The organism is Kocuria sp. PD6 (genome assembly GCF_031844145.1).
Lineage (GTDB): Bacteria > Actinomycetota > Actinomycetes > Actinomycetales > Micrococcaceae > Kocuria > Kocuria marina.
Genome location: NZ_JAUZUS010000006.1, coordinates 114,181 through 229,523 on the forward strand (window position 1 = coordinate 114,181; position 115,343 = coordinate 229,523).

A 115,343-nucleotide genomic window follows, 5' to 3' on the forward strand; every position below is an offset into this window, starting at 1 on the left:
AGGCCGGCCGTCAGGTCATGTTCATCGCGGTGTCCGTGTACGGCTGGGTGCAGTGGCGCCGGTCCCGCGGGGCGTCCGAGGAGGCCGTGTCCCCGCGTTGGGCCACCGCCCGCGAACGCGTGTTCCTCGTGGTCGCCCTCGTGTTCGGGACGGCACTTCTCACACCCATCTTCCGCGCCCTGGGCTCGTACGAACCCGTGTGGGCGGACGCCTGGATCTTCATGGGCTCGCTGCTCGCAACGCTCGGGATGGCCAAGGGCTGGGTCGAGTTCTGGCTGTTGTGGGTCGCCGTGGACATCGTGGGCGTGCCCCTCCTGTTCTCCGCCGGTTACTACGCCTCGGGCTTGATGTACGTGTTCTACGGCGCGTTCACGCTCGCAGGGTTCTTCGTGTGGTGGCGCGTGAATACGCGCCAGCGCCGTCGCGCGACGATCGAGACGGGCTTCCCGGACCTGCGCCTATCCGTGGGTGAGGACGAGAAGTGACGGCGTACGACGACGCCGCTGCGCCGGGGCCCGCGCCCCGCTCCCGTCCGGGGGCGGAGCCGTCCCACGACTTCTCGGCCGCGGAACACGAGGCGATGCGCGCGGCTCTGGAAGCGGCTCGGCGGGGGATCCGCGGGGCCAATCCCGTGGTGGGCGCCGTGATCCTCTCCGCCGCGGGGGAGATCCTGCACGTGGGTCATCACCGCGGGGCGGGCACCCCGCATGCGGAGGCGGACGCCCTGCGTCTGGCCCGTGAGGCGGGGACACCTCTCGAGGACACCACCATGGTCGTGTCCCTCGAACCCTGCAACCACACCGGACGCACCGGCCCGTGCTCGCGCGCGATCCTCGACGCGGGGATCCCCCGGGTCATTTACGCGGTGGCCGACGGCACGGACACCGCCCGCGGGGGCGGCGCGTTCCTCGCCGCACACGGGGTGGACGTGCGTCAGGGGCTGCTCGCGAGGGAAGCCCACGATCTCAATGACCGCTGGTTCATCGCCCAGCATGATGCGCGACCGTTCGTGACGCTGAAACTCGCGCAGACGATCGACGGCCGCGTGGCCGCCGCGGACGGGACGAGCCAGTGGATCACGGGTGCACCCGCTCGGGATCAGGGCCACGCCCTGCGCACCCGGGTGGACGCGATCCTGGTGGGCGGCGGGACCCTGCGCGCGGACGACCCGACCCTGACTGCGCGGGATGCCGCGGGTGAACCCCTCGCGCGGCAACCCCTGCGGGCAGTCATGAGCACCCGCCCCGTGCCCGTGGATGCCAAGGTCCGGCGCGGCGTCGTCGACCGCGCGCCCCGGGAAGACACCGAACGTGGAGCCCCGGGAGACACCGGAACGGATCACGGAGAGGTCGCATGCGCCGACCGCGGGCACGACGGGCGGTTCATCCACCTCACCACGCACGATCCCGCCGAGGCGTTACAGCACCTCCGTGAACGCGGGGTTTCCCACGTGCTCGTGGAAGGCGGGCCCACGGTGTCCGCCGCGTTCCTCGCCGCCGATCTCGTGGACGAGCTGTGGTTGTACCAGGCCCCACTGATCCTCGGGGACGGCGCGGCGTCGGTCGCGTCGCTCGGGATCGGGACGCTTGCCGCGGCGTCGTCATGGCGCGGTGACCCCGCGCGGCACCCGGCGGACCTCGCGCGCCCCGGCCACGAAGAGGCCACGGAGCAGATGGAGGCGATCAGCCGCGTGGGCGTCGATGGACGGTGGCACTTGCGGCCCGCGGGTCCCGTACCCGACGCCCCATGACACGCCCCTGAACTGACGCAGCACACCAAGACCTCGCGCCGGGATGTTCCCGAGAACCCCGCGCACCCCGGATCCCCAAGGAGAATCAGTGTTCACCGGAATTGTCGAAGCCCAGGCCACCGTGGAACGTGTGGAACGGTTGGCGCAGGACGCCGCCCGGCTGCACGTGTCCGCGGGGCCACTCGTCGCGGACCTGCCCCACGGCGGCTCACTCGCGGTCAACGGGGTGTGCCTGACCGCGGTCCCCTCGGGCGCGGTCGGGGACTTCACCGCGGACGTCATGGGCGAGACACTGCGCCTGACCACCCTGGGGGCGCTCGGACACGGTGACCTGGTGAACGTGGAACGCTGCACCGCAGCCGGGCAGCGCCTGGACGGGCACGTGGTCCAGGGGCACGTGGACGGCGTGGGCACCGTGGTGCAGCGCACGTCCCACACCGGATGGGAGACCGTGCGGATCAGAGTCCCCGTGGCTCTTGCACGCTACATCGCGGTCAAGGGTTCGATCGCCGTGGACGGCGTGTCCCTCACGGTCACTGCGGTGAACTCCACGGACGAGCCCGAGGCGTGGTTCGAGGTGGGGCTGATCCCGGAGACCCTGCGCGCGACCACGCTCGGCGCTCGCACGCCGGGTTCCACCGTCAACCTCGAGGTGGACGTGCTCGCCAAGTACGCCGAGCGCCTGGCCTCGTACGCGGCACCCGCGACACCGCGCGGCGTCGTTCTCGATCCGGTCGCGGACGCCGTGGCCGCGATGGCCTCGGGTGCCGCGGTCGTTGTCGTGGACGACGAGGACCGGGAGAACGAGGGCGACCTGGTGTTCGCGGCCCAGCACGCGACCCAGCCCCTCATGGGCTTCACGATCCGGCACAGCTCCGGGGTGGTGTGCGTGCCCATGACCGACGAGCGCGCGGACCGGCTTGCCCTGCCGCCCATGACCGAACACAACGAGGACGCCAAGGCCACGGCGTACACCGTGACGTGCGACGCCCGCACCGGGATCACCACCGGGATCAGCGCGCGGGACCGGGCGCTGACCACACGACTGCTCGCGCTGCCCGGCACCACCGCGGCCGAGCTCACGCGGCCCGGCCACATCCTGCCGCTGCGCGCGGTCAGTGGCGGGGTGCGCGAACGCGCGGGGCACACCGAGGCCGCCGTGGAGCTCGCGCGGCTCGCGGGGTGCGAGCCCGTGGGTGCGATCGCGGAGATCGTCGACGACGCCGGGCAGCCCCTGCGCGCCCCCGCCCTGCGGCGGTTCGCGGACGAGCACGGGCTCGTAATGATCAGCATCGCCGATCTGATCGCCCACCTGGACGCGACGGATGCCGCTGAGGACGCCGTCCCGCGGGCGGCCGCGAACGACGCCGGTGCCGCGGCTCAGGACGCGAAGGGCACAACTCGACCGAGCGCCGTCGACGTCGCCGGGGGCGCCACCGCGCCGTCGGTGGACACCACGGGGGAGGGAGACCGCATCGCATGAGCGTTTTCGACCACGGTGAGATCCCCGAACACGCGTCACCGGCCGACAATCACGCGGCGCCGGGAGCGGAGCCCCTGCACCACAGCGACCCCGTGACCGTGCCCTCCGAGTACGGCACGTTCTCGGTGACCGGTTGGCGCGTTCCGGAGCCGTCGGGGATCCCCGCCGCCGAGCACGTCTCGCTCACGGCACCCCCGCCCGCCGACGAAGCCGCTCTGCCACCGTTGCTGCGGCTGCATTCCGAGTGCCTCACCGGGGACGTCTTCGGCTCGTGGCGCTGTGATTGCGGACCGCAACTGCACCTTGCGCTGGAACGGATCTCCCGCCACGGGGGCACGGTGCTGTACCTGCGCAACCACGAGGGCCGCGGGATCGGGCTGATCAACAAGCTGCGCGCCTACAAGCTCCAGGACGGCGGAGCGGACACCGTGGACGCCAACACCATGCTCGGGCTGCCCGCGGAGGCCCGGGACTACACCGCCGCCGCCCGGATCCTCGCGGCCATGGGCCTGACCACGGTGCGGCTGCTGACCAACAACCCGGACAAGGTCGCCAAGCTCGAGGCGCTCGGGATCACCGTGGCGGACGTGATCCCCCACGAGGTCCACGCGCGCACCGAGAACCTGGACTACCTGCGAACCAAGCGCGACCGCATGCACCACCACCTGACCCACCTCAACCCAGGAGAAACATCATGAGCGGACACGGCGCCCCGGCCATCCTCGCCTCGGACCTCGACGCCTCGGACCTGACCGTGGCCGTGGTCGCCGCGAGCTGGCACACGACGATCATGGACGGGCTGCTCGACGGCGCCCTGCGCGCCCTCACGGAAGCGAACACCGGCACGGTCGTGCGGGTGCGCGTGCCCGGAAGCTTCGAGCTGCCCGTGGCCGCCCGCCGCCTGGCGGAGACGGCGGACGCGGTGGTCGCGCTCGGCGTCGTGATCCGCGGCGGCACCCCGCACTTCGACTACGTGTGCCACGCCGCGACCTCCGGACTCACGGACGTGTCCGTGGCCACCGGGACCCCGGTGGGCTTCGGCGTACTCACGTGTGACACGGAGGAACAGGGCCTGGACCGCGCCGGCCTCGAGGGCTCGCACGAGGACAAGGGCTACGAGGCGGCCCACGCCGCCCTGAGCACCGCCCTGACCCTGCGCGAGCACGGGGTCTGAACGGAGCAGGCGCTCGCGGCCGGTCCGCCACGCTCGATCCGCGGAGGCCGGCCGCGAGCGGCGTGCATGTGCCACGCGTTCGGGACGGGCACGCGCACCCATTACCCTGAAGGGGTGAAAACCTTCGAAGACCTCTTCACCGAACTGCGCACCAAGGCCGAGCAACGCCCCGAGGGATCCAGGACCGTCACGGAACTGGACTCCGGGATCCACGGCATCGGGAAGAAGGTCGTCGAGGAGGCCGCCGAGGTCTGGATGGCGTGCGAGTACGAGTCCGACGCCGAGGCCGCTGAGGAGATCTCCCAGTTGCTCTACCACGTGCAGGTCATGATGATCGCCAAGGGTATGAGCCTCGAGGACGTCTACAAGTACCTCTGAGCCCCGCGCGTCACCCGCTCCGGGCACCGCCCCGATCCCCGTCATCTGCGCCCCGCGGAAAGGAATCCCATGCTGCGAGTAGCCGTGCCCAACAAGGGCGCGCTGTCCGAAGCCGCCATCACCATGCTCACCGAGGCCGGTTACCGGCAGCGGCGCAGCACCCGGGAACTCGTGCTCGTGGACAACGACAACCACGTGGAGTTCTTCTACCTGCGCCCGCGGGACATCGCGATCTACGTGGGTGGCGGCACCCTGGACCTGGGGATCACCGGACGGGACCTGCTGCTCGATTCCGGCGCGGAGGCCGAGGAGGAGCTGGGCCTGGACTTCGCCCGTTCCACCTTCCGGTTGGCCGGCCCGCGCGGCCAGTTCGAGTCCGTGCAGGAACTCGAGGGCAAGCGGATCGCCACGAGCTACCAGTTGCTGCTGGAGCGTTACCTCGCGGACCGCGGCGTAGATGCCGAGGTCGTCCGCCTGGACGGCGCCGTAGAATCCTCCATCCGGTTGGGTGTCGCGGACGCGATCGCGGACGTCGTGGAGACCGGCAACACCCTGCGCGCGGCGGGCCTCGAGATCTTCGACGAACCGATCATGACCTCCGAGGCGCTGCTCATCCGCCGCGGCGACGAACCGGAACCCGAGGGACTGCGCGTGCTGCGACGTCGTCTGCAGGGTGTGCTGGTCGCGCGGCAGTACGTGATGATGGACTACGACATCACCGAGGACCTGCTGCCCGCCGCCACCGAGATCACCCCGGGTATGCAGGGCCCCACGATCTCCCCGCTCGGTCACGACGGCGCGGTGGCCGTTCGCGCGATGGTGCGCAAGAGCGACACCAACAAGGTCATGGACGCGCTCTACGAGGTGGGGGCCCGGGCCATCCTGGTCTCACCCATCCAGGCCGCGCGGATCTGACGCGGGCGCGGGCGAAGAGAAGTCGAGAGCAGTGAGGACGGTGGCGTAATGGGTGTGGCCGTACGAGTCATTCCGTGTCTGGACGTCGATGCCGGGCGCGTGGTCAAGGGCGTGAACTTCGAGAACCTGCGGGACGCGGGGGATCCTGTGGAACTCGCGGCGCGCTACAACCTGGCCGGCGCGGACGAGCTCACGTTCCTGGACGTGACCGCGTCCTCGAGCGAGCGGGACACCATGTTCGACGTCGTGGCCCGCACCGCCGAGAAGGTGTTCATCCCCCTGACCGTGGGCGGCGGCGTGCGCACGGCACAGGACGTGGACCGGTTGCTGCGCTGCGGCGCGGACAAGGCCTCGATCAACACCGCGGCGGTCACGCGCCCGGAGGTCATCGACGAGATCACGAACCGTTTCGGCAACCAGGTGCTCGTGCTGTCCCTGGACGCGAAACGCACGGGCAACACCCCGTCCGGTTTCGAGGTCACCACGCGCGGTGGGCGCACGCTCACGGGCCTGGACGCGCTCGAGTGGGCCCGGGAGGCCGAGGAACGCGGGGTCGGGGAGATCCTGCTCAACTCGATGGACGCGGACGGGACCCGCGAGGGCTTCGACCTGGAGATGATCTCCGCCGTGCGGGATCGGGTAAACGTTCCGCTCATCGCGTCGGGCGGGGCCGGGGCACCCGAGCACTTCCCGCCCGCGGTCGCCGCCGGCGCGGACGCGGTGCTGGCGGCCTCGGTGTTCCACTTCGGCCCGGACGACGCGATCGCGGACGTCAAGAACGCCCTGCGTGCCGCAGGTTACGAGGTGCGCTGATGTCCCAGAACCAGGAGACGCGGATGAGTACCGCCACGGACGCGTTCACGACCCACAACCTGGACCCCCGCATCGCCGAGCAGCTCTCGCACAACGAGGCGGGACTCGTGGCGGCGATCATCCAGCAGTACGACACCAAGGAGGTGCTCATGCTGGGCTGGATGAACGACGAGGCCCTGCACCGCACCCTGACCGAGGGTCGCGTGACCTTCTGGTCGCGGTCCCGCCAGGAGTACTGGCGCAAGGGGGACACCTCCGGGCACTACCAGAGCGTGCACTCCGTGAGCCTGGACTGTGACGGGGACGCCCTGCTCGTGCAGGTGGACCAGCACGGCGCGGCATGCCACACGGGCTCGCGCACGTGTTTCGACGATCGAGACCTCCACGCGGAACAGGCGGTTTAAATGCACGAACTCGGCAGCATCACCCCCACCCTTGAGGAGTTCCGGCAGTATGCCGCGACCCGCCGCGTGATCCCGGTGCGCACCACGGTGCTCGCGGACTCACTGACCCCCGTGGGTCTGTACCGCGCGCTCGTGACCCGCGAGGGCGAACCCCGCCCGGGCACGTTCCTGCTCGAGTCCGCCGCGGAGGGCGGGGTGTGGTCCCGCTACTCGTTCGTGGGTGCCGGTTCCGTGGCCACGCTGACCTCCCGGGACGGGCAGGCGCACTGGATCGGTGACGCACCGGCCGGGGCACCGGTGGACGGCGATCCCCTCGACGCCCTGCGCGCGACCATGCAGTTGCTGCACACCGCACCCTTCGAGGCCGTCCCACCGCTCACGAGCGGGATGGTGGGTTTCGTGGGCTGGGAGGCCGTGCGCCGCTGGGAGACCCTGCCCAACCCGCCCGAGGATGACCTGCACATGCCCGAGCTGGCCATGAACCTGGTCGCGGACATGGCCGTGCACGACAGCAAGGACGGCTCCGTGCTGCTCGTGGCCAATGCCGTGAACGTCAACGGCACGGACGAGAACGTGGATGCCGCCTACCACGACGCCGTGTCCCGGTTGCGCTCCATGGTGACTCGCCTGGCCACCCCGCTCGAGCGCACTACGGTGTCCATCGCGGAGCAGGGAGCACCGGAGCTCACGGACGTGGAGTCCGTCGCGCGCCAGTCGTGGGACCGGGAGCTGTTCATGTCCGCGATCGACCGCGGCAAGCAGGCGATCGTGGACGGCGACATCTTCCAGGTGGTGGTCTCGCGCCGCTTCGAGGCTGAGTGCCACGCGAGCTCGCTGGACGTCTACCGCACGCTGCGCCGGATCAACCCGAGCCCGTACATGTACCTGTACTCGTTTGAGGACGCCCAAGGTCGGCCGTACTCGATCGTGGGTTCCTCACCCGAGGCGCTCGTGACGGTCACGGGCCGCCAGGCCATGACCCACCCGATCGCGGGCTCCCGCCCGCGCGGTGCCACGGTGGACGAGGACGTAGCCCTGGGCCAGGACCTGCTCGCGGACGAGAAGGAACGCGCGGAACACCTCATGCTCGTGGACCTGGCCCGCAACGATCTCTCCAAGGTCGCCGAGCCCGGCAGCGTGGACGTGAGCGAGTTCATGGAGATCGAGCGTTTCAGCCACATCATGCACCTGTGCTCCACGGTGGTCGCGCGCATGCGCGAGGACGTCACCGCCTACGACGTCCTCGCCGCCACGTTCCCCGCGGGCACGCTCTCGGGCGCGCCCAAGCCTCGCGCGTTGCGCCTGCTCGACGAGTACGAGCCGCTGCGCCGGGCCGTCTACGGCGGCGTCGTGGGCTACATGGACTTCGCGGGGAACATGGACATGGCGATCGCGATCCGCACGGCGCTGCTGCTCGAGGGTACGGCGTACGTCCAGGCGGGCGGCGGTATCGTGGCTGATTCGGATCCCGAGTCCGAGGCCCAGGAATCCCTCAACAAGGCCACCGCGCCGTTGCGCGCCGCGCTGATCGCCCAGACCCTGCGCGAGCCGGGCACGGACACCCGGGCCTCCCGTCCCCCGAGGAGCTGACGTTGCTGCGCCGCACCGCACCCGCCGTCCTGGTCACGCTGTTGTGTGCCCTGGCGTTGTTCGCCACGACCACCGCCACCTGGATCCACGCGGACGTCCCCACGTCCCTGCAGTCGGTCACGGTGGACGTCCCCGGGGCCGACGCCGCTCCGGCCGTCACCGCCCTGGGTCTTGTCGCCGCCGTCGCGGCGGTGGCCTCCGCGCTGGGAGGCCGGGTACTGCGCACGATCGTGGGCGTCGTCGCCGCGCTAGCGGGCGTGGGCGCGATGCTCGCGGTGCTGGCCGTCACGGGGGACCCGCGCGCGGCCGCGCAACCCACGGTCGGCGCGCAGACGGGTGTGATCAACGACGGCGGGGACTACGCCCTTACCGGGTGGCCGCGGGCCGCCGTGACCGCCGCGGTGCTGCTCGCACTGTGCGGCGTGTGGCTCGCGGTGGTCGCCCGGCACGCGCGACGGCGCAATGCGCAACGCTACGATCGCGCTGCGGTCGCCGGCAGCGTGGGAACCGCCGCGACGACGGCCGCGATGCACCCGCGGGGTGGCGAGGCCTCGGCAGGGGAGACCCAGGCCGCGGAGCACGTGGACGACATCGACACGTGGGACGCGCTGACCCGCGGCGAGGACCCTACACAAACCGACTGAACCGCGTGGGCTGCGGCGCGCACGCGCCGGGAAGTGGCACAATGGGGTCAGAGAATCCTCGGTCCCACGGCTCACGCGGGACCGGCAATCCAAGAGCCGAGCGGCTCAACCGGCACGGGAGAGTGGACACGCATGTCGAACACCGATCAGATCATCCTGGACCACACCGCCGCGGTGGGCCACGGCAACACCGTGGCCGCGTGGGCCTGTGTGGGCGTGATGACCGTGGGTGTCATCGTGGGCTGCGTGGGTTTCGTGATGGCTTCGGTCCCTGTGACGGTCGTGGGCATCGGTCTGATCATCGTGGGCGTGATCGTGGGCGGCGTGCTCAAGTCCATGGGGTACGGCAAGGGCGGGTCCAAGACCAAGTCCCACTGATAGCCGCAGGGGATCGGTACCGCATTCATCCGTCGATGACCAGTTCCGCGCTGTCGGGGAACTGGTCATCGTCGTCCGCGCGCTGGGTGCACCGTACGCCGGCGTGCACCGAGAACTAAGTGAGGAATCGCATGACGCAGCAGCACACCGGTACGGTGCTGGACCGGATCATCGAGGGGGTGCGCGAGGACCTCGAGACCCGGAAGGCATCGGTGTCCCTGCAGGACGTGCGCCATGCCGCCGCGGAACAGACTCCCGCGCTGGACGCCGAGTCCGCGCTGCGCGGTTCGGATCCCGCGTCCGTGCAGGTGATCGCCGAGGTCAAGCGCTCGAGCCCGTCCAAGGGTGCGCTCGCAGCGATCGAGGACCCGGCGCAGCTGGCCGCCGCGTACGAGCGCGGTGGGGCCTCCGTGATCTCGGTGCTCACCGAGCAGCGCCGCTTCGGGGGCTCGCTCGCGGACCTCGACGCCGTGCGCCGCGCCGTGGGCATCCCCGTGCTGCGCAAGGACTTCGTGGTCGAGGAGTACCAGGTGTGGGAGGCCCGCGCGCACGGTGCGGACATCGTGCTGCTCATCGTGGCGGCCCTCGACGACGCCACCCTGCGGGAGCTGCTCGAGCTGACCCACCACCTCGGCATGCATGCGCTCGTGGAGACGCACACCGAGGAGGAGATCGATCGCGCCGTCGCCGTGGGTGCGCGGATCATCGGGGTGAACACCCGCAACCTCAAGACCCTGGACGTGGACGTGGACACGTTCGGTCGGCTCGCCGAGCGGTTGCCACGCGAGGCCGTGATCGTGGCGGAGTCCGGTGTCCTGGGGGAGGAGCAGATCCGGTTGTACGCGGGCCACGGCGCCAACGCGGTGCTGACCGGTGAGGTGCTCGTGCGCGCCGAGGACCCCGCGCAGACCATCGGTCGCTTCCGGGAGGTCGGCGCAATGTCCCGGGCCGAGTACTTGGCTGGGGCCACCCCGACCGCCGCGCAGGAGGAACTCGCCGCGGCCCAGGTCTCGGGGGAGGCTTCCGCACGGGACGCCGAGTCCCTCCGGCACGCCCCGGGCCCTTACTTCGGGGACTTCGGTGGCCGGTGGATGCCCGAGTCCCTCGTGGCGGCCCTGGACGAGCTGACCGAGACGTTCGACAAGGCTCGTACGGATGAGACCTTCCAGGACGAGTTCCAGCGGCTCTCCCGCGAGTACTCCGGCCGGCCCTCCCTGCTCACCGAGGCCGAGCGCTTCGGCGCGGAACTCGGGGTGCGCGTGTTCCTCAAGCGTGAGGACCTCAACCACACCGGTTCCCACAAAATCAACAACGTGCTGGGGCAGGCCCTGTTGGCCCGGCGCATGGGCAAGACACGGCTGATCGCCGAGACAGGCGCGGGCCAGCACGGTGTGGCCACGGCCACCGCAGCGGCTCTGTTCGGTATGGAGTGCTGCGTGTACATGGGCGAGGAGGACACGCGCCGCCAAGCGCTCAACGTCGCGCGCATGCGGCTGCTGGGCGCGGAGGTCGTGGCCGTGAAGAACGGTTCCCGCACCCTCAAGGACGCGATCAACGAGGCCCTGCGGGACTGGGTCGCGTCCGTGGAGACCACTCACTACCTGCTCGGCACCGCCGCCGGACCGCACCCGTTCCCGGCTATGGTCCGCTACTTCCACGAACAGATCGGTGAGGAGGCCCGCGCGCAGATCCTCGAGCAGGCAGGCCGCCTCCCGGACGCCGTGACCGCGTGCGTGGGCGGCGGGTCCAACGCCATCGGGATCTTCCACGGCTTCTTGGACGATGAGTCCGTGCAGCTCTACGGCAACGAGGCCGGGGGTGACGGCGTGCAGACCGGCCGCCACGCCGCGACCATCACACTGGGCCGACCGGGCGTGCTGCACGGCGCCAAGACGTTCCTCATGCAGGACCCGGACGGGCAGACCGTGGAGTCCCACTCGATCTCCGCCGGCCTGGACTACCCCGCCGTGGGGCCGGAACACTCCTACCTGCACTCGATCGGGCGCGTGAACTACGAAGCGGTCACGGACGTCCAGGCCATGGACGCCTTCCGGCTGCTGTGCCGCACCGAGGGCATCCTCCCGGCCATCGAGTCCTCCCACGCGCTCGCCGGCGCCCGCGAGGTCGCTGCCCGCTGGGTCGCGGAACTCGGGCCCGAGGAAGCGGCGCAGAAGATCATCGTGGTCTCGCTCTCCGGGCGCGGCGACAAGGACGTGGCCACCGCGGGGGAGTGGTTCGACCTCCTCCCGCAGGACAGCCACGAGGAACGCGTGGCGCAGAAAGGCGAACAACTGTGAGCACCACCGAGCACACCCCTGCGGGCTTGACCGAACGCATCGTCCCACGTGACCTCACGCGCAGCGCGGACTCCGCGCTGTCGCGGCGGATCGAACAGTGCAAGGCCGAGGGCCGCCCGGCCCTCGTGGGCTATCTGCCCGCCGGGTACCCCACCGTCGAGGAGTCCGCCGCCGCCGCCGTGGCCCTGGGTCGCAACGGCGCGGACATCATCGAGATCGGCATCCCCTACTCGGACCCCGTGATGGACGGACCGGTCATCCAGGCGGCGACCACCCAGGCGCTCGCCAACGGTTTCCGGGTCGAGGACGCGTTCACCGTGGTGCGCGCCGTCGCCGAGCAGACGGACGCGGTCCCCGTGGTGATGACGTACTGGAACCCCGTGCTGCAGGCGGGCGTGGACGAGTTCGCGCGCCGGCTCAAGGACGCCGGGGGAGCCGGGATCATCACCCCGGACCTGATCCCGGACGAGGCCACGGAATGGTTCGCGGCCTCCGAGGAGCACGGTCTGGACCGGATCTTCCTGGTGGCCCCGTCCACGACCCGTGAGCGCATGGGCATGACTGTGAGCGCGGCCTCCGGCTTCGTGTACGCGGTGTCCGTGATGGGCGTGACCGGGGCCCGGGACCAGGTGTCCTCGGCCGCCGAGGACGTCGTCGCCCGCGCACGCGGGGCCGGTGCGGAGCGGGTGTGCGTGGGCCTGGGGGTGTCCAGCCGCGAGCACGTGCTGGAGATCGGGGCGTACGCGGACGGCGTGATCGTGGGCACGGCTCTCGTGCGCGCGCTCGGTGAGGGCGGGCCGCAGGCCGTGGGTGAGCTCGCCGCGCACCTCGCGGGACGCGACTGATGCCGCCGGTGCTGCCCGCCTCCGTCCCGTCCCCGAGCATCAGCAGCATCCACCTGGGGCCGCTCACGGTGCACTTCTACGCGCTGTGCATCCTGCTCGGCATGGCCCTGGCCATCTGGCTCACCATGCGGCGCTGGAAGCAGTGCGGTCAGGACCCGGACGTACTGTGGGACATCGTGTTCTGGGCGGTGCTCGCCGGGATCGTGGGGGCGCGCGCCTACCACGTGCTGATCACGGACCCCGCCGGGTACTTCGGGCCCGGCGCGGACCCCCTGGCCGTCTTCCGGATCTGGGAGGGCGGACTCGGCATCATGGGTGCCGTGCTGTTCGGCGCCGTGGCCGCGTGGTTCGTCTCGCGCAAGAACGGGTTGTCGCTCGCCGTGTTCGCGGACTGCGTGGCCCCCGGACTCCTGCTTGCCCAGGCCGTGGGACGGTGGGGCAACTGGTTCAACCAGGAACTGTTCGGCAGACCCACCACACTGCCGTGGGGGCTCGAGATCTCCCCGGCGTCCCCGAACTTCCCCGCGGGGCTGCCCGCGGACACGCTGTTCCACCCCACGTTCCTGTATGAGAGCCTGTGGAACCTGCTGGGTGTGGTGCTGCTGCTCGCAATCGACCGCCGCATGCGGGACCCGCACGGGCGGATCTTCGCGCTGTACATGATCTACTACGGGATCGGGCGACTGCTCATCGAGCTGTTCCTGCGCGTGGACCCGGCCCTGATGATCGCCGGTGTGCGCGTGCACGTGTGGACCTCGCTGCTGATCGTCATCGCGGGCATCCTCCTCTTCGCGGTCCTGGGTAGGCGTGCCCGCTCTCGTGCCGGGGCAGCGGCCGAGCCTGCCCGGGCCGTGCGTTCCTGACGCGTCCTCCGGGTCTCCGACCACGACGCCGCACGCGGACCCCGCAGAGCTCTTCACGACTCCGCGGGGCCCGCGTCGTCGTCCGTGCGATCCGTCACGCATGTTCGTGTGACATGGCCTACGTGGTAAATTACCCGAGCACCGTGCCTGTCCCGCTCATCCGTGGGACCCGCCGGTTCGATCCACGGCCCACGGGCCGCTTCCTTCCGCAACGGGGCGGACACGCGCGTCACCTGGATCCCGCGTCGCCCGCTGCGCACCCACCGAGTGCTCCCCGGGCCTCGTTCGACGCATTCGACCTGCCAGCCCTTGGTGAGGAGTACCGCCATGAGCAGTGACCAGATAGCAGCCCCGAACTCCCGCGAGCAGCATCGCGTGAGCACCACGGATCCCGTCCGCCGGGACGCACCCGAACCACGCGACGCCGCCGAACCGGTGTCCCCGTTCGAGCGTTTCTCGGCGGTGCCCGAGGATCAGGGCCTGTACCGCTCGGAGGACGAGAAGGACGCGTGCGGTCTGGCCGTCGTGGCCACCCTGGACGGCGTGGCCTCCCACGACATCGTGGACGCCGCGCTCACGGCCCTGCGCAACCTCGAGCACCGCGGTGCGGTGGGTGGGGACGAGGGCACCGGGGACGGCGCCGGTCTGCTGACCCAGATCCCGGACGAGTTCCTGCGCGAGGTGGTGGACTTCCCGCTGCCGCCCCAGGGGGCCTACGTGGTGGGCACGGCGTTCATGCCCACCGGCGGTAAGCACCTCGAGGAGCTCAAGCGCTCGCTTGAGGAACTCGCCCGCATGGAACGCCTCACGGTCCTGGGCTGGCGCGACGTCCCCGTGGTCGACGACGCCGTGGGCGCGTCCGCGCGCGCCGTGATGCCAACGTTCGTGCAGTTCTTCGTCTCCGACAGCAGTCACAACGAGCGGGCGGCGTCCCTGTTCGCGCAGGACGCAACGTCCTACGATCCCGTGGCCGCCCAGCTCGAACTGGACCAGAAGGCGTTCCGCGTGCGCAAGCGCGCGCAGAACAAGTTCGGGGTGTACTTCCCGTCCTTCTCGTCCCGCACGCTCGTGTACAAGGGCATGCTCACCACGGCTCAGCTCGAACCGTTCTACCCGGACCTGTCCGATCCGCGGTTCACGACCAAGCTCGCGGTGGTGCACTCGCGCTTCTCCACCAATACGTTCCCGTCCTGGCCGCTCGCCCAGCCCATGCGAACGCTCGCACACAACGGTGAAATCAACACCGTGGTGGGCAACCGCAACTGGATGCGCGCACGCCAGTCCTCGCTGTCCGGGGCCGTGCTGGGCCGCCAGCCCGAGGACCTTTTCCCCATTTGCTCGGAGGGCGCGTCCGACTCGCAGTCGCTCGACGAGGTCGCCGAGCTGCTCCAGCTCGCGGGCCGGCCCGTGACCGAGACCATGCTCATGCTGATCCCGGAGGCGTGGCAGAACCATGAGACCATGGATCCGCAGCTCAAGGCTTTCTACCAGTACCACGCCACGCTCATGGAGCCGTGGGACGGTCCCGCGTGCGTGTCCTTCACGGACGGCGTGCGCGTGGGCTCGGTCCTGGACCGTAACGGGTTGCGCCCGGGGCGGTTCTGGCAGACCGACGACGGTCTGGTGATCTTCGCGTCCGAGGTGGGCGTCGTGGACGTGGGGGAGCGCGTCGTCGTCCGCAAGGGCCGGGTGTCCCCGGGGACCATGTTCCTCGTGGACACGGACGAGGGCCGGATCGTGGAGGACAGCGAGATCAAGGCCGAACTCGCCGCCACCAAGCCGTGGCAGGACTGGGTGCGGGACTCGGTGCTGCCCATCACGGAGCTGCCCGAACGCGAGCACATGACCCACCCGCCGCACTCCATCCGGTTGCGGCAGAAGACCTTCGGCTACACCGAGGAAGAGCTCAAGCTGATCATCGGTCCCATGGCCGTGGCCGGCGCCGAGCCCATCTACGCGATGGGCACGGACACGCCCGTGGCGGTGCTGTCCAACCGCTCGCGGCTGTTGTTCGACTACTTCGTGCAGTCCTTCGCGCAAGTAACCAACCCGCCGCTCGACGCGATCCGCGAGGAACTCGTCACGTCCATGGCCGGTGCCGTGGGGCCCATGGCCAACATGCTCTCCACGCAGCAGACCCGGACGCGCCAGATCCAGCTGAACTTCCCGGTGATCGACAACGACCAGCTGGACCAGTTCGTTCACCTGGACGACGACGGCGTGCCCCTGAGCCTGCGCGTGCGCGGGCTGTACCGTCCGGTGGACGGTGCGGACTCGCTGCGGGCCCGGATCGCGGAGATCTGCGAGAAGGTCTCCGCGGCCGTGAACCGCGGGGTGCAGTTCGTCATCATCTCCGACCGGGATTCCAACGGCGTGTGGGCTCCCATCCCGTCCCTGCTGCTGACCTCCGCCGTGCACCACCACCTGTTGCGTTCGGCGACCCGCACCAAGGTGGCCCTGATCGTGGAATCGGGGGACGTGCGGGAGGTCCACCACGTGGCCCTGCTGCTGGGCTACGGGGCGTCGGCCGTGAACCCCTACCTGGCCATGGAATCCGCCGAGGAACTCGTGCGCCGCGGGGAGATCCGGGGGGTCACGGAAGAACAGGCCGTGGCGAACCTCATCAAGGCGCTGGGCAAGGGCGTGCAGAAGATCATGTCCAAGATGGGCATCTCCACCGTGCAGTCGTACTGCGGTGCGCAGACGTTCGAGGCCCTGGGCCTGTCGAGCGAGCTCGTGGACGACTACTTCGCGGGCACACGGACCCAGATCGAGGGTGTGGGTCTGGACGTGATCGCCGCGGAGATCCAGTCCCGACACCGCCTGGCCTATCCGGAGGACGGCGTCACCGAACCGCACCGGGACCTCGCCACGGGCGGCGAGTACGACTGGCGCCGCGAGGGACCGCGGCACCTGTTCGACCCGCACACGGTCTTCCGGTTGCAGCACGCGACCCGCACGGGCCGCTACGACATCTTCAAGTCCTACACGTCCCGCGTGGACGACCAGGCCAAGGAGCTCGCGACCCTGCGCGGACTCATGAGTTTCGCGTTCACGCGCGAGCCCGTGAACATCGACGAGGTGGAGCCCGTGAGTGAGATCGTCAAGCGGTTCTCCACGGGTGCCATGAGCTACGGCTCGATCTCCGCGGAGGCCCACGAGACGCTCGCGATCGCCATGAACCGTCTGGGCGCCAAGTCCAACACGGGCGAGGGCGGTGAGGACGTCGAGCGGCTGATCGACCCCGAGCGGCGTTCCGCGATCAAGCAGGTGGCCTCTGGCCGGTTCGGGGTCACGAGCCTGTACCTCGCGACCGCGGACGACCTGCAGATCAAGATGGCCCAGGGCGCCAAGCCCGGCGAGGGCGGGCAGCTCATGGCGCAGAAGGTCTACCCATGGATCGCGCGCACGCGCCACGCGACCCCGGGGGTTTCGCTGATCTCCCCGCCGCCGCACCACGACATCTACTCGATCGAGGACCTCGCGCAGCTGATCTACGACCTCAAGCACGCCAACCCTCGCGCTCGCGTGCACGTCAAGCTCGTGTCAGAACGCGGGATTGGCACGGTCGCGGCGGGCGTGACCAAGGCCAAGGCCGACGTCGTACTGGTCTCCGGCCACGACGGCGGCACGGGCGCGGCGCCCCTGAACTCGCTCAAGCACGCGGGCATGCCGTGGGAGCTGGGACTCGCGGAGACCCAGCAGACCCTGCGGCTGAACGGGCTGCGCGAGCGCGTGGTCGTGCAGGCGGACGGCCAGCTCAAAACGGGGCGCGACGTCGTCGTCGCCGCGTTGCTGGGCGCCGAGGAATTCGGCTTCGCCACGGCGCCGCTCGTGGTGGAGGGCTGCATCATGATGCGCAAGTGCCATCTGGACACGTGCCCCGTGGGAGTTGCCACGCAGAACCCCGAACTGCGCAAGCGCTTCACGGGCAAGGCCGAGCACGTGGTGAACTTCTTCGAGTTCATTGCTCAAGAGGTGCGCGAGATCCTCGCCGAACTCGGGTTCCGCAGCATCGCGGAGGCCGTGGGGCACGCCGAGGTACTGCGCACGCGGGAGGCCGTGGCGCACTGGAAGGCCAAGGGGCTGGACCTGAGCCCCGTGCTCGATTCGTTCCGCGCGGAAGGGGTCACGGACGGACTGCGCAATACCGGCGTCCAGGACCACGAGCTCGAGAAGCACTTCGACACGAAGCTCATCCCGCTCGCGCAGCCGGCGATCGAACGCGGTGAACCCGTGCGCGTACAGGAACGCGTGATCAACACGGACCGCGCCGTGGGCACGATGCTCGGATACACCGTGACCAGCGCGCTCGGGACCCGGGAACTGCCGGATGACACGATCGACGTGACCCTGACCGGTCAGGCCGGCCAGTCGCTGGGCGCCTTCGTGCCCCGCGGTATCACGCTGCGGCTCGAGGGGGACGCGAACGACTACACGGGCAAGGGCCTTTCCGGCGGACGGATCGTCGTGCGGCCCCCGCGCGACGCCGGATTCGTGGCCCACGAGAACGTGATTGCGGGCAACGTGATCGGTTACGGCGCCACGAGCGGCGAGATGTTCTTCAACGGCACCGTGGGGGAGCGCTTCCTGGTGCGCAATTCCGGGGCCACCGCGGTGGTCGAGGGCATCGGTGACCACGGCTGCGAGTACATGACCGGGGGTGTGGCCGTGGTGCTGGGTGAGACGGGCCGCAACTTCGGGGCCGGGATGTCCGGCGGTGTGGCATACGTGCTGGACCTGGACGAGCGGGACGTGAACAAGCAGGCCCGCGAGAGCGGTGAACTGCACCTCGAGCACCCGGACGCCAACGACCGTGAGTTGCTCGCCGACCTCATCAAGCGCCACGGTGAGGAGACAGGGTCCGAGTTCGCGCGTCAACTGCTCGCGGACCCGGACCGCACGATGTCGCGCTTCACCAAACTGCTGCCGCGGGACTACTCCGCGGTGCTCGCACTGCGCAACGAGGCCGAAGCCGCCGGGGACGACCCGGACGGCGACGGCACCTGGCACAAGATTCTGGAGGTGACCGGCCGTGGCTGATCCCCGTGGTTTTCTCAAGGTCCGCACACGCGAGGACCGTCCCAAGCGCCCCGTCCCGGTGCGCCTCATGGACTGGGCGGAGGTGCAACAACGCCAGGAGGCGGGGACGCTGCACGAGCAGGCCGGGCGCTGCATGGACTGCGGTGTGCCGTTCTGTCACCAGGGGTGTCCCCTGGGCAACCTCATCCCCGAGTGGAACGACCTCGTGTGGCGTGACCGGTGGGACGAGGCCTCCGAGCGGATGCACGCGACCAACAACTTCCCGGAGTTCACCGGGCGCGTGTGCCCCGCGCCGTGCGAGTCCTCGTGCGTGCTCGGGATCAACCAGGAGCCCGTGACCATCAAGCAGGTCGAGTACGCGATCGGCGAGAAGGCGTTCGACGACGACCTCATCAAGCCCTACGTCCCGCAGCGGCTCGTGGGCAAGACGATCGCGGTGGTCGGTTCCGGTCCCGCCGGACTCGCGGCGGCCCAGCAGCTCACGCAGGCGGGGTTCACGGTGGCCGTGTACGAACGGGACGACCGGATCGGCGGTCTGCTGCGCTACGGCATCCCCGACTTCAAGCTCGAGAAGTCCGTGCTCGAACGCCGGCTCGAGATCATGCGCCAGGAGGGCACCAAGTTCCGCCCGGGCGTGGAGATCGGCACGGACATCACGTGGGACGCGCTGCGCAGGCGTTACGACGCCGTGATCGTGGCCACGGGTGCCACGCGGCCCCGTGAACTTGCGATCCCCGGCCGTGAGCTCGCGGGGATCCACTACGCCATGGACTTCCTCGTGCGGGCCAACCACCTGGTGGCCGAGGACCACGTCCCCGACCCCATCGACGCCCGCGGCAAGCACGTGATCGTGTTGGGCGGCGGTGACACCGGTTCCGACTGCATCGGCACCGCGCTGCGCCAAGGTGCGGCGTCCGTGACGTCGCTCGCGATCGGTCGCAAGCCTCCCGTGGACCGCGCGGACGAGGAACCGTGGCCCATGATGCCCCGGGTCTTCGAGGTCTCCACGTCCCACGAGGAGGGCGGCGAACGCACGTACCTGGCCTCCACGGTGGAGTTCGTGGGGCAGGACGGCCGGGTCACGGGACTGCGCGTCGCGGAGACCGAGTACCGCGAGGACGGCTCCCGCGGTCCCGTGGCCGGCACCGAGAAGGTGTTGCCTGCGGACCTGGTCCTGCTCGCCCTGGGCTTCACGGGCAACGAGTCCCGCGAGCTCACCGAGCAGCTACCCGTGGCGCTGGACTCCCGGGACAACGTGGCGCGGGACGAGACCTACATGACCGCCGTGGACGGGGTGTTCTCGTGCGGTGACGCAGGTCGTGGGCAGTCCCTCGTGGTGTGGGCCATCGCGGAGGGCCGGGCGTGCGCCGCTCACGTGGAACGCCACCTTACAGGCCAGACCCGGTTGCCAGAACCCGTGACCCCGTCCGAGCGGGCGATCGACCTGAGCCTGTGACCCGCCCGCATCCGTGATCCTCCCGGCACCCGCCATGAGTCCTGCCATATCAATTCCCAGGGCTCGTTGCTAAGGTAGGAACGGACATCGGCGAAGCGGCCGCGGTCGGGCAGCACCAGGCTGCTCGACCCGGCCGCTTCGTCATATGCACCAACCATCCGCCATTCGAAAGGGAGTCACCCATGCGTCGAGCGAAGATCGTGGCCACCATCGGCCCCGCCATCTCCTCGTACGAGAACGTCACCCAGGCGATCCAGGCCGGAATGAACGTGGCTCGCCTCAACATGAGTCACGGTGACCACACCGTGCACAATACGTCCTACGAGAACCTGCGCCGGGCCAGCGAAGAGCTGGGCACCACGGTCGCGATCCTCGCGGACCTGCAGGGGCCCAAGATCCGGCTGGGCAATTTCGCGGACGGCCCCCATGCGCTGGACGTGGGTGACACCTTCACGATCACGATCGAGGACGTCCCCGGCTCCAAGGAGCTGTGCTCCACGACCCACAAGGGCCTGCCCGGCGACGTCAACGTGGGGGACCCGCTGCTGATCGACGACGGCAAGGTCGCCCTGCGCGCCACGGCCGTGTCGGACACCGCCGTCACCACCGAGGTCGTGGTCGCCGGAACCGTGTCCGACCACAAGGGCATCAACCTCCCCGGCGTGGCCGTCAACGTCCCCGCACTGAGCGAGAAGGACGAGGCGGACCTGCGCTGGGCCCTGCAGCGCGGCGTCGACATCATCGCGCTGTCCTTCGTGCGGAACGCCCAGGACATCACCCGGGTGCACGAGATCATGGCGGAGGAGGAGCGCAAGATCCCCGTGATCGCCAAGATCGAGAAGCCTCAGGCCGTGGATGCGCTGCACGAGATCATCGACGCGTTCGACGGCATCATGGTTGCCCGCGGCGACCTCGGTGTGGAGCTGCCGCTGGAGGCCGTGCCGATCGTGCAGAAGCGCGCGATCGAGCTCGCCCGCCGCTGGGCGAAGCCCGTGATCGTGGCCACCCAGGTGCTCGAGTCCATGATCGACAACCCGCGCCCCACGCGCGCTGAGGCCTCGGACTGCGCGAACGCCGTGCTCGACGGCGCGGACGCCGTGATGCTCTCGGGTGAGACCTCGGTGGGCAAGTACCCCATCAAGACGCTCGAGACCATGTCGAACATCATCCTGGCCACCGAGACGCAGGGCATGGACCGCATGCCCCCGCTGGGCACCGAGCCCCGCACGCGCGGCGGCGCCATCACCCGTGCAGCGGTGACCATCGCCCGGCAGCTGGACGTGAACTACATCTGCACGTTCACCCAGACGGGTGACTCGGCCCGCCGGTTGTCCCGGTTGCGCCCGGAACGCCCGATCCTCGCGTTCACCCCCGAGGAGAGCGTGCAGGCGTGGCTGCAGTTGCTGTGGGGCGTCCAGCCCATCCGGGTGGATCGCGTGGAGCACACCGACGACATGACTCGTCAGGTGGACCACTACCTGCTCCAGCATGATCTCGCCAACACCGAGGACATGGTCATCATCTGCGCCGGTTCGCCCCCGGGCCGCGCCGGGTCCACCAACCTCGTGAAGGTGCACCGCGTGGGCGACCTCCAGGACGCCGGCGAGGCACCCACGCGCGAACCCCGCGAGCGCGTGGGGCCGTGGGGCGGCATGGCCGGTTCCGCCACGTGGCGGGAGCCGTGATCGGTCGCTGACCCACGCGGGTCGCCCGTATGGCGGACCGCTGCGAGCTGTTCTCGTCGCGGCACCTGCGCGTGGGTGTCGACCCGATGTTCTAGTGGAGTAAAGGCAGTCCGGACGTCGTCCGAGCTGCCTTTACTTCACTTTGCGTGCTGACCGTGGACGCTGTGGTCGATCGCGCGAACAGCGGCTGGGGCCCTACGGTCTCCGAAAGGTTTTGCTACGCGCCTTGATCGGGAAGCCGGTCCCGCATGAGGGATTCGAGCAGCGTGATGGGCAGGGGCCGGTCGTAGGGAAGCTTGATGAACCCGGCGCCGTATCCCTCCCCCGCAGCCGCTACCCGTGACTGGCGGGGTGCGAAGAACTCGGGGGTGAACCGCAGGGAGCAGTGGTGCTTGAAGTTCCACAGCATCCCCAGAGTGGTGTTGTCGTCGAGCACGTACGTGGGCTGATTCCACTTCAGGACCTCCCGCGCGTGCGGCGCCACGCGACGGCTGAGGTCTCGAAGCGCCTCGAGGTGGGGACGTTGGTGGGGCTCCAGTCGAGCGGAATAGTCCTCGGCACCGATCCCCTTGGGCATCGGCATGGGGTCTCCCGTCGTGGTGTGAGCTGCGTCGGAGGTGCTCAGGCTGTCGGCTTCATCCTGGGAAGTCGACCACGGGCGGGACTCCCCATTGCTGACAGGTTCCCGACCGGTCCACCCACCCGCCCGACCACGGATGCGGGGAGACCCACGACCCCCCCCCGTGCATTCGCCCTGTGTTCGGCCACGAAAAAACGGCCCCGCGGGTGCGAGGCCGTTCCAAAGGTGCTCCGACGGAGCGAGGTGTCGTGCCCAAGGTGGGACTCGAACCCACACATGTCTCCATACTGCATTTTGAGTGCAGCGCGTCTGCCAATTCCGCCACTTGGGCATGTCCGGGAAGGGGACCGTAGTGCGGGCCACCGCCGCCGGTGCGGATAACAGCATACATGATGGGTCTAGGCTGGAGACCGGTCCGCCCCTTCCGCGCCCGGGGGTGTGATGTGTCCCATGAGGCGCGTTCGCGGCACTCGTGGTTGGATGCCGTGTCGACACGACCAAGTTGTCCCCAAACCTAGGAGTCCCCGTGACGGATTCGTCGAACACCCCGGAGCCCACTGCGCCCGGGGCACAACGGTCGGGCGCCGCAGACCCTGACGCCGCGCAGCCCGACACCGCCCGCGCCGAGACGACCCACGTCGACGCCGCGCCCGCCCAGGACCACGCCGCCCGTTCCGAGGCTCAGGGTTCCGAAGCCAGGACGGTCGTCGTCGCGGAGGACGAGGCGCTGATCCGCATGGACATCGTCGAGATGCTCGAGGACGCCGGGTACCGCGTGGTGGCGCAGGCGGAGAACGGGGAGCGCGCCGTCGCCCTGGCCTCCGAGCACCGCCCGGACCTCGTGCTCATGGACGTGAAAATGCCCGTGATGGACGGGATCACCGCCGCGGAGCAGATCGCGCAGGACCGGATCGCGCCCGTGGTACTGCTCACCGCATTCAGCCAGCGCGAGCTCGTGGAGCGTGCGCGGGAGGCCGGCGCTATGGCGTACGTGGTCAAGCCGTTCACCGTGGACGACGTGGTGCCCGCGATCGAGATCGCGATGTCTCGTTTCGAGGAGATCACGGCCCTCGAGAGCGAGGTCGCGGACATGAAGGAACAGTTCGCCACGCGCAAGCTCGTGGAACGCGCCAAGTCGCTGCTGCAGACCAAGATGGGTCTGTCCGAGCCCGAGGCGTTCCGCTGGATCCAGAAGACGTCCATGGATCGCAGGCTGTCGATGCGCGAGGTGGCCGAGGCGATCATCAGCCAGGTTGCCTGACGCCCCCGGGGCCCAGCTCGTCCCGGGCCGCACGCGGAACGCGCCCGTAGCTGTCCCTGGCCGTGCGGCGTCCCGCGCCCGTGTTCCGCCGGGGCCTGTGCCTGTCCGGGGGTGGCCCTAGGATGGAGCCGTGACTGAGACGAGCAAGCAGGCCAGCCAGGACGCCCCTGAGACCCGCACCGTGGTGATCGGTGAGAAGACCGAGCACCCGCAGGAGATCTCGCTGCCCGTTCCGGTGTCCCGGCCCGAGAAGCGCTTGCTACTGATCGACGGCCACTCCCTGGCGTTCCGCGCATTCTTCGCGCTCTCCCGCGCTGCCGAGTACGGTGGGGGCCCCGGTTTCGTGACGTCCGACGGCGTCCACACCGAGGGCGTCTACGGATTCGTGAACACCATGGTCAAGCTCGTGCGCGAGGAGAAGCCCACCCACCTGGTCGTCTCCTTCGACCTCGAGGGCCCTACCCTGCGCTCCCAGGAGTACGGGGAGTACAAGGGCGGCCGGGACGAGACCCCGGAGGAGTTCCACGGGCAGGTCCCCAACATCCGACGCATCCTCGAGGCTGTTGGCATTCCGATCGTCACGAGCGAGGGCCACGAGGCGGACGATGTCCTGGCCACGCTCGCCACCACGGCCGCCGCCGAGGACTTCGAGGTGCTCGTGTTCTCGGGTGACCGGGACGCGTTCCAGATGATCACGGACCACGTGACGGTGGTCTACCCGGGCCGCACGCCGTCGGACCTGCGCCGCATGGACGCGCAGGCGGTCTTCGAGAAGTACAAGGTCGCCCCGCAGAACTACCCGGATCTCGCCGCGCTGACGGGGGAGACCGCGGACAACCTACCGGGTGTACCGGGCGTGGGTCCCGGCTTCGCGGCCAAGTGGATCACGTCCTACGGTCCCGTGGAATCGCTGCTCGAGCACGCGGACCGGATCACCGGCAAGAAGGGCGAGGCCCTGCGCGAGCACGAGGACCTCGTGCGGCGCAACCGCAAACTCAACCGCCTGGTCACGGACCTGCCCCTCGGCGTGGACCTGGATCACGCGGTATTGCCCGAGGCCGATCCCGAGCGGGTCGGCGTGGTCTTCGACGAGCTCGAGTTCGGCGCCCAGTTGCGCGGGCGTCTGCTCGAGGCCTTCGGTTCCCACGCTTCCGACGACGCCGCCGCCACGGTTCCCGAGGTCACCGACGTCACCCGGGTGCGCACCGCCCAGGAGTTCAGTGATTGGCTGGACGCGGGGGAGAAGGACGTGCCCATCGTCGTCCGCCGCTTGGCGCACGACCCCAAGGCACCCTCCGGCGCGGAGGTGACCACCCTCATGCTCATGAACCAGGGCGGTGCCGCCGTGGACCTCGTGACCGCGGACCAGGAGCTGACCATCGCCGTCGAGGAATGGCTCGCAGACCCGGCGGCGCCCAAGATCGTGGACGGCCTCAAGGACCTGTACCATGGTCTGATCCAGCGCGGGATCGAGTTCGCCGGTGTCGTGGACGACGTCCAGCTCTCCGGCTACCTCGTGCGGCCCGCGCTGCGTTCCTACGAGCTGGACGCCCAACTGAGCCACCACCTGGAGGTGGAGGTGCCCCGCGCGGACGAGTCCGCGGCGTCGGAGAAAAACGGACAGACCGAACTCGCGCTGGACGCGTCGGACGAGCAGGACGAGCTGGCCGGTGTGAGCGACGCCGAGCTGCGTCGCCAGGCCACGCTCGGTTCTGCGTGCCGGCAGTTGAGCGAACACCTGCGCGGGCTGCTCGAGGCCGACGGCCAACTGGGGCTGCTCACGGATCTGGAGATGCCCCTCGCCGTGATCCTCGCCCGGATGGAGGCCACGGGGATCGCGATGGACCGCCCAGGTATCGACCGGTTGTTCGACGACCTCCAGCAACCGATCGACCAGGCCTTCGAGCAGGCGCAGGCGCAGATCGACCACGAGATCAACCTGGGTTCCACCAAGCAACTGCAGGCCGTGATGTTCGAGGAACTCGGCCTGCCCAAGACCAAGAAGACCAAGACCGGGTACACCACGGACGCCGCGGCGGTCGCGGACCTGCTCGGACGCGTGGACCCCGAGACCCAGGGTTCGCGGTTCCTCGTGGCGCTCATGAACTGGCGCGAGTACTCCAAGCTCAAGCAGATCGTGGCCGGATTGCGGGACGCGATCGCCGAGGACGGGCGCATCCACACCACGTACCAGCAGACCGTGGCGGCCACCGGACGGCTGTCCTCCACGCGTCCCAACCTGCAGAACATCCCCGTGCGCACCGAGCAGGGCCAGCGCATCCGCGACGTGTTCGTGGTGGGGGAGGACTCCCAGGGCCCGTTCGAATGCCTCATGACCGCGGACTACTCCCAGATCGAGATGCGGATCATGGCCCACCTGTCCGGGGACGAGGGCCTGATCGAGGCGTTCCGTGGCGGGGAGGACCTGCACCGGTTCGTGGGCTCGCGCGTGTTCGACGTGGCCCCGGAGGACGTCACCCCTCAGATGCGTTCCAAGGTCAAGGCCATGAGCTACGGCCTCGTCTACGGGCTGAGCTCCTACGGCCTGTCCCAGCAGCTGAACATCGGCGTGGACGAGGCCCGCACCATGATGAGCGGCTACTTCGAACGCTTCGGCGGCGTGCGGGACTTCCTGCGCGGCGTCGTCGAGGAAGCCCGTTCCAAGGGCTACACCGAAACGATCGACGGGCGACGCCGCTACCTCCCGGACCTCACGAGCGACAACCGCCAGGCCCGCCAGGCCGCCGAGCGCATGGCCCTGAACGCACCCATCCAGGGCTCGGCCGCGGACATCATCAAGAAGGCCATGATCGGCGTGGACCGGGCCCTGCGCGAGGACGACCTGCGCTCGCGGGTGCTGCTGCAGGTCCACGACGAACTCATCGTGGAGGTCGCCCCGGGGGAGACGGAGCGGGTCGAGGAGATCCTGCGCACCGAGATGGCCGGGGCCGCGGAACTGACCGTGCCCCTGGACGTCAACGTGGGCACGGGGCGGACATGGCACCAGGCCGCCCACTGACCGCCTGAGCGCACGGACCACTCAGCCCGCCGCTCGGCGCCGCAGCAGGCCGCGCACCCAGCACGACACCCGCCACCGCGCGGCGGGCCACGGCACACCCGAACCGCCCGAGTCACGACGAGGAGCATCATGAACGCGACACCCCGGCACGAGCAGACCCGCGAGAGCGAGTACAGCGCCCGCGGGAACGACTACGTCCTGCGCCGCTTTCTCGCGAACCAGGGTGGCACGGACGCGAACCCCGAGTTCGTGGAGTGGAACCGGGCGGTCGCCCAGGGGTTCCACGGCCGTGAACCGGGGCAGGAGGCCACCGAGCGCAACCTACGATCGATGCGCGCCGCTGGCACCCGGTTCCGCGCCGCATACACCGCGGACCCCGTGCCCACAGCCGCGCTGGGTGCCGAGCGACCCGTGGCCACGTTCTGCTCGTGGGACTCGGAGCTGACGCTCGGGGAAGGGTGCAGCGTGCCCGCGTGGTTGGTCTCTGAGGTCACGGTGCGCCCAACCCATGCCCGGCGAGGACTGTTGCGCCGGCTCATGACCACCGACCTGACCGAGGCCCACGAGGCGGGGTTCCCGATCGCGGCGCTCACCGCCTCCGAGGCCACGATCTACGGTCGCTTCGGTTTCGGTGCGGGCACGTTCAACACCGAGATCACGGTGGACGCGCACACGCGGTTGCAGTTGAAGGCCCCGACCGTGGGCACCGTGGAAATGGCCGACAACCACGCCGTGGCCGAGCTGGCGCCGAGCATCTTCGATCGCTTCCACCGCGTGACGGCGGGCTCCCTCACGCGCACTCAGAAGTGGTGGGACATTATCTCCGGTCGGTGGAACTGGGACCAGGAGGGCGCGGATCCTGAGATCCGCACCGCGGTGCACTACGACGCCCGGGGTGAGGCGGACGGCTACGTGAGCTACAAGTTCGTCTCCACCCAGGGGTTCCAGGGGTACCTGAAGGTCGTGGACCTCGTGTCCCCGAGCTCGCAGGTGCGCATCGCCCTGTGGGAGTACCTGTGCAACCTGGACCTCGTCACGGAGGTGCGCTACAACAGCGCCCAGATGGAAGACCCGCTCATGTGGGGCATGGTGGACATGTCCGCCTACACCGTGCGCAAGCGCTACGAGCGACTGTGGTTACGCGTCCTGGACCCGGTGGCAGCTCTGTCCGCCCGGCACTACACGTCCCACCGCAAGGTCAGGATGTCGGTCGTGGACTCCATGGGCTTCGCGGACGGGATCTACGAGATCGACACCACCGGCGATGCCCCCCGCGTGGACCGCGTAGCGGACCGCCCGCGCACACAGGACGATCTCGCGGGGAAGTCCATGCCCGCCGTGGAACTGCCCGACGGCGCGGACGTCGCCCTGAACGTCGATTCGCTCGGCTCGCTGTACCTTGGGGCGGTCAAGGCGTCCACGCTGCACTACGCGGGCCTGCTGCGCGTGCGCGACGACGCCGCCCTGCGGGACATCCAGGCGCTCATGTCCACGCCCACCCACCCGTACTGCATCTCCCCGTTCTGAGCGCGGCTCGCGCAGCGCGCCGACGCACCCTCCAGGCTTGAACCGGCACGGTTTCGGGCCTAGACTGGAGCGGTGCGTGTATTCGCACGCCCACATCAAGCGTGACGTCGCCAATCCGGTGCGCCCCACAGGGCGGGGTCGGTGACACCAAACCATCACATCAATTTCATCGGAGTCCCTACTACATGACCACCACCACCCAGCAGGTCGCCGTCAACGACATCGGAACCGAAGAGGATTTCCTCGCCGCTGTCGACGCGACCATCAAGTACTTCAACGACGGCGACCTCGTGGAAGGCACCGTCGTCAAGGTCGACCGCGACGAGGTCCTCCTGGACATCGGGTACAAGACCGAAGGTGTCATCCCCTCTCGTGAGTTGTCCATCAAGCACGACATCAACCCCGATGACGTCGTGGCTGTGGGTGACGAGGTGGAGGCTCTGGTCCTCACCAAGGAGGACAAGGAAGGTCGCCTGATCCTCTCCAAGAAGCGCGCTCAGTACGAGCGCGCCTGGGGTGACATCGAGAAGGTCAAGGACGAGGACGGCGTCGTCACCGGCACCGTCATCGAGGTCGTCAAGGGCGGCCTCATCCTGGACATCGGCCTGCGTGGCTTCCTGCCCGCCTCCCTCGTGGAGATGCGCCGCGTCCGCGACCTCGCTCCGTACATCGGTCAGCAGCTCGAGGCCAAGATCATCGAGCTGGACAAGAACCGCAACAACGTGGTGCTCTCCCGCCGTGCGTGGCTCGAGCAGACCCAGTCCGAGGTGCGCGCCAACTTCCTGCAGCAGCTGCAGAAGGGCCAGGTCCGCACGGGCACCGTGTCCTCGATCGTCAACTTCGGTGCGTTCGTGGACCTCGGCGGTGTTGACGGTCTGGTGCACGTCTCCGAGCTGTCCTGGAAGCACATCGACCACCCCTCCGAGGTCGTCGAGGTCGGTCAGGAAGTCACCGTCGAGGTGCTGGACGTGGACATGGATCGCGAGCGTGTGTCGCTCTCGCTCAAGGCCACCCAGGAAGATCCGTGGCAGCTGTTCGCCCGCACCCACGCCCTGGGCCAGGTCGTCCCCGGCAAGGTCACCAAGCTGGTTCCCTTCGGTGCGTTCGTTCGCGTCGAGGACGGCATCGAGGGCCTCGTGCACATCTCCGAGCTGGCTCAGCGTCACGTGGACATGGCCGAGCAGGTCGTCTCCGTGAACGAGGAGCTGTTCGTCAAGGTCATCGACATCGACCTGGACCGCCGCCGGATCTCGTTGTCCCTCAAGCAGGCCAACGAGGGTGTGGACCCGGACTCCACCGAATTCGATCCCGCCCAGTACGGCATGGCCGCCGAGTACGACGAGCAGGGCAACTACAAGTACCCCGAGGGCTTCGATCCCGAGACCAACGAGTGGATCGAGGGTTACGAGGAACAGCGCGCCGCGTGGGAGGAGCAGTACGCTCAGGCCCAGGCCCGCTGGGAGGCGCACAAGGAGCAGGTGCGCAAGCACCTGCAGGAAGACCAGGATGCGGCGACCACCTCGTCCTCCTCGTCCTCCCCGAGCCACTCCTCCGGCCCCACGAGCTACTCTTCCGAGGCTCCGGCCGAGGACGCCGGGACGCTCGCGTCCGACGAGGCCCTCGCCGCTCTGCGCGAGAAGCTCACCGGTCACTGAGTCGCATGCGGCGGCCCGTGAGCTCGCCGTGAGGTGAATCCGAGAGGTCCCGCTCCCCGTCACGGGGAGCGGGACCTTTCACATGTCCGGGACGTCCTCCCACCGGGCGGGTCCCTCGTGGACGCTCGCGTGGCCCGCGGTGATACTCGCAAGGGCTGCCCGGGCGTCGTCGATGGCGCCGGGGAGGTCCGCCACGAGCAGGCGCAGGGTCGCGTCCGCGGAGCCGTAACCGGTGGGCAGGACCGTGAACCCGCGAGCGCGCATCTGGGACTCCACGCGGCCGGCCTCGGCGTAGGGGAGCGGCAGGGTCAGTTCGCGGCAGCGCATCCTGCGCACGAGCCGGGCGGTGTCCAGCGCGGCGGTCACGGCACCGGAGTAGGCGCGCACGAGCCCGCCGGCCCCGAGCTTGACCCCGCCGAACCACCGCACGACCACGGCACACACGTCCGAGAGGTCACCGGCCTCGTCCGCGGTGCGTTGCCGGGTCGTGACGTGCGCGGTCAGCGCCTGCAGCATGGGCATGCCCGCGGTACCCGCCGGTTCGCCGTCGTCGGACGAGCGCGTCGTGGCGCGCGTGGGTCCGAGCACGAACGCCGAGCAGTGGTGACGGGCGTCCCGGTGTTCGGCGGCCACACGGGAGATGAACTCGCGGGCTTCCGCTTCCGTGTCCACGCGGGTGAGTAGTGCCAGGAACCGCGACTTCTTGATCTCGAGCTCCACGCTGTGCACGATGCCCCGGCGCGGGACGGTGTAGGACACGCGCGAGTCCGCGGCGTCGTGGGAGAGGGATTCGGCGGGCACACCACCAGTGTAGGGACGCGCCGATCCGGGGGCTCGTGGCCGCGCGGGGGGCCCGGGACGGTCCCGGGGCGCCCGCTGAGCACGGGAGGGCCACTACAGTGAGACCTGCCGCGCCGACGCGGCCACGTACCACCGCCTCCCATCGGAAAGCTGACCTGTGCTCAATCGTCTTCACGACCGACTGGGGTTGCGCACGACCCCGTCCATCTTCTTCGCCTCGGCCGCGCTGGTCGTCGTCTTCACGCTTGGCATGAGTCTGTTCCCGGGGCCCGTGCAATCGGTCTTCGGCGTGGTCTCCCATGCGTTGCGCTACCAGACGGGATGGTTCTACACCTTCAGCGTGACCGCTCTCGTGATCTTCGCGATCGGTCTGGCACTGAGCCGCTACGGTCGCGTGAAGATCGGCGACGACGATTCCGTCCCGGAGTACTCCGGGATCGCGTGGTTCGGGATGCTCTTCGCGGCGGGCGTGGGCGCCGTGCTGATGTTCTGGGGTGTGGCCGAACCCATCAACCACTACGCGAACCCACCCATGTACGGCACCGAACCCGCCTCGGACCGCGCCGCGGTGGAGGCCCTGAACATCGCCAACTTCCACTTCGGCGTGCACATGTGGGCGATCCTCGCCGTCCCCGGTCTGACGTTCGGATACTTCACGTACAAGCGCAAACTGCCCCCGCGCGTCTCGTCCGCGTTCCACCCGGTGCTCGGGGACGGGATCCACGGCCCGTGGGGAAAAGCGATCGACGTGCTCTCGATCGTCGCGACCGTGTTCGGGCTCGCGGTGTCCGTGGGGCTCGGGGCGCTGCAGATCAACAGCGGCCTCACGTACGTCTACGGCATCCCGATGGAGGGGTGGATCCAGGCGGCCATCATCGCGCTGATCACGGCGGTGGGCCTGGCGTCCGTGCTCGCGGGCATGGAGAAGGGCGTCAAGCGACTGTCGTACGCGAACATCGTCCTGGCCGTGGCCCTGTTGCTGTTCGTGCTCATGGCCGGGGCCACAATGGACACGATGCGCAGCATCGTGGAGTCCGTGGGCGGCTACGTGAACCAGTTGCCCACGCTCGCGTTCTTCAACGACACGTTCGGCGGCGGCACGTGGTCCGGTGACTGGACGGTGTTCTACTGGGCCTGGACCGTCACATGGGCGCCGTTCGTGGGGATGTTCGTGGCCAAGATCTCGCGCGGGCGCACGATCCGCCAGTTCGTGGTGGGGGTGCTCGGCGTCCCGTCGTCGTTCGTGGCGGTGTGGATGGCCATCTACGGCTACAGCGCGATCCGCATCGACCGCGCCCCCGAGACGCAGGGCAGTCTCACGGACACCATCGTCACGCAGGGCAACGTGGAGGCCGCGCTGTTCCAGTTGCTCGGGTCCATGCCGTGGTTCGCGGTCACCGCGCTCGTGGCGCTCGTGGTCATCACGATCTTCTTCATCACCTCGATCGACTCCGGCGCGCTCGTGATGGACGCGATGGCCAATGGGCACGAGGACGAAGGCCCGCGCCGGCAGCGGATCTTCTGGACGCTCGCCGTGGGCGCGGTGTGTGCCGCGATCATCACGACCTCCGGCGAGAACGGGCTCAACGCCCTGCAGGAGGTCATCATCGTGATCGGTGCTCCCGTGATGGTCCTGGAGGTCCTGCAGGCCGGGATGCTGTTGCGGGCGTTACGCCAGGACGCCGGTACCGCGCGTCCCATGCGCACGCGGCAGTGGAAGAAGGTGCTGCCCGCGGAGGAGTACCACCGCAGGGCGCAGCAGGACACCGCCGCGATCGAGGACTACGTCATCCGTCCCGAGTACGAGGTGGGCACCGAACCCGATCACGACACCCATCAGCCCCGCACGTGGCACTGGCAGCGGGAGCAGGAGGGCCGGCCGGTGTTCCAGCTCGCGCTCACCGGTGGGCCGTCGGCGGGCAAGCACACCGTGGCCCGCGAGTTCGAGGCGCTGGGCGCCGTCGTCGTGGACAGCTCAGCGCTGTGGGGCGAGCTCCTGAGCCCGGGCACGGACACGCGCGCGGACGTCGAGCGTGTCTTCGGGGAGCAGTTGCGCGCCCGGGGGGTCTCTTCGCAGGACAAGGCCGCTGCGGCCGAGGCGCTCGACGACCTGATGACTCACAACGACGCCGCCAGGGCCCGCGCCCACGAATTGTTGCTCCCGGCGCTGCGGGAGGCGGCGCGGCGTCGTGCCCGGGACGCGGGACCCGACAGCGTGGTCGTGCAGGTGATCCGGGACCCCCTCGAGGCGGACCAAGGGGACCGGTTCGACCTCGTCGTGGCCGTCGACGCGCCCGTGGAGGACCGGGTGCGGAGGTTGCGCGCGGGTAAGGGCCTGCTCGCCGAGGACGCGTGGGACCGGGTGGACGTGGCCGCCGGGCCGGAGGAGATCCGGGCGGTCGCGGACGAGGTGATCGTCAACGACGGTGACCTCCACGGTCTGCGGGAGCGCTCCCGCGAGATCTGGCGCGACCACGTGCTCCCGGCACTGGGCCGGGACCAGGACACGGAAGGACACCGTCATGACTGAGCTGTTGCGCAGACCCGGCCACACCGAGACCCTGCGGGTCGGGCTGACGGGCGGGATCGCCTCGGGCAAGTCCACCGTCTCGCGGCGGCTGAGCGAGCTCGGGGCGCTCGTCGTGGACGCGGACGCGATCGCCCGGGCCCTGCAGGAACCGGGGGAGCCAGGCTACGAGGCCATGGTGGCCCACTTCGGTGAGCGGATCGTGCAGCCGGACTCGGGCGCACTGGACCGCGCGGCGGTCGCGGCCATCGTGTTCGACGACCCCGAGCAGCTCGCGGCCCTCAACGGGATCATCCACCCGCTCGTGCGGCGCGAGACCGCGCGGCTCGTGAGTGAGGTGCCGCCGGGGGGAGTGGTGGTCCACGACATCCCGCTGCTCGTGGAGACCGCTCAGTACGGGACGATGGACGAGGTGCTCGTGGTGCAGGCGCCCGAGGACGAGCGGGTGCGGCGGATGGTCGAGGACCGCGGGATGAGCCCGGAGGACGCCCGCCGCCGGATCGCGGCCCAGGCCACCGACGAGCAGCGCCGGGCGGTGGCCACGGCAGTCCTCGACAATTCCACGACTATCAAGGACCTGCTCGCGCAGGTGGACGAGTGGTGGCGCACGCGGGTCCTGTGAGCAGTTCCGGAGCGATGCGAGCCGCCCGGATCCGTGTCTGAGTCGGCGCGTACGCTGGGTCCATGTCGCTCGCGCAGAAGATCAATCGTGTGGTCGCCCCGTTCGAGGTCGTGTCCGAGTACCAGCCCGCCGGTGACCAGCCCAAGGCCATCGCGGACCTGTCCCGCCGGATCGAGGGCGGGGAGAAGGACGTGGTACTCATGGGCGCCACGGGCACGGGTAAGTCCGCGACCGCCGCGTGGCTCATCGAGGCCGTCCAGCGGCCCACGCTGTTGCTCGTGCAGAACAAGACCCTGGCCGCCCAGCTGGCCAACGAGCTGCGCGAACTGCTGCCCCACAACGCCGTCGAGTACTTCGTCTCCTACTACGACTACTACCAGCCGGAGGCCTACGTCCCCCAGACGGACACCTTCATCGAGAAAGACTCCTCGATCAACGAGGAGGTCGAGCGGTTGCGGCACTCCGCGACCAATGCCCTGCTGACCCGCCGCGACACCGTGGTGGTCTCCACCGTGTCCTGCATCTACGGTCTGGGTACCCCGGAGGAGTACGTCAAGCAAATGGTCACTCTGGCCGTGGGCCAGGAGATGGACAGGGACACCCTGCTGCGTCAGTTCGTGAACATGCAGTATGTGCGCAACGACGTGGACTTCCACCGCGGGACGTTCCGCGTGCGCGGGGACACCGTGGAGATCATCCCCATGTACGAGGAACTCGCGGTGCGCATCGAGTTCTTCGGGGACGAGATCGAGGCGATCTACACGCTGCACCCGCTCACGGGGGAGATCGTAAACGAAGAGCAGGAGATGTACATCTTCCCCGCCTCGCACTACGTGGCCGGTGCGGAACGGATGGCCTCGGCGATCGAGTCCATCCAGAAGGAGCTGCAGGAGCGGCTGCAGGAGCTCGAGTCGCAGAACAAGCTCGTGGAGGCCCAGCGGTTGCGCATGCGCACCACCTACGACCTCGAGATGATGGAACAAATGGGCTACTGCAACGGGATCGAGAACTACTCGCTGCACATCGACGGCCGCCCGCGCGGTTCCGCTCCCCACTGTCTGCTGGACTACTTCCCGGACGACTTCCTGCTCATCATCGACGAGTCCCACGTGACCGTGCCGCAGATCGGTGGCATGTACGAGGGGGACATGTCCCGCAAGCGCACGTTGGTGGAACACGGCTTCCGGTTGCCGTCCGCCATGGACAACCGCCCCCTGAAATGGGACGAGTTCCTGGAACGAATCGGGCAGACCATGTACATGTCCGCGACCCCGGGGCCGTACGAGATGTCCAAGGTGGACTCCGTGGTGGAGCAGATCATCCGCCCCACGGGACTCGTGGACCCCCAGGTGATCGTCAAACCCACCAAGGGCCAGATCGACGACCTGCTGGAACAGATCGAGCTGCGCGTGGAACGCGACGAACGCGTCCTGGTGACCACGCTGACCAAGCGCATGGCGGAGGACCTCACCGAGTACCTCATGGAACACGGTGTGCGGGTCCAGTACCTGCACTCGGACGTGGACACCCTCAAGCGCGTGGAACTGCTGCGGGACCTGCGCATGGGCACGTTCGACGTCCTCGTGGGCATCAACCTGTTGCGCGAGGGCCTGGACCTGCCCGAGGTCTCCCTCGTGGCCATCCTGGACGCGGACAAGGAAGGCTTCCTGCGTTCCACCACGTCCCTGATCCAGACGATCGGTCGCGCCGCCCGTAACGTCTCGGGTGAGGTCCACATGTACGCGGACAAGATCACCAATTCCATGAACGTTGCGATCGAGGAGACCAACCGCCGCCGGGAGATTCAGGTCGCGTACAACGAGGAACACGGGATCGATCCGCAACCGCTGCGCAAGCGGATCGCGGACATCACCGATCAGTTGGCACGCGAGGACGAGGACACTCGCACCCTGCTGGCCCAGCGCGCCGCCGCCAACAATCACACCGCTCCCGTCAAGGGCGGTAAGGGCAAGGCCACAGGCAAGGCCACGGGCAAGAGTCAGGCCGCGGCCGCCGCGGAGTCCAAACTGCTGCGCGACGGTGTCGCGGCCGCGCCCGCCGAGGACCTCGTGGATCTGATCGAGGACCTCAGTGAGCAGATGCGCAACGCCGCCGCCGAGCTGAAGTTCGAGCTGGCCGGGCGGCTGCGGGACGAGATCGCGGACCTCAAGAAGGAACTGCGGCGCATGAAGGACGCCGGCCACGCGTGAGCCGATCGCACCCCTCACGGCGAGTTGTTAGTCAGGTAAACTTCCCGAGTTACCCAGCCCGTTCCCGGGCTGCTGCATACGTCGTTCTCGCCTAAGGGGTGCTCGTGGAGGTTTCCGGTCTGCAATGGGGGGTCACCATCGCGGTGATCGTGGGGTTGCTCGCGTACGACTTCATCTTCCACGCGCGCAAACCGCACGAACCCAGCATCAAGGAAGCGGCGCTGTGGACCAGCCTGTATGTGTCCCTGGCCCTGATCTTCGGTCTGCTGATCCTGTTCTGGGACGGCCCGGGCTTCGCCGCGCAGTACTACGCGGGCTTCGTGACCGAGCAGGCCCTGTCCATGGACAACCTGTTCGTGTTCCTGATCATCATGGCGTCCTTCAAGGTGCCCCGGGCGGACCAGCAAAAGGTGCTCCTGTTCGGCATCGTGGTGGCTCTGATCGCCCGCACGGTGTTCATCTTCATCGGTGCGGCCGCGATCAACCGGTGGTCCGCGCTGTTCTACGTGTTCGGTCTGTTCCTGCTCTACACCGCGGGCAACCTGGTCAAGGGTGAGGTCACGGACAAGGACGAGGGAGACGAGGCCAACAACGTGATGGTTCGTCTGGCCAAGCGCTTCCTCAAGACCACGGACGAGTACGACGGCGACAAGCTGTTCACCGAGGTCGACGGCAAGCGCGTGATGACCCCCATGCTGCTGGTCATGGTGGCCATCGGGCTCACGGACATCATGTTCGCCCTGGACTCGATCCCCGCGATCTTCGGTCTCACCCAGGAGACCTACATCGTGTTCACGGCCACCGCGTTCTCCCTCATGGGTCTGCGTCAGCTGTACTTCCTGATCGACGGTCTGCTGGACCGGTTGATCTACCTCTCGTGGGGTCTCGCGATCATCCTGGGCTTCATCGGCGTGAAGCTCATCCTGCACGCCCTGCACGAGAACACCCTGCCGTTCATCAACGACGGCGAGCCCGTGCACGTGGTCGAGGTGACCACCGGGTTCTCACTGGCCGTGATCCTGGGGGTGTTGATCGTGACCGTGCTCGCGTCGCTGTTCAGCCCCAAGGGCCGCGCGGTGCGCATCGTCAACGGCGCGCGCGACTGGGCCGAACGCTACCTGGACCTGCCCGAGGACGCGCCCCGGGACGAGCGGGTCAAGGCCGCGGAGAAGATGACCAAGTACCGGGAACTGCTGCCCACTGTGAAGGAGAAGTACCGGGACGAGCTCATCGAGTCCGAGGCCCGCTACCACGACCTGCTCGAACGGGCCCACGGATTGCGTCAGCACCGGCTCGCCCGGACCGAGAACCGCTGAGCTCGCGTCTCGCCCGAGGGCCCGTCCAGGGCCCGCCACCGTGGCCCGCTCACGGATCCGCCACGAGGCCCCGCCGATGCACCGGCGGGGCCTCTCCCGTCACCGCGTGCCTCCACGCCGGGAACCCGGTACACTCTTGCCTGATCAAGGGAGTATCCCATCACTTCCGTGCACGTCAGTACGTCGGGCGCCGTCGCCGGGCCGGGCACGGACCACGCCGCACCCCGTCCTCCGCGTGAGGGCCGGCGCGTGGGGGAGAGACTTGTGCGGTACACCTCACCCACAAGGAGACCCTCCGTGGAGATCACATCCTTCCAATGGGGCATCACGATCGCCCTGATCGTGGCCCTGCTGGCCTACGACTTCATCTTCCACGTGCGTAAGTCGCACGAACCGTCGATCAAGGAAGCGGCCATCTGGTCCGCGGCGTACGTGGGCATCGCGTTGCTGTTCGGCTTCGTGATCCTGTGGCTGGACGGCCCCACGCTCATGGCCGAGTACTACGGCGGCTACGTCACGGAGAAGGCGTTGTCGGTGGACAACCTGTTCGTGTTCCTGATCATCATCGGCTCGTTCGCGGTGCCCCGGGCGGACCAGCAGAAGGTGCTGCTGTTCGGCATCATCTTCGCGTTGATCGCCCGCACGGTGTTCATCTTCATCGGCGCGGCCGCGATCAACACCTTCGCGTGGGTCTTCTACCTCTTCGGCCTGATCCTGATCTTCACCGCGGGCAACCTGATCAAGGGCGAGGTCACGGACGACAAGTCGGACGAGGCCAACAACATCGTGGTGCGCCTGGCCAAGAAGGTCTTCCACACCACGGACTACTACGACGGCGACAAGCTTTTCACGAGGCACAACGGCAAGCGCGCGCTGACCCCCATGCTGCTCGTGATGGTCGCGATCGGTGGCACGGACATCCTCTTTGCCCTGGACTCGATCCCCGCGATCTTCGGCCTCACGCAGGAGCCGTACATCGTGTTCACGGCCACCGCGTTCTCGCTCATGGGTCTGCGCCAGTTGTACTTCCTGATCGACGGTCTGCTGGACCGGTTGATCTACCTCTCGTGGGGCCTGTCCATCATCCTCGCGTTCATCGGTGTGAAGCTCATCCTGCACGCGCTGCACGAGAACACCCTGCCGTTCATCAACGGCGGCGAGCACGTGGCCGTCGCCGAGATTGGGATCGGCACGTCCCTCACGGTGATCCTCTCCGTGCTCGCGCTCACCGTCCTCATCTCGCTGTACAGCCCCAAGGGCCGCGCGCTGCGCACCATCCAGAAGACGCAGGACCTCACCGAGAAGTACCTGGCTCTCCCGCAGGACGCGGACGCCGAGGAGCGTCACAAGATCGCCGGGGAGCTCGCGCGGCTGCAAAAGCGTTTCCCGCGGATCTCGGAGAAGCACAAGAACGAGCTGATCGATTCCCGCGCTCGGTTCCGTAAGATGCTCGAGACCGCCCGGGGTCAGCACCGCGAGTTCGAAGAGACCGGCCGGGTGCAGACCCCCTCCCCGGACTTCGCCGAGGAGAGCCACCGCGACGACACCGCCTCCCCGGCCGCCCCGGGGGCCAACACGGGCAAGGCCGCTCCGGCGGGTGAAACGGCCGGGGACGCCACGCCGGGTGCGGGGACCACCCGCGGCGACTCCTCGGGCGGGGGCTCGACCGCGGCGCGGTAGCCACCCGGCTGCCCGGGGCGTACGACGACGCCGCTCGAACCGGTCCGCGGGGCCCGTTCCCTATCCTGGGAACGGGCCCCGCGGCGTCGTGCACCACAGCGCAGCACCGGCGAACAACGCGGCCCATAGCAGGGACACGAGGGTGCCGATGATGAACTGTTCGCGCTGCTGGGCGTTGGTGAACTCGCCGTAGCGGGCCAGGCCCTTGATCGCCACGACCACGCCGATCCCGGCGACCATGCCCGTGAGCAGCGAGACGATGGCGCCGGCGCGTTCCAGCGCACCGATGACGAGACCTCCGCGCAGCGGCGGGTCCACGGGTTCCGCCGTGGCCTCGGAGTCGTCCCACGGGCTCTTCGTCGGACGCGGGCGTTCGTGGGAGACGTCCGCGAAGCGGAAGACCCCGCGCACCACAGGGTCGCCGGACAGGGCCCCGGCGATCAGCAGCGCGGGATAGGCCCATTCCCGGGGCACGGTCCCCGCGAGCACGGTCCAGATCGCGGTGGTCAGCACCAGGGCTGCGGGGAGGACCGCGGTGGTGAGCGGGCGCAGGAAGCTCACGCGTCACCGCCCGAGGTGGTGTCGCCGTTCGAGGCGACATCCTCCGGCGAGGAGACGTCCTTCAATGGGTGGGCGTCCTTCGAGGAGGTGGCGTCCTGCGCTGAGGGGGCCGCGGCGTCCGGAGCGTGGCCAGAGGGGGAGTGCTCGTCCGCGAGTCGGAACAACGCCTCGAGGGTCTCGTGGACCGTGTGTTCCTCGTGCCACAGCGCTGCGCTGAGCCGCCTGGACACCGAGGACTGGGTGATCCCGAGCCCCTCGGCGATCTCCTGTTGCGTGAGCCCCCGGTCGGCGAGTTCCGTGGCCTGCGCCCCGGCCTCGGAACGCCGGGCCCGCACGGCGCACACCAGATCCACCACGCTGCCCGCGCGCCGCGCCCACTCGTTGCCGGCCACGACCGGACGGCCGCGCTCCTTCGCGGCGTTCACGGCATCCCGCGCGGCCACGAAGGCCTCGCCCGTAGCTTCGCGCACGGACGACGGCAGGGGGTCGTCCACCGCGCCGATGCCCACGCCCACGTGCCAGTGCCCGGCGTCGGCGAGCGCGAGGACCGCGCGGACGATCGCGGCGGCGTCGTCGTAGAGCGCCTGCAGCTCATCGCCCGCGCTGATCTCCCAATCGAGGACCGGGCGGGGGAGTTCCTCCTGCAGAGCCGTGCGCTGCCGTCCCATGTGCAGCTCGGCGGCGCGGCCGCGGGAATCGCGGCGGTCGATCGTCAGGGCGAACACGAACTCCTCCTCACCCTATGCATCCTAAAGTGCATATTATCCGATGATGCGTCTCCACATGCATGACTTTCGGGATGACCGGTGCTCAGCGTCTCGTGTCGGTGATGGGACCCACGTTGTCCACGAGGACCACGGGGAAGCCGTCCTCGTCCGACGCCGCGAGGTCGACGCGCGCGTTGATACCCCAGTCGTGGTGCCCGTCCGGATCGTCGAAGACCTGCGTGACGGTCCAGAACCCGGTCATTCCCTCGGGGTCCTCGGTGATGCGGATCAGGGACGGCCCGCGGGACTGGGCGTCCGTGTAGATGTCCTCGTACTCGTCGAAGTACGTGTCCATCGCGTCCGCCCAACGGTCGCGGTCCCACCCGGTCCTCTCGTCCAGGGCCCCGAGCACCTTGTCCTTCTCCTGCGCGAACAGTTCCACGCGCTGGAACAGGGCATTGCGCACCATCACGCGGAACGCACGGGGGTTCGCGGTGACGCCCTCCGGCTGTTCGGCCACAAGTTCCTTGAGGGAGTCCGCGCCCGTGCCCATGGGGGATTCCTCCCCGGAGGCCAGCTTCTCCCATTCGTCCAGCAGGGAGTTGTCGGTCTGGCGGATGCTCTCCCCGAGCCATTCCACCAGGTCGGTGAGCGACTCGGTCGTGGCGTCCACCGGGACCGTCTGGCGCAGGGCCTTGTACGCGTCCGAGAGGTAGCGCAGCAGGATGCCCTCGGAGCGGGCGAGACCGTAGAACTGCACGTAGTCCCCGAACGTCATGGCGCGCTCGTACATGTCCCGCGCCACGGACTTGGGGGAAAGCTCGAACTGTGCGACCCACGGGGCGGAAGTTCGGTAGGTCTCGAACGACTGCTCGAGCAGTTCCCGCAACGGCTGGGGGTACGTGATCTCGTCCAACTCACGCATGCGTTCCATGTACTCGAGGCCGTCGGCCTTCATGGTCGCGAGCGCCTCGCCCTTGACCTTCTTCTCCTGCAGGTTCAGCACCTGGCGCGGTTTCTCCAGCGTGGCCTCGATGACCGAGACGACGTCGAGCGCGTACGTCTCCGACTCCGGGTCCAGCAGGGTGAGCGCGGCCAGCGCGAATGGGGACAGCGGCTGGTTCAGCGCGAAGTTCTCCTGCAGCTCGACCGTGAGCCGGTAGCGGCGCCCGGTCTCGTCCGGCTCAGGCAGGCGTACGACGACGCCCGCGCGCAGCAGTTCTTTGAGGATCGCGAGCGCCTGGCGCAGCAGCAGGCGTTGGCGCGGCCGTGGTTCGTCCACGCTCGTGAGCAAGCGGTACCCGGCGCCGATGTTGTCCCCGGGCCGCTGCAGCATGTTCAGGACCATGGAGTGGGTGATCGCGAAGGAGGACGTGAGCTGTTCGGGCTGGGCGGCCACGAGCGACTCGAACGTCTTGCGGCTCCAGGACACGAAGCCCTCCGGCGGCTTCTTCTTGGGCACCTGACGCAGTTTCTTCTGATCGTCCCCGTGCTTGGCCCGGGCCTTGGCCATGGCGCGTTCGTTCTCGATGACGTGCTCGGGGGCCTGGACCACCACGGTCCCCGCGGTGTCGTAGCCGGCGCGGCCCGCGCGGCCCGCGATCTGGTGGAACTCGCGGGCGCTGAGCCGGCGGGTGCGGCGACCGTCGAACTTGGACAGCGCCGTGATCAGCACGGTGCGGATGGGCACGTTGATCCCCACGCCTAGGGTGTCCGTCCCGCAGATCACCTTGAGCAGCCCGGTCTGGGCGAGCTGTTCCACGAGGCGGCGGTACTTGGGCAGCATGCCCGCGTGGTGCACCCCGATCCCGTGCCGCACGAGCCGGTTGAGCGTCTTGCCGAAGCCCGCGGAGAAGCGGAAGTCCTTGATCAGCTCCGCCACGCGCTGCTTCTCGTCCTTGCTGAGGACGTCCACGGACATCAGGTTCTGGGCCTGTTCCGCGGCCTGCAGCTGCGAGAAGTGCACCACGTACACCGGGGCCTGGTGGGTGCTGAGCAGGTCCTCGAGCTCCTCGTGGACGGGGCGCTCGGAGTAGTAGTGGTGCAGGGGGATGGGGCGTTCCGCAGAGGAGACGAGCGCGGTGGAACGGCCCGTGGTCTCGTTCAGGCGGTTCTCGATGCGGGTGACGTCCCCGAGGGTCGCGCTCATGAGCAGGAACTGCGCCTGGGGCAGTTCGATGAGCGGCACCTGCCACGCCCAGCCGCGCTGGGGATCGGAGTAGAAGTGGAACTCGTCCATGATCACCACGCCGAGGTCCGCTTCCGCACCCTCACGCAGGGCCACGTTCGCGAGGATCTCCGCGGTGCAGCACACGATCGGGGCGTTCTGGTTGACCGCGGAATCACCCGTGACCATGCCGACGTTCTCGGCGCCGAAGATCTCGCACAGGTCGAAGAACTTCTCGGACACCAGGGCCTTGATGGGCGCGGTGTAGTACGAGCGAGCCCCGCGAGCGAGCCCCGCGAAGTGCGCGGCCACGGCCACGGTGGACTTACCCGATCCCGTGGGGGTCGCGAGGATCACGTTGGACCCGTTGGCGACCTCCAGCACGGCTTCGTCCTGGGCGGGGTACAGCTCCATGTCCCGTGAGGCGATCCAGCCGAGGAACCCCTCGTAGATCTCGTCCTCGCTCAGGGGGTTGGACGCGAAATCACCGCGCAGGTACCGGTGCCCGGGGGCGGAGAGATCGGGGGCCAGGGAATCGAGGAGTTTCATCCCCGTCAGCCTATCGGCCCCCGCGGACACGCATACGGGCGTGTCCTGTGGAGGTGCACGGGAACGACGTCGCGACGTCGTCAGATGTTCGCGCGCCGCGCCGCGGCCGAATCCGCCCGGCGGCACAGCAGCGCGAAGACCGCGCCGGAGAGGTTGTGCCACACCGAGAACACCGCGCCGGGCAGGGCTGCGAGCGGGGACATGTACTGCGCCGCGAGACCCGCGGCGAGTCCGGAGTTCTGCATGCCGACCTCCACCGCGGTGGTCCGGCGCACGGGGGCCGGCTGTCCGGTTACTCGGCCGACCGCGTAACCCAGCAAATACCCGAGCACGTTGTGGATCGCGACGGCGGCGAGCACGAGCAGTCCCGCCTGGATGATCTTGTCCGCCGAGCCAGAGACCACGACCGCCACGATCACGGCGATGCCGAGTACCGACACCCACGGCAGCACGGGTAGCAAACGCTCGACCACGCGGGGTAGCGTGAGGCGCACCATAAGTCCCGCGAGCACGGGCAGTAGGACGATCAGGGCGATCGACTTGGCCATGGCGGCGCCGTCGAGCGGCATATACGCGCCCGCGAGCCACAGCGTGAGGAACGGGGTGAGCAGCGGGGCGAGCAGCGTGGAGATGGACGTCATGGTCACGGACACGGCCACGTCACCGCGGGCCAGGTAGGACACCACGTTGGAGGACGTGCCACCCGGGGCGCAGCCCACGAGGATCACGCCGGCCGCGATCTCCGGGGGCAGTCGCAGCAGCCAGGTCACGAGCAGCGCGATGGTCGGCATGAGGACGTACTGGGCCAACACACCCACGACGATCGGGACCGGGCGCTTGGCCACGAGCGCGAAGTCCACGGGACGCAGAGTGAGTCCCATCCCGAACATCACCAGACCCAGCAGGGGATTCGTCCAGCCCGCGGCCTGGTGCACCGTGGGGGCGAACGCGTATCCGACCACCCCGCCCGCGAGCACCAACAGGGGGAAGGCCAAGACGGCGACGTACGCGGCCCGGTCCGCCGTGTTACGCGCCGGGGCCGCGGCCCCGGACGAGGCGACGCTCACCAGCCGCGTTCTTTCCACTCCTGCAGGTGCGGGCGTTCGGCGCCCAGGGTCGTGGGGTCGCCGTGGCCCGGGTGGATCACGGTGTCGTCCGGGAACTCGTCGAAGATCCGCTCGGTGACGTCCTGGTAGAGCTGCTGGAAGTCCTCGGGGGAGTTCGTCTTGCCGAGACCGCCGGGGAAGAGGGAGTCACCCGAGAAGATGTGGGCGGGCCCGGACGGGTCCCGGTACACCACCGCGATGGAGCCTGGGGTGTGCCCGCGCAGCTCGATGACGTCCAGCTCGAAACCGTCGAGCTCGGCGGTGTCCCCGTTCTCGAACGTGAGGTCCATGGGCACCGAGATGTCGTTCTCGTCCGCGGCACCGCACGCCGTCATGGCCTCCGAGTGCGAGGCCACGGACTCCAGCGCGCGCACGTGGTCCCAGTGCGAGTGGGTCGTGATGATCAACTGCAGGTTCCCCCAGTCGGAGCAGTCCCCGGACCCGGCGGCCACGAGACCGGCGATGGCGCGGGCGTCGTCCGCGGCGTCGATGAGCACCTGCGTGCCGTGCTCCTTGGAGGTGAGGAGGTACACGTTGTTGTCCATCTCGCTCACCGAAATGCGGCGGATGGTGATGTCGGCGAGTTCCGTGATCTCGGTCTGGGTAGCGATCATGCCCCCGATTCTAGGCCGCCGAGTCACGCCGGGCTAATACGCGGCCGCGCGCGGGGAGGTGCGTGTAACGCAGACGACCCGCCCGGTGATGGACTACCGGAGCGTCAAGATATATAGTTGCGCGAAGCAAATAAATAAGCTGGCGGCATCCGAGCGCCGCGTGCTCGCCCGACCGAGCGGCGTCGGCCGCCGAGTCCTGCGAACCCAGCGGATCGCCCGGGTGGGCAGCAATGAACTCATGACCGCCCGCACCGGGTGCGGACCGCGCGCTACGGGCCCGGCACCCGAGGAACGGGGGAGTGGATGGGCGTGTCACACGCGACCGCCGAGGAGCTCGTGCGCGACTTGTTCGAGCTGCAACGCGTGACCCGCAAGGTGCTCAAGGCAGCGGCGCTGCACCGGGAACTGTCCATGGTGCACACCAACATCCTGAGCTATCTCGCGTGCGTGCCCGGACGCCGGGCAAAGGACATCGTGGCCGAGTCCGGCCTCGGGGCTTCAGGGATGAGCCGACACCTGAGCGCCCTCGAACACCTCGGGTACGTGACCCGCACACGTGATCTCGAGGACGGACGCGCGCAGATCGTGGAGATCACCGCCGAGGGTCGCAAGGCCCTCGAGGCGAACCTGCGCGCGGACGCCGAGACCCTCGTCGCCCGTCTGGGCGACCTGGGCGAGGACGAGGCAGAACGCACACGCGTGGACCTCAACCGGCTCACCGAACTCTTCCTGACATCACTGGGCATGTCCCGGGTCACGGCGGCCACGATCGTGCCGGAGCCCGGGGCGCAGCCCGGATCCCCGCACCCCACGGCGTCCGGTGACCCCGGTCGCGGAAAGGAGAACAGCCCGTGACGGCAGCCCAGGACACACGCGGTAAGGCGCGTACTACGCGAACGAGCGACCAGGAGCATCGGGACGTCCTGCGGGCGTTGACCGGCATCCTGGCCGCGTTCTTCATGGCCATGGTCACCCTGACCATCATCGGCACGGCACTGCCCGTCATCATGGCGGACCTGGGCGGAGACCAGACGGCACTGTCCTGGACGGTCACGGGCACCCTGTTGGCCAACGCCGTCACGACCCCCATGTGGGGCAAGCTCGCGGACCTTTTCGACAAGAAAAAGCTGCTGCTCATGGCCATCGCGATCTTCGTGATCGGTTCCGCCGCCGCGGGTCTCGCGGGATCCATCACCATGCTCGTGGTGGCGCGCGTGATCCAGGGCGTGGGCATGGGCGGCCTGATGGCGCTGGCCCAGACGATCCTGGGCACGATCATCCCGCCGCGCGAGCGCGGCCGGTACGCCGGGTACATGGGCGCGGTCATGGCCGTGGCCACGTCGGTGGGCCCGCTCCTGGGCGGGCTCATCGTGGACGCGTTCGGGTGGCGCTGGTGCTTCCTGATCCCCGTGCCGCTGTCGATCCTCGCGGCCGTGCTGATCGTGCGCACGCTGCACCTGCCCGAGACCACGCGTGAGACGGCGCCCACAGTGGACTTCCTGGGTATGGCCCTGCTCGCGGTGGCCACGTCCTCCCTGCTGTTGTGGGTGTCCTTCGCGGGCAAGCTCTTCGACTGGGGTTCGTGGGAGTCCATCCTGCTGATCGTGGTGGGCGTGCTCAGCACCTTGGCGTTCATCCTGGTGGAGCGGCGCGCGAGCGAACCGACCATGCCCCTGCACGTGGTCACCGAGCGCACCACCGTGCTCGCGATCATCGCGGCGATCGCCACGGGTGGCGCCATGTTCGCGTCCACGACGTACCTGGGTCAGTACTTCCAGCTGGGCCAGGGCTACACACCCACCGAATCCGGGCTGCTCATGCTCCCGCAGGTCGTGGGATCGTTCCTGGGCTCCATGGTCGCAGGCCAGCTCATCACGCGTTTCGGCCGGTGGAAGCGGGTGTTGATCGCGGGCGCGGTAATCCTCGTGATCGGTCTGTTCCTGGCGTCCCAGCTGACCCACGCGACGCCCGCGTGGCTCGTGGGCATCTTCATCTGCCTCGTGGGTCTGGGCGTGGGCACGCTGAACCAGAACCTCGTGCTCGCCGTGCAGAACACCGTGGGCCTGAAGGACATGGGCTCCGCGTCCTCCGCGGTCGCATTCTTCCGCACCGTGGGTGGCGCCGTGGCGGTGTCTCTGTTCGGGGCGCTGCTCACGCGTCACCTCTCGAGCGAGATGTCCCAGTTTGCCGCGGACCACGGTCTGGATGCCCACCAAACGCCCGACGCCGCGTCGATCGACCTCGCGGGGCTGCCCCCGGCAGTGCTGGAGGCCATTCGTGAGGCGTACGGCACCGGGACCGGGTTGCTCTTCCTCGTGGCCGGGATCGCATCGCTGGTGACCCTGGTGTGCGTGCTGCTCATGAAGGAGGTGCCGCTGCGCACCACGGTGGACGTCGCGGAGGTGGACCCGGAGACGGGTGAGATCACCCTGGTGACCAAGCGCGTCAACCCCGTGGAAGCGGCCGGGCTGCGCATGCAGCACGCGGAGACCGGTGAGCTGCCCGTGGTCGATCCCAAGGCCTCCGGGCTGCGGCGCTCCCACGGCGAGCGCGCCGAGGAGACGGCGCGTTCGGCCCGCGGGGCCCACGCCGCGCCGGTCGAGCCCGACTCCGCGGGGACCGCGCACCCGCATCCCCACCCTCGGCACCGGGCCGAGTAGGGTGCCCCGCTGCCGAGTGAGTTGTCCACTCGCAGGGGACACGACGGACGACGGCGCAGCGCGCGATCCGGCCGGGAGGTCGCATTGCGCGCTGCGCTGATTCGTCCCTGGACCCGCTCGTCGTGTCGGTGGCTGGTAATAGAGTGACTGCCGTGTCTGAGCAAACCCGCCGAACCCCCAGTGACCGTTCGTCGAGCTCCGTGCTCGCGGAACGAGTGGCCCACGACCGTGCCCCGCGCACCCGCGCCTCCGGTGTCTCGGACCTGACCGAGATCGTGGTGCAGGGTGCCCGCGAGCACAACCTCAAGAACGTGGATCTGACCATCCCCCGCGATTCCATGGTCGTGTTCACGGGGTTGTCCGGGTCCGGGAAGTCCTCCCTGGCCTTCGACACCATCTTCGCCGAGGGTCAGCGCCGCTACGTGGAGTCGCTGTCCTCCTACGCCCGGATGTTCCTGGGCCGCGTGGACAAGCCGGACGTGGACTTCATCGAGGGGCTGTCCCCGGCGGTGTCCATCGACCAGAAGTCCACCTCGCGCAACCCGCGCTCCACGGTGGGCACGATCACCGAGATCTACGACTACATGCGTCTGCTGTGGGCGCGGATCGGCCACCCGCACTGCCCGGTGTGCGGTGAGCCCATCACCAAGCAGACGCCCCAGCAGATCGTGGACCAGCTGCTCGAGCTGCCCGAGCGGACCAGGTTCATGGTCCTCGCCCCCGTGGTCAAGGGCCGCAAGGGCGAGTTCCAGGACCTGTTCCAGCAGCTGAGCACCCAGGGATACGCGCGCGCCGTCGTGGACGGCGAGACCGTTCAGCTCGAGAACGCGCCCAAGCTCAAGAAGCAGTACAAGCACACGATCGACGTGGTCGTGGACCGCCTCATGGCCAAGCCGGACGCCCGGCAGCGGCTCACCGACTCGGTCGAGACCGCCCTGAACCTCGCGGACGGACGCGTGGTCATCGAGCTCGTGACCCGTGAGGGCGAGCAGTCCCCGTGGCACGAGACTCGCCGCACGTTTTCCGAGAACCTCGCGTGCCCCAACGAGCACGAGCTGCAGACGGACGAGATCGAGCCGCGCTCGTTCTCGTTCAACGCCCCGTTCGGCGCGTGCCCCGAGTGCGACGGCATCGGTTCGCGCCTCGAGGTGGACGAGGACCTCGTGGTTCCCAATCCGGACCTGTCCCTCGTGGAGGGCGCCATCGCGCCGTGGTCCCTGGGCAAAGCCACGAGTGACTACTGGAACCGCTTGCTCGCCGGACTCGGGGAGGAGGCCGGATTCGACCTCGTGACCCCGTGGAAGGACCTGCCGGCCAAGGCACGCAAGGCCATCCTGCACGGCAAGGACTACAAGGTCACCGTGGCCTACCGCAACCGGTGGGGCCGCGAGCGCCGGTACACGCAGGGCTTCGAGGGCGTGTTCGGCTATATCAAGCGCAAGCACGAGGAGACCGAGTCCGATCACGCCAAGGACCGCTACGAGCAGTACATGCGCCAGGTGGCGTGCCCCGAGTGCGGGGGAGCGCGGCTGAACCCCACGATCCTGGGGGTCACCGTGGGCGGGAAGAACATCGCCGAGGCCACCCGCCTGCCCATGCGCGATTCCCTCGCGTTCTTCCAGCAGCTGGACCTTGACACCCGCGAGGCCAGGATCGGTGACCAGGTGCTCAAGGAGATCATCGCGCGCCTGACGTTCTTGATCGACGTCGGGCTGGACTACCTCAACCTGGAGCGGGCCGCAGCCACGCTGTCCGGCGGGGAGGCACAACGCATTCGGCTCGCCACCCAGATCGGTGCGGGGCTCGTGGGCGTGCTCTACGTCCTGGACGAGCCGTCCATCGGGCTGCACCAGCGCGACAACCGCCGGCTCATCGACACCCTGCTGCGCTTGCGGGACATGGGCAACACCCTCATCGTGGTCGAGCACGACGAGGACACCATGCGCGAGGCCGACTGGATCGTGGACGTGGGCCCGGGCGCGGGCGTGCACGGTGGGGACGTGGTCCACTCCGGGACCTACGACCAGCTGCTCGAGAACCGCCGGTCCATCACGGCCGACTACCTCACCGGCCGCAAGCTGATCGAAGTCCCCACGACGCGGCGTCCCGTGGACAAGAAGCGGCAGCTCACGGTCGTGGGTGCGCGGGAGAACAACCTGCAGAACCTCACGGTGGACTTCCCGCTCGGGGTCTTCGTGGCCGTCACGGGCGTCTCCGGTTCGGGGAAGTCCACGCTCGTCAACGACATCCTCTTCACGAGCCTGGCCAATCAGCTCAACGGCGCCAAGCAGGTGCCCGGTCGGCACAGGCGCATCGACGGTCTGGAGCACCTGGACAAGGTCGTGCACGTGGACCAGAGCCCCATCGGGCGCACCCCGCGCTCCAACCCGGCCACGTACACGGGCGTGTTCGACCGGATCCGCAAGCTGTTTGCGGAGACCCAAGAGGCCAAGGTCCGCGGCTACCAGCAAGGCCGGTTCTCGTTCAACGTCAAGGGCGGGCGCTGCGAGGCATGCTCGGGTGACGGGACGCTGAAGATCGAGATGAACTTCCTGCCGGACGTCTACGTCCCGTGCGAGGTGTGCAAGGGCGCGCGCTACAACCGCGAGACCCTCGAGGTGCACTACAAGGGCAAGAACATCGCGGAGGTCCTGGACATGCCCATCGAGGAGGCGGCGGAGTTCTTCGCGCCGTTCACCGCGATCGCGCGCTACCTCACCACGCTCGTGGAGGTGGGCCTCGGGTACGTGCGGCTGGGTCAGCCCGCCACCACGCTCTCCGGCGGTGAGGCTCAGCGCGTCAAGCTCGCCGCGGAACTGCAGAAGCGTTCCAACGGGCGCACGATCTACGTCCTGGACGAGCCCACCACGGGTCTGCACTTCGAGGACATCCGCAAGCTGCTCATGGTGCTGCAGAGCCTGGTCGACAAGGGCAACAGCGTCATGACCATCGAGCACAACCTGGACGTCGTGAAGTCGGCGGACTGGATCGTGGACCTGGGCCCCAACGGGGGATCCGGCGGTGGCACGGTCGTGGCACAGGGCACCCCGGAGCAGGTCGCTCGCAACAAGGACAGCTTCACGGGGCAGTTCGTACGCGAGGTGCTCGAGCACTCCGCCGCCCGGGAGGCCGCCCACCGCAGCGACGCGGACGGCGCGGATGCCCAGGAAGACGCGGAACCGGCCGGCGGGACGCAGGAGAACCGGCAGCGCGCCGAGTCCGCGGTGGGGGACCGGGCATGAGCGTCCAGAGCCCCATCGTCCTGTGGGACCTGGACGGCACGGTCCTGGATCCCGCCGGGGCCATCACGGACGGGATCGCCGGCGCCCTGCGCTCGTGCGGTTTCGCCGTGCCCGAGAACCTCGGGCGCTTCGTGGGACCACCGATCGGGGAGTCCCTGCGCCGGTTCACGGACGTCCCCGAGGACCGGATCGCGGAGGTCGCCGCGGTGTACCGCGCCGGGTACCTCGCGGAGGGCCTGGACCGCTCGCGCGTCTATCCGGGTGTCCGCGAGGTGCTGGGGTCGCTGCGCGAGCGCGGCGTGCGTCAGACCGTGGCCACCCAGAAGCCCGAACACATCGCCGTGGAGGTCGTGTCGCGTTTCGGGCTGGACGAGTACTTCGAGACCGTGAGCGGCGCCGCGGACGATCTCGCGCAACCGAGCGGGTCCGGGCGGCTGCACGACAAGCCCGCGATCATCGGGGAGGCGCTGCGGCGCATGGGTGCGCTGCCCCCGGACCCCGCACGCACCGTGATGATCGGGGACCGCAGCTACGACGCCGACGGTGCCCGCAGCCACGGCATCGACTGCCTGGGCGCAGGATGGGGCTTCGCGCAACTCGGGGAACTGCGGGACGTGTGTGCCGCTGTCGCTCGTGAGCCCGGGGATTTGGCACACTTGCTCCAGCAATACACGGACCGGTAGGGGAGCGAGCAGTGATCACGAAATACGACCTGACCAAGGCCTCGGTGGCGCGCGCCCTGAGGCTGCTGTGTCGTCCCGTGATCACGGGTCTGGAGAACCTCCCGCAGGACGGCCCCGTGATCATCGCGTCCAACCACCTGTCCTTCCTGGACTCGGTCATCATCTCCGCGTTCATGCCCCGCCGGGTCAAGTTCATCGCCAAGGCGGAGTACGTCAACAGCCCCGGGATCAAGGGCAAGCTCATGCGCGAGGCCTTCGAGTTCATCGACATCATCCCCGTGACCCGCGGTCAGCAGAGCGAGTCCGTGGCGGCCCTGGATCCTGCCGTGGAACACCTCAAGCAGGGCAACGTGTTCGGGATCTACCCGGAGGGCACGCGCTCCCGGGACGGTTACCTGTACCGCGGGCACTCCGGCGTGGCCTACCTGGCCTACGTCACGGGCGCCCCGGTGGTGCCCGTGGGGCTGATCGGCACCCAGCGGTTGCAACCGCCCGGGGCTACCATGATCCGCCCCGCCAAGTTCGAGATGCACGTGGGAGAGCCCATCCCCACACCGGAGTCCCACGGGCATCAGACGGGCAAGCTGCGCAAGACCCACGTGGAGCAGATCATGACCACGATCGCGGGACTATCCGGGCAACCGCGCAAGGACGTGTACAACGTGTCCCCGTCCGTGCAGAGGGACGCCGGGCGTGGCTGACCCGGCGAGCTACAGACCGGCCCGACAGGACATCCCGACCAATCCGGGGGTCTACCGGTTCCGGGACGAACACGGCCGTGTGATCTACGTGGGCAAGGCCAAGAACCTGCGCAACCGGCTCTCGTCCTACTTCGCGCCCCTGCACCAGCTCGCGCCCAAGACCCGCACCATGGTCACCACGGCCGCGGCGGTGCAGTGGACCGTGGTGGGCTCGGAGTTCGAGTCCCTGCAGCTCGAGTACACGTGGATCAAAGAGTTCGCGCCCCGGTTCAACATCGCCTACCGGGACGACAAGTCCTATCCGTACCTGGCGGTCACGATGTCCGAGGACGTCCCGCGGGCCATGGTCACACGCGGGGAGAAGAAACCGGGCAACCGCTACTTCGGCCCCTATTCCCAGGCGTGGGCCATCCGGGACACCCTGGACGCCCTGTTGCGGGTCTTCCCCGTGCGCACGTGCACCAAGGGTGTGTTCCAGCGCGCCGAGCGCAGTGGCCGGCCGTGCCTGCTGGGTTACATCGACAAGTGCTCGGCGCCGTGCGTGGGGGAGATCTCCCGCGAGGACCACCGCCGGCTCGCCGACGACCTGTGCCGCTTCATGGCCGGGCACGCCAAGCCGTACATCCGGGAACTCACGCGGCAAATGAACGAGGCCGCCGAGCGTATGGACTTCGAGACCGCTGCGGCACGCCGCGACGACGTCGGCGCGCTCGAACGGGCTTTCGAGCGCAACACGGTGGTGCTCGCGGACACCACGGACGCGGACTTCTTCGCGATCGCCGAGGACGAGCTCGAGGCCGCGGTCCAGGTGTTCTACGTGCGTGGTGGCCGGATCCGGGGTCAGCGCGGGTGGATCACCGAGAAGGTCGAGGACGTCACGACCGCCCAGCTCATGACCCACCTGTTGCAACAGGTCTACGGCGAGGCGCAATCGGAACTGGCCCCCGCGCCGTCGGCCCGCAGGAAACAGACCGCAGGCGGGAGCACGGACGTGGTCGCCAAGCACCGCCGCACGTCCGAGCTCGCGTACCGCCAGGACACGATCCCGCGCACGGTGTACGTGTCCGCGGAACCGGACGAGGCGGACGAGCTGCGCAACTGGCTCAGTGAGCTGCGCGGTTCCCAGGTGGCCATCCAACGGCCCCAGCGCGGTGACAAGGCGCAGCTGCTCGAGACCGTCGCGGAGAACGCGCGCCAGGCGCTGGCCCTGCACAAGTCCCGCCGCGCGGGGGACCTGACCACGCGCTCGGCGTCCCTGCAGCAGTTGCAGGAGGCCCTGGACCTCCCGGATGCCCTCATGCGCATCGAGTGCTACGACATCTCCCACGTCCAGGGCACCAACGTGGTCGCGTCCTTGGTCGTGTTCGAGGACGGTCTGCCGCGCAAGTCGGAGTACCGCAAGTTCTCGATCACTGGCGATGCCGCACGGGACGACACCGCGTCCATGTACGACGTCATCCACCGCCGGTTCTCCCGCCACCTCGAACAGCAGCGCCGCGCCGCGGAGAAGGGCGTGCACAGCGGGGAGGTGGCCCCGGACGCCGACGACGCGCCCGCGCGCGCCTTCGCGTATCCCCCCAATCTCGTGATCGTGGACGGCGGCCCGCCCCAGGTCGCGGCGGCCCAGCGCGCCCTGGAAGACCTCGGAGTGGACGACGTCCACGTGGTGGGTCTGGCCAAGCGGCTCGAGGAGGTGTGGGTGCCCGACGACGAGTTCCCGGTCATCCTGCCCCGCGCCTCGGAAGGGTTATTCCTCATGCAGCGCGTGCGCGACGAGGCCCATCGTTTCGCGATCACGTTCCACCGGCAGAAGCGTTCCAAAGCCATGACGGTCTCCGCGCTCGACGACGTGCCTGGGCTGGGCCCGGCCAAGCAGAAGGCCCTGCTCAAGCACTTCGGCTCGGTCAAGAAACTGCGCGCCGCCACCGCGGAGGAGATCCTCGAGGTCAAGGGCTTCGGGCCCGCGTTGGCCACCAAGGTCGCGCAGACCCTCGGGGGCGGCACCGAGGCCCGGGAGCCCGCTGTGGACACCGAGACGGGCGAACTGCTCGACTGAAACTGGTCTACCCTGGAAACGAACCCTGCAGTCGGAAGATCAGGCGGTCCGTGACCACATGAGCAGCCCACCCCCGGAAGCCACGCCCTCCACCCTGGAACCGGTGAAGCCCCCCACGGCGGAGTTGCTGATCGTGACCGGGATGTCCGGGGCGGGTCGCTCCACGGCGGCCAACGCGCTCGAGGACCTCGGGTGGTACGTCGTGGACAACCTGCCCCCGCAGATGCTCGGGACGCTGGCGGACCTCGTGTCGCGGACCCCGCAGACCCTGCCCAAGCTCGCCGTGGTGATCGACGTGCGTGGCAAGGCACTGTTCAACGACATGCGTGAGACCCTCGCCGCGCTCGAACGCTCGGGCGTGGAGTTCTCGGTGCTGTTCCTCGAGGCCTCGGACGAGGTGCTCGTCTCGCGCTACGAGCTCCAGCGCCGCCCCCACCCCCTGCAGGCGGGCGGCCGGATCCTGGACGGGATCCGCGCCGAGCGCGAGCTGTTGCGCGATCTGCGCGAGACCGCCGACTCCGTGCTGGACACCTCGTCCTTCAACGTGCACGCGCTGACCAAGGCCGTCGCGGACATGTTCTCCACGAGCGGTCCGGTGGTGCTGCGGCTCACGGTCATGAGCTTCGGGTTCAAGTACGGCGTGCCCGCGGACGCGAACTTCCTCGCGGACGTGCGTTTCATCCCCAATCCCCACTGGGTCCCCGCGTTGCGCCCGCGCACGGGCAAGGACCCCGAGGTGCGGGACTACGTCTTCGGCCACCCCGGCACGCCGACCTTCGTGGACCGCTTCGTGGCCATGCTCGAACCGGTGTTCGCCGGCTACCGCACCGAGAACAAGCACTACGCGAGCATCGCCATCGGGTGCACGGGAGGCAAGCACCGTTCCGTGGCGATCACCGAGGAGGTCGCGCGGCGGCTCAGCAAGTCCCCCCGCGTGACCGTCAACATCCAGCACCGGGACCTGGGCCGAGAGTAGTCCCGCCCCCCAGAAATTACGGATTCCATGACTAACTTTCCTACGACGGGTGCGTTGCCCCGGTTGCCGCTGAGCAGCCGACGCGACGTGGACCCCTACCACTCGTTGGACGCCTCCGCGCGCGCGTCCCTGACGGATGCCGATTCCGTGGTCGCCCTGGGTGGCGGTCACGGGTTGTCCGCGAGCCTGTCCGCCCTGCGTCTGTTAGCGCCGGCCCTCACGGCCGTGGTCACGGTCGCGGACGACGGCGGATCGTCCGGTCGACTGCGCAACGACCTGGGCGTCCTGCCGCCCGGCGATCTGCGGATGGCGCTGGCAGCGCTGTGCGACGACTCCCAATGGGGTCGCACGTGGAGCGACGTGATGCAGCACCGGTTCAGCATCAAGACCCACCCGGACGAGGGTCTGGACAACCACGCCCTGGGGAACCTGCTGATCGTGACGTTGTGGGAGCTGCTCGGCGACCCCGTGGAGGGACTGCGCTGGGCCGGTGCGCTGCTGGGTGCGCGCGGCCAGGTGCTGCCCATGAGTTGCCTCCCGCTCGTGATCGAGGGGGATGTCTCGCCCGGGAGCAATCCCACGCAGGAGTGCCCCCCGGAGAAGATTACGCGCACCGTCACGGGCCAGTCACGGCTCGCCAAGGAGGCGGACGTGTGCAACGTGCGCCTGTCCCCGGCGGACGCCCCCGCGTGCCCGGAAGCCGTCACCGCGATCGAGGAGGCCGCGTGGGTCGTGCTCGGTCCCGGGTCGTGGCACACCTCCGTACTGCCGCACCTGTTGCTGTCCGAACTGCGGGACGCGATCTGCCGGTCCCCGGCCAAGCGTCTCGTCACGCTGAACCTCTCCCGGGATTCCGAGACCCTCAGCATGGGATCGGGGGACCAGCTGCGCGTGCTCAAGCGCTACGCCCCGGACCTGCGCCTGGACGTGGTGCTCGCGGACCCGTCCGCCGCGGAGTCCCCCAAGGACGTCGAGGCGGCGGCCGCCCAGCTCGGCGCCGTCGTGCACTGGGACTCGCTGCGGGACACGAGCGGCAGTTCGGTGCACAACCCCTTCAAACTGGCCGCGGCCTACCAACAGATCATGAACGCGCAGCGCTGAGCGGGAGCCCCCGCCGCGCAGCACACGTACTCGGCAAGGAGATCGACAACCATGGCATTGACCGCTTCGGTCAAGGAAGAACTCTCGCACCTGCAGGTGCGCAAGTCCGCGGTGCGCGCGGCGGAGCTCTCGGCGCTGTTGCGCTTCGCGGGCGGGCTGCACATCGTGGGCGGGCGGATCGTGGTGCAGGCGGAGCTGGACACCGAATCGGTCGCGCGCCGCGCGGCACGCGCCGTGGGGGAGGTCTTCGGCCACGAGTGCGAGCTCGGGGTGATCAGCGGCGGTGGTCTGCGCCGGGACCGTACGTGGGTCGTGCGGGTTGCCCGCGACGGTGAGGCGCTGGCCCGGCGCACCGGGTTGCTGGACGCCCACGGTCGTCCCGTGCGCGGTCTGCCGCCCACCGTAGTCAACGGCAGCGTCGAGGAGTCCGCCGCCGTGATCCGAGGTGCCTTCCTGGCCCACGGTTCGCTCACCGAACCGGGGCGGGCCGCGGCGATGGAATTCACGTGCCCCGGTCCCGAGGCGGCGCTCGCGCTCGTGGGTTCCGCGCGTCGGCTGGACGTGCTCGCCAAAGCGCGGCAGGTACGCGGGGCGGACCGCGTCGTCGTGCGCGACGGGGACACGATCGCCACGCTGCTCACGCGCCTGGGCGCGCACCGCGCGCTGCTGCAGTGGGAGGACCGCCGGATGCGCAAGGAGGTGCGCGCCACGGCCAACCGGCTCGCGAACTTCGACGACGCCAACCTGCGCCGCTCCGCGCAGGCCGCGGTCACGGCGGGGGCCAAGGTCGAGCGTGCCCTGGACCTGCTCGGGGACGACGCCCCGGAGCATCTGCGGGCCGCCGGCCGGCTCCGGGTCGCCAACAAGCAGGCGAGCCTGGACGAGCTGGGCCGGTTGTCGGACCCGCCCCTGACCAAGGACGCGATCGCCGGGCGGATCCGCCGACTGCTCGCCATGGCGGACCGCCGTGCCGAGGAACTGGGGGTGGCCACGACCGCCGAGTTCGCCGCGCACGCTGGGTCGGAACAGCGCCGCGCATAGTAGCACCCGCGGGCAACACGCCGGTGCTGTGGGTTTGTGTGGGGTTTACGGGAGAGTCGCCTGAATCTGCGTCGAGCCCCTGTCGAACCGCGTGAATTCTCGGTAGAATAGGACCGGAAGACCCGGCGGGCCTCGGACGAGGTCGAGAACAGAGTGTGGGATTTCTACCGTTTGGTTTGGATCCCACATGTCGACGGACCAGCACCCGCCAACCCCCGACAGACAGAGGAGATCGCAGTGACAGTCAAGGTTGGCATCAACGGTTTCGGACGGATCGGACGCTGCTTCGCGCGGGCCCTGTACACCGAGCACGGCCACGACATCGAGTTGGTCGCGGTGAACGACCTCACGGATCCGGAGACCTTGAAGCACCTGTTCGAGTTCGACTCCGTCATGGGCCGGCTCGGTGCGGACGTCACCCTGGACGGTGACATGATGACCGTGAACGGCCACCAGGTGAAGTTCCTGGCCGAGGCCGATCCCTCCAAGCTGCCCTGGGGCGAGCTCGGCGTGGACATTGTGATCGAGTGCACGGGCAGGTTCACGACCGGCCCCAAGATGCAGGCGCACCTGGACGCCGGTGCCAAGAAGGTCGTGCTCTCCGCACCGGGCAAGGAAGTGGACGGCACGTTCGTCTACGGCGTGAACCACGAATCCTACGACTCGGCCAGCATGAACCTGGTCTCCGCCGCGTCCTGCACCACCAACTGCCTCGCGCCGCTGGCCAAGGTCATCAACGACGAGTTCGGCATCGAGCGCGGTCTCATGACCACGATCCACGCCTACACGGGTGACCAGCGCCTGCACGACGCCCCGCACAAGGACCTGCGCCGCGCCCGCGCCGCCGCGCTGAGCATGATCCCCACGACCACCGGTGCCGCCGCCGCCGTGGGCCTCGTGCTGCCCGAGCTCAAGGGCAAGCTGGACGGCTTCGCCGTGCGCGTCCCGGTTCCCACCGGCTCGCTCGTGGACCTCACCGTGGACGTGGAGAAGGACGTCACGGTCGAGTCCGTGAACGCCGCGATCAAGCAGGCCGCCGAGGGCCCTTTCAAGGGCATCATCGAGTACTCCGAGGAAGCGCTCGTCTCCAAGGACATCGAGGGCTACGACGTCTCCACCGTGTTCGACGCGCCCCTGACCAAGGTCATCGACAACCAGGTCAAGGTCATCGCGTGGTACGACAACGAGTGGGGCTACACCCTGCGTCTCGTGGACTTCGTCTCCTACGTAGCGGATAAGCTCTGAGTCAGACCGCTCAGTGGCGCCGGTGCCCGCGGGTACCGGCGCCATTGTCATCAGTACGGCATCACCACAGGAAGGGATGACGGATATGGCCAAGTCACTGGACGATCTCATGGCGGAGGGGGTCGCGGGTCGCCGCGTGCTCGTGCGCTCGGACCTCAACGTTCCGCTTGACGGTTCCACCGTGACCGACGACGGTCGCGTGCGCGCGTCCTTACCGGTGCTCACCAAGCTCGCCGACGCCGGCGCACGCCTGATCGTCATGGCGCACCTCGGGCGCCCCAAGGGCACCGTAGACCCCAAGTACTCGATCGAGCCGGCCGCCGCGCGCCTGGCCGAGCTCGCGGACGCGGACGTCGTCGTCGCCTCGGACGTGGTGGGTCAGGACGCCCGCGGGAAGGCCGAGGCCTTGCAGGACGGACAGATCCTCGTGCTCGAGAACGTGCGCTTCGACCCGCGCGAGACGTCCAAGGACGACGCCGAGCGGGAGGAGTTCGCGGCCGAGCTCGCGTCCCTGACGGGGGAGAACGGTGCGTACGTGGATGACGCCTTCGGGGCCGTGCACCGCAAGCACGCCTCCGTGTACGACATCGCGCGCGCGCTGCCCGGTTACCTGGGTGACCTGGTCAAGACCGAGGTGGACGTCCTGCGCAAGGTTATCTCCGATCCCGAGCGCCCGTTCGTGGTGGTCATGGGTGGGTCCAAGGTCTCCGACAAGCTGGCCGTGATCGACAACCTGATCGGTAAGGCGGACTCGCTGCTCATCGGCGGCGGCATGGTCTTCACGTTCCTCGCGGCCCAGGGGCACGCGGTGGGTTCGTCCCTGCTCGAGAAGGACCAGATCGACACCGTCAAGGGTTACCTGGACCGCGCCGCCGAGGCGGGCACCGAGATCGTGCTGCCCGTGGACGTTGTGTACGCCTCCGAGTTCTCCAAGGACGCCGAGCACGAGGTCCGCCCGGTCTCGGACATCGAGGGTGGGAAGATCGGTGACTCCGGCCTGGGCCTGGACATCGGCCCCGAGTCCGCCGAACTGTTCGCGCGCACGATCGCCGAGGCGAAGACCGTGTTCTGGAACGGCCCCGTGGGCGTGTTCGAGATGCCGGCGTTCGCCAACGGCACCAAGACCGTGGCGCAGGCCCTCGTGGACTCCGACGCCATGAGCGTGATCGGCGGCGGCGACTCCGCCTCCGCCGTGCGCAACCTGGGATACCGGGACGACCAGTTCGGCCACATCTCCACGGGGGGTGGCGCGTCGCTCGAGTACATCGAGGGTAAGGAACTGCCGGGCCTCGTGGCGCTGGGCGCCTGAGCCGCCACACACCGTGATGCGCGGGGCCCGCCGCCGCGGGCCCCACGCGCCCGCCCCTGTCCACAACCACGCCGCACGACCGAAGGAGATCCAGCCATGACCACCCAGACCAACGGTGTCTTTGACCGCACGCCCCTGATCGCGGGCAACTGGAAGATGAACATGGACCACACGCAGGGCATCGCCCTGCTGCAGAAGCTCGCGTGGACGCTCAAGGACGCCAAGCACGACTTCTCCCGCGTGGAGGTCGCGGTGTTCCCCCCGTTCACCGACCTGCGCTCCGTGCAGTCCCTCGTGGACGGCGACGGACTGCAGATCGCCTACGGCGCCCAGGACCTCTCCGACCAGGACTCCGGGGCGTACACGGGAGACATCTCGGGCCAGTTCCTGGCCAAGCTTGGGTGCCGTTACGCGCTCGTGGGGCACTCCGAACGGCGGAGCATCCACGCCGAATCCGATGAGCAGTGCCGCGACAAGGTCCGCGCCGCGATCCGTCACGGCCTGACCCCCATGCTGTGCATCGGCGAGGGTCTCGAGCAGCGCCAGGCCGGTGAGCACGTGCAGTACACGCTCGAGCAGTTGCGCGGGAGCCTCGCGGAGCTCAACGCCGGCGAGCTCGAGGGCCTCGTGGTGGCCTACGAACCGGTGTGGGCCATCGGCACGGGGGAGGTGGCCGGGCCCGAGGACGCCCAGGAGATGGCGCACGCGATCCGCGCGGAACTCGAGTCGCTGTACGGCGAGGACTTCGCGAAGGCCACGCGGGTGCTCTACGGCGGTTCGGTGAAGTCCTCGAACGTCGCGAACATCCTCGGGGGAGCGGACGTGGACGGCGCCTTGGTGGGCGGTGCCAGTCTGGACGCGGAGGAATTTGCTAAGATTACCCGGTTCGAGCAGCACCTGGTCACCGACCAGTGATCCCCTCCGATCGCTGACGGTTGACCCGCCCCCGAGATTCGTGAATCGAGGCTATTCGTGGAGATCCTCCAGATCGCCCTCCAGGTGATCATCGTGGTCACCGGCATCCTGTGCATCATGTTCGTCCTGCTCAACAAGGGCAAGGGCGGCGGTCTGTCGGACATGTTCGGTGGCGGGATGACCCAGTCGCTGAACACCTCCGGCGCCGCGCAGAAGAACGTGGTGCGGATCACCACCGTTCTGGCGATCGTGTGGGTCCTGGCCATCGTGAGCTACGGCCTGCTGATGCGCTTCAGCGGCCCGGGGGTCTGAGACCCGCCGCACGCGCACCGGCTGATCCGGTCGCCACGACTCGGCACAGCACGAGAACTCGGCACAGCAGAAGAACTCAGTAGAGCAGACGACGTCGGCCCGGACCGTGAAGGTCCGGGCCGACCTCGTCGTATCCGGGGCGCGGTGTCGTCCCGTACGTGCCGGGTGACGGGCCGGGCCCGGGGGCGGGATCATGGGCTCAGCCCGCGGTCCCGCCCGGGGCCGGGTCGGGGTCCTCGGGCATGCCCGGGAGGGCGTCCTCCGTGACGAGCCACAGGGTCTCCCGGGTCCCGCGTACCGCGCTGGCCGGGGCCTCGGTCGCGGTGATCTCCGGCCGTCGGATCGTGGCGAGGGCCTCGGCCTTCGCGGCACCGGCGACCAGCAGCCAGACCCGCTGCGCGGAATTGATCGCTGGTAGGGACATGGTGATGCGGGTGGGCGGCGGTTTGGGGGAGTCCTCGACCGCGAACACCGGAGCGTCCGTGCGCAGGACGTCCTCGCGGCCCGGGAACAGGGATGCCACGTGGGTGTCCGGGCCCAGGCTCAGCAGGGCCAGATCGAAGACCGGCAGGCCCGTGTCGGATCCCTCGTTCTCGGCCGCCGCGGCGAGTTCCTCGGCGTAGTCCTCGGCCGCGGCATCGGCCGACGCGATCTCGTCCGAGCCCGCCACGGGGTGCACGCGGTCCCACGTCAGCTCGTGGGTCTCGTCCCACGCGTCCGCGGCCTGGACACCGTTGCGTTCGCCGTCCGCACCGGGAAGGAACCGCTCGTCCGACCACCACACGTTCACGCGCGACCAGTCGATCACGGCGGCGTCCGGGTGGCCGGCCAGCTCACCGATCACGCGGGTCCCCATGCTCCCGCCGGTCAGCACGAGGGTGGCCTCCCCGCGTTCGTCCTGGGCGTGCTCGAGCACCTGGAGGACGCGCCCGGCGGTGTCCCAGGCAAGGCGTTCGTCACCCTCGTGCGGGACGAGTCGCGGTTCCGGGCGGGACGGCTCACTCATCGCCGGCTCCCTCGGCCGATGCGGAAGCCGAGGCATCGTGGCCCTGCACCGTGGTGTTCTCGGAAGGCTCCGCGGCCTCCTCACCGACGGCGCGGGTCGTGATCCGGGCACTCGCGAGCCCCGAGGTGATGACCTCGCCGTAGACCTCGTCCGCATCCAACCGTCGCAGTTCCTCCGCGAGGCACGCGTTGAGATCCCGCACGGGCATGGCGATCTGCTGATCCGGCTGACCCGGCTGGGAGAGCACGGCCACGGTGCGGCCGGGGCGGTGCAGCTGCACCGATCCGTCGTCGGTGACCAGGCACACGCGGTCGAGACCCCGCCGGGTGTCGTCGGTGATGATGGTCGCCGGGGCATCGAGCTTGCTGGACAGCCACACCCCCAAAAGCACCATGGACGAGGCCACCGTGGAGCCCTCGAGCACGATCTCGCGCACCTTCACGGGCCCCACCTGGTCCAGGACCGCAGCGAGCTGGATGCGCCAGTTGGTGATCCGCGTCCAGGACAGGTCCGTGTCCCCGGGGCGGTACTGCTGGGACAGTTGTGCCAGGGACTCGAAGGGTGCGGGCGCACGCGAGGAGTCGGTGATCCTGCGGTGGGCGATGCACCCGATCGAGCTCGTGCTGGGATTCTCGGGGAAGTCGTGCGGCCACCACGCCACGATGGGTGCGTCCGGCAGCAACAGCGCGGAGACCAGGGTCTCAGTGGGTTCGGCGAGCTCGCCGTAGCCGTGCAGCAGGATCACCTCGGACGCGCCGGCGTCCCCGCCCACGCGCAATTGCGCGTCCAAGCGGGTCTCGTCGGTGCGGGAGTGCGCTACGTGCACGATGATTCGGCACGGGTGCTCGTGACTCGCGTAGTTCGCGGCCTCGACCGCGACCTCCGAGTGACCGGCCTGCGCGAGGACCACGAGCGTCAACACGCGGCCCAGCGTCACCACGCCGTTCTCGTCCCGCAACTGATTGAGTTTCTTCTCAATCTTCGCCGCGGTGGTGTTCTCCATCTGAACGATCACGGTCGCCTCCAAACTCGCCCGTCACGGGCCATCAACTCGTGCGCCGAGTCCGGTCCCCACGAACCCGGCGCGTACGGCTCGGGCATGACGCGCTGCTCGGCCCAGTGCTCCTCGAACGGGTCCAGGATCTTCCAGGACAGCTCCACCTCGGAGTGGTCCGGGAACAGCGGGGGCTCACCCAGCAGGACGTCGAAGATCAACCGCTCGTAGGCCTCGGGGCTCGACTCCGTGAACGCGTGGCCGTAACCGAAGTCCATGGTCACGTCCCGGATCTCGGACTGGGTGCCCGGGACCTTGGAGCCGAGCCGGATGGTCACGCCCTCGTCCGGTTGGATCCGGATCACGATCGCGTTCTGACCGAACTCGTCGTTGTCCATGTCCCGGAACAGCAGGTTGGGCGACTTCTTGAACGCCACCGCGATCTCGGTGACCCGCCGGCCCAGTCGCTTCCCCGCGCGCAGGTAGAACGGCACGCCCGCCCAGCGGCGGTTGTTGATGTCCACGCGCAGTGCGGCGAAGGTCTCCGTGCGGGAATCCGTGGGGATGTCCTTCTCCTCGTGGAAGCCCTTGACGTAGTCCCCGCCCTGCAGCCCTGACGTGTACTGGCCCAGCGCGGAATGCTTCCCGAGGTCCTCGGGCAGCACCACGGATTCGAGTACCTTGGCCTTCTCGCGGCGCAGGTTGTGCGCCGTGAAGGACGCGGGTTCCTCCATGGCGGTGAACGCGAGCAACTGCAGCAAGTGGTTCTGGATCACGTCCCGGGCCGCGCCCACGCCGTCGTAGTAGCCGGCGCGCGAACCGATCCCGATCTCCTCGGCCATGGTGATCTGCACGTGGTCCACGTAGCGGGCGTCCCACAAGGGCTCGAACATCTGGTTCGCGAAGCGCAGCGCCAGGATGTTCTGCACCGTCTCCTTGCCCAGGTAGTGGTCGATGCGGAACACGCTGTCCGCGCGGAACACGCGTTCCACGATCGCGTTGAGCTCCCGCGCGGATTCGAGGTCGTGCCCGAAGGGCTTCTCGATGACCACGCGTCGCCAGCCCGTGCTGTCCTCGCTGTCGGCGAGGTCGTGGTCCGCGAGCTGTTGGCACACCACCTCGAACGCCTTGGGCGGAATCGAGAGGTAGAACGCGTGGTTGCCGCGGGTGCCCCGGTCCCGGTCGAGCTCGTCGAGGGTCTGCGCGAGCCGGTGGTACGCGTCGTCGTCGTCGAACTCGCCGTGGACGAAACGCAGACCCGAGGCGAACTGGTTCCAGAGGTCCTCGTTGTAGGGCGTGCGCGCGTGCTCGGCGACGTGTTCCTTGACGTACTCGGCGAACTGGGCGTCGTCCCAGTCCCGCCGGCCGAACCCCACGAGGGAGAAGGCCGGCGGGAGCAGGCTACGGTTGGCCAGGTCGTACATGGCCGGCAGCAGCTTCTTCTTGGCGAGGTCACCCGTGACGCCGAACAACACCAGAGCCGACGGCGCGGCGACCCGGGTCAGGCGCCGGTCGCGGGGATCGCGTAGCGGGTTGCAGTTCTTGTTGTCAGGCACGCGTGTTCCTGTTCGTTAGCGGTTGGTGGCGGGTCACAGCTCCGATGCCACCCTGAGCAGCTGCGCGACACCCTCGGCCCGGTCCGTGAGCCGCAGCCGCACGACGGGACGGTGGTGATCGCTCAGCACGCCAGCGTCGCCGTCGGCCTGCGCGCCGATGAGCTCACCGAACGTGAACGGGATCCCGGGGATGTCCACGTCAGTGCCCGTGGCCGCAGTGATCTGCAGGTAGACACCCTGCTCGGGGCCGCCCTTGTGGTACTGACCCGTGGAGTGCAGGAACCGGGGTCCCCAGCCGAAGGTCACGGGACGGCCCGTGTGCCGTGCGAGCAGATCGCGGATCGACTCGAGCTGCGCCCACTCGAGACGGTCGAAGTACGCCTGCACGCTCACGTAGCCGTTCTCGGGCAGCTGGGCGAGCAGTGCGGCGAGCGCCTCGGGCACGGTCGTGGCGCCGTCGAGCAGCTGTTCACTGCCACGGATCTCGATCGCGCCGTCCGTGGCGGCGGCGGGGGAGGGCTCGGGCTTGGCGGCCAGCAGCTCGCGAGTGGCCGCCTTGGCGGATTCCACGTCCGGCTGGTTGAACGGGTCGATGCGCAGCAACTGTCCCACCACAGCGATCGCGACCTCGAACGCCATCATGAGCCCGGCCAGCGAACCGGCCACGCGCACGCCCTCGCCCTGCTCCTCCGTGACGGCCTCGTCGTCCACGAGCGAGACCACCATGACGTCGGGGGCGCCCGACGTCACTTCGGGAGCGGCGTCGTTCACGACCACGGGCAGCACACCGGTTCCGGACTTGCCCGTGGACTCGGCGATCAGCTGCTCGGCCCAGTCCGCGAAGCCCACGAACGGTGCGCCCTGGTTCACGAGCACGATCTTGTCGCGCAGCGGGGACGTCCCGCCCAGGGCGGCGCCGAGCTGCAGACCGATGTTGTTCTCGTCGTCCTCGCGCAGCATCTCGGTGGCCTCTTCGGCGTCGTCGAGCAGCGCCGCGACGTCCACGCCGGCGAGCCCGGACGGCACGAGGCCGAACGCGGTGAGCGCCGAGAAGCGACCGCCCACGTTCGGGTCCGCGGTGAAGACCTTGCGGTAGCCGGCCTCACGGGACGCGGAGTCCATGGGGGAGCCCGGATCCGTCACGACCACCACGCGCGACGGTGCATCGATGCCCGCGCGCTCGAACGCGTTCACGAACACGCGCCGGGCGGAGTCCGTCTCGACCGTGGACCCGGACTTGGAGGAGACCACGAGCGCGGTGTGCTCGAGGTCCTCGAGTGCCTTGGTGACCATCTCCGGGTCGGTGGAGTCCAGCACGAACAGGTCCACCCCCGCGCTGCGGGTGATCACCTCGGGGGCCAGCGACGAGCCGCCCATGCCCGCGAGCACGAAACGGGTCACGCCCTCCCGGGCGAAGTCGTGGCGCAATTGTTCGATCTCGGGCACTAGGGGGCGCGAAACGCGCACGGCGTCGGTCCACCCGAGCCGTATCGCGGCTTCCTCCTGCGCGGCGGAGCCCCACAGCGCGGGGTCCTGGTCGAAGAGTTTGGACGCGAAGTTCTCGGCGACCAGACGCGGGACGTGTGTGTCGATCGCCTCACGCGCGGCGCCGGCCGCCTGCAATGACAATGAGCTCACGGGGAGCCTCCTCGGAACGTGGTTTTCGGACAACGACGCCGCGGCGCGGCTTCGACCCTCTGCTCACCGGGCGGGTGCCCGGCGCGGGATCGCAGCCGCAACGCAGTGGCTGGGTTCGGCTCAGCGGGCCTCGTCGAGGGCAGTGCGCACCGTGGCGAGCAGCTCGTCCCAGGACTTGTCGAACTTCTTCAGCCCCTCGGTCTCGAGCTGGTCCACGACCTCCTCGTAGGAAATCCCCTGCTCGGCCACGGCATTGAGCACGTCCGTGGCCTGTTGGTAGGTCCCCGTCACGGTGTCACCGGTGATCTCGGCGTGGTCGTAGGTCGCGTCCAGGGTCTTCTCCGGCATGGTGTTCACGGTATTCGGGGCCACGAGTTCGCTCACGTACAGCGTGTCCGGCAGCGACGGGTCCTTGACACCCGTGGACGCCCACAGGGGACGCTGCGGGTTGGCGCCGGCCGCGGCCAGGCGCTTCCAACGCTCGGTCTCGAGCTGCTCCTCGTAGACCTGGTAGGCCAGGCGCGCGTTGGCGAGACCCGCCTTACCCTTCAGGGCCTTGGCCTCGTCCGTGCCCACGGCGTCCAGACGCTTGTCGATCTCGGTGTCCACGCGGGAGACGAAGAAGGACGCGACGGAGTGGATCGTGGAGAGGTCCTTGCCGTTCTCGAGCGCTTCCTCGAGGCCCTGCATGTACGCGTTGATGACCCCGCGGTAGCGGTCCAGCGAAAAGATCAGGGTCACGTTCACTGAGATGCCCTCCGCGATCGTGGCCGCGATCGAGGGCAGGCCCTTCTCGGTGGCGGGGATCTTGATCAGCGCGTTGGGCCGGTCGATGGTCTGCGAGAGCTTCTGGGCCATTGCGGACGTGGCGTCGGCGTCCTGGGCCAGTCGAGGGTCCACCTCGATGGACACGCGGCCGTCCACGCCCTGGGTGGCCTGGGCGATGGGGGTGAACAGGTCGCACGCATCGCGCACGTCGTCGGTGGTGATCCGGAACACGGCGTCGTCCACGGAGGCGCCGGCCTTGGCGAGCTCCGCGACCTGTTCGCGGTAGGACTCACCGTCCGCGAGCGCCGCGGCGAAGATCGTGGGGTTGGTGGTCACGCCCACCACGTTCTTGGTGTCGATCAGTTCCTGGAGGTTCCCGCTCGTCAGGCGCTGGCGGGAGAGGTCGTCGAGCCAGATGGAGACGCCGGCGTCGGAGAGTTTCTGGGTGGGAGTCGTCATGATGTCCTCACTTCACGTCGAAGGGTTCTGGGGCGTCGCAGGCGGCCCGAGCGGGCCGCCTGCGACGTGGGACGGGGTTCAGCGAGCGGCGGCGATGGACTCCTCGGCGGCCTGGGCCACGGCTTCGGCGGTGATGCCGAACTCGCGGTACAGGGTCTGGTAGTCGGCGGACTCGCCGAAGTGCTCGAGGGACACGGCGCGTCCGGCATCGCCCAGCAGGTCGTTCCAGGACATCCGGATCCCGGCCTCCACGCTCACGCGGGCCTTGACGTCGGACGGGATCACGGAGTTGCGGTAGTCCTCGTCCTGGGCGTCGAACCACTCGCGGCACGGCATGGACACCACGCGGGCGGCCACGCCCTTGGCCTTGAGCTGTTCACGGGCCTCGACGGCGAGCTGGACCTCGGAACCGGTGCCGATGAGCACTACGTCCGGGGCGCCCTCGGTGTCCGCGAGGACGTACCCGCCGCGGGCCACGCCTTCGGCGGAGGCGAACTTCTCGCCGTCGTGATCCGGGTGAAGGTCCTCCCGCGCGAACGTGGGCAGATCCTGGCGTGTGAGGGCGATCCCGGCCGGGTGCTCGTGGTGCTCGAGGATGGTTCGCCACGCCACGGAGGTCTCGTTGGCGTCCGCGGGGCGCACGACGTCGAGCCCCGGGATCGCGCGCAGCGCGGAGAGCTGCTCCACGGGCTGGTGCGTGGGACCGTCCTCACCCAGGCCGATCGAGTCGTGCGTCCACACGTAGATCGAGGGCACGCGCATGAGCGCACCCAGGCGCACGGCGGGACGCTGGTAGTCCGAGAAGATCAGGAACGTGCCGGAGTAGGCGCGCGTCTGGCTGCTCATCACGATGCCATTGACGATCGCTGCGGCAGCATGCTCACGGATGCCGAAGTGCAGCACCCGGCCGTACGGGGAACCGGACCACTGGGCCGTGGAGCGGGCCTCGGGGATGAAGGACTTGGCGTCGTCGATCGTGGTGTTGTTCGACCCCGCGAGGTCCGCCGAACCGCCCCACAGCTCGGGGAAGGTGTCCGCGATGGCGTTGATGACCTGACCGGAGGCCTTGCGGGAGGCCACGGCCTTGCCCGCCGGGAACGTGGGGAACGCGTCCTCGTAGTTCTCGGGCAGTTCCTCGTTCTTGATCCGGTCGTACAGCGCGGCCTTGTCCGGGTGGGCCTCACGCCATTCGGCGAAGGACTTCTCCCACTGCGCGCGCTCCTGCTTGCCGCGTTCGCCGACCGCGCGCACGTGCTCGAAGATCTCGGGCTCGATCTGGAAGGACTTCTCCGGGTCGAAGCCCAGGATCTTCTTGGTCGCGGCGACCTCGTCCTCGCCCAGCGCGGAACCGTGCACGCCACCGGTGTTCTGCTTGGTGGGGGCGGGCCAGCCGATGATGGTGTTCAGGGCGATGATCGAGGGCTTGTCCGTGACCTTGGTGGCCGCGACGATGGCGTCGTACAGCCCCTGCACGTCCTCCTGGTACTCGCCGCCGTTGCGCCAGTCCACGCGCGTGGTGTCCCAGCCGTAGGCCTCGTAGCGCTTGAGGACGTCCTCGTTGAACGCCACGTTGGTGTCGTCCTCGATGGAGATCTTGTTGTCGTCGTAGATCACCACGAGGTTGCCGAGCTCCTGGGTGCCCGCCAGCGACGACGCCTCGGAGGTGATGCCCTCCTGCAGGTCACCGTCGGAGGCGATCACGAACACGGTGTGGTCGAACGGGGAGGTGCCCTGAGCGGCGTCGGCGTCGAACAGACCGCGCGTGTAACGCTGCGCGTACGCGAAACCCACGGAGGACGCGAGCCCCTGGCCCAGCGGACCCGTGGTGATCTCGACACCCGTGGTGTGGCGGTACTCGGGGTGACCCGGGACCTTGGAACCCCACGTGCGCAGGGACTCGAGATCCTCCATCTCCAGGCCGTAGCCGGAGAAGTACAGCTGCAGGTACAGGGTCAGGGACGTGTGACCGGGGGAGAGGATGAACCGGTCACGCCCGGTCCAGCGGTCGTCGGAGGGGTCGTGCCGCATGATCTTCTGGAACAACAGGTACGCGACCGGGGCCAGGGACATGGCGGTGCCGGGGTGGCCGTTGCCCACCTTCTGCACGGCGTCCGCGGCGAGCACACGCGCGGTGTCCACCGCACGGGCGTCCTTCTCGGTCCAGCTCAACGGTTGATCGAGGTTCGGCACGGTGACGCGCCCCTTTCCTAGACGGGTTGTGCGGTCACGATCCGGAACACTCCGCCGCGGACTCGGCCGCGACGATCGGCCCGGAACGCATGTTCCGGGATCAACCTTAGTCCGGTGGGACGCCGCGTGGCAGGGACGACCGCGGCCCGCGCCACGGGCACAAGCGCGTGCCGGACATCACCCCGGCGTGGGCCGGGACCGGCGGCTATACTGATGACCGGGTATCGGTGCGCGTGCGGCGCGCCCGCCCCAGGCACTCCCGGCGCACGGCCGGGCCACCCACGTTCTTTGGAGCATTGATTCCGTGAATCACCTTGACACCGCGACGCACCCGGAATCCCACGGATCCCACGCGCCGCACGGACACGGAGTGACCGGGACCCGCCTCGGGACCGTGGAGCCCGTGGGGTATCAGGGCCGGATGACCTTGGGTCGTAAGCTCAAAGCGTACGTGGCGCTCACGAAGCCCCGGATCATCGAACTGCTCCTCGTGGCCACCGTGCCCACCATGTTCTTCGCCCAGCAGGGCGTCCCCGACTTCTTGCTCGTGCTCAACACCCTTATCGGCGGCGCGCTCGCGGCCGGTGCGGCGGGTGCGTTCAACTGTTACATCGACCGCAACGAGGACCGGCTCATGCGGCGCACCGCCAAGCGCCCACTCGTGACCGGTGAGGTGGGGGAGCGTGAGGCCCTGATCTTCGCGTGGGTGCTCTCGGTCGTGTCCGTCGCGTGGCTGACCCTGGGGGTCAGCGTCTTGTGCGGTGTGCTCGGCGTGGTGGCCATCGCCCTGTACGCGGTGTTCTACTCGATCGTGCTCAAGCGCCGCACCGCGCAGAACATCGTGTGGGGCGGGATCGCCGGGTGCATGCCCGTATTGATCGGCTGGGCCGCGGTGCGCGGGACCCTTGAGTGGCCCGCATTCGTGCTCTTCGCGTTCATCTTCCTGTGGACCCCGCCGCACTACTGGCCGCTGTCCATGAAGTACGCGGAGGACTACTCCCGCGCCGGCGTGCCCATGCTCGGTGCGGTGGACACCGCGCGCACCGTGGGCGCTCAGGTGGTGCTCTACGCGTGGGCCACCGTGATCTGCTCGCTGCTGTTGATCCCCGTGGGTGACGCCGGGTGGGTCTACGGTGTGATCGCCCTGATCTCCGGCGGCTGGTTCACGTACCACTGCCACAAGCTCTACGGACTGGCCCGCGTCGGCAAGCCCACGCTCAAGCAGGCCATGTACGTGTTCCACGGCTCGATCGCCTACATCACCTTCGTGTTCGTGGGCGTGGCCCTGGACCCGTTCTTGGGCGGGCCCATTTTCTGACCCGGGCCGTTCCCGTCGGAGCCCTTCGGGCTTGCGTCTCGCCCGGCCCGCTCCAGCGTGCGGGATCCCGTCCGGGCGTTACCACGGACGACGACGCCGTCCGCCCTTCGTTCTCGACGTCACGCACGGGCTGGGTGTCCTGGAAAGCTGGTTAGGGTCACCTAAAATGGGTCCATGTTCTCGATGACCTTCTCCGGTGTGATCGCCTACCCCGTGACCCCCTTGCTCCCCGGTGGCGGGCTGGACCTGGATTCCCTCGAACGCAGTGTCGCGCAGCTCGCGCGCAGCGGGGTGTCCGGGATCGTGGTACTCGGGACCTCCGGTCTGTTCGCCTACCTGGACCCCCAGGAACGGGCGCAGGTGGTCCGCACGGCCGTGGACGCGGCGTCGGGCTCGGGGACGCCCGTGGGCGTGGGGATCTCCGCTATCACCACGCGGGAGGTCATGCAGTTCGCGTACTCCGCCGAGAACAACGGTGCCGACGGCCTGGTGTTGAGCCCCGTGAGTTACATCCCGCTGGTATCCCAGGAGATCGCGGACCAGGTGGAAACGGTCGCCTCCGCTATGTCCCTGCCGTTGTGCCTGTACAACAACCCGACCACCACCGGGTTCACGTACCCCGTGGAACTGGCCTCGGAGCTGTCGTGGCTGGACAACGTGGTCGCGTTCAAGGACACCGCGGCGTCCGGTCGGCTCTTCCACTCCCGCCAGCTGCTCTTCGCGCAGCAGGCCGAACCGGGCACCGTACACGGTGTGAGCCGCGATCAACTCATCGTGGACGAGTACCCGAGCGCGGCGTGGCACAGCGGCATGGCGGCGTTGTTCGCGCCCGAGTTCGTGGCCTTCCACCGCGCCGTCGCGGAGGGCCGCGCGGACGACGCCGCCGCCTGGAGCGCCGCGCTGCATCCCCTCATGCACCTCATGAGTCAGGAACGGCCCCTGTCGGTGCTCTACGCGTTGGCGGAGGTGTGCGGCGTGCGAACGAGCGCTCCCCGCCGTCCCCTGCTGCCCATCCCGTCCCACAGCAAGCGGCTGCTCTCGGACGCCGTGGAGCGGCTGCGCTCGTTCGCACCCTCGGCGACCTTCGTCGCAGAATAAGCTCGGTGCCTCGCGATCAGCGCACAGTGTGCGCGGGTGTGGCGCGAGCGGCGTCGTCGGCGGGCTCGTCGATGGGTGCCGCGTACTCGTGGGTGTCCTGTGCGAGGTAGACGCTGAACGAGACCACCCGCGTGGCCGCCCAGATCAGCACGGCCGAGAGCACCATGTGCAGGGCCACGGCGGGAACCGGGACCCCGTTGAAGTACTGGTAGTACCCCAGCAGCGCCTGGGCCACGATGACGACCGCCATGATGAGGTACGCGTTGCGCAGGATCCGCGGCAGGGACTTCACGACGGTGAGGGCGATGCCCGCGATCACCGTGAACGTCAGGAGGTAGACGGGGATGGCGTGCGCCCGGGCGATCATCACGGAGTCGAACGCGAGCCGCGCACTGTCCTCGTCCCCGGCGTGGGGGCCCGTGCCCGTGACGAGCGTCCCGAGATAGAGGATCACGGCGGTGAGCACACCGGTCAGCGCCCCCAGCACGCGTGCGGCGGAGCGGGAGCCGTGCAACTGCCCCGGTCGCTGCTCGTATGCGACCACCGACAGCCCGTCCCGGCGGGTGTTGAGCACGAGCAGAGTGGCCAGGCTGATCATGATGGCCGAGATCAGGTAGTGCACCCCCACCACGAGCGGGTGAAGGTCCGCGTGGACGGTGATGCCGCCGATCGCGGCCTGCAGGGGAATGCCGATCAGCAGGAACAGCGCCAGGCGGAAGAGCTTGGGGTGCTCGTGACGCAGTTTGAGCACCGAGAGGAACGTGAGCACCGCGACCACGGTGAGCACGAACGTCAGCAGGCGGTTGCCGAACTCGATCAGCCCGTGCACGCCCATCTCCTGGGTGCTGGTCCACGAGTCGGCGGTGCAGCGCGGCCACGTGGGGCAGCCCAACCCGGAACCCGTCAGGCGCACGAGCCCGCCCGTGAGGATTAACAGCGAGTTGGTCAGCAGGGATGCGACCGCGAGTCCCCGCACCCACGGGGTCACGGTGGCGGGCCACCAGAACGAATCGGTGGCGGTGCGGCGGGCGACATCAGACATGACGGAGCATCCAAGGGCAGAGGGGATGGGACCCCTCCAGTGTAGCGAGAACAGCGTGGGAAACCCCTGGGTGCAGCGGGCTCACGCGGGTGAGCTCACACCCACTTGAACCAGGCGACCGTGGCCGCCCAGCTGAGCACGGCCCACGCGGCGAGCACGAGCAGCGGCACGGGGGAGACACTACCCGTCAGGAAGCATTCCCGCAGCGCCTCACCGGCCGCGGAGGACGGCAGCCACGCCACGAGCCACGAGAGCCACCCGGGCAGCACGCTCACCGGGAAGAGGACGCCGCCGGCGGCCGCGAGCGCGACCCATACGACGTTGAGCACGGCCAGGGTCGCCTCGGCGCGCAGGGTCCCCGCAATCAGCATGCCGAGCCCGGTGAATGCGAGTGCCACGAGGATCAGGAGGAAAACGGACCCCAGCACGGCCTCCCAGGACGGCCGCCAGCCCAGGGGCACGGCCACGGCCGCAATCACCGCGTACTGCACCGCGAGCACGGCCAGGATGGCCAGTAGCTTGCCCGCGATCAGCCCGGCGCGACCCAGGGGAGTGGTCGAGAGGTAGCGCAGCACCCCGTAGCGACGGTCGAAACCGGTCTGGATCCCCTGTCCGGAGAACGCGCTCGAGATCACGCACAGCACCAGGATCCCGGGCACGGCCACGTCCACGCGGGATGCGTCCCCCACGCGGTAGCGGTCCAACAGGTCGGTCACGGTCAGGGCCACGAGTGCCATGACGGGCAGGATCAGCAGGAGCAGCAACTGTTCGCCGTTGCGGATCATGGTCATGGTCTCGAAGCGCGCCTGAGCGAGCACGCGCCGGGGCAGGGACGCGGCCCCGGCGGGGGACGACGGCGCTGCGGTCGCCGAGGACTCGTGGGTCGAGGTGCTCACGAGGCATTCCCCCCGGAGACTTCCAGGAAGACGTCCTCAAGGGATCGGGGTTGCACGCTCAGCGCCTCCGGCAAGGTGTCGTTCTGTGTGGCCCACGCGGTCAGTTCGCGGATCCGTGGTGCGTCCAGCGGGCCCGTCAGCGTCACGGTGCGGTCCTGGACGCTCCATTCGACGTCGTCGAACCGCGGGGTGCGCCACGGCGGGTCCGCGCGCAGCAGGCCGGCGTGCTCCTTGGCGAGCGTGATGCTCATCACGAGCGGTGCGTGGCGTTCGGCGCTGACCAGTTCGGCAACGGTTCCCTGCGCGGCGATCGTGCCCCGGTCCACGATGTAGACGTAGTCGGCCAGGCGAGCGGCGTCGTCCATGAGGTGCGTGGTCAGGATGATGCACACCCCGCTGTCCCGCAGGCGCCGGATCAGGTCGAAGACGATGTGGCGCGAGCGGGGGTCCAACCCCGCCGAAGGTTCGTCCAGGAACAGCACGTCCGGGCGGCCCACGAGGGCCGCGGCCAGGGCCACGCGTTGCTTCTGCCCGCCGGACAGGCGCCGGATCCCCGTGGTCAGGAACGATTCGATGCCCAGCAGCTCCACGAGTTCGGCCACGGGCACGGGGTCCGCGTAGAGCCGGCTGACGTGGCGCAACAGTTCCCCGGGGCGCACTGACGGCGGTAGACCCCCGTCCTGGAGCATCACGCCCACGCGCGCCCGCAATGCGGGGGAGGCGTGCCACGGGTCCTCCCCGAGCAACCGGACGCTGCCGGAGGTGGGGCGCTGCAGCCCCTGGGCGCACTGCAGTGTGGTGGTCTTGCCGGCCCCGTTGGCCCCGAGCAGGGCGGTGATTTTCCCGTGCTCCGCGGCCAGGCTCAGCCCGCGCACGGCCCGGACGGGCTCACCCCGGCCCTCGAAGGTCTTCACGAGGTTCTCGATGTGCAGGGCGGGACCGGTGTCGGTCGCGGTCGCCGGGGACGTGGGAGCGGGGTCGGGGTGGATCTGCACCCGGACAGTCTAGAACGTCCGTCCCGGTACTGGCTGGAGGGTTCGCCGAAGGGTCTTGGGCCCCGGTTCCCCTATCGGAGCCGTTTGGCCGGGAATGGATTAGGACATACCCTCGTTATGTATTGCGTGTCCCACCACGAGGGTTTTTACGCTGCATGGCGCTCACCCGGTGGGATCGACGCGGAAGCCGCGCCCCGAGCCAACCGTCATCACTCGAAGGATGTTGCACCGAGCATGAGTTCACCTGCCACGGACCGCGGTGCGGTCCGCACGGACCAGGATGACACCACCCGTTCCCGGGTGCTCTCGTTGGTGCTCGCCCACGGTCCCATCTCCGCCGCCCAGATCGCCAAGGACCTGGGGTTGACCCCCGCCGCCGTCCGGCGCCATCTGGACGCGCTCGAGGCCGAACAGTTCATCGAGGTCTCCGCCCTGCGCAGCGCGCAATCGGGCGCGGGGCGCCCGGCCCGGCGCTACGTCGTCGCCCCCGGAGGCCACGAACAGCTCGGCCACGACTACCTCGGACTCGCACACCGTGCGCTGGAGACCATGCAGCGCGTGGGCGGTGAGAAGCTCGTGCAAGCATTTGTCGCCGAGCAGATCGAGCGCATGCGCGAACGCTACCGCCCGCAGGTCGAGGCGGCCGGGCCCGACGTCGACGATCGCCTCAACGCCCTGACCGCGGCCATGAGCCGCGACGGCTTCGTGGCCTCGCACACCACCGTGACCCCGCGGGGACCCAAGGGCGTTACGCTGCGCTCGGCGCAACTGTGCCAGGGCCACTGCCCCATCCAGGACATCGCGAGCGAGTACCCCGAGTTCTGCGAACAGGAAACTGCACTGATCTCCGAACTGTTGGACGTGGACGTCCGCAGGCTGTCCACCATGGCGGCCGGCGCCCACGTCTGCACCACACACGTCCCGCTGCAACTGCGCACTGCGGGTCACTCGAATTCCACCAACCACACAACCGCACGACAGGGAGGGTTGTCATGACCGAGCGCATTGTGCCCGCGGAGACCGCGGGCAACACGTCAGGTGACACCACGATTTCCGAGATCCTGGAGATGAACCCGGAGCTCGAGGGGATCGGTCAGTACCAGTACGGCTGGGCCGACAAGAACGACGCCGGTGCCTCCGCGCGCCGCGGCGTCAACGAAGAAGTGGTCCGGGACATCTCGGCCAAGAAGAGCGAACCGGACTGGATGACCCAGCTGCGGCTCAAGGGTCTGAAGTTCTTCGACCGCAAGCCCATGCCCACGTGGGGTGCGGACCTGTCCGGGATCGACTTCGACAACATCAAGTACTTCGTGCGCTCCACCGAGCAGCAGGCCGGCTCCTGGGAGGAGCTGCCCGATGACATCCGCAACACGTACGAAAGGCTCGGCATCCCCGAGGCGGAGCGCAACCGTCTGGTGGCCGGTGTGGCCGCGCAGTACGAGTCCGAGGTCGTGTACCACCAGATCCGCGAGGACCTGGAGCGCCAGGGCGTGATCTTCATGGACACGGACACCGCGCTGAAGGAGCACCCCGAGTTCTTCGAGGAGTACTTCGGCACCGTGATCCCGGTGGGCGACAACAAGTTCGCCGCACTGAACACGGCCGTGTGGTCCGGCGGGTCGTTCGTGTACGTGCCCAAGGGCGTGCACGTGGATATCCCGCTGCAGGCCTACTTCCGCATCAACACGGAGAACATGGGCCAGTTCGAGCGCACGCTGATCATCGCGGACGAGGACTCCTACGTCCACTACATCGAGGGTTGCACCGCGCCGATCTACAAGACGGACTCGTTGCACTCCGCCGTGGTGGAGATCATCTGCAAGAAGAACGCCCGGGTGCGCTACACGACCATCCAGAACTGGTCGAACAACGTGTACAACCTGGTGACCAAGCGCGCGATCGCCCACGAGGGTGCCACCATGGAATGGGTGGACGGCAACATCGGCTCCAAGGTCACCCAGAAGTACCCCGCGGTCTACATGACCGGTGAGCACGCCCGCGGTGAGACGCTGTCGATCGCGTTCGCGGGTGAGGGCCAGCATCAGGACACCGGCTCCAAAATGGTGCACATCGCCCCGAACACGTCCTCGTCGATCGTGTCCAAGTCCGTGGCCCGTAACGGCGGTCGTTCCGCGTATCGCGGTCTGGTGCAGGTGCGCGAGGGCGCCAAGCACTCCAAGTCCAACGTGGTGTGCGACGCCCTGCTCGTGGACACGATCTCCCGCTCGGACACCTACCCGTACGTGGACATCCGCGAGGACGACGTCACCATGGGTCACGAGGCCACGGTCTCCCGGGTCTCCGAGGAGCAGCTGTTCTACCTCATGCAGCGCGGTCTGCCCGAGGACGAGGCCATGGCCATGATCGTGCGCGGCTTCGTGGAGCCGATCGCCCGCGAGCTGCCCATGGAGTACGCGCTCGAGCTGAACCGTCTCATCGAACTGCAAATGGAAGGATCCGTTGGCTGATATGTCCACCACTGATCAGACCGCCCAGGACACCACCGAACAGGTGAACGGGGTCCCCACCGGTGAGGACCGCGTGGCGATTCCCGGGATGAGCCAGGAGGGCGAGACCCTCCAGGAGGGTCGTAACCAGGCCGGTGAGCCCGAGATCAGGCACACGGAGCACGGTGACATCTCCGGTGTCCCGGATTCCTCGCGCGCGGGTCGTTTCACCTCCTACGACGTCGCGGACTTCCCGCCGCTGAGCACCAAGCTCGAGGACTGGCGATTCACCCCGATCAAGCGCCTGCGCGGACTCGACGACTCCGCCCTGGACGGGCCCGCCCCGGCCGTGTCGGTCTCCGGCGGCGATGGCGTGGAGCTCACCACGGTCTCCCGCGAGGACTCCCGCATCGGCTCGGTGGGCATCCCCGAGGACCGGGTCTCCGCCAACGCGTGGTCCAACTTCCGCGAGGCCACCGTGCTCAGCGTCCCGCGCGACGCGCAGGTCACCGAGCCGGTCATCGTCACGATCACGGGTGAGTCGGCCGAGCCCGCAGCCCAGCACATCGTGATCGAGGCCGGGACGAACTCCCGCGCGCTCGTGGTGCTGCGCCACGTGGGCTCCGCCGTGCTGTCCCAGAACGTGGAGTTCTCGATCGCGGACGGTGCCAACCTCACGGTCGTCTCGCTCCAGGAATGGGACGACGACTCCGTGCACGCCTCTTCGCAGCAAGCGAGCCTGGGCCGCGACGCGACCTTCAAGCACGTGCTCGTGAGCCTCGGTGGGGACCTCGTGCGGGTCACCCCGTCCACCCGCTTCACCGCTCCCGGTGGTGACGTGGAGATGTACGGTCTCACGTTCGTGGACGACGGTCAGCACCTGGAATCCCGGTTGTTCGTGGACCACTCCGTGCCCCGGTGCCGTTCCCGCGTGACCTACAAGTCCGCGCTGCAGGGCGAGAACGCCCACGGCGTGTGGATCGGCGACGTGCTGATCCGCGCGGAAGCGGAGGGCACGGACACCTACGAGCTCAACCGCAACCTGATCCTCAACGACGGCCCCCGCATGGACTCCGTGCCGAACCTCGAGATCGAGACCGGCCTGATCGCCGGCGCCGGTCACGCCTCGACCACGGGTCAGCTGGACGACGAGCACCTGTACTACCTGATGTCCCGCGGGATCCCCGAGCAGGACGCGCGGCGCCTCGTGGTGCGCGGGTTCCTGTTCGAGATCATCCAACAGGTGGGCGTCGAGTCCCTCGAGGAACAGCTGCGCGCGTCCCTCGAGGACGAGCTGGCCCGCACCGAGAACTGAGCGCCCGGCCCACGCGCCGCGGCAGTTCCCATCCACGACCTTCCCGCATCCGGCTCGCGAACCGATCGGGTGCGCACGAACACTAGGAGAATTGCTTCATGTCAACTCTGGAGATCAAGGACCTCCACGCGTCCGTCATCCTGGACGACGAGACCACCAAGCCCATCCTCAAGGGCGTGAACCTGACCATTAATTCCGGTGAGGTGCACGCGATCATGGGCCCCAACGGTTCCGGGAAGTCCACGCTCGCCTCCACGATCGCCGGTCACCCCAAGTACCAGGTGGACTCCGGTTCCGTGACCCTGGACGGTCAGGACGTGCTGGAGATGTCCGTGGACGAGCGCGCCCGCGCCGGGCTCTTCCTGGCCATGCAGTACCCCGTGGAGATCCCGGGTGTGACCACCTCCAACTTCCTGCGTTCGGCCAAGACGGCGATCGAGGGCGAGGCCCCGTCCCTGCGCACGTGGACCAAGGACGTGCGCACCGCCATGGACAAGCTGAAGATCGACAGCGACATGTTGCAGCGCAACGTGAACGAGGGCTTCTCCGGTGGCGAGAAGAAGCGTCACGAGATCCTGCAACTCGAGATCCTCAAGCCCAAGATCGCGCTGCTGGACGAGACCGACTCCGGTCTGGACGTGGACGCCCTGAAGATCGTCTCCGAGGGTGTCAACCGCGCCCTGCAGGAGGACAACACGGGCATCATGCTCATCACCCACTACACGCGGATCCTGCGCTACATCAAGCCGCAGTTCGTGCACGTGTTCTCGGACGGGCGCGTGGTGGACCAGGGTGGTCCCGAGCTCGCCGACCAGCTCGAGAACGAGGGCTACGACCGCTACGTGCGGGCCCCCGCCAAGTAAGTCCCCGCACACCACTTCAGAGGAGGTCGCGATGAGCGATTCCACCGAGACCGTCACGGCGGAGACCCCCGGGCCCAATGGCCAGGCGTCGCTTGCCGAGATCACGGATCTGTTGAAGAACGTGATCGACCCCGAGCTGGGTGTCAACATCGTGGACCTGGGGCTGCTCTACGGGCTGGCCTACCAGGATGACGATTCCCTGCGTCTGGACATGACGCTCACCACGGCCGCGTGCCCGCTGCAGGACGTGATCGAGGAACAGGTCGCTCAGAACCTGGCCCCCACCGTGGACGAGTGGCACGTGAACTGGATCTGGATGCCCCCGTGGGGTCCCGAGCGGATCACGGAGGACGGACGCGATCAGATGCGGGCCCTGGGCTTCAACATCTGAGTCGATGCGTGTCGTGAGGGCGCGGGGTGAACCACCCCGCGCCCTCACGCGTACCCGGACCCCTCCCGCATGACTCGGATGCGCAGAGCCCCGGGCAGCCATGTGCTCGTCCCCCATCCGAGGGTTCCATGGCGTGGGCGGTGCTACGTTCGGATCCGATGCCCATGTCGGGCCCGCGGCCCACGTCCGGATCGGGAGATACTCCCTGCAACGCCAACTACCCCAGCTGTCCGAATTGAAACCCCTCATGCGCCTCGGCTCCTTCAACCCGGATCGCCGGGCGGCGCGGTCTCCCAGGCCTCGGACATCGAGGCGCTGCGGCGGATCGCGCGGCGTCGTACCCCGAAACCCGCATTCGACTACGTGGACGGCGCCGCGGGGCAGGAACTGACCCGCCGGCGCAGCCGTGAGGCCTTCGAATCCGTGGAACTGCTCCCGCGCGTCCTGCACGGGACCGAGCACGCGGACCTGAGCACCGGGTCTCGAACCACGGCGGCCGGCAACTGGGACGGGCCCCGGTGTCCCTGACCGCGCGGGCCGAGGTACGCGACGAAGTGGGCCCGGACCCGACGCCGGGGCGCCGGCTACCTGTGTTGCCCCGGTGCGGCTCGTCCGGGACGTGCCGCACCGGATGACGTTGTGTGAACGGTTACTTCAGGGCCGCAGGACGGTTCAGGTCCGAGGCGGTGAACGTGTTGCACGCGCGGATGTCTCCGGTCTGGTAGCCGGTGAGGAACCACGCCTGGCGCTGCGCCGAGGTGCCGTGGGTGAAGGACTCCGGGTTCGCGCGACCCTGGGTGGTCTCCTGGATCCGGTCGTCGCCGATCGCCCCGGCCGCCTCGATCGCATCGGCGAGCTGCGTGCGCGTGATCGGTTCCAATTGGACGGCCCCGCCGGGCTCGGTCGCGTGATGCGCCCACATCCCCGCATAGCAGTCGGCCTGCAGCTCGGTGCGCACGGCGGCCGACGTCGCGCCGTGCGGGTCCTGCTGCGCCCGGCCCAGGGTGCCCTGCAGGTTCTGCACGTGGTGCCCCACCTCGTGCGCCATGACGTACTCCTGGGCCAGGGCGTCGGCGTCCGCGCCGAACTGGCTGCGCATCTGGTCGAAGAAGCCGGTGTCCAGGTAGACCGTGGAATCCGGCGGGCAGTAGAACGGGCCGGTCGCGGAGGACGCCTGGCCGCAGGACGTGGAATCGGTCCCGCGGAACAGTTCCACCTGCGGCAGCGTGTACTTCTTGCCGGTGGCCTCGGGGAAGTACCCTCCCCAGAACTGGTCCAGGGACTGGACCGTGGCCACCATGCGGCACTCGGTGTCCCGGTTGGCGTCCTCGCCCGTTCGGCAGCGGTCCGCGAGCCCGGAGTCCACCTGTTGCGTGCTCTGGGTGTCGTCCTGATTTCCGCCAGTGAGCGCATCGATGCCGTCCTGGCCGAAGAACAGTCCCGCGAGCAGCAGCAGGACGGCGCCGCCCAGCCCGCCTCCCACGGCGATCCCGCGGCCACCGCCGCCCGAACCCACGCGGCCGCCGTTGAGCTGGGAGTTGTCATGGAAACTCATGGGGGAAGCATAGGGCCCCACCGGGGCAACCGCATGGTACGGGGCCGTGGCGCCGCGTCGTGGCGCGTCGGACGGCCTCCGCGTCGCGTGCGCGGGGGCTCACTCGAGTCCGCGCGCGGCGAGCGCCTCCCCGGTGCGGTGCGCGTAGTCCACGGTCGCGATCACGGCCGGTGTCACGAGCTGCACGGGGGATGGGCGCACGGTGCGTGCCGCGGCGGCGTCGCGCAGCCCGGAGAGCACGCCGAACAACCAGGGCACCGAACGGATCATGAGTGAGACCGCGAGCCCCACCCGCTCGGGGTCCACACCCAGCCGGCGCAGCGGTGCGCACAGGGTGACCAGGCCGTCGATGAGTCGGGGCAGCGGTGTGGTGGTGATGAGCAACCGGGTGATCCCCACGACGGCCAGCAGGGAGAGCACGACGTCCGCCGCGCGGGCCGGACCGTTGGCCACGAGGTGGTAGAGACTCAGCACGCCCACGAGGAGCAGGAGTGGGCGCAGGGAGCGGGCCCACCGCCGTAACCCCAAACCACAGACCGCGGACACCACCGCGCTGAGCGCGAATGCCGCGAGGGACACCGGCCACGCGCGCACGGCCATGATCGCCACGCACGCGCCGAGCAGCACCACGGTCTTGAGCCACAGGGGACTGCGATGCAGGATCGAGGTCCCGGGGACGTACGTGCCCAGCAGGTCGTCGGCGCGCGACCTCCTCACGCAGTCTCCCCGGGGAAACCGTGCGCGCACCACGCGCGGTACCGGGGGAGCACGAGCTCGGGCGGACCCTGATCGAGGATCCGTGCCTCGTGGACCACGACCACGTGCTCGGCGCTCTCGGCGAGGTCGAGGTCGTGAGTGCTCACAAGTTGCTGCTGGGGTAATCCGTCCAGCAGCTCTCGCAGCTTGAGGCGATTGCGCAGGTCCAGCAGCGTGGTGGGTTCGTCCAGGATGAGCACCCGGGGTTCCACGGCGAGCACGGCGGCCAGCGCCACGAGCTGGCGTTCCCCGCCGGAGAGGTCGAACACGCTGTGGTGTGCGCGGTGCTCAAGCCCCATGCGGCGCAGCCAAGACAGGGCCTGCTCAGCGCGTTGCACCCGGTCCGGGACGCGACGCCGCAGGGACAGTTCGATGTCCTCGAGCGGTGTGGGCATCAGGATCTGGGAGGCCGGATCGGTGAACACGAACCCCACGAGCGAGCGAGCTTCCCGGGGGAAGGCCACGGGGTCCACCCTGCCCGTGCGCACCACACCCGAGGTTGGTGTCACGAGCCCGTTGAACAGCCGCAGCAGCGTGGACTTGCCGGAGCCGTTGAGCCCGACCACCGCGGTGCGCGGCGCGGTGAACTCACACGTGACCCGGTCCAGGACGGTCACGGGACCCGCGGGTCCCTCCGCCGTGACGGTGACGTCCGCGCAGTACAGGGGCTCGGAGGAGCCCGGTCGTAGTGCAGGCTGCACTCAGAGGACCGCCCCGGCCATCCGGGGGAAGGCACGGTGCACGGCCACCGCGATCAGGGCCGCCACGAGTGCCTTAGCCAGGTCACCGGGGACGAACGCGAGATCGGTGAGCAGTGCCGCCCGAAGGGACAGTCCCGCGGTGAGCATCATGCCCACGATGCCCATGACGTGGGAGAGCACGAGGCCAGCGAGCGCCGCACCGAAGAGTGTGATCACCAGCCCGCCACGGCGTTCGGGGGCCGCGGAGGTGGAGCCCGCGCGGCGTCGTACGCGTTCGGCGCGCACGCTGCGGTGGGCGAGTGCACCCACGAGGGCGGCGGCGAACGGGAAGGAGAGCAGATAGCCCACGCTGGGCCCGCCCAGGACGGCCGGTCCGCCCACGAAGCCGGCGAACACCGGGACGCCGAGCAGACCCACGATCACGTACAGCGCCAGGGCGGCGAAACCGCGGCGGCTCCCGAGGATCATGCCGGTCAGGTACACCCCGAGGGTCTGCAGTGTGATGGGCACCCCGAGCGCACCCACGGGGATGGCGGGAGCGAGCGCGAGCACGCACGTCAGCGCGGCGAACACGGCGATGTTGGCCAGGTCGAATGAGGTCACGGTGCGGGTGTCGCGCGCGGGTGCTGTCATGGTCCGCAGTCTAGTGGAGCCCGGTGGTGTGGGCCCTCGGCACCCGCCCACCCTCGCTCGCCCGACCGCTCCTGCTCATCCGGCGGGTCACACGGCCCGTGCACCGCGCCGGCACCTCACGGGACGACGCTGCATGGGTCGCGGGTGCCCCGCGCGCCGGCCGCGCCCGCTCGTCGAGTGGATTTGCGACCGCGAGTAGACTGGTGCAGGACCCCGCAGCCACGGGGTTTCTGTCTGTCCCGGGCGCCTCCATCCAGCGCGATCCACGAAGCGCCGCACGCCGAGCACGGTGTGCGGCGTCGTCCCGGGAGCACTCGCTCGACCGCCCCACGAAAGGCCCTGCACCGTTGATCACCGTCACGAACCTCGAACTGCGCGCCGGCGCGCGATTGCTCATGGACGAGGTGAACTTCCGGGTGGACAAGGGCGACAAGGTGGGCCTGGTCGGGCGCAACGGGGCTGGCAAGACCACCATGACCAAGGTGCTCGCGGGGCTCACGCTCCCCGCCGCGGGTGAGGTCACGCGGTCGGGATCGATCGGGTACCTGCCGCAGGACCCCAAGGTCGATGACATGGACCAGCTGGCCCGGGACCGCATCCTGTCCGCGCGTAACCTCGCCGGTGTGATCACCAAGCTGCGCCGCGCGGAGGAGGAGATGGCCTCCGAGGACGACGCCGTGCGGGCCAAGGCCATGCGCCGCTACGACCGCCTTGAGTCGGAGTTCCTGGCCGGCGGCGGCTACGCCGCGGAGTCCGAGGCCGCGACCATCACGAGCAACCTCAACCTGCCCCAGCGCGTGCTTGACCAGCCCCTGCACACGCTCTCCGGTGGGCAGCGTCGCCGTGTGGAGCTCGCCCGGATCCTGTTCTCGGACGCGGACACCATGCTCCTCGACGAGCCCACCAACCACCTGGACCACGACTCGATCGTGTGGCTGCGCGAGTTCCTGCGTTCCTACCAGGGCGGGGTCCTCATGATCTCCCACGACGTGGACCTCATGGAAATGGTCGTGAACAAGGTGTTGTACCTGGACGCCAACCGCTGCGTGGTGGATGTGTACAACATGACGTGGAAGAACTACCTCCAGCAGCGCGACCAGGACCAGGCCCGCCGCAAGCGTGAACGCGCCAACGCGGAGAAGAAGGCCGGGGTGCTTATGGACCAGGCCAACAAGATGCGCGCCAAGGCCACCAAGGCCGTGGCCGCCCAGCAGATGATCCGCCGAGCCGAACGGCTCATGGCCGGGATCGAGGGTGAACGCGTGCAGGACAAGGTCGCGGCCATCCGCTTCCCCAAGCCCGCCGATTGCGGCAAGACCCCGCTCATGGCCAAGGGCCTGTCCAAGTCCTACGGCTCACTCGAGATTTTCACCGATGTGGACCTCGCGATCGACCGCGGTTCCCGCGTGGTCGTGCTCGGGCTCAACGGCGCGGGCAAGACCACGCTGCTGCGCATGCTCGCGGGCCAGGCGGACCCGGACACCGGCGAGGTGGTCGCGGGTCACGGCCTGAAACTCGGCTACTTCGCGCAGGAACACGACACCCTGGACACCGAGCGCACCGTCCTCGAGAACATGAAGAGCGCCGCACCGGACCTGCAGGACACCCAGGTGCGCACGATCCTCGGCTCGTTCCTGTTCCAGGGCGACGACGTGGACAAGCCCGCCGGGGTGCTCTCCGGCGGCGAGAAGACGCGACTCGCACTCGCGACGCTCGTAGCGTCGTCGGCGAACGTGCTGCTGCTGGACGAGCCCACCAACAACCTGGACCCCGCGTCCCGGCGGGAGATCCTCAACGCGCTGCACAGTTACGAGGGCGCCGTGGTCTTGGTCTCCCACGACGAGGGCGCCGTGGAGGCGCTCGAACCCGAGCGCGTGGTCATGCTCCCGGACGGCGTGGAGGACCTCTGGAGCCAGGACTACCAGGACCTCATCACCCTCGCGTAGCACGGGCGTCCTGCCGCGGCCGCTGGAGGACCAACGGGCCTGGCGCGCCGCGGGACTCTTCGCGGCGCGTACGGTGCGGGGACGTACGCCGCTCCCGCACCCGGCGCGGCGGGGCTCAGTTCTCGAACAGTACGACCTGGCGCACTGCCCGGCCCTCCGCGAGGGCATCGAGACCCTCGTTGATCTGCTCGAAACCGATCCGCTGGGAGATCAGCTCCTCGATGGGTAGCTTCCCCTCCCGCCACAGTCCCAGGTACACGGGGATATCCCGCGCGGGGACCGCCGAACCCAGGTAGGAACCCACGATCGTGCGCGCCTGCGCGGTGAGCCCCAGCGGGGAGATCGTGGACCGGGCGTCCGGCGAGGGCAACCCCACCGTCACCATGATGCCCCCGGGCGAGGTCGCCGCGACCGCCGTCTCGAACGCGCGGGGGTGGCCCGCGGCCTCGATCACCACGGCCGCCGTCACCCCCTGCTCGGCGAGCTCCTCGGGGGAGTACACCGCGCTTGCTCCGAGTTCGACGGCGCGCGCGAGCTTCTCCGGGTTCGCGTCCACCCCGATCACCGGGCCCTTCTCGAGCGAGACCGCGGTCAGCAGCGCAGCCATGCCCACGCCGCCCAGACCCACGATGAGCACCGTGTCACCATCGTTGGGACGGCCCGCATTGATCACGGCGCCGCCACCCGTGAGCACCGCGCAGCCCACCACGGCGGCGATCTCCGGGGGCACGTCCTTGTCCACGGGCACCACCGATTGGCGGTTGACCACCGCGTGGGTCGCGAAACCCGAAACCCCCAGGTGGTGGAACAGCTCCTCCTCACCGCGGTGCAATCGGCGCTCACCACCGGGCAACAGCCCGGCGTCGTTACTGCGGGAACCGGGACCGCACGGCAGCTTCCCGTCCGTGGCGCATTGGTCGCACTCCTCGCAACGGGGCAGGAACACGGTCGTGACCTGGTCACCCACGGCGATGTCCGTGACACTCTCACCCACCGCCTCCACGATCCCGGAGGCCTCGTGTCCCAGCACCATGGGCGTGGGACGCACCCGGTTGCCGTCCACCACGGACAGGTCCGAGTGACACAGTCCCGCCGCCCGGACCTGGATCAACAGCTCGCCCGGACCGGGGTCCGCGAGCTCCACCTCCTGGAGGCGCAGCGGATGGGACTCGGCGTACGGGCGCGGCAGCCCGATCTCCTCGAGCACGGCGGCGGTGATCTTCACAGCGACTCCTTCATCATGGGTGACCCGTCCGACAAGGCAACGTCCGCTCGGGCGGACCGCCCGCCGGGACGGCTCCCTCGGCTGCCGTAAGCGGGCGCGGGTCTGCGTCTCAGTGTCGCCTGTCGGCCTCAAGGGCGTCCAGTAGAGCGTCCTCCTCGTCTTCGTTGCTCACGCCGGTGGAGGCCCGACGGCGCTTGGGTCGGTACAGCGACTTCAGATGCGCGGGCATGTCGTCGGCCATCTGCAACTGACGGATGATCAGCGACTCGTCCATCTCCCCGATGTAGTTGCCCTCGGCGTCGTAGTACTGCGCCAACCGGCGTTCCACCTCCGCGGCGTACGCGCGATCCCACTCGAGGTTCTTCACGTGCTGGCGGGCCGAGTACCCGTAGGCCACGAACACCAGCACCGCGAACGCGTACCACTGCAGCGAGTAGGACAGGTGCGGACCGTACTCGATGGCCGGTCGTTCACCGGCCTGCGGGGTCACGCTCGAGGGCGGGTCCTCGGAGACCAGTTCTCCGTACCCGCCCGTGGCCAGCGCGCCACCCCAGCGTTCGGCGAACGCGGGCAGGTCGATCGAGGCGGACTGACCCTCGGGTGCCCCGCGGTCCAGGGTGCCCTCGGTGGGGCGCAGCCGGGCGGTCACGGTCACGGTCCCGGACCGGGGAGGGGGCACCGCGGACGGCATCCCGTTCGCGGAGTCGTCCGTGGGGATCCAGCCGCGGTCGATCGCGATCACGGGTCCCTCCACGGTGCGGAACGGGACCAGGACGTCGTACCCCACGCGCCCGTCGTGCGGACGGTTGCGGATCAGCACGGTCTCCTCGGGCACGTACGTGCCGCGCAGTTCCACGGGGTGCCAGGTCTGCGAGTCGTCGTAGTCCTGGAACAGGGGGATGCCGCGGGCGGAGTCATAGGCCGGGGCGTCGTAGTTCTTGCTGATCTTGGCGTTCTCCGCGACCAGGTGGTCGTTGCGGGACATCTGCCAGTGGGCCAGGTAGAGGCACAGCGCCGCAGCTACGCAGCACAGCGCGAACCAGCCGAGCCACGTGGGGGTGCCCAGGAACTTGTACTTGCGCATCAAGGCGTGCGCCCCGATTCCTCGGGTCGGACGACGCCGCCGTCCCCGACCTCGGCGCGGCCGTCACCCGCGCCGGGCTCGTGCGGGATGTCCTGGCTCGCAGCGGCGTCGGGCGTCGCGTCCTCGGGGGCCTCGAACGGTGTGATGGTCTTGAGGAAGCCACGCTGGCCCAGGAAGTCGGCCAGGTGCTCCCGGTGCTCGTCGCACGCGAGCCACGCCTTGCGGCGCTCGGGGGTGTGCACGCGGGGGTTGTTCCACAGCAGGGTCCACTGCGCGGGACGCGAACAGCCCCGGCGAGAGCACACGGCCTCGGGTGCCGCCGCGCGGGGGCGGGGTGCGGCGTCGTCGGGCGCGGGGCGTTGCGGGTCCAGAGAGCCGAGCAGATCGAATCCCACGGTGAAGAAATCCTCCCAGAAATCGTGCGGTGCGGTGGGCGCGGGGGCGGGCCCGCTTCAGTTGCGGCGCGTGACCGCGCGGGGCGGGGGCAGTTCGCGCTGCGGGGGCGGGGCGGTGTACTCCCCGTCCACGACCACGGTCTCCGGATCCGGTGCCCGCTCCTGCGACTCGGCGCTCGTGGGCAACTCGGTGCGCGTGGGTGGGCGGTACGCGGAACCCGAGCGTTCGGAGCGGTCCGCGCCGCGGTTGGCCATCATGACCGCGAGCCACGGCAGGATCGCAGCGCCCAGCACGAGCAGGATCCGCGCGATCAGGTTGTCGATCAGCACCACTCCGATGATGCACACCACGCGCAGCGCCATCTGGAAGGAATAGACCTTCATGCGGTGTGCTATGTCGGTGGTGTGCGGATCCGCCGCCGAGGTGATCGAATGAACCTCGGTGGAACCATGCGACTGCGGCTGGGAAGGTGAGATGGGAACCGGTCCTTCGGCGAACGATCTGGGGGTGTACCCGCGGGGCGACACTGCCACGGCTGACTGTGAGCGTTCTGAGCATTATCTCACCGTTGTGTGTGGCGCCCAAGCGGGGGATGTCCGCCGGTCAGAGGCCGGTTAGGATGCTGTGAGGTCTTGATACGAGGGTGGGCTTGCCCGCCGCGCCCGCCCCTCCACGGAAGGTTCCATCATGTCTGACCAGTCCTCCGCCGCTCGCACCGTGCTCGTCACCGGAGGCAATCGAGGTATCGGCCTCGCGATCGCGGAACGGTTCATCGCCGCCGGGGACAACGTGGTGGTCACCTCGCGCTCCGGTAGGGACGGGCCCGACGGCGCGTACACCGTGCAGGCGGACGTCACCGACACCGCCTCCGTGAACGCGGCCTTCCGGGAGATCGAGGGGAAGTTCGGTCCCGTGGAGGTACTCGTGGCGAACGCCGGGGTCACCAAGGACACCCTGTTGGTGCGCATGAAGGACGCCGATTTCCAGGACGTGATCGACACCAACCTCACCGGCGCGTTCCGGGTGGTGCAGCGCGCGACCAAGGGGTTCATGCGACTGAAGCACGGCCGGATCATCTTCATCTCGTCCGTGGTGGGGTACACGGGCGCGCCGGGTCAGGTGAACTACGCGTCCTCCAAGGCCGGACTGGTCGGCATGGCCCGCGCCATCACCCGCGAACTCGGTTCCCGCGGGATCACCGCCAACGTGGTGGCCCCCGGCTACATCGACACCGCCATGACCCATGAGCTCTCCGACGAGGTCAAAGACAACTACCTCTCCATGATCCCGGCCCAGCGTTTCGGGCACGTGGAAGAGGTCGCCGGAGCGGTGGAATACCTTGCCTCCGACGCCGCGGCCTACGTCTCCGGCGCTATCATCCCCGTAGACGGCGGGTTGGGCCTGGGGCACTGACACCGCCGATTCCCGCACCCCTCGAAGGAGAAACCGCATGAGTTCAGTGGCAGGCAAGACCGTGGTCATCACCGGATCCTCGCGAGGCGTGGGCGCGGACACCGCCAAGATCCTCGCCGGTGAGGGCGCCAACGTGGTGGTCAACTACCGCCAGAAGGCCCCCCGGGCCAACAAGGTGGTCAAGGAGATCACGGAGGCCGGCGGCCACGCGATCGCCGTGCAGGCGGACATCACAGACGCCGAGTCTCGCGCGGGTCTGTTCCGTGCCGCCGTGGACGAGTTCGGTGGCGTGGACGTGTTGATCCTCAACGCCTCCGGGGGCATGGAGACCGAGATGGGTGAGGACTACGCCCTGCGGTTGAACCGTGACGCCCAGAACGACACCCTGACCGAGGCCCTGCGGACGCTTCCCCAGGGTGGCCGCGTGGTGTTCGTCACGAGCCACCAGGCACACTTCATCAACGACGTGGAGACGATGCCCGAGTACGAGGCCGTGGCCAAGTCCAAGCGCGCCGGGGAAGACACCCTTACGGCTCGCGTGCCCGAGCTGCAGGACAAGGGCATCGGCTTCGTGGTGGTCTCCGCGGACATGATCGAGGGCACCGTCACGGCCACGCTGCTCAACCGGGCCCGCCCGGGAGCACTCGATGAGCGCCGCGAGGCCGCCGGGAAGCTCTACACCGTCCATGAGTTCGCCCAGGAGATCGCCGCGATGGTCACTGCGGACGTTCCCACCGGTCACGTGGAACTCGTGGGTGGCGCGGAGGACTTCCTAGCGCAGGCAGGTCGGTAGCACCCGCACCGGGCCGTGGTCCCGAGGAGTGCACGGTCCGGCCCCGGTCGAGTTCGAACGGACCGCGCAACTGTGGTAGGTTTCTTGTCGTTGCCACGGGCCGAGAAGGTTTCCGGGAGATCGGAAACGCCGCGGTTCGGACACCTGCGCGGGTGGCGGAATAGGCAGACGCGCTAGCTTGAGGTGCTAGTCCTCGTATTAGAGGGTGGGGGTTCAAGTCCCCCCTCGCGCACACGATTCGGGAAGCCCCCAATCCGGAGACATGAGTTCCGGGTTGGGGGTTTTTCGCATGCCCGCCCGAACGCCCGGGGCGGGATGCGTCTCGGGGGCGGGGTGCGCTAAGTACATCTGAGGCCCGAAACCGCACCAGATCAGCCGTGGACCTGCCGTATCGGGGCACAGATGTATGTGGGCCGGGGCGGACCCGGTCAGGCGTCGGCGGTGCCCTCCGCCGGCTAGTGCCCTCTGCGGTTCTGCGCGGCCACCGAGCGCCAGCGGCGAAACGCGATGATCGTTGCCACGACACTCACCAGGCACGCCACACCGAACACGATCAGGTGTGCCCACGTGGGTTCCGTGGCCAGCGCCCCCAGCCCCACGAGGGCCACCTGTCCGGGGATCACGGTCAGGGCACTCGCGGAGAGGAACACGCTCTGGGGGATTCCCAACGCACCGCATCCGTAATTGACCGGCCAATAGGGGATCCCGGGGGCCAATCGCAGCGTGGCCACGGCCTCGAAGCCCGCCCCGGTGAGGTAGTTCTCCACGGTGTCCGCGTGCTTGCCCATGATCTTGCGGGTCGCCTGCTTCCCGAGTCCCCGCGCGAGCCAATAGCCACCCCAGCCGCCGATCAGCGCGGCCACGACGGAGAACACGCTGCCCAGGGTCGCACCGAAGAGCACGCCGGCCGTGACCGCCATGATCGTCACGGGGATCGGGGTCATCGCCACGATCGCATAGATGAGGATGAACACGAGCCAGCCGGCCCAGCCGTAGCCGTTAATCGTGGCCTCGAGTTCGGCCTGGCTCGGCAGGTGCACGGTGAACGCGAGCCACACCATGAGCACGAGCACCAGGATCAGTGCGGCGTTACGGGCCCACGTGACCCAGCTGCTCATCGAGTCGCCGTCGTCCGGGCCGGAGGATGCGCTCGACGCCTCCCCGGTCGAGGAGTCGTCCGGGGAGGGTTCGGGCTGGAAACGGGTGGCCACGGGCACCCACTGTACGACCAGCATCCACGGGCGGGCGTTTGTGGCCCCCGATGACCGCGAAGGTGACGGGTGTAACCCCTACGATGGGGGCAGCTGCCCGCAGCGCAGCGTCGTCGGACTCGGCCCCGCGGGGGCACGACCGGTGACCACCCCGCGCCGAGACCCCACAGGTGAGACATGCCCAGTAGCCCCACCCGCCCCGTCCCCGAGCACGCGGAGGACACCAGGAGCGCCGGACCGGACGCGGGCGGAAAGCGGCCGGGGTGGGTTCGCCGGCTGATCCCCGTGGTGCTCGTGCTTGCGTGGCTGGGGGTCATGGGCGTGGGCGGACCCACGTTCGGCAAGCTCTCGGACGTGGTGTCCAACTCGCAGACGGACTTCCTGCCCGTGGACTCGCAGGCCACACAGGTCCAGGACCGGCTCGGGGAGTTCCAGGATTCGGACGGTGTGCCGGCCATCGTGGTCATGGAGTCCGAGAACGAGATCACGCCGCGGCAACTACGCGCGATCGGGACGAACGCGCAGGCCCTGGGTGAGATCCAGGACGTCCTGGAGGTCTCCCCGCCCATCCCGAGCGAGGACGGCAAGGCCGTGGAGATCATCGCCCTGGTGAGCTCGGAGGCGGACACCGGCACCGTGGTCGAACACCTGCGCGAGCGACTGGCCGAGGACACCCCCGAGGGACTGTCGGTGGCCGTGACCGGTCCGGCGGGACTCGTGGCGGACCTCTCGGCGGCGTTCGCGGGTATCGACGGGCTGCTGCTGATCGTGGCCCTCGTGGCGGTGCTCGTGATCCTGGTGATCGTCTACCGCTCGCCGCTGTTGCCGTTCCTCGTGTTGCTCACGAGCGTGGGCGCGCTGTGCGGGGCGATCATCACCGTCTACTTCCTGGCCCAGCAGGGCTGGATCGATCTCAGCGGGCAGACGCAGGGGATCATGTCGATCGTGGTGATCGGTGCGGCCACCGACTACGGGCTGCTCTACACCGCGCGGTTCCGCGAGGCCCTGCACCACACGCCGTCGCGCTGGACCGCGACCCGTATGGCCTGGAAGGGCACCGTGCCCGCCGTGCTGGCGTCCGGGACCACGGTCATCGCGGGTCTGTTGTGCCTGTTGTTCTCCGCCCTGACCTCCAACCGCGGCGTGGGTCCGGCCACCGCCATGGGCGTGGTCTTCGCGATCCTCGCCGGTCTCACGCTGTTGCCGGCGCTGCTCGCCCTGTTCGGTCGGGTGGCCCTGTGGCCCCAGATGCCGCGCGTGGACGAGAACCCCGAGACCCACGAGCAGGCCATGAACCCCTACGACCGCAAGGGGCTGTGGCCCTCCGTGGCGCGCCTCGTGGACCGGAGGTCGCGCGCGGTGTGGCTCGTGTGCGCCGTCGTGCTGGGCGCCGCCGCCGTGGGCGCGAGCCAGCTCGACGCGGACGGCGTCCCGCAGTCCGAATTCGTGCTGGGGGAGTCCGAGGCCCGCGACGGTCTGGCGGTCATCGAGCGTCACTTCCCGGGCGGCGCGGGGGATCCCGTGTACGTCCTGGCCCCGCAGGAGGACGCCCAGGCGGTTGCCGAGCGGTTGTCCCAGGACGACGACGTCGCGTCCGTCGCGTTCACCGCCCAGGACTCCCCGAACGGGACCCTGCCATATCCCACGCCGCAGGGCGGACCCCTGGCGAACGCGGGACCCACCGTGAGCAACGGGGACGTGCTGATCCAGGCGACCCTCACCTACGCGTCCGACTCCGAGGAGGCCCAGGCCACGGTCACCCGCTTACGCGACGATCTCGCCGGGATCACCCCCGACGCGAAGATCGGCGGGACCACCGCCGTGCAGGTGGACACGATCGCCGCGTCCGAACGTGACCGCGCGCTGATCATCCCCATCATCCTGGCGGTGATCCTGCTCATCCTCATGGTGTTGCTGCGCAGCATCCTGATGCCCGTACTGTTGATCGCCACCACCGTCCTGTCCTTCGTCTCCGCGCTCGGTGTGGCCACCCTGGTGTTCCACCTCATGGACATCAACCAGGCAGACCCCACCGTGCCACTGTTCAGCTTCGTGTTCCTCGTGGCGCTGGGGATCGACTACAACATCTTTCTCATGAGCCGCGTGCGCGAGGAAGTCGTCACCGCGGGCCACCGCAAGGGCGTGCTGGCCGGACTCATCACCACCGGCGGGGTCATCACCTCCGCGGGCATCGTGCTGGCCGCGACGTTCGCCGCACTGGCCGTGCTGCCCATCCTGTTCCTGGTGCAGCTGGCCATCATCGTGACGATCGGCGTGCTCATGGACACGATCATCGTGCGCTCGCTGCTGGTGCCCGCCCTGGCTCTGGACCTCGGCCCCCGCTCGTGGTGGCCCTCGCGCGTGGGCACCCCCGGGAAGCACCGCGCCCTGCCGACGACGCCGCGCTGAGCCTTCCTGACGCCGCACGGCTTACGTGCCCGCGGCCCGGGAACGGGCCGAGCGACGTCGTCGGTGCGGTGGAACGGCCCGCGGGAGTGGTCCGAGCGGCGTCGTGCCGGTGCCTTCTTTGTGCGCGCTTCCGCGGGGCCGATAAACTGCGGCCATGTCCCAGAACTGTGCTGTCGTCGCCCTGGCCGTGTCCCCGGAGGACGGTGCCACCGAAGCCGTCCTCGACGCCGTGGAACGTGCCGGTGCCGTGGTCGAGACGCACAACTGGGTGCGGGTCACGGGGACCGCGTCGGACGGGCAGGCTGCGGACGTGGAGGGCTACAACGCCCTGACCGTGCGCGTGCAGACCGAGGACCCGCAACAGCTTCGCCGCGCCTTGCAACCGGACCCGCAGCGGCAGTTGCTGCCGGGGATCGACCTCAACGTGGTGCCGCACACCTGGTTCGACCAGTCCCGCAAGAAGCTCGTGGTGCTGGACGTGGATTCCACACTCATCCGCCAGGAGGTCATCGAACTGCTCGCCGCCCACGTGGGCCGCGAGGCGGAGGTCGCCGCGGTCACGGAACGCGCGATGCGCGGTGAGATCGACTTCGCGGCGTCCCTGCGCGAGCGCGTGGCCGTCCTGGAGGGACTGCCCGCCTCGGCGATCGACGACGTCGCTGCCGCCGTACGGCTCTCGCCCGGAGCCAAGGTGCTCGTGCAGACCCTGCTGCGCGAGGGACACGCGGTGGCCGCGGTCTCGGGCGGCTTCAGCCAGGTGCTGGACCCGCTCGCGGCGCACCTGGAACTCACCCGCGCGGCCGCCAACGAGCTCGAGATCCAGGACGGCGTGCTCACGGGACGCGTGGCCGGGCGCATCGTGGACCGCGCCACGAAGGCGGAGGTCATGGGGCAATGGGCCCAGGAATTGGGCGTGACACCGGAGGACGTCATGGCCGTGGGGGACGGCGCCAACGACATCGACATGGCCCGCGCAGCCGGGCTGTCCGTGGCGTACCGGGCCAAGCCCGCGCTGCGGGAGGTCGCGGACACCCAGGTGAGCATCCCCAACCTGGACGCCCTGCGCTTCTTCCTGGATCTGTGACCGAGCCGGGCTGCCACGGAGCGCCGGACCGCGAACCGGCGCGGGCGGGGCATTAGAGTTGCCGTCATGAGTTCAGTGCTTGATCTGGTGGACGTGACGGTGGTCCGCGGCGAGAAGACCCTGTTGGACGGCGTGAACTGGACCGTGCGGGACGGGGAACGGTGGGTCATCCTGGGCCCCAACGGCGCGGGTAAGTCCACGCTGTTGTCGATCGCCGCCGCCCGGTTGCACCCCACGCGCGGCATGGTGGACATCCTCGACGAGATCCTCGGCGCGGTGGACGTCTTCGAGCTGCGCCCGCGGATCGGTGTGAGCTCCGCACCCCTGGCCGGTCAGATCCCGCATGCGGAGACCGTGGCGAACGTGGTGCTCACGGCGGCCTACGGCGTCACGGGGCGCTGGCGCGAGGAGTACGACGACGCCGACGTCCAGCGCAGTGAGGAACTGCTCGAGGCCTGGGGCTTGGGGGCCCTGCGAGAGCGCACGTACGGCACCTTGTCCGAGGGCGAGCGCAAGCGTGTTCTGATCGCCCGCGCACTGATGACCGACCCCGAACTGTTGTTGCTCGACGAACCCGCCGCCGGTCTGGATGTGGGCGGGCGCGAGAAGCTCGTGCAGCGCCTCGATGAACTCGCCCGGGACGAGGCCGCCCCGGCCACGGTCATGGTGACCCACCACCTCGAGGAGGTCCCGGACGGGTTCACCCACGCGCTGTTGCTGCGTGAGGGTGCCATCGTGGCAGCCGGTCCGGTGGCGCAGGTGATGACGCAGAAGAATCTCTCCCACACCTTCGACATGCCCCTCAAGCTCGTGCGCGTGGCCGATCGTTACGCGGCGTTCGCCCGCTGATCCGCCTCCATGCTGACACTGTCCTCCGCCATGGTCCCCACGGAGTTCTTCGGTTCCGGCGGGACCGTGGGCTTCGAGTGGTGGCAGGTGCTGCTGATCCTCGTGGCCGGGTTATGGGCCGGGACGATCAACACCATCGTGGGGTCCGGCACGCTCGTGACGTTCCCGGTGCTCGTGACCATGGGGGTTCCCCCGGTCACGGCGTCCATGTCCAACGCCATGGGGCTGATCGCCGGTAACCTCACCGGCGCGTGGAGCTACCGCAGTGAACTGCGTGGGCTGACCCGCACGCTGTTGAAACTGCTGCCGTGCTCGATCCTGGGCGGGGTGATCGGCGCTTCCCTGCTGCTGCACCTGCCCGAGGAAGTCTTCGGTGTGGCCGCGCCCGTGCTGATCGTGGTCGCACTGCTGTTCGTGGTATTCCAACCCACGCTCCAGGCCAAGGTCCGCGAGCGCAAGGAACGTCAGGCCCGGGACGCCGCGGCCGGCGGCCTGGATGCCCCGCAGGCGGGGGAGACGGCCACGGACACCGAGGCCGTGGACCGGTCCAAGCAACCCTTGATGTTGTACGTGCTCGTGTTCTTCGCGGGCATCTACGGCGGGTACTTCGTGGCCGCGCAGGGCGTGTTGCTCGTGGGCATCCTGGGTGTGTTCCTGCTGGCCCCGCTGCAATCGGCGAACGCGGTCAAGAACGCCCTGGTCGCGGTGGTCAACATCGTGGCGGCGCTGTCCTACGTGCTGCTCGCGTTCGACCGGATCAACTGGTGGGTCGTGGTGTTCATCGCCCTGAGCTCCACTCTGGGGTCGTGGCTGGGCGCCAAGATCGGCAAGCGGCTGTCCCCGGTGGCGCTGCGCACCGTGATCGTGGTCCTGGGTCTCGTGGCGCTGACCAACATGGTCTCGCAGCTGTTCTGACCGTTACCCGTTTTATCGTGCCGTTGTTCCGCGGGCCCCGTTCCGCCGCACCCCTTTTCCTCCAGAACCTTGTTCCTCCGATCCCCAGGATGTCCGTGAGCACTTCCGCGCCCCTGTCCGAACGCATCGTCCCGCTGACCGACCCCGCGGACCCGCGCGTCGCCGACTACACGAGCCTCACGGACGTGGCCCTGCGGCGTCGGCTGGAACCCGAGCGCGGGCTCTACCTCGCGGAATCGTCCAAGGTGCTGCGCCGAGCGCTCGACGCCGGCCACCGACCGCGCTCGTTCTTCATGGCCGAGAAGTGGCTCGAGGGGCTGCGCGACGTGCTCGAACGCTACGACGTTCCGGTGTACGTGGGCTCCGATGACGTGCTCGAGCGCATCACGGGGTTCCACCTGCATCGCGGCGCGATCGCGGCCATGCAGCGCCCCGAGCCCCTCGAGCTCACCGAGGTCCTCGCACGGTCACGGCGTGTGGCGATCCTCGAGGACATCGTGGACCACACCAACGTGGGCGCGATCTTCCGTTCCGCCGCGGCCCTGGACGTCGACGCCGTTCTGGTCACCCCGCGCTGTGCGGACCCCTTGTACCGCCGCGCGGTGCGCGTGTCCATGGGAACCGTGTTCCAGGTCCCGTGGGTGCGCCTGGAGCACTGGACCGCGGATCTGCAGGAAGTGAAAGACGCGGGGTTCCTCACGGCGGCCCTCGCCCTGTCCGACGACGCCGTCACGGTGGACGAGCTCGCGGCCGAGCACCCGGAGAAGTTGGCGTTGATCCTCGGGACCGAGGGCCAGGGGCTGAGCGCGGCCACGCTGCATCACGCCGAGCGGCACGTGATCATCCCCATGAGCCACGGCGTGGACTCGCTCAACGTGGCCGCGGCGAGCGCGGTGGCGTTCTGGGAGACCCGCCCGCGAGGGTGACCGCCGCGATTTCGTCCGGGTGCCACCCTGGACCATCTCGTTGCCCCGCACCGCATGCCCACCCATGAACGTCCAGGCATCCTAAGGCCACCCACGAGTCTCTGGGCACCCCGAGGCCATTCGCGGGGGTCTTTCGTGGCCTCGGGGTGCATCGGAGTTGCTGGACGGCGCGGCGGTAGCTGGGAGCTGCGCGAGGCGCAGAGGTGGCAGTGCGCCGTCGGCGGATACGGGCCGGGAATGACCGCAGGGCGGTTCCCCGGGAAGGGAACCGCCCTGCGGCGTTGTCGATGTCCCTCACGAGGGAGGGGCGACCGGGGGAGGGGTCAGCGGGTGGTCCACACCCCGCGCTGGGGGGTCCAGTGGGCGGTCACGCCGTTGGAGAAGCGCTGGAGCACCTCGCCGCCGCTGCGGTATTCATCCGTGACGGGCCAACCCCATCCGCGTTCGAAGCCCGCGCGCTTCCACGCGCCACCGATCCCGCCGGTCTCCTTCACGGCCTTGGGGCCCGTGGCGGGGGTCCACAGCACCTTGGTGAGCGAGGACCCGTTGCGGAAGAGCTGGTAGGCGCCGCCGGGGACCCGGCGCTCGTCCGAGCTGGGGTAACCGTAGCCGCGCTCACGGCCGGCGGAGATGAACCTGGAACCGATGGCCGTGGGGTTCTCCACCACGTAGGCGCCCGTGGAGCGGCTCCAGTAAATGGTGGTCTTGCGTCCGTTCTTCACGAACTCCTGGTAGCGACCACCGTTGGCGGCGTTGGCCTCGTTCATCACGGGGTTGCCCCACTTGGCGGCGCCACCGGTGGCACGCCACTTGGAACCGATCCCACCCGCGGCGGTGTAGGACGCCTGGACGGTGGTGCGGGGCGTCACGGCGCGCACGGCGGCGGCGGGGTCCAGGTTGAGCGAACCCAGCGGGCCGCTCCCGGTGGAGGTCAGCAGCTGTTCGATCCGCGCGGGCGTGAGCCCGGGGTCCCGCTGCTTCATGAGCGCCACGGTGCCGGAGACCAGCGGGGTGGCCATCGAGGTCCCGTAGAGGTTGCCGTAAGTAGGAGCACCCGGGGCCGTGGTGCCGGAGTTGAAGGTGGAGAGCATGGGGTTGGCGGCGGTCCCGCCCGGGGCCAGGATGTCCACGACCGCGCCGGTGTTGGAGTAGCCAGCGGTGTAGCCCGTGGTGTCCGAGGCGCCCACCACGATGGTGTTCGCGCAGTTGGCGGGCGCCGTGCCACCGGCGTTGACCGAGCTGTTGCCTGCGGCCACGACCACGGGGACCTTACGGCTGACCGCGGTGTTGATCGCGTTCTGCATCGTGGTGCCGCACTGGCCCGGGTAATTCAGGGACAGGTTGATCACGGACGCGGGATTGCGGTTGGCCGATTGTCCGGCCACGGGAGCACCCGCGGACCACGAGATGCCGTCCGCGATGTCCGAGACCCACCCGTTGGTGCACTTGCCGAGCACGCGCACGGGGAGGATCTTGGCGCCGGGTGCCGCGCCGCTGATCCCCGCACCGTTGTGGGTCACACCGGCGGCGAGACCGGCCACGTGGGTCCCGTGCCACGAGGAGTTGCGGGTTCCAGCGGAGCACTCGCCGGGAGCACTCCAGTCGCCCTCGTCGCGGGGGTTGGCGTCACGCAGGTCGTAGTCTCGGGAGAGGTTCGTGTCGTTGATGAAGTCCCGTCCGGGCACCACCTTGGAGTCCAGGTCCCCGTGCGGGGTGATCCCGGTGTCCAGCACGGCGATGGTCTGTCCGTTGCCGCGGGACATGTCCCACGCGGCGGGGAAGTTCACGCCGCCCTGCTGGGGGAGCAGGCTCCACTGGAACTGGGTATAGGTGTCGTTGGGCACCCAGGACACGGAGGCGAGCCGGTCCGCTTCCGCGTATTCGACGGCGGGGTTGGCCTCGATCTCGCGCACGAGGTCCTTCTGCTCGGACTCGTCCAACTCGCGGTCCAGTTTGAGGACGTCCGCTTGCGCGGTGGTCTGCTTGACGTGTTCCTCGACCTCGGGGGTCTTGGTGTCACCCAGCGCCTGCTGGGCGGCAGTGTCCACGACCTTCTCCTTGGCGGCTTCCGGGGCCGCGGTGTCCCGGAACTTCACGATCACGCGATCGGATTCGGTGGGCGGATCGGAGGGCACCGTGGCGGCGGGGGCGTCCGGGCCGGCGGCCGGGTTGGTGGGTGCGGCCACGGCGGGTTGTGCGGTCAGTGCCAATGCGGCGGTGACCGCGAGAGGCAGGACCGCGCGGCGAACCAAGGCGCCCATGGAACCAGTCGACGGGGGAGTTGTGGCAGAGGGCAGGGGGGAGTGCAGGTGTGCAGAACTCATAGGTGGGGGAGACCTTTCGGTGGTCCCGGCACGAAGAAGGGGGGGGAGCACCGGAACCTGGGGGGATAGAGCCTCGACCATCCTAGGGGAGAGATCACATTTTGATGACGATTGCATGTTTCATGTCGCCACGTGCCCGCACACGACGACGCCCGGCCCACCGAAGGGTGGACCGGGCGTCGGGGGAGAAGTTCGGACTTACTTGCCGGACTTCCCGAAGTTCGCGAACCGCTGGTTGAAGCGCTCCACACGGCCGGCGGAGTCCATGATGCGCTGCTTGCCGGTGTAGAACGGGTGTGACTCGGAAGAGATCTCGACCTCAATGATGGGGTACTCGTTGCCGTCCTCCCACGTCTCCGTCTTGGAGGAGGTGGCGGTGGAACGGGTCAGCACGACCTTGCCGGACGCGAGATCGCGGAACAGGACCGGGTGGTAATCCGGGTGAATGTCAGCCTTCATGGTGTCAACCTTCTGTAGGTGTCTGGATTTTGCCAGGCACGGCGTTGCTCGGATGCGGCGCACCCGAACGTGGGCACACCAACGCACTATGGTACGCCCGTGGCGACGCACAGTCGATCCGGGCCGCGCGCATCCCGGTACGCTGGGCCCGTGAGGACCTCCCCCCGCCCTCCCGTCACCCCGGTACGACGCCGCGCGCTCGCCATCCTGAGCACCGTCCTGTTGTGCGCGACCGCCTGCGCGGGCCCGCAGCCCGACCCGTCCGCGTCGTCGGCGCCCGAGCCCACCGGACCCGTTCCCGGGGTGGCCCGTAATGCGCCGTTGCATGCCGTGGACCCGGGTCTCGTGGCGGCCGCCCGGGACATCCCCGAGACCTATCCGGGGAGTGCACCCCGCACGAACGATCCCACCGTGCGGGTGACCCTGGGCCGGACGAGTCCCGGGGACGAGGACTACCGGCACGGTTCCGTGGGGCTGTCCTTGGAGTCCACGGATCTGGCGGACCCTCGGCTGGAGGAGGACAATCACGACCTCATCTCGATCCTGCAGTCCCTCCATGAACCGACCCTGCGCTTCGGGGGCAACTCCACGGACCGGCGCTTCTTCTTCACCTCGACCGACGAACCGATCCCCACCGACTGGCCCCTGGCCAAGGGGGAGAAGATCACGAAGGTCACCCCGACGGACCTGGAACGCGTCGCGGCCCTCGCCCGCCGTACGGGGACGTCCGTGATCCTGAGCGCCAACCTGGCCCGCTACGACCCGGACCGGGCGGCAGATCTGGCGGCGCACGCGCGTGCGGCGTTCGGGGACCGGCTCGTGGGGCTGATGATCGGTAACGAGCCCAACGGGTTTCACCGGGGCTCGGACGACCCCCTCAACGTCAAGGGACCGGAGTGGAACCGGGCGGTCTACGCTCGTCAACTCACCGCCTACGCCCGCGCGGTGCACCGGAAGGTTCCGCACCTGCGCATCGTGGCACCGGGGGCCTATTCCGATCCGTGGTGGGAAGTCGCCGCCGAGGCCCCGGGCACGGCTCCCTTCGCCCTCGCACTGCACCAATACCCACTCTCCGAGTGCGGGATGCGGTGGACCCGGCAGAAGCCCACGGTGACCAACGCGGTGGCCCCGCAGACCCGCGAGCGCGTGGACGCCCTGGTCTCCCGCGCCCGCTCCGTGGCGGACGAGCACCGCGTACCGCTGTGGATCACCGAGACATCGCTGTCCTCGTGCCCCGGCGGGAACCAGATCACGGAGACCCTGGCCGCCGCCGTCTACCAGGCCGACTACTCCGTCCGGGTCCAGGCGCTCGCCGCGGAACGGGTCACCGCGCACTCGTCCCTGGGCCCGTGCCACGGTGGCCCGCCCATGTCCCCGCTGTGCTCGGACGGCACCGTGGGCTCGCCCGGCGAACGCTTCGGGCTGCGCGCCAACGGCCTCGCGCTCGCGTTGATCGCGAGCATTCCGCAGGGCACCATGACTCCGGCGCGCACCGGGTCCGAGGACCTCACGGCGTTCGCGGTGACCCACGCGGACGGGAGCACCTCGCTCGTGCTCTCCGACTTCCGGGACCCGGCCACCGCGGGCCCCCGCACCACCACGGTCACCACGCCCGGGCCGGTGCAGCGCGTCACGCAGTCCCAGTTGCGCGGCGGCTCGTGGCGCGCCACCGCTCCGGTGGGCGACGCCGCGGACGCCCCGGGCTCACCCGACGGCGCTACAGCCGGGGAGCAGGCGACGGACGACGCCGCACCGGGGGCGACGTCGTCGTACCCCGCGGACCCGCGCGTGCACCTGAGCGTGGAGAACGCGCTACGCTCCTCGGCCGACGGCGCGGTGAGCGTGGACGGCTACGGCCTGCCCATCACCCCGCCCGCCGACCGACCCGAGGTCGCTGGGGTGCGGTCGGGAGCGACGTCGTTCGCGGTCTCGCTGCCCGCCGGCACCACCACAGTGCTTACCATCGAGACGGAACACGCCACGGCCCGGCCGAGCGCCACCGCGTCGCCCTCCGGGGACGGGACCCCCACCCCGAAGGCCACACCGGGGGTGCCCCGGGCCACCACACGCAGCGGAGGTCAGTGAATGAACACGACGAGCGCACACGGGGAGTACAAGGTCCCCGGCGGGAAACTGGTGGTCGCGGACTTCGACGTCACGGACGGACACCTGGAGAACGTGTCCATCAACGGGGACTTCTTCCTGGAACCGGACGAGGCGCTCGCGGACATCAATGCGGCCCTGACCGGTCTGGCCGAGGACACGTCGCCGCAGGACATGGTCAAGCGGATCGAGGCGGCCGTGCCGCGCGACGCCGTGCTGTTCGGCTTCGACGCACGCGCCGTGGTGATCGCGGTGCGCCGCGCGCTGGACCGGGCCACGAGCTGGTCCGATCACGCGTGGGAGGTGATCCCCGCGCAGGTGCGCCCCACCCTCGAGAACCTCGCACTGGACGAGGTTCTCGCCAAGGAGGTGGGCGCGGGACACCGCCATCCCACGCTGCGGATCTGGGACTGGGACGAGCCCGCCGTGGTAATCGGATCGTTCCAGTCCGTGCGCAACGAGGTGGACCCGGAGGGGGCCGCGCGTCACGGGATACAGGTGGTACGCCGGGTCTCCGGGGGTGGGGCCATGTTCATGGAGGCCGGTAACTGCATCACGTACTCGCTGTACGTGCCGCAGACCCTGGTGGACGGGATGAGTTTCGCGGATTCCTACCCGTTCCTGGACGCGTGGGTCATGCAGGCCTTCGCGGACCTGGGGGTCGAGGCGTTCTATGTACCACTCAACGACATCGCCACGCCCCAGGGCAAGATCGGGGGAGCGGCGCAGAAGCGCTTCGCCAACGGCGGGATGGTGCATCACGTGACCATGAGTTACGACATCGACGCCGAGAAGATGACGGACGTGTTGCGCATCGGCAAGGAGAAGCTCTCGGACAAGGGCACCCGCTCCGCGAAGAAGCGCGTGGACCCGTTGCGACGCCAGACGGGGCTGGCCCGCCGGGACGTGATCTCGGCGCTGACCCGCACGTTCACGCAACGCTACTCGGCCGGTGTTGGTAAGGTCTCAGACAGCGAACTCGCCGCCGCCCGGGAGCTGGTGGAGCACAAATTCGGGACCGAGGGATGGATTCACCGCGTGCCGTAGGTACTATGTGCGATAGCAATCAACGGCTCCGCCGACCGACGGCCCGCCCCCCGGGGCGGGATCCCCAGCGTCGCCGTGGCGGCAGCGCTGTCCGGTGAGTGTCGCTTGATTCCGACCCCCCCACCCACGGAGTGCCACGTGTCCATGAACCAGTTCGAGTTCGACGAAGAACAGTCCCGCCCGCGCGGAAAACACACCGGACGCAACATCCTGCTCACGGTGCTGGCCCTCCTGCTGGTGGTGGGCGTGGTCGCCGGTCTGTTCGTGTGGAACCTGGGTCGCAACTTCGATCGTGGGGCCTCGACCCTGGAATCGGCGTTCCCCGAGGAGTCGGCCCGCCCGGCCAAGGGCTCCGCCCAGGACGCCGGCACCACCGTGTTGCTCCTGGGTTCGGACAAGCGCCCCGACGGTGTGGACCCCAACGTCACCGGCTCCCGCGCGGACTCCATCATGCTGCTGCACATCCCCGAGGACGGGGGGCAGATGTACGTCATGTCCATCATGCGCGACACGTGGGTGGACATCCCCGGGGTGGGGGAGTCCAAGATCAACGCCGCCCTGGACCACGGCGGGATGCCGCTCATGGTCGAGACCATCGAGCAGAACTTCGGGACCCGCGTGGACGAGGTCGCGCTCGTGGACTTCGCGGGTTTCGAGGGCCTCACCAACGCCCTGGGCGGGGTGACGGTCAACGTCCCCGAGGCCTTCACCTCCCAGGACGGACACCGCTTCGAGGCCGGGCCCCAGGAGCTGAGCGGGGAACAGGCGCTCGCGTTCGTGCGGGAGCGCTATGCGTTCTCGGACGGTGACTACCAGCGGGTGCGCAATCAGCGCGCGTACCTGCAGGCCATGATCAACAAGCTCGTCAGCGCCGGCACCCTGACCAATCCGCTGAAACTCAACGAGGTGGTCAAGGAGATCTCCCCGTACCTGACCGTGAGTGACGGCCTCACCTCCGGGTGGATCGCCCAACAGGCCCCCAAGCTCGTGGGCCTGAGCAGCAGTGACATCCACATGTTCACGGTGCCCAACAACGGCGTGGGCACCTCCTCGGACGGCCAGTCGATCATCGTCGCGGACACCGACGCCATGCAACGGATCGGCAAGGCCATCTCCGACGGCACCCTGGACCAGTACGCCACGTCCCTGGACCAGCAAGGCCAGTAACCGCTCGACCACCCCCACCCATCCCGACTCGTGCCCCCCCCCCCGCGAGAGGCCCATGAACCGCACACAACCCCCCGCAACCGGTACCTCACCGGGTGACCAGCCTCCGTTGAGGGTGCTGCTCATGGCCAGTTCCTACTGGCCCGAGCATTCGCCGCCCCAGCGGCGGTGGTACTCGCTCGTGAGCCACCTGCGGGAGCGGGGGTGGACCGTGTCCGTGGTGTGTCCCGTGGCGCACTACGGGGCGGGCCCGGACTACTCGACGCAAACGCGCGGTCGGGCGTGGCGGCGGCAGGCGGGGTTCCTGGGTGAACACATCTACCGGGTGCCCTACGTGTTCCTCGGGGACAATCGTGCCGGGAAGTTGCTGGACCAGCTCGTGAGCGCGGCCGCGTCCGTGGGGCGCGGGCTGTTCACGGGCCGTCAGAACGTAGTGGTGGTCACGGCGCCGTCGTTACCGTTGCTGGCGTCCGCGTTGCTCGTGGCGCGCGTCAAGGGGGTCCCCCTGGTCGTGGAGATGCGGGACGCGTGGCCCAACCTGGCCGAGGACGCCTCCCTGGTGCGCGGCGGGTCCAAGTCCGTGGTCAACCGCGCCGTGGTGTACGTGCAGAACCGCGCGGACCTCGTGGTCACGGTGACCCAGGGTTTCGCGCGCACCCTGCGCGAACGAGGGGTGAACAACGTGGTCACGGTGCGCAACGGCATCCTCCTGGAGCGCACACCGCAGCTGCCCCCGCCTCCGGCACGACGGCGCGGGCTGCGGGTGCTGTACCTGGGCAACCACGGCGAGTCCCAGTCCCTGGACCGGCTCATCCGCGCCGCCCACCTGGCCGGGGACTCGGTCCGTCTCACACTCGTGGGTCACGGCAGCCGCAAGCCCGCACTGCAGCAGCTGGCGCACCGGCTCGGCGCCAACGTGGAGTTCCTGCCCCCGGAGTACCGCGAGCGCGTGTTCGAGCGTTATCGCGACGCGGATTCGGTCGTGATCTCCCTGCGTGACGACTGGAAGTCGTTCGAGGACACCATCCCCTCCAAGACCTACGAGGTGCTCGCCGTGGGCCGGCACATCACCGCGGTCGTTCGTGGCGAGGCCGCCCACGTGCTCACCGACGCGGGCGAGGGGGACATCGTGGCCTCCGATCCAGAGCAGATCGCCGCGCTGTGGCGCGCGCTCGAGTCCGACCGTTCGCGACTGGTCCCCAGTGGGTCCGGCCGGGAATGGGTGCGGCACAACGCGGACTACGCGGACCTGTCCGTGCAGTACGATCAGCACCTGCGCGCCACCGTCCGCGAGTATTCCCGCGTGTGCGGTCAGGGCGTGCTGCCCCGCCTGGGCAGGGTGCTGCGTGCCGTCACGCGCGGCGTCGCGGGCGGGAGCCTCGGTGGCGTCGAGCGGATGGCCCCATGAGCTCACGGCGCCGCGAACGGTCCCGTGAACTCGCGGTCAACGCGTGGCTCACGGCTCGCACGATCGGCCAGCACGTCACCGACGACCCCGTGGTCTTCTGGTTGCAGGTCTCCCGCCGGTTGCCGCGGCGCTGGGTCACCCCCGCGGCCCGCATCCTCTCACGGGTCCCCGGCCCGCGTTGTCTCGCCGCCCGGGCCACCGCCCTCCATGTCCTGGGGGACGACGACGCTGCTCGCGCCGCCCTCTCCCGCGCTCTCGCCTCTGCAGGGAATTCGGAGCTCACGACGCAGGACCCGGGTCACGAGCACCGGGAACACGCAGGGCCGGACCAGACGCGTCCGGGCCCGCCGCGGCCGAGAACGGCGCTGAGCTCCCTGGCGCGGGGGGGCAGGAACGGAGACACATCGGCGTCGTTACGCGGCGGCGCGGAAGTGGCCCTGAGCATGGGGGACACCGGCCTCACCGCGAGCTTGCTCGCCGCACTCCCCGCCGACCATCCGGGAGCGGCTGCGACCCGCGCGCGCCTCGAGTGGTACCACGGCAACGTGGACCGCGCCGTGGAGGTGCTGGGCGACGCCGAGGCCTTCCGGCGGGCCACCCGCGGTGAACGAGCCCTCGCGCGCCGCCTGGCCGCCGAGCGGGACCTGCTGGGCGACTTCTTCCCGCGGCTGGAACCTGTCCGCGATTACCGGCCCAGGGACCGCACCGTGCTCTACGTCGTGACCAACTCCCTGCCGCACACCGCGAGCGGCTACGCGCAGCGCTCGCACTCGTACCTCACCGCACTGCGGGACGAGGGGTGGGACGTCCACGCCATGACCCGCCCGGGGTACCCCGTGCAGGTGGGCAAGGTGCTCGCCCGCCACACGGACGTCGTGGACGGGATCCCGTACCACCGCGTGCTCCCGCGGCGGCTGTCCGCGACCGCCACGGGACGTGTGCAGCAACACGCGCACGCGCTGCTGGAGCTCGCGCTGCGCACGCGGCCCGCTGTCCTGCACGCGACGAGCCACTATGTCAACGCGTTGGCCGTACACGCGGTGGCCCAGGCTTTGGGTATCCCGTGGGTCTACGAGGTTCGCGGACTCCTCGCGGACACGTGGGCCGCGACCCGCCCGCCGGAGGCCCTCACGTCCGAGCGCTACGAGCGCTTCCAGGCTCGGGAGGCGTGGGCCGTGACCACCGCGGACCGCACCGTGACGCTGGGCACGGAAATGGCCCGGCGACTCGAGGAGCTGCCTACACCGGCATCCGCCTCCGAAAACCCCCTGCGCGTGGACCTGGCCCCCAACGCCGTGGGCGGGGCCCTCGTGGAGAACGCACCGTCCCGGCACGACGCACGCGCCGCCCTGGGCCTCGCCCAGGAGACGTTTCTGATCGGCACCGTGACCTCCGTGGTGGACTACGAGGGCATTGATGACCTGCTGCGCGCCGCGGCCCAACTGCGCCCGCACATACCGTCCCTGGCGGTGCTCGTGGTGGGGGACGGCGTGGCCCGCCCCACCCTGCAGCGGTGGGCCCGCGAGCTCGGTCTCGAGGACGTCGTGACCTTCACCGGCCGCGTGGACCGAGCCCTCGCACCGCAGTACACCGCGTCCTTGGACGTCTTTGTGATCCCGCGCAAGGACCGCTCCGTGACCCGCGCGGTGACCCCCCTGAAGCCGGTCGAGGCCATGGCTGCGCGCACCGCCGTGGTCGCAAGTGATCTGCCCGCCCTGCGCGAGAGCGTGCGCCACGACGAGACCGGGCTGCTCACACCGCCCGAGGACCCGGACGCCCTTGCCGAGACACTGTTCGGCCTGGCCCGGGACCCCGAGCGCCGCGAACGCCTCGCGAACGCCGGACGGGACTGGGTGGTCGCACACAGGACGTGGCGGGTGATCGCCCGGCAAGCCTCCACGCGGTATGGTGAATTGAATGAAGACGTCCCCCGGACAGCGATCTACCCCCCGAGGAGACCGGAGCATGACTAGCAACACCGCCCAGGTCAGCGGGGGACACGGGCAACCGGAGGACCGCACCGTCGAGATCTTCGACCCCACCGCGATGCACGCCGTGGGCGCCCGCCCGCCCCTGCGTAAGTACCTCCAGGACCTGTGGGCCTCCCGTTACTTCATCCTCTACGACGCCCGCGTCCGCCTGGCCGTGAGCCAGGACCACACCCTGCTGGGCAAGGCATGGATCGTGCTCAACCCACTGCTACTGGGCTTTACGTTCTATCTCATCTTCGGGCTGCTGCTGCGCACCGGCCGGGGAATCGACAACTTCGTCGCGTTCATCGTGCTCGGACTCACGATGTTCTTGTACAGTTCCCGCTCCGTCGTCTCCGTCTCCCGCTCCATGACCTCCGCCAAGGCGCTTGTGCGCGGCTTCATGTTCCCGCGTGCCGCGCTCACGCTGTCCATCGTGGTGCGGGATGCCATGACACAGCTCTACGCTCTCGCGGCGATCCTGGTGTTCCTGCTGATCGTCCCGCCCCTGGAGCCCATCTCGTGGACGTGGCTGCTGCTGATCCCCGTCTTCGTACTGCAGAGCATCTTCAACTGGGGACTGGGCATGCTCCTGGCCCCGGCGGTGCACCGGATCCCGGACGTCTCCAACATCCTGTCCTTCTTCATGCGGCTGTGGATGTACTCCTCCGGCATCTTCTACGACCCTTCCCGCTTCGTGGACGACGAGCGCATTCTGGCCCTGTTCCACTTCAACCCCCTGTACCAGGTGCTCTACATCAGCCGCGATCTGGTGCTGCGCGCGCAAGTTCCCAGCTGGTCCTCGTGGGCCGTGTTGGTCACGGCATCCCTCGGGATCCTGATCGTGGGGTTCCTGGTGTTCTGGCGCAACGAGGAGAGCTACGCGGATGAACGCTAGGCACGACGACGTCGCGTCGCACACCCCGGGTATGTCGGGCGTTTCCGCGCAGCGCCTCAGCGGTGTGCCCGCCCCCGGCAACGGCGCTCCCGCACCTGCGCGGGAACCCGGCGCCGGGCCCGCCGTGGTGATCGACCACGTGAGCATGATCTACAACGTCACGTCCACGGGCGGTGGAGACGAGGTCCCGGTCCCCGCGCCGGTGCGATGGGCCCGGCGAGCGCTCGGGCGGCCCCCGATCGTGCGTAACCTGGCCGTCCACGACGTCACGCTCGCGGTGCACCAGGGCGAGTTCGTGGGGTTCATCGGGCGCAACGGGTCCGGGAAGTCCACGCTCATGAACATCGTGGCCGGGCAGATGAATCCTACGTCGGGGCGCGTCTACTCAGTGGACACCCCTGTGAAATTGGGGGTCAACGTCTCATTGGTGCCGGCGCTGTCCGGGGAGAAGAACATCCGCCTGGGCTGCCTGGCGCAGGGTATGCACCCGCGCCGGGTGGACGAATTGTTGCCCGAGCTCGTGGAGGTAGCTGCGCTGGGCAAAGCCATCCACTGGCCCATGAAGGCGTACTCCTCCGGGATGGCCGCGCGCTTGCGGTTCGCCGTGGCCACCGCCACAGACCCGCACATCCTCATCCTGGACGAGGCTCTGTCCACCGGGGACGCCCAGTTCCGCGAACGCGGGCAGGCCCGCATGGCCCAGATCCGCGAACAAGCCGGGTGTGTGCTGTTCGTGTCCCACTCGATGAACGAGGTACGGGAGATGTGCACCCGGGTGGTGTGGCTGGACCAGGGGGACACACTCATGGACGGGGACCCCGAGACCGTCACGGAGGAGTACGAGCAGTTCATGAAGCAGCTCGCCGCCGGCAACAACCTGGCCGCCCACAAACGTAAGTTCGAGCTGATGGATCGGCTCGTGCGCACCGAACTGCGGGAGGTGCACACGTGAGTCCCCGCTCGCTGACCGGTGATCTGCGCACCCAGTTGTGGCACCTGCGCCACGGCGGGGTGTCCCAGTGGCGGACCTACCGGCGCCGGGCGGGACTGCCCGCGGGACCGTCCGCGAGCGCCGTCGTCACCGGAGCCGGCCGCGACGCCGCCTCCGCCGGGAACGACGGCGCGCAGCGCACGGTCTCGTTCGCGGCACAGGAGTGGCCCGAGCGCGAACCGGTGCGCGGGGACCTCACCGCCGCGGTGATCCTGGACGACTTCTCCTTGCGCGCCTTCCACTACGAGTGGCACCAGGTGGTGCTCACACGGCGGAACTGGCGCGCCGAACTGGCTGCGCAGCCCGTGGACCTGCTGTTCGTGGAGTCCGCGTGGCACGGCAACGCGGACGAGTGGCAGTACCAACTCACCGGGACCTCGGGCGTGAAGGAGTCGATGCGCGAGCTCGTGGCCCACTGCCGCGAGCAGGGGATCCCTACGGTGTTCTGGAACAAGGAGGACCCGCCGCACTACGACGACTTCCTGGAGTGCGCGCGACTGTTCGACACCGTATTCACCACGGACGTCAACAAGATTCCCGACTACCACCGGGACCTGGGACACGAGCGCGTGGGGGTGCTGCCCTTCGCCGCGCAACCCGCCGTGCACAACCCCGCGCGGCCCCGCAACGGGTTCCACGAGCGGGACGTGGCCTTCGGGGGGATGTACTTCGCCCACAAGTTCCCCGAGCGGCGCGAGCAGATGGACGTGCTGCTCGGCGGCGCACACGATGCCTCGGCGAAACTTGACAGGGGGCTCGAGATCTTCTCCCGCTACCTGGGCCAGGACGAGCGCTACCAGTTCCCCGAGCCCCTGGACCAGCATGTGGTGGGCTCGCTGGGTTACGACCAGATGCTCACCGCCTACAAGGCGTACCGGGTCTTCCTCAACGTGAACTCGGTCGTGGATTCCCCGTCCATGTGTGCGCGGCGGATCTTCGAGATCACCGCGTGCGGCACCCCCGTGGTCTCCACGCCCTCCGAGGCCGTGCGACGGTACTTCTCCCACGACCAACTGTCCGTTGTTGCGGACCGCGAGCACGCCGCGGACGTCATCCGTGCCCTCGTGCGCAGCCCGGAACTGGCAGATCGCATGGTACACCGCGCGCAGCGCGAGATCTGGGCGCAGCACACCTACACGCACCGCGTGGAGACGATCGTGGAACGCGCCGTCCCGCAGCTCGCCGTCGCCCGCACCCGGCCCAGCGTCACCGTGTTGCTGTGCACCAACCGCCCGCATCGACTCTCGGACGCCCTGCGCGGGATCGCGGCCCAGGTGGACGTGGAGCTGGACGTGGTGCTCGTGGCCCACGGCTTCGACCCGCGGGCGCGGGACGTCCAGCGCGTCGTCGAGGACTGCGGGATCCAGCGCGTGACCACCGTGGCCGCGGACGCGTCCCTCACGCTGGGGGAGTGCCTCAACCTCGCGGTCGAGCACGCCACCGGGGACGTGCTGTCCAAGATGGACGACGACGACTACTACGCCCCGCGCTACCTCGCCGACCTCCTGGACGCCCTGCGTTACGCGAACGCGGACGTGGTGGGCAAGCAGGGGCACTACATGTACGTGGAGTCTCAGGACGCCACCCTGGTGCGCTTCCCACACCGAGAGCACCGATACACGGACTTCGTCATGGGGCCCACGATCACGGGCTACCGCGAGGTCTTCCGGCAGATCCCGTTCCAGCGGCGCAGCACGGGGGAGGACACGTCCTTCCTGGCCGCGGTGCGCGAAGCCGGCTACGTCATCTACTCGGCGGACCGCTTCAATTTCGTCCAGTTCCGCGGCTCGGACAGCCACACGTGGCAAGTGTCCGACGCCGCTGCGCTGGCCTCGGGACGTGTCGTCATGTTCGGGGACAGCACCCGTCATGTGACGATATGATCCTAAGGATTCTGCATGTTTACGTTGAAAATGAATGGAAGTTCCGGTCAATCGGAACGAACCAGCAAACGCGTGGTGAGGTGCGTCAATGAGTGAGCCGTTGGAAGTCGTGTTCGTGGGGCTGGGGTACATCGGTCTACCCACCGCGGTGGTCATGGCGAATCACGGGGTGCGGGTCCACGGCGTGGACGTGAACGCCTCCGCGGTGGAGCGGATCCAGCGCGGCGAGGTCACGATCGTGGAGCCGGGGCTCGAGGAGCAGCTCAAGAAGGCGATCGACAGCGGCCAGCTCACCGCGACGACCGAGATGCAGCACGGTGACGCGTTCGTGATCGCGGTGCCCACCCCGTTCAAGGAGAACTACGAGGGCGACCTGTCCTACATCCTCTCCGCGGCCGAATCCATCGCTCCTCAGCTGCGCGGTGACGAGACCGTGATCCTCGAATCCACCTCCCCGCCACGCACCACCCAGACGCTCGCCCGTAAGATCATGGAGCTGCGTCCTGACCTGTCCCTGGACGGGGAAGACGGCAAGCCCGTGGTGTACTTCGCGTACTGCCCCGAGCGCATCCTGCCGGGCAAGGCGCTCGAGGAACTGGTCAGCAACGACCGCATCATCGGCGGCAGCACCCCCGAGGCCGCGCGCCGCGCCAAGGAGGTCTACGCGTCTTTCTGCCAGGGTGAACTGCTCGCCACGGACGACGTCACGGCGGAGATGTCCAAGCTCACGGAGAACTCGTTCCGTGACGTGAACATCGCGTTCGCCAACGAGCTGTCCCTGATCGCGGACAAGCTGGGCATCGACGTGTGGGAGCTCATCGAGCTGGCCAACCACCACCCCCGTGTGAACATTCTGCAGCCGGGCCCCGGCGTGGGCGGGCACTGCATCGCGGTGGACCCGTGGTTCATCGTGGCCGCGGACCGGGAGAACTCACGCCTGATCCGCACCGCCCGCGAGGTCAACGACGGGAAGCCGAAGTGGGTCATCTCCAAGGTGGAGGAAGCCTGCTCCCACGTGGAGTCCCCGGTGATCGCGGCCCTGGGCCTCGCGTTCAAGGCCAACATCGACGACCTGCGTGAATCCCCGGCCATGAACATCACCAAGGACCTGGCCGAGCACGTGAGCCACGCGACGGTCCTGGCCGTGGAGCCGAATGTCTCCGAGCTGCCCAAGGGCCTGCAAGGCCTGGCGAATGTGGAGTTCGCGGACTACCAGGACGCGATCGAGCGCGCGGACGTGGTCCTGCTGCTCGTGGACCACGACGAGTTCAAGACCCTGCCGGCCACCGCGCTCAAGGGCAAGGCCGTGGTGGACACGAAAGGTCTGTGGCGCTGAGCGGCGGCGGAACGTCGTAGCCCCCGATATGACACGCGCAAGGTCACACAGAACAGCACAGCGCCAGCACTACTCGTACGGCGACATGGATGCCTTCGTACGGGCGCAATCCATTCCGGACGGCTTGCACTCCGTGGAACATGGACACGGTCTCGTCACCGACGTGCTGGTTGCCGACCGAGGCGCCGACGTCACCTTCGTCACCTTCAACGGGGCGGCCTCGGCGGGTGCCCCGCGGCCGTACTTCCAGGGAACGGGCCTCCTGGATGAAATCGAGGCACGAAGCGGGCCCATCAATCGGGTACACGTCCACGATGCCTTGTTGCGCGCATCGGAGGAGCTGCGCATCGGTTGGTATCTCGGTACCCCCGAGGTAGATCTGGCCCGTGAAGTGACACGGCTCCTGACGAAGATCCTTGATCAATTGTGCAGGGGGCCGGTCATCCTCTTCGGGAGCTCCGCCGGCGGTTTCGCGGCTCTCACCCAGGGCGAGCTACTGACTGACACCGTGGTGGTCGCCGCGAATCCGCAGCTCAGCCTCGAGCGCTACGAGCCGAGTCTGTACCGCAAGTGGCTTGAGCTGGGCGGTTGGCGGGATCCGGGCGCACCCCTGCCCTCGCCCGGTGATGTGGAATCACGCGCGACACTGTGGGACGCCCCGAGCCAAAACACGCCCCGTCACACGTACCTGCTGCTCAACGTCAACGACGATCTGCACCTTCACAGTCACGTCGTCCCGTGGCTGGGGGAACTGGCCACGCCCAGACCTCTGACGGCCGTGCTGGGTACCACGTGGGGGCCCCAACACACTCCCGCCCCACGACATGAGTTGTCGCTATTCCTGGATCAGCTCGTCGCGGATCTTCGTGGGGGGCGGGAGACGCGATCGGCCCGGGGCCTGGGGGAGGTGGTCGTCCAACCGACGGCGCGCGGGCTCAGCGAGGCCATCGCGAATCTGCGGGGCATCGGCCCACAGGCCGCGACCGAGATCGACATACGCGGCCACGGTGCGCGTTTCGTACTGCGCGATCCCCAGCCGGGACGACCCGTCACCTTGAATGCCGGTTTGCGAGCGAGCGGCACCCATTTGCTGCGGTCCTTCCTGGTCTCCGTGGAGGCGGAACGAGACGGCACCACCTACACCCAGCCCATCGGACCCGCGGTATGGTCCGCGGATCCCTTGGTGCACCAATTCGTCTATCTGCCTCTTCGCGAGGGTCATACCCGATATATCCAGGAGTTCACTCCGCCACCGGACGTGACCATTGTGGCTGTCCGCCTCTGCCAGTGGAGGAGAGGCTCCCCGGCACAGGTTTTTCTGACCGACATCAATCTTCACACCAGCGATCACTAGCCCCCCGTAGCGTTCTAAGGATCCGTCGCATGAACCCCCCATCCCTGTTTCAGTCCGCACGCGCAGGCCTCTGGCACCTCCGCACGAACGGCTTACCCGGTCTGGTGGAATGGCAGCGTCGCCAGGAATCTCTTACCGAGGTGCGGACCGCACTCTGGCATTTCCGACAGGGAGGCCCCAGCGAACTCCTCTTGTGGCAGATGCGTCGTACCAAGGTGACTCCCGCGGTGGAACCCCCCAAACCGAAGGCTCTCGAACTCGCCAATCGTGTCGACTTCGAGCCCTACGAACCTCGAGAGGTCGGCCCCCGACGTCCGGACATCACCGCCGCGGTGATACTCGATGATTTCACCGCAGATGCCTTTTCCCACGAGTGGAACATCATTCGGCTGCGGCGGGATGACTGGGTCTCGCAGATGAAGGGTCAGAAAATCGATGTGCTCTTCGTCGAATCCGCATGGCACGGCAACGGCGACCAATGGGCACGGCTGATCGGTAAACAACGCTCCTACAGTCCTGAACTTCGCGACCTGGTCGTGTGGTGTCGGGCATCCGGGATACCCACGGTGTTCTGGAACAAGGAGGACCCGCCCCATTACGCCGACTTCGTGGGTTCTGCGGGGCTCTTCGATCTGGTTCTCACCACCGATTCCAACAAGATCCCCAAATA

94 protein-coding genes and 2 tRNA genes (2 of these 96 only partly in view) are annotated in these 115,343 nt (G+C 69.0%); 68 read left to right on the forward strand and 28 right to left on the reverse strand.

What is annotated here, in order from left to right:
- From pnuC to pyk, 18 genes are all read left to right on the forward strand, one after another.
- A protein-coding gene (pnuC, locus tag Q9R22_RS07395; protein WP_131332861.1) for a nicotinamide riboside transporter PnuC crosses the window boundary here: on the forward strand, positions 1-485 show its 3' portion. The gene continues 223 nt to the left of window position 1, outside the view; only the last 485 of its 708 coding nucleotides appear in the window; its start codon lies off the left edge, out of view; the stop codon is at positions 483-485.
- The gene (gene ribD, locus Q9R22_RS07400; RefSeq protein WP_242670675.1) at positions 482-1,750 is read left to right on the forward strand and encodes a bifunctional diaminohydroxyphosphoribosylaminopyrimidine deaminase/5-amino-6-(5-phosphoribosylamino)uracil reductase RibD; all 1,269 of its coding nucleotides are present in this window, start codon (positions 482-484) and stop codon (positions 1,748-1,750) included. Before pnuC ends, ribD begins: the two co-directional genes overlap by 4 nt.
- Positions 1,751-1,838: 88 nt before the next feature.
- Positions 1,839-3,233, forward strand: coding sequence for a 3,4-dihydroxy-2-butanone-4-phosphate synthase (ribB, locus tag Q9R22_RS07405; protein ID WP_131332863.1), 1,395 nt, complete (start codon positions 1,839-1,841; stop codon positions 3,231-3,233).
- The gene (locus tag Q9R22_RS07410) at positions 3,230-3,931 is read left to right on the forward strand and encodes a GTP cyclohydrolase II (protein ID WP_085108532.1); all 702 of its coding nucleotides are present in this window, start codon (positions 3,230-3,232) and stop codon (positions 3,929-3,931) included. The genes ribB and Q9R22_RS07410 overlap by 4 nt, the downstream gene beginning before the upstream one ends.
- The gene (gene ribH, locus Q9R22_RS07415) at positions 3,928-4,407 is read left to right on the forward strand and encodes a 6,7-dimethyl-8-ribityllumazine synthase (protein ID WP_131332865.1); all 480 of its coding nucleotides are present in this window, start codon (positions 3,928-3,930) and stop codon (positions 4,405-4,407) included. Before Q9R22_RS07410 ends, ribH begins: the two co-directional genes overlap by 4 nt.
- Positions 4,408-4,521: 114 nt before the next feature.
- On the forward strand, positions 4,522-4,785 hold the full coding sequence (locus Q9R22_RS07420; RefSeq protein ID WP_035962118.1) for a phosphoribosyl-ATP diphosphatase: 264 nt from the start codon (positions 4,522-4,524) through the stop codon (positions 4,783-4,785).
- Between the two features lie 69 nt (positions 4,786-4,854).
- Entirely contained in the window at positions 4,855-5,700 is an 846-nt protein-coding gene (gene hisG / locus Q9R22_RS07425) for an ATP phosphoribosyltransferase (protein WP_131332867.1), read from the forward strand.
- A gap of 48 nt (positions 5,701-5,748) precedes the next feature.
- A complete protein-coding gene (hisF, locus tag Q9R22_RS07430) occupies positions 5,749-6,513 on the forward strand; it encodes an imidazole glycerol phosphate synthase subunit HisF (RefSeq protein ID WP_064846823.1) in 765 nt (254 codons plus the stop codon).
- Positions 6,513-6,917 carry a phosphoribosyl-AMP cyclohydrolase gene (hisI, locus tag Q9R22_RS07435; RefSeq protein ID WP_242670677.1) on the forward strand — a complete coding sequence of 135 codons (405 nt, stop codon included), beginning with the start codon at positions 6,513-6,515 and terminating at the stop codon, positions 6,915-6,917. Before hisF ends, hisI begins: the two co-directional genes overlap by 1 nt.
- The gene (locus tag Q9R22_RS07440) at positions 6,918-8,507 is read left to right on the forward strand and encodes an anthranilate synthase component I (RefSeq protein WP_131332869.1); all 1,590 of its coding nucleotides are present in this window, start codon (positions 6,918-6,920) and stop codon (positions 8,505-8,507) included.
- Between the two features lie 2 nt (positions 8,508-8,509).
- Entirely contained in the window at positions 8,510-9,151 is a 642-nt protein-coding gene (locus Q9R22_RS07445) for a Trp biosynthesis-associated membrane protein (protein WP_131332870.1), read from the forward strand.
- A gap of 132 nt (positions 9,152-9,283) precedes the next feature.
- A complete protein-coding gene (locus Q9R22_RS07450) occupies positions 9,284-9,529 on the forward strand; it encodes an HGxxPAAW family protein (protein WP_098054460.1) in 246 nt (81 codons plus the stop codon).
- A gap of 131 nt (positions 9,530-9,660) precedes the next feature.
- On the forward strand, positions 9,661-11,826 hold the full coding sequence (locus Q9R22_RS07455) for a bifunctional phosphoribosylanthranilate isomerase/tryptophan synthase subunit beta (RefSeq protein WP_131332871.1): 2,166 nt from the start codon (positions 9,661-9,663) through the stop codon (positions 11,824-11,826).
- Between the two features lie 38 nt (positions 11,827-11,864).
- On the forward strand, positions 11,865-12,671 hold the full coding sequence (gene trpA, locus Q9R22_RS07460) for a tryptophan synthase subunit alpha (RefSeq protein ID WP_396415666.1): 807 nt from the start codon (positions 11,865-11,867) through the stop codon (positions 12,669-12,671).
- Positions 12,671-13,534 carry a prolipoprotein diacylglyceryl transferase gene (gene lgt / locus Q9R22_RS07465; protein ID WP_131332873.1) on the forward strand — a complete coding sequence of 288 codons (864 nt, stop codon included), beginning with the start codon at positions 12,671-12,673 and terminating at the stop codon, positions 13,532-13,534. Before trpA ends, lgt begins: the two co-directional genes overlap by 1 nt.
- 327 nt (positions 13,535-13,861) lie before the next feature.
- Positions 13,862-18,577 (forward strand): glutamate synthase large subunit, encoded by a 4,716-nt coding sequence (gene gltB / locus Q9R22_RS07470; RefSeq protein WP_242670678.1) that lies wholly within the window; start codon positions 13,862-13,864, stop codon positions 18,575-18,577.
- A complete protein-coding gene (locus tag Q9R22_RS07475) occupies positions 18,570-20,033 on the forward strand; it encodes a glutamate synthase subunit beta (protein ID WP_131332874.1) in 1,464 nt (487 codons plus the stop codon). The genes gltB and Q9R22_RS07475 overlap by 8 nt, the downstream gene beginning before the upstream one ends.
- Before the next feature lie 182 nt (positions 20,034-20,215).
- Positions 20,216-21,718, forward strand: a complete 1,503-nt coding sequence (pyk, locus tag Q9R22_RS07480; RefSeq protein WP_131332875.1) for a pyruvate kinase — start codon at positions 20,216-20,218, stop codon at positions 21,716-21,718.
- A 217-nt stretch (positions 21,719-21,935) separates the two neighbouring features.
- Here the strand turns inward: pyk and Q9R22_RS07485 are convergent, their stop codons facing one another.
- Both Q9R22_RS07485 and Q9R22_RS07490 read right to left on the reverse strand, forming a co-directional pair.
- On the reverse strand, positions 21,936-22,301 hold the full coding sequence (locus Q9R22_RS07485) for an iron chaperone (protein ID WP_131332876.1): 366 nt from the start codon (positions 22,299-22,301) through the stop codon (positions 21,936-21,938).
- 246 nt (positions 22,302-22,547) lie between these two features.
- Positions 22,548-22,629 (reverse strand) — tRNA-Leu (locus Q9R22_RS07490).
- A 195-nt stretch (positions 22,630-22,824) separates the two neighbouring features.
- Between Q9R22_RS07490 and Q9R22_RS07495 the strand changes: the two genes are divergently transcribed.
- The 4 genes from Q9R22_RS07495 (at position 22,825) to rpsA (ending at position 29,760) form a co-directional block, all read left to right on the forward strand.
- Complete coding sequence (locus tag Q9R22_RS07495) at positions 22,825-23,559, forward strand: ANTAR domain-containing response regulator (RefSeq protein ID WP_276401459.1); 735 nt, start codon at positions 22,825-22,827, stop codon at positions 23,557-23,559.
- A gap of 130 nt (positions 23,560-23,689) precedes the next feature.
- A complete protein-coding gene (gene polA / locus Q9R22_RS07500; RefSeq protein WP_131332877.1) occupies positions 23,690-26,578 on the forward strand; it encodes a DNA polymerase I in 2,889 nt (962 codons plus the stop codon).
- Between the two features lie 129 nt (positions 26,579-26,707).
- Positions 26,708-28,105 carry a GNAT family N-acetyltransferase gene (locus Q9R22_RS07505; RefSeq protein ID WP_131332878.1) on the forward strand — a complete coding sequence of 466 codons (1,398 nt, stop codon included), beginning with the start codon at positions 26,708-26,710 and terminating at the stop codon, positions 28,103-28,105.
- Positions 28,106-28,290: 185 nt separating this feature from the next.
- Positions 28,291-29,760 carry a 30S ribosomal protein S1 gene (gene rpsA / locus Q9R22_RS07510; RefSeq protein WP_035962088.1) on the forward strand — a complete coding sequence of 490 codons (1,470 nt, stop codon included), beginning with the start codon at positions 28,291-28,293 and terminating at the stop codon, positions 29,758-29,760.
- Positions 29,761-29,838: 78 nt separating this feature from the next.
- Here rpsA and Q9R22_RS07515 read toward each other — a convergent pair whose 3' ends face one another.
- On the reverse strand, positions 29,839-30,561 hold the full coding sequence (locus tag Q9R22_RS07515) for a YigZ family protein (RefSeq protein ID WP_131332879.1): 723 nt from the start codon (positions 30,559-30,561) through the stop codon (positions 29,839-29,841).
- Positions 30,562-30,718: 157 nt separating this feature from the next.
- Between Q9R22_RS07515 and Q9R22_RS07520 the strand changes: the two genes are divergently transcribed.
- The 5 genes from Q9R22_RS07520 (at position 30,719) to Q9R22_RS07540 (ending at position 38,916) form a co-directional block, all read left to right on the forward strand.
- The gene (locus tag Q9R22_RS07520) at positions 30,719-33,091 is read left to right on the forward strand and encodes a dephospho-CoA kinase (RefSeq protein ID WP_131332880.1); all 2,373 of its coding nucleotides are present in this window, start codon (positions 30,719-30,721) and stop codon (positions 33,089-33,091) included.
- Complete coding sequence (gene coaE, locus Q9R22_RS07525) at positions 33,084-33,710, forward strand: dephospho-CoA kinase (RefSeq protein WP_131332881.1); 627 nt, start codon at positions 33,084-33,086, stop codon at positions 33,708-33,710. The genes Q9R22_RS07520 and coaE overlap by 8 nt, the downstream gene beginning before the upstream one ends.
- Before the next feature lie 62 nt (positions 33,711-33,772).
- Positions 33,773-35,920 carry an excinuclease ABC subunit UvrB gene (gene uvrB, locus Q9R22_RS07530; RefSeq protein ID WP_131332882.1) on the forward strand — a complete coding sequence of 716 codons (2,148 nt, stop codon included), beginning with the start codon at positions 33,773-33,775 and terminating at the stop codon, positions 35,918-35,920.
- Between the two features lie 104 nt (positions 35,921-36,024).
- On the forward strand, positions 36,025-37,236 hold the full coding sequence (locus tag Q9R22_RS07535) for a TerC family protein (RefSeq protein WP_131332883.1): 1,212 nt from the start codon (positions 36,025-36,027) through the stop codon (positions 37,234-37,236).
- Between the two features lie 297 nt (positions 37,237-37,533).
- Entirely contained in the window at positions 37,534-38,916 is a 1,383-nt protein-coding gene (locus tag Q9R22_RS07540) for a TerC family protein (protein WP_311254136.1), read from the forward strand.
- A 60-nt stretch (positions 38,917-38,976) separates the two neighbouring features.
- Here the strand turns inward: Q9R22_RS07540 and Q9R22_RS07545 are convergent, their stop codons facing one another.
- From Q9R22_RS07545 to Q9R22_RS07565, 5 genes are all read right to left on the reverse strand, one after another.
- Entirely contained in the window at positions 38,977-39,477 is a 501-nt protein-coding gene (locus Q9R22_RS07545) for a hypothetical protein (protein WP_131332885.1), read from the reverse strand.
- Complete coding sequence (locus Q9R22_RS07550; protein WP_207387891.1) at positions 39,474-40,202, reverse strand: sigma factor-like helix-turn-helix DNA-binding protein; 729 nt, start codon at positions 40,200-40,202, stop codon at positions 39,474-39,476. Before Q9R22_RS07550 ends, Q9R22_RS07545 begins: the two co-directional genes overlap by 4 nt.
- A gap of 85 nt (positions 40,203-40,287) precedes the next feature.
- Positions 40,288-42,900 carry an RNA helicase gene (locus tag Q9R22_RS07555; RefSeq protein ID WP_131332886.1) on the reverse strand — a complete coding sequence of 871 codons (2,613 nt, stop codon included), beginning with the start codon at positions 42,898-42,900 and terminating at the stop codon, positions 40,288-40,290.
- 80 nt (positions 42,901-42,980) lie between these two features.
- Positions 42,981-43,967 carry a bile acid:sodium symporter family protein gene (locus Q9R22_RS07560; protein WP_242670679.1) on the reverse strand — a complete coding sequence of 329 codons (987 nt, stop codon included), beginning with the start codon at positions 43,965-43,967 and terminating at the stop codon, positions 42,981-42,983.
- The gene (locus Q9R22_RS07565) at positions 43,964-44,620 is read right to left on the reverse strand and encodes an MBL fold metallo-hydrolase (RefSeq protein WP_131332888.1); all 657 of its coding nucleotides are present in this window, start codon (positions 44,618-44,620) and stop codon (positions 43,964-43,966) included. Before Q9R22_RS07565 ends, Q9R22_RS07560 begins: the two co-directional genes overlap by 4 nt.
- Positions 44,621-44,923: 303 nt before the next feature.
- On the opposite strand from Q9R22_RS07565, the gene Q9R22_RS07570 reads away from it, so the two are divergent.
- The 13 genes from Q9R22_RS07570 to secG all read left to right on the forward strand — a co-directional run bounded on the left by Q9R22_RS07570 (position 44,924) and on the right by secG (position 60,861).
- On the forward strand, positions 44,924-45,475 hold the full coding sequence (locus Q9R22_RS07570; protein WP_131332889.1) for a MarR family winged helix-turn-helix transcriptional regulator: 552 nt from the start codon (positions 44,924-44,926) through the stop codon (positions 45,473-45,475).
- Entirely contained in the window at positions 45,472-47,280 is a 1,809-nt protein-coding gene (locus Q9R22_RS07575) for an MDR family MFS transporter (RefSeq protein ID WP_131332890.1), read from the forward strand. Before Q9R22_RS07570 ends, Q9R22_RS07575 begins: the two co-directional genes overlap by 4 nt.
- Before the next feature lie 200 nt (positions 47,281-47,480).
- A complete protein-coding gene (gene uvrA / locus Q9R22_RS07580; protein WP_396415667.1) occupies positions 47,481-50,522 on the forward strand; it encodes an excinuclease ABC subunit UvrA in 3,042 nt (1,013 codons plus the stop codon).
- A complete protein-coding gene (locus Q9R22_RS07585; RefSeq protein WP_131332891.1) occupies positions 50,519-51,205 on the forward strand; it encodes an HAD family hydrolase in 687 nt (228 codons plus the stop codon). The genes uvrA and Q9R22_RS07585 overlap by 4 nt, the downstream gene beginning before the upstream one ends.
- Positions 51,206-51,219: 14 nt before the next feature.
- Positions 51,220-51,906 carry a 1-acyl-sn-glycerol-3-phosphate acyltransferase gene (locus Q9R22_RS07590; protein ID WP_064846607.1) on the forward strand — a complete coding sequence of 229 codons (687 nt, stop codon included), beginning with the start codon at positions 51,220-51,222 and terminating at the stop codon, positions 51,904-51,906.
- Positions 51,899-53,962: an excinuclease ABC subunit UvrC gene (gene uvrC, locus Q9R22_RS07595; RefSeq protein ID WP_131332892.1), complete on the forward strand. Its 2,064-nt coding sequence runs from the start codon at positions 51,899-51,901 to the stop codon at positions 53,960-53,962. The genes Q9R22_RS07590 and uvrC overlap by 8 nt, the downstream gene beginning before the upstream one ends.
- Positions 53,963-54,020: 58 nt before the next feature.
- On the forward strand, positions 54,021-54,938 hold the full coding sequence (gene rapZ / locus Q9R22_RS07600; RefSeq protein ID WP_035962066.1) for an RNase adapter RapZ: 918 nt from the start codon (positions 54,021-54,023) through the stop codon (positions 54,936-54,938).
- Between the two features lie 27 nt (positions 54,939-54,965).
- Positions 54,966-56,039, forward strand: a complete 1,074-nt coding sequence (gene yvcK / locus Q9R22_RS07605; protein WP_094067113.1) for a uridine diphosphate-N-acetylglucosamine-binding protein YvcK — start codon at positions 54,966-54,968, stop codon at positions 56,037-56,039.
- A gap of 51 nt (positions 56,040-56,090) precedes the next feature.
- Positions 56,091-57,080 (forward strand): DNA-binding protein WhiA, encoded by a 990-nt coding sequence (gene whiA / locus Q9R22_RS07610; protein WP_035962064.1) that lies wholly within the window; start codon positions 56,091-56,093, stop codon positions 57,078-57,080.
- A 237-nt stretch (positions 57,081-57,317) separates the two neighbouring features.
- On the forward strand, positions 57,318-58,325 hold the full coding sequence (gene gap / locus Q9R22_RS07615; RefSeq protein ID WP_064846590.1) for a type I glyceraldehyde-3-phosphate dehydrogenase: 1,008 nt from the start codon (positions 57,318-57,320) through the stop codon (positions 58,323-58,325).
- A gap of 85 nt (positions 58,326-58,410) precedes the next feature.
- A complete protein-coding gene (locus Q9R22_RS07620; RefSeq protein ID WP_131332893.1) occupies positions 58,411-59,634 on the forward strand; it encodes a phosphoglycerate kinase in 1,224 nt (407 codons plus the stop codon).
- Positions 59,635-59,730: 96 nt separating this feature from the next.
- On the forward strand, positions 59,731-60,549 hold the full coding sequence (tpiA, locus tag Q9R22_RS07625; protein WP_098054498.1) for a triose-phosphate isomerase: 819 nt from the start codon (positions 59,731-59,733) through the stop codon (positions 60,547-60,549).
- A 57-nt stretch (positions 60,550-60,606) separates the two neighbouring features.
- Entirely contained in the window at positions 60,607-60,861 is a 255-nt protein-coding gene (gene secG, locus Q9R22_RS07630; protein WP_035962057.1) for a preprotein translocase subunit SecG, read from the forward strand.
- A 199-nt stretch (positions 60,862-61,060) separates the two neighbouring features.
- Here secG and pgl read toward each other — a convergent pair whose 3' ends face one another.
- The 6 genes from pgl to tkt all read right to left on the reverse strand — a co-directional run bounded on the left by pgl (position 61,061) and on the right by tkt (position 69,472).
- A complete protein-coding gene (gene pgl, locus Q9R22_RS07635) occupies positions 61,061-61,867 on the reverse strand; it encodes a 6-phosphogluconolactonase (RefSeq protein WP_131332894.1) in 807 nt (268 codons plus the stop codon).
- Positions 61,860-62,882: a glucose-6-phosphate dehydrogenase assembly protein OpcA gene (locus Q9R22_RS07640; RefSeq protein ID WP_131332895.1), complete on the reverse strand. Its 1,023-nt coding sequence runs from the start codon at positions 62,880-62,882 to the stop codon at positions 61,860-61,862. Before Q9R22_RS07640 ends, pgl begins: the two co-directional genes overlap by 8 nt.
- A complete protein-coding gene (gene zwf / locus Q9R22_RS07645; protein WP_131332896.1) occupies positions 62,879-64,417 on the reverse strand; it encodes a glucose-6-phosphate dehydrogenase in 1,539 nt (512 codons plus the stop codon). The genes Q9R22_RS07640 and zwf overlap by 4 nt, the downstream gene beginning before the upstream one ends.
- A gap of 33 nt (positions 64,418-64,450) precedes the next feature.
- Entirely contained in the window at positions 64,451-66,055 is a 1,605-nt protein-coding gene (locus Q9R22_RS07650) for a glucose-6-phosphate isomerase (RefSeq protein ID WP_131332897.1), read from the reverse strand.
- A gap of 120 nt (positions 66,056-66,175) precedes the next feature.
- Positions 66,176-67,282 carry a transaldolase gene (gene tal, locus Q9R22_RS07655; protein ID WP_131332898.1) on the reverse strand — a complete coding sequence of 369 codons (1,107 nt, stop codon included), beginning with the start codon at positions 67,280-67,282 and terminating at the stop codon, positions 66,176-66,178.
- 78 nt (positions 67,283-67,360) lie between these two features.
- Entirely contained in the window at positions 67,361-69,472 is a 2,112-nt protein-coding gene (tkt, locus tag Q9R22_RS07660) for a transketolase (protein ID WP_131332899.1), read from the reverse strand.
- A gap of 421 nt (positions 69,473-69,893) precedes the next feature.
- Here tkt and Q9R22_RS07665 point away from each other — a divergent pair, with 421 nt between their 5' ends.
- Positions 69,894-70,790 carry a heme o synthase gene (locus Q9R22_RS07665; RefSeq protein WP_064845276.1) on the forward strand — a complete coding sequence of 299 codons (897 nt, stop codon included), beginning with the start codon at positions 69,894-69,896 and terminating at the stop codon, positions 70,788-70,790.
- A 174-nt stretch (positions 70,791-70,964) separates the two neighbouring features.
- Entirely contained in the window at positions 70,965-71,888 is a 924-nt protein-coding gene (locus Q9R22_RS07670; RefSeq protein ID WP_311254137.1) for a dihydrodipicolinate synthase family protein, read from the forward strand.
- A gap of 16 nt (positions 71,889-71,904) precedes the next feature.
- Here Q9R22_RS07670 and Q9R22_RS07675 read toward each other — a convergent pair whose 3' ends face one another.
- The 3 genes from Q9R22_RS07675 to Q9R22_RS07685 all read right to left on the reverse strand — a co-directional run bounded on the left by Q9R22_RS07675 (position 71,905) and on the right by Q9R22_RS07685 (position 74,821).
- The gene (locus Q9R22_RS07675) at positions 71,905-72,930 is read right to left on the reverse strand and encodes a heme A synthase (protein WP_098053386.1); all 1,026 of its coding nucleotides are present in this window, start codon (positions 72,928-72,930) and stop codon (positions 71,905-71,907) included.
- 95 nt (positions 72,931-73,025) lie between these two features.
- Positions 73,026-73,826, reverse strand: a complete 801-nt coding sequence (locus Q9R22_RS07680) for an ABC transporter permease (RefSeq protein ID WP_242670680.1) — start codon at positions 73,824-73,826, stop codon at positions 73,026-73,028.
- A complete protein-coding gene (locus tag Q9R22_RS07685) occupies positions 73,823-74,821 on the reverse strand; it encodes an ABC transporter ATP-binding protein (RefSeq protein ID WP_085107480.1) in 999 nt (332 codons plus the stop codon). The genes Q9R22_RS07680 and Q9R22_RS07685 overlap by 4 nt, the downstream gene beginning before the upstream one ends.
- A 234-nt stretch (positions 74,822-75,055) precedes the next feature.
- Between Q9R22_RS07685 and Q9R22_RS07690 the strand changes: the two genes are divergently transcribed.
- The 6 genes from Q9R22_RS07690 to Q9R22_RS07715 all read left to right on the forward strand — a co-directional run bounded on the left by Q9R22_RS07690 (position 75,056) and on the right by Q9R22_RS07715 (position 80,365).
- A complete protein-coding gene (locus tag Q9R22_RS07690) occupies positions 75,056-75,817 on the forward strand; it encodes a metalloregulator ArsR/SmtB family transcription factor (RefSeq protein WP_064845268.1) in 762 nt (253 codons plus the stop codon).
- Positions 75,814-77,289: a Fe-S cluster assembly protein SufB gene (sufB, locus tag Q9R22_RS07695; RefSeq protein WP_064845266.1), complete on the forward strand. Its 1,476-nt coding sequence runs from the start codon at positions 75,814-75,816 to the stop codon at positions 77,287-77,289. The genes Q9R22_RS07690 and sufB overlap by 4 nt, the downstream gene beginning before the upstream one ends.
- 1 nt (position 77,290) lies before the next feature.
- Entirely contained in the window at positions 77,291-78,583 is a 1,293-nt protein-coding gene (sufD, locus tag Q9R22_RS07700) for a Fe-S cluster assembly protein SufD (protein WP_131332901.1), read from the forward strand.
- A 98-nt stretch (positions 78,584-78,681) separates the two neighbouring features.
- On the forward strand, positions 78,682-79,446 hold the full coding sequence (gene sufC, locus Q9R22_RS07705; RefSeq protein WP_206399204.1) for a Fe-S cluster assembly ATPase SufC: 765 nt from the start codon (positions 78,682-78,684) through the stop codon (positions 79,444-79,446).
- Positions 79,447-79,477: 31 nt separating this feature from the next.
- The gene (locus Q9R22_RS07710; RefSeq protein WP_035962032.1) at positions 79,478-79,837 is read left to right on the forward strand and encodes a metal-sulfur cluster assembly factor; all 360 of its coding nucleotides are present in this window, start codon (positions 79,478-79,480) and stop codon (positions 79,835-79,837) included.
- A 363-nt stretch (positions 79,838-80,200) separates the two neighbouring features.
- Positions 80,201-80,365: an alpha-hydroxy-acid oxidizing protein gene (locus Q9R22_RS07715; protein ID WP_311254138.1), complete on the forward strand. Its 165-nt coding sequence runs from the start codon at positions 80,201-80,203 to the stop codon at positions 80,363-80,365.
- Between the two features lie 121 nt (positions 80,366-80,486).
- Here Q9R22_RS07715 and Q9R22_RS07720 read toward each other — a convergent pair whose 3' ends face one another.
- From Q9R22_RS07720 to Q9R22_RS07735, 4 genes are all read right to left on the reverse strand, one after another.
- On the reverse strand, positions 80,487-81,392 hold the full coding sequence (locus Q9R22_RS07720) for a neutral zinc metallopeptidase (RefSeq protein WP_311254139.1): 906 nt from the start codon (positions 81,390-81,392) through the stop codon (positions 80,487-80,489).
- Between the two features lie 99 nt (positions 81,393-81,491).
- Positions 81,492-82,109, reverse strand: a complete 618-nt coding sequence (locus Q9R22_RS07725) for an energy-coupling factor transporter transmembrane protein EcfT (RefSeq protein ID WP_035962028.1) — start codon at positions 82,107-82,109, stop codon at positions 81,492-81,494.
- Positions 82,106-82,849 carry an energy-coupling factor ABC transporter ATP-binding protein gene (locus Q9R22_RS07730; protein ID WP_242670410.1) on the reverse strand — a complete coding sequence of 248 codons (744 nt, stop codon included), beginning with the start codon at positions 82,847-82,849 and terminating at the stop codon, positions 82,106-82,108. The genes Q9R22_RS07725 and Q9R22_RS07730 overlap by 4 nt, the downstream gene beginning before the upstream one ends.
- Positions 82,850-83,482, reverse strand: coding sequence for a biotin transporter BioY (locus tag Q9R22_RS07735; protein WP_131332904.1), 633 nt, complete (start codon positions 83,480-83,482; stop codon positions 82,850-82,852).
- A 347-nt stretch (positions 83,483-83,829) separates the two neighbouring features.
- On the opposite strand from Q9R22_RS07735, the gene Q9R22_RS07740 reads away from it, so the two are divergent.
- Positions 83,830-85,428 (forward strand): ABC-F family ATP-binding cassette domain-containing protein, encoded by a 1,599-nt coding sequence (locus Q9R22_RS07740; protein ID WP_098053392.1) that lies wholly within the window; start codon positions 83,830-83,832, stop codon positions 85,426-85,428.
- 115 nt (positions 85,429-85,543) lie between these two features.
- Here Q9R22_RS07740 and Q9R22_RS07745 read toward each other — a convergent pair whose 3' ends face one another.
- The 4 genes from Q9R22_RS07745 to Q9R22_RS07760 form a co-directional block, all read right to left on the reverse strand.
- Entirely contained in the window at positions 85,544-86,653 is a 1,110-nt protein-coding gene (locus Q9R22_RS07745) for an alcohol dehydrogenase catalytic domain-containing protein (RefSeq protein WP_131332906.1), read from the reverse strand.
- Between the two features lie 109 nt (positions 86,654-86,762).
- The gene (locus Q9R22_RS07750) at positions 86,763-87,737 is read right to left on the reverse strand and encodes an SURF1 family protein (RefSeq protein WP_131333924.1); all 975 of its coding nucleotides are present in this window, start codon (positions 87,735-87,737) and stop codon (positions 86,763-86,765) included.
- Positions 87,737-88,132: a hypothetical protein gene (locus Q9R22_RS07755; RefSeq protein WP_239318668.1), complete on the reverse strand. Its 396-nt coding sequence runs from the start codon at positions 88,130-88,132 to the stop codon at positions 87,737-87,739. The genes Q9R22_RS07750 and Q9R22_RS07755 overlap by 1 nt, the downstream gene beginning before the upstream one ends.
- A gap of 57 nt (positions 88,133-88,189) precedes the next feature.
- A complete protein-coding gene (locus Q9R22_RS07760; RefSeq protein WP_131332907.1) occupies positions 88,190-88,666 on the reverse strand; it encodes a DUF3099 domain-containing protein in 477 nt (158 codons plus the stop codon).
- Between the two features lie 154 nt (positions 88,667-88,820).
- Here Q9R22_RS07760 and fabG point away from each other — a divergent pair, with 154 nt between their 5' ends.
- The 3 genes from fabG to Q9R22_RS07775 all read left to right on the forward strand — a co-directional run bounded on the left by fabG (position 88,821) and on the right by Q9R22_RS07775 (position 90,571).
- The gene (gene fabG, locus Q9R22_RS07765; RefSeq protein WP_131332908.1) at positions 88,821-89,546 is read left to right on the forward strand and encodes a 3-oxoacyl-ACP reductase FabG; all 726 of its coding nucleotides are present in this window, start codon (positions 88,821-88,823) and stop codon (positions 89,544-89,546) included.
- 37 nt (positions 89,547-89,583) lie between these two features.
- The gene (locus Q9R22_RS07770) at positions 89,584-90,339 is read left to right on the forward strand and encodes an SDR family oxidoreductase (protein WP_098053397.1); all 756 of its coding nucleotides are present in this window, start codon (positions 89,584-89,586) and stop codon (positions 90,337-90,339) included.
- A gap of 146 nt (positions 90,340-90,485) precedes the next feature.
- Positions 90,486-90,571, forward strand: a tRNA-Leu gene (locus tag Q9R22_RS07775).
- Between the two features lie 223 nt (positions 90,572-90,794).
- On the opposite strand, the gene Q9R22_RS07780 is transcribed toward Q9R22_RS07775, so the two are convergent.
- A complete protein-coding gene (locus tag Q9R22_RS07780) occupies positions 90,795-91,550 on the reverse strand; it encodes a TVP38/TMEM64 family protein (RefSeq protein WP_165489787.1) in 756 nt (251 codons plus the stop codon).
- A gap of 177 nt (positions 91,551-91,727) precedes the next feature.
- Here Q9R22_RS07780 and Q9R22_RS07785 point away from each other — a divergent pair, with 177 nt between their 5' ends.
- From Q9R22_RS07785 to Q9R22_RS07805, 5 genes are all read left to right on the forward strand, one after another.
- Positions 91,728-93,959: an MMPL family transporter gene (locus tag Q9R22_RS07785; protein ID WP_131332910.1), complete on the forward strand. Its 2,232-nt coding sequence runs from the start codon at positions 91,728-91,730 to the stop codon at positions 93,957-93,959.
- A gap of 154 nt (positions 93,960-94,113) precedes the next feature.
- The gene (gene serB / locus Q9R22_RS07790) at positions 94,114-95,043 is read left to right on the forward strand and encodes a phosphoserine phosphatase SerB (RefSeq protein ID WP_131332911.1); all 930 of its coding nucleotides are present in this window, start codon (positions 94,114-94,116) and stop codon (positions 95,041-95,043) included.
- 66 nt (positions 95,044-95,109) lie between these two features.
- Positions 95,110-95,892: an ABC transporter ATP-binding protein gene (locus Q9R22_RS07795; protein ID WP_131332912.1), complete on the forward strand. Its 783-nt coding sequence runs from the start codon at positions 95,110-95,112 to the stop codon at positions 95,890-95,892.
- A gap of 9 nt (positions 95,893-95,901) precedes the next feature.
- Positions 95,902-96,807, forward strand: coding sequence for a sulfite exporter TauE/SafE family protein (locus tag Q9R22_RS07800; RefSeq protein WP_131332913.1), 906 nt, complete (start codon positions 95,902-95,904; stop codon positions 96,805-96,807).
- A 95-nt stretch (positions 96,808-96,902) separates the two neighbouring features.
- Complete coding sequence (locus Q9R22_RS07805; RefSeq protein WP_131332914.1) at positions 96,903-97,733, forward strand: RNA methyltransferase; 831 nt, start codon at positions 96,903-96,905, stop codon at positions 97,731-97,733.
- Positions 97,734-98,056: 323 nt separating this feature from the next.
- Here the strand turns inward: Q9R22_RS07805 and Q9R22_RS07810 are convergent, their stop codons facing one another.
- Together Q9R22_RS07810 and Q9R22_RS07815 are read right to left on the reverse strand one after the other, a co-directional pair.
- Positions 98,057-99,994, reverse strand: a complete 1,938-nt coding sequence (locus Q9R22_RS07810; protein WP_242670411.1) for a S8 family serine peptidase — start codon at positions 99,992-99,994, stop codon at positions 98,057-98,059.
- Positions 99,995-100,255: 261 nt separating this feature from the next.
- On the reverse strand, positions 100,256-100,516 hold the full coding sequence (locus Q9R22_RS07815; protein WP_035962003.1) for a type B 50S ribosomal protein L31: 261 nt from the start codon (positions 100,514-100,516) through the stop codon (positions 100,256-100,258).
- Positions 100,517-100,666: 150 nt separating this feature from the next.
- Here Q9R22_RS07815 and Q9R22_RS07820 point away from each other — a divergent pair, with 150 nt between their 5' ends.
- The 11 genes from Q9R22_RS07820 to Q9R22_RS07870 form a co-directional block, all read left to right on the forward strand.
- The gene (locus Q9R22_RS07820) at positions 100,667-102,601 is read left to right on the forward strand and encodes a hypothetical protein (RefSeq protein WP_131332916.1); all 1,935 of its coding nucleotides are present in this window, start codon (positions 100,667-100,669) and stop codon (positions 102,599-102,601) included.
- Positions 102,602-103,666, forward strand: coding sequence for a lipoyl protein ligase domain-containing protein (locus tag Q9R22_RS07825; protein WP_145004617.1), 1,065 nt, complete (start codon positions 102,602-102,604; stop codon positions 103,664-103,666). It begins immediately after the preceding gene.
- 144 nt (positions 103,667-103,810) lie between these two features.
- A complete protein-coding gene (locus Q9R22_RS07830) occupies positions 103,811-104,833 on the forward strand; it encodes an LCP family protein (RefSeq protein WP_242670693.1) in 1,023 nt (340 codons plus the stop codon).
- Between the two features lie 124 nt (positions 104,834-104,957).
- Positions 104,958-106,241 carry a glycosyltransferase family 4 protein gene (locus Q9R22_RS07835; RefSeq protein ID WP_311254141.1) on the forward strand — a complete coding sequence of 428 codons (1,284 nt, stop codon included), beginning with the start codon at positions 104,958-104,960 and terminating at the stop codon, positions 106,239-106,241.
- Positions 106,238-108,214: a glycosyltransferase family 4 protein gene (locus tag Q9R22_RS07840; protein ID WP_311254142.1), complete on the forward strand. Its 1,977-nt coding sequence runs from the start codon at positions 106,238-106,240 to the stop codon at positions 108,212-108,214. Before Q9R22_RS07835 ends, Q9R22_RS07840 begins: the two co-directional genes overlap by 4 nt.
- The gene (locus Q9R22_RS07845) at positions 108,207-109,109 is read left to right on the forward strand and encodes an ABC transporter permease (RefSeq protein WP_311254143.1); all 903 of its coding nucleotides are present in this window, start codon (positions 108,207-108,209) and stop codon (positions 109,107-109,109) included. Before Q9R22_RS07840 ends, Q9R22_RS07845 begins: the two co-directional genes overlap by 8 nt.
- Complete coding sequence (locus Q9R22_RS07850) at positions 109,099-110,061, forward strand: ABC transporter ATP-binding protein (protein ID WP_260981592.1); 963 nt, start codon at positions 109,099-109,101, stop codon at positions 110,059-110,061. Before Q9R22_RS07845 ends, Q9R22_RS07850 begins: the two co-directional genes overlap by 11 nt.
- Positions 110,058-111,983: a glycosyltransferase gene (locus Q9R22_RS07855; RefSeq protein WP_145004627.1), complete on the forward strand. Its 1,926-nt coding sequence runs from the start codon at positions 110,058-110,060 to the stop codon at positions 111,981-111,983. Before Q9R22_RS07850 ends, Q9R22_RS07855 begins: the two co-directional genes overlap by 4 nt.
- Positions 111,984-112,071: 88 nt before the next feature.
- The gene (wecC, locus tag Q9R22_RS07860; RefSeq protein WP_145004629.1) at positions 112,072-113,319 is read left to right on the forward strand and encodes a UDP-N-acetyl-D-mannosamine dehydrogenase; all 1,248 of its coding nucleotides are present in this window, start codon (positions 112,072-112,074) and stop codon (positions 113,317-113,319) included.
- A gap of 85 nt (positions 113,320-113,404) precedes the next feature.
- A complete protein-coding gene (locus Q9R22_RS07865) occupies positions 113,405-114,673 on the forward strand; it encodes a hypothetical protein (RefSeq protein ID WP_145004632.1) in 1,269 nt (422 codons plus the stop codon).
- Positions 114,674-114,702: 29 nt separating this feature from the next.
- On the forward strand, positions 114,703-115,343 hold the start of the coding sequence (locus Q9R22_RS07870) for a glycosyltransferase (protein ID WP_145004635.1). 1,336 nt of this gene lie beyond the right edge of the window; 641 of the gene's 1,977 nt are visible here — the first part of the coding sequence; the start codon lies at positions 114,703-114,705; the stop codon falls past the right edge of the window.

What these genes read in the sequence shown, in the direction of transcription:
- whiA (WP_035962064.1), top strand. Translation starts at nt 56,091, where the DNA reads ATGGCATTGACCGCTTCGGTCAAGGAAGAACTCTCGCACCTGCAGGTG.
- sufC (WP_206399204.1), top strand. Translation starts at nt 78,682, where the DNA reads ATGTCAACTCTGGAGATCAAGGACCTCCACGCGTCCGTCATCCTGGAC.
- Q9R22_RS07770 (WP_098053397.1), top strand. Translation starts at nt 89,584, where the DNA reads ATGAGTTCAGTGGCAGGCAAGACCGTGGTCATCACCGGATCCTCGCGA.
- Q9R22_RS07455 (WP_131332871.1), top strand. Translation starts at nt 9,661, where the DNA reads ATGACGCAGCAGCACACCGGTACGGTGCTGGACCGGATCATCGAGGGG.
- Q9R22_RS07710 (WP_035962032.1), top strand. Translation starts at nt 79,478, where the DNA reads ATGAGCGATTCCACCGAGACCGTCACGGCGGAGACCCCCGGGCCCAAT.
- Q9R22_RS07850 (WP_260981592.1), top strand. Translation starts at nt 109,099, where the DNA reads ATGAACGCTAGGCACGACGACGTCGCGTCGCACACCCCGGGTATGTCG.
- Q9R22_RS07800 (WP_131332913.1), top strand. Translation starts at nt 95,902, where the DNA reads ATGCTGACACTGTCCTCCGCCATGGTCCCCACGGAGTTCTTCGGTTCC.
- tpiA (WP_098054498.1), top strand. Translation starts at nt 59,731, where the DNA reads ATGACCACCCAGACCAACGGTGTCTTTGACCGCACGCCCCTGATCGCG.
- Q9R22_RS07840 (WP_311254142.1), top strand. Translation starts at nt 106,238, where the DNA reads ATGAGCTCACGGCGCCGCGAACGGTCCCGTGAACTCGCGGTCAACGCG.
- Q9R22_RS07440 (WP_131332869.1), top strand. Translation starts at nt 6,918, where the DNA reads ATGCACGAACTCGGCAGCATCACCCCCACCCTTGAGGAGTTCCGGCAG.
- hisF (WP_064846823.1), top strand. Translation starts at nt 5,749, where the DNA reads ATGGGTGTGGCCGTACGAGTCATTCCGTGTCTGGACGTCGATGCCGGG.
- Q9R22_RS07670 (WP_311254137.1), top strand. Translation starts at nt 70,965, where the DNA reads ATGTTCTCGATGACCTTCTCCGGTGTGATCGCCTACCCCGTGACCCCC.
- Q9R22_RS07750 (WP_131333924.1), bottom strand. Translation starts at nt 87,737, where the DNA reads ATGCGCAAGTACAAGTTCCTGGGCACCCCCACGTGGCTCGGCTGGTTC.
- fabG (WP_131332908.1), top strand. Translation starts at nt 88,821, where the DNA reads ATGTCTGACCAGTCCTCCGCCGCTCGCACCGTGCTCGTCACCGGAGGC.
- Q9R22_RS07450 (WP_098054460.1), top strand. Translation starts at nt 9,284, where the DNA reads ATGTCGAACACCGATCAGATCATCCTGGACCACACCGCCGCGGTGGGC.
- ribH (WP_131332865.1), top strand. Translation starts at nt 3,928, where the DNA reads ATGAGCGGACACGGCGCCCCGGCCATCCTCGCCTCGGACCTCGACGCC.
- Q9R22_RS07825 (WP_145004617.1), top strand. Translation starts at nt 102,602, where the DNA reads ATGAACACGACGAGCGCACACGGGGAGTACAAGGTCCCCGGCGGGAAA.
- sufD (WP_131332901.1), top strand. Translation starts at nt 77,291, where the DNA reads ATGTCCACCACTGATCAGACCGCCCAGGACACCACCGAACAGGTGAAC.
- Q9R22_RS07830 (WP_242670693.1), top strand. Translation starts at nt 103,811, where the DNA reads ATGAACCAGTTCGAGTTCGACGAAGAACAGTCCCGCCCGCGCGGAAAA.
- Q9R22_RS07555 (WP_131332886.1), bottom strand. Translation starts at nt 42,900, where the DNA reads ATGAAACTCCTCGATTCCCTGGCCCCCGATCTCTCCGCCCCCGGGCAC.
- Q9R22_RS07505 (WP_131332878.1), top strand. Translation starts at nt 26,708, where the DNA reads ATGAACGCGACACCCCGGCACGAGCAGACCCGCGAGAGCGAGTACAGC.
- Q9R22_RS07570 (WP_131332889.1), top strand. Translation starts at nt 44,924, where the DNA reads ATGGGCGTGTCACACGCGACCGCCGAGGAGCTCGTGCGCGACTTGTTC.
- hisI (WP_242670677.1), top strand. Translation starts at nt 6,513, where the DNA reads ATGTCCCAGAACCAGGAGACGCGGATGAGTACCGCCACGGACGCGTTC.
- Q9R22_RS07675 (WP_098053386.1), bottom strand. Translation starts at nt 72,930, where the DNA reads ATGTCTGATGTCGCCCGCCGCACCGCCACCGATTCGTTCTGGTGGCCC.
- gltB (WP_242670678.1), top strand. Translation starts at nt 13,862, where the DNA reads ATGAGCAGTGACCAGATAGCAGCCCCGAACTCCCGCGAGCAGCATCGC.
- lgt (WP_131332873.1), top strand. Translation starts at nt 12,671, where the DNA reads ATGCCGCCGGTGCTGCCCGCCTCCGTCCCGTCCCCGAGCATCAGCAGC.
- rpsA (WP_035962088.1), top strand. Translation starts at nt 28,291, where the DNA reads ATGACCACCACCACCCAGCAGGTCGCCGTCAACGACATCGGAACCGAA.
- pgl (WP_131332894.1), bottom strand. Translation starts at nt 61,867, where the DNA reads ATGAGTGAGCCGTCCCGCCCGGAACCGCGACTCGTCCCGCACGAGGGT.
- Q9R22_RS07485 (WP_131332876.1), bottom strand. Translation starts at nt 22,301, where the DNA reads ATGCCGATGCCCAAGGGGATCGGTGCCGAGGACTATTCCGCTCGACTG.
- uvrB (WP_131332882.1), top strand. Translation starts at nt 33,773, where the DNA reads ATGTCGCTCGCGCAGAAGATCAATCGTGTGGTCGCCCCGTTCGAGGTC.
- yvcK (WP_094067113.1), top strand. Translation starts at nt 54,966, where the DNA reads ATGACTAACTTTCCTACGACGGGTGCGTTGCCCCGGTTGCCGCTGAGC.
- Q9R22_RS07565 (WP_131332888.1), bottom strand. Translation starts at nt 44,620, where the DNA reads ATGATCGCTACCCAGACCGAGATCACGGAACTCGCCGACATCACCATC.
- Q9R22_RS07835 (WP_311254141.1), top strand. Translation starts at nt 104,958, where the DNA reads ATGGCCAGTTCCTACTGGCCCGAGCATTCGCCGCCCCAGCGGCGGTGG.
- Q9R22_RS07795 (WP_131332912.1), top strand. Translation starts at nt 95,110, where the DNA reads ATGAGTTCAGTGCTTGATCTGGTGGACGTGACGGTGGTCCGCGGCGAG.
- Q9R22_RS07735 (WP_131332904.1), bottom strand. Translation starts at nt 83,482, where the DNA reads ATGACAGCACCCGCGCGCGACACCCGCACCGTGACCTCATTCGACCTG.
- Q9R22_RS07585 (WP_131332891.1), top strand. Translation starts at nt 50,519, where the DNA reads ATGAGCGTCCAGAGCCCCATCGTCCTGTGGGACCTGGACGGCACGGTC.
- Q9R22_RS07845 (WP_311254143.1), top strand. Translation starts at nt 108,207, where the DNA reads ATGACTAGCAACACCGCCCAGGTCAGCGGGGGACACGGGCAACCGGAG.
- Q9R22_RS07620 (WP_131332893.1), top strand. Translation starts at nt 58,411, where the DNA reads ATGGCCAAGTCACTGGACGATCTCATGGCGGAGGGGGTCGCGGGTCGC.
- Q9R22_RS07865 (WP_145004632.1), top strand. Translation starts at nt 113,405, where the DNA reads ATGGATGCCTTCGTACGGGCGCAATCCATTCCGGACGGCTTGCACTCC.
- coaE (WP_131332881.1), top strand. Translation starts at nt 33,084, where the DNA reads ATGACTGAGCTGTTGCGCAGACCCGGCCACACCGAGACCCTGCGGGTC.
- Q9R22_RS07785 (WP_131332910.1), top strand. Translation starts at nt 91,728, where the DNA reads ATGCCCAGTAGCCCCACCCGCCCCGTCCCCGAGCACGCGGAGGACACC.
- Q9R22_RS07815 (WP_035962003.1), bottom strand. Translation starts at nt 100,516, where the DNA reads ATGAAGGCTGACATTCACCCGGATTACCACCCGGTCCTGTTCCGCGAT.
- serB (WP_131332911.1), top strand. Translation starts at nt 94,114, where the DNA reads ATGTCCCAGAACTGTGCTGTCGTCGCCCTGGCCGTGTCCCCGGAGGAC.
- rapZ (WP_035962066.1), top strand. Translation starts at nt 54,021, where the DNA reads ATGAGCAGCCCACCCCCGGAAGCCACGCCCTCCACCCTGGAACCGGTG.
- wecC (WP_145004629.1), top strand. Translation starts at nt 112,072, where the DNA reads ATGAGTGAGCCGTTGGAAGTCGTGTTCGTGGGGCTGGGGTACATCGGT.
- Q9R22_RS07665 (WP_064845276.1), top strand. Translation starts at nt 69,894, where the DNA reads ATGACCTTGGGTCGTAAGCTCAAAGCGTACGTGGCGCTCACGAAGCCC.
- Q9R22_RS07720 (WP_311254139.1), bottom strand. Translation starts at nt 81,392, where the DNA reads ATGAGTTTCCATGACAACTCCCAGCTCAACGGCGGCCGCGTGGGTTCG.
- hisG (WP_131332867.1), top strand. Translation starts at nt 4,855, where the DNA reads ATGCTGCGAGTAGCCGTGCCCAACAAGGGCGCGCTGTCCGAAGCCGCC.
- tal (WP_131332898.1), bottom strand. Translation starts at nt 67,282, where the DNA reads ATGACGACTCCCACCCAGAAACTCTCCGACGCCGGCGTCTCCATCTGG.
- Q9R22_RS07690 (WP_064845268.1), top strand. Translation starts at nt 75,056, where the DNA reads ATGAGTTCACCTGCCACGGACCGCGGTGCGGTCCGCACGGACCAGGAT.
- Q9R22_RS07410 (WP_085108532.1), top strand. Translation starts at nt 3,230, where the DNA reads ATGAGCGTTTTCGACCACGGTGAGATCCCCGAACACGCGTCACCGGCC.
- Q9R22_RS07810 (WP_242670411.1), bottom strand. Translation starts at nt 99,994, where the DNA reads ATGGGCGCCTTGGTTCGCCGCGCGGTCCTGCCTCTCGCGGTCACCGCC.
- pyk (WP_131332875.1), top strand. Translation starts at nt 20,216, where the DNA reads ATGCGTCGAGCGAAGATCGTGGCCACCATCGGCCCCGCCATCTCCTCG.
- sufB (WP_064845266.1), top strand. Translation starts at nt 75,814, where the DNA reads ATGACCGAGCGCATTGTGCCCGCGGAGACCGCGGGCAACACGTCAGGT.